We start from the raw sequence: 115,343 nt of genomic DNA on the forward strand, positions 1-115,343 counted from the left end.
GGCGCCTTTGCCGGTGACGCCGTCGTTGATCATGGTGTGGCAGAAGGGGCAGCTGACGGCGATGGTGGTGGCGCCGGTGTGGAGGGCTTCGTCGACGCGTTCGGTGTTGATGCGTTTGCCGATGCGTTCTTCCATCCACATGCGGGCGCCGCCGGCGCCGCAGCAGAAGGAGCGTTCTTGGTTGCGGGGCATTTCGGTGATGCCGGTGGCGGTGGTGGTGGTGAGGAGTTGGCGGGGTGGGGTGAAGACGCGGTTGTGGCGGCCGAGGTAGCAGGGGTCGTGGTAGGTGATGGTGCCGGGTAGGGGTTGGACGGGGGTGAGTTTGCCGGTGGTGACCAGGTCGGCCAGGAGTTGGGTGTGGTGGACGACGTGGACGTTGGTGAGGCCGAGTTGGGGGTATTCGTTGGCGAGGGTGTTGAAGCAGTGTGGGCAGGAGGCGACGATCTTGGTGACGTTGGCTTCGGTGAGGGTTTCGACGTTTTGGGCGGCGAGCATTTGGAAGACGAACTCGTTGCCGAGGCGGCGGGCGGGGTCGCCGGTGCAGGTTTCGCCTTCGCCGAGGATGGCGAAGTCGACGCCGGCTTGGTGGAGCAGGGTGGCCACCGCGCGGGCGGTTTTCTTGGCTCGGTCTTCGAACGCGGCGGCGCAGCCGACCCAGTACAGGTATTCGAACTTCGTCTCCGCGTCGGCGCGTTTGATGTCGAAGTCGAGGGTTTTGGTCCAGTCTTCGCGGGTGTTGGGTGGGGCGCCCCAGGGGTTGCCTTTGTTTTCCAGGTTGCGGAGCATGACGCCGGCTTCGGACGGGAACGCGGATTCGATCAGGACCTGGTAGCGGCGCATGTCCACGATGTGGTCGACGTGTTCGATGTCGACCGGGCATTGTTCGACGCAGGCGCCGCAGGTGGTGCAGGACCACAACACGTCCGGGTCGATCACCCCTTGTTCGTCGGCGCCGCCGATCAGCGGCCGCTGCGCCTCGGCCAACGCCAGGGCGTCCACCGTCGAGTGGTCGCTGTTGGTGTCGGCGAGCAGGTAGGGGGCTTTGGCGTAGGCGTGGTCGCGTAGCGACAGGATCAACAGTTTCGGGGATAGCGGCTTGCCGGTGTTCCAGGCCGGGCATTGGGACTGGCAGCGGCCGCACTCGGTGCAGGTGGTGAAGTCCAGCAGCCCTTTCCAGCTGAACTGCTCGACGGCGGCGACCCCGAACTGGTCCTTGTCCGGGTCGGCTTCCTCGAAGTCCAGGAGTTTGCCGCCCGAGGTCATCGGTTTGACAGCGCCCAGCCCGGAGCCGGCCGGGCGGGCCGGGTCCCGTTTGAAGAAGATGTTGACGAACGCGGCGAACCGGTGCCACGCCACCCCCATGGTCAGGTTCGTGGCGATCGTGATCAGCCAGGTCATCGACACCACGATCTTCACCGCCGCCACGATCGACAGCCCAGCCTCGGAGGCGGGCAGCAGATCGCCGAGGGCGTGTGAGACCGGGGCGGCCCAGGCCGGCCAGGGCATGTGCCCGGTCGCGGTCTTGAACCCGCGGATCACGAACCCGCAGACCAGAACAGCGACGATCACCCACTCCACGAAGTAGCCCTGCCACATCGTCGACCCGGTAAACCGCGACCGCCCAGCCGGCCGGGTCGGCCGGTTCACCAACCGGATCGTGATCAACACCGCGATACCGGCCAGGCCGAACACCCCGATCACCTCGGTCGCCAGCCCGTAAACCGCCCACCCACCCACGATCGGCAGACCCGCGTGCGGGTCGACCACCTCGAAATACGCCTCGAGCACCAGCAGCGACAACACGATGAACGCGACCATCACAAACCAGTGCGCCGCCCCCACCACCGACCACTTCAACATCCGGGTATGCCCGAACGTCTCCGCCAACATCCGCCTCAACCGCACCGACTTACCAACAAACCGGGACGGATCAGGCTGACCCAACCGGATCACCGCCACCATCCGCCACACCGCACGCACAGCCAACACCACCGCAACCACGGTGATCACAGCCGCGACGGCAGAGGTCACGATCTGGACGGTGCCCATGTACGTCGCCCTCCCTGTGGAGCAGTTGTGGCATCATCGCCACGAGAGCAGCGTACTGTCATGGTTACCGGTCGGTAACGTGAATAAAGTCGCAGCCCAGGGCCCAACCTTAAAGGTTTAGCCGGGGCTGCGGATCACCGCCAGCGTGACAGCAGGATCAGCGAGGCGACCATCGAGCCGAAACCGACCGCGAGATTCCAGTAGCCCCAAGACTCGACGGGGTAGGCGGTCTCGGACAAGTAGTAGACGACGAGCCACGCGATGCCGGCGAAGATGAGCCCCACCGCGGTGATCGGCAGCCAGATGGGGCTCGGCTTCTTGGCTGCCTGCGCCGCCGTCGGACGGACGTCGGTGGGCGGGGTGTAGACCTTCTTCTTCCGGACCTGAGACTTGGGCACGACGCTTACTCCTGTCAGCACTTTGGTACATAGATTAGCGCCGCTGCACCCGGCCGTCAGCCGGGCGAGGCTCGCACCTACCGCTAGAGTAGTCAAGCCGGCGCGCGGAAGCACGAGGGGGCTGAGACGGGTGGAGTACACCTCCGGCGGCGCCTCATGGCGCGAGGCGCTTCGCACGGCCGCCTCGGGGCTGTTCTCCCGGCCCAGCGGGCGGCGGCGTTCCCCCTGGTCAATCGGCGTCCCACTGATCGCGGTCGCGGCCGGCCTGCTCTTCACCACCAGCGCCACCACCGCCAACGGCACCTCGCTGCGCGAAGACCGCCGTCCCCAGCTCGCCCAGCTCATCGAGGATCGGCGGGAGCGGGTCGAGGAGAGCGACCAGCGGCGGGCCGCGCTGCTGACCGAGGTCGAGGCGGAGACGGAGGCGCTCGCCGGGACGGACGCGCCGATCGCCGACCAGCGGCGCCGGGGTGAGGGGAGCCGGCAGGCCGCGGGGTTCACCGCGCTGCGCGGGCCGGGCCTGACCGTCGAGCTCGACGACGCGCCGCGGCTGGGCGAGACCCGGCCGGGCAACCCGAGCAACGACGACCTCGTTGTGCACCAGAGCGACGTGCAGGCCGTGGTCAACGCGCTGTGGGCCGGCGGCGCCGAGGCGATGTCAATCATGGATGTACGGGTGATCTCGACCAGCGCGGTACGCTGCGTGGGCAACACCCTGCTGCTGCACGGGCAGGTGTATTCCCCACCCTTCAAGATCACCGCGATCGGTGATCCGGCAGAGCTGCGCCACGCCCTGGAGGTCTCCAACGGCGTGCGCCTGTTCCGCGACGCCGTGGACCATTTCGGCCTCGGTTACCGCGAGACCGTGGAAGGGAGCGTGACCGTGCCGGCATACGACGGTTCCAGCGCCCTCAGCGAGGTCGAGGTGCCGAAGTGAGCACCCGGTGAGCCGGCACCGCGCGCCGGAGGGTGAAGACCAGACAAGCGTCATCCCCCGCGTCACCGATGACGGCCTGCCCCCGGCACCGCGTCCCAGCCCCCGGCCGCCCGCCCCCGCCGGCCCGCCGGTCGTGCCCGGCCCGCCCGCGGGTCCCGTGGCCGGGCGCCCGCCAGCAGACCTGCCGGGGCCACCACCCCGTGTGCCGCTCGACCGGGTGGACACGCCCACCGCGATCATCCCGGCCATCCCGGCGGACGCGACCGGGCTGCTCGGCGCCGTGCCACCGGCGCCGCCCAAGCCCGACCCGCCCGCCGGCGGTGCCGTGCCGCCCGTGCCCCCGCCGCGCCGCGGTGAGCGAGTGGTCAAGTTGCGGCCGGAGCAGACCGACGAGGGCTACAAGAGCGTCTACTCCGAGCTCACCCGCCCGACGGTCGGCTCGCGGATCCGCGCCGGCGTACGTGGCCTGGGCGAGCTCATGATCACGCTCGGCGTGGTCGTGCTGCTCTTCGCCGCGTACGAGGTGTGGGGCACCACGGCCATCATCGGCTCCCACCAAGACACCCTCGGTCAGCAGCTCGACCAGCAGTGGGACCAGCCGGATCCGGTCGTCGGGCCGACGCCGAGCGCCTCCTCCAACCCACTGCCCGGCAAGGCGATCGCCCGCCTGTACATCCCCAAGCTCGAAAAGCAGTGGGTCGTGGTCGAGGGCGTCACACAAAAGGACATCCGGTACGCGCCGGGGCATTACCCCAGCAGCGCCGATCCCGGCAAGATCGGTAACTTCGCCGTCGCCGGGCACCGCAACCGGGCCACGTTCTGGCGGCTGGACGAGCTCGACAACGGCGACGCGATCGTGGTGGAGACCAAGACCGAGTGGTTCGTCTACAAGGTGGTCCGCACCCGCATCGTCAAGCCCACGCAGGTCGAGGTCGTGGCTCCGGTGCCCGGCGAGCCGGGGGTCAAGCCGACCCAGGCCATGGTCACGCTCACCACGTGCAACCCTAAGTTGGACAACTACCAGCGCCTGATCATCCATGGTGAGCTGGCCCGCAAGCAGGCCCGATCCGCCGGTCAGCCCGCGGAGCTGGGTTAAGGGGGCACACCGTGTACGCGTGGATCTGGCGGCACCTGCCGTTTCGCCAGTGGCCGCTCAAGCTGGCCACCTCGGTGGTGGCCATCGCGGCCATCGGGGCACTGCTCTGGTACGTGGTCTTTCCCTGGGCCGAACCGCTGCTCCCCTTCGACGACGTGCAGGTGACCGACGACTCCGGGGTGCCGGGCGCGCCGGTCGAGTCGGGTGCACCGGGGGTCGGGGACGAGCCCACGACCGGAGACGAGCACGATATCCCCTACGACACCGAAGAGCCGGCTACCCCAAGGTGATGGCATGCGCGTCCTTGTGATCGACAACTACGACTCGTTCGTCTTCAACCTGGTCCAGTACCTGGGCCAGCTCGGCGCCGAGTGCGAAGTGCGGCGCAACGACGAGATCGACCTGGCCGCCGTCGGCCGCTCCGGCGCCGCCGGGGTCCTGCTCTCCCCCGGTCCGGGTACGCCCGAGCGCGCCGGCATCTGCATGGACGTCATTCGGGAGTACGGCGGCAAGCTGCCCATCTTCGGCGTCTGCCTCGGTCACCAGGCGTTCGGCGCGGCGTACGGCGCGACCGTCAACCGCGCTCCCGAGCTCCTGCACGGCAAGACCTCGGACGTGCACCACAAGGGCGTGGGCGTACTGGCCGGGCTGCCCGACCCGTTCACGGCGACGCGCTACCACTCCCTGGCCGTGGTCGAGTCGACCCTGCCGGACGAGATCGAGGTGACCGGCCGCACCGACTCCGGCGTCGTCATGGCGATGCGCCACCGTGACCTGCCGATCGAGGGCGTGCAGTTTCACCCCGAGTCGGTACTCACCGAGGGCGGGCACATCATGCTGGCGAACTGGCTGGCCACCTGCGGCCTGTCCAGCGCCGCCGACCGGGCCCCCGCCCTGGCCGCGGAGGTCGAGGAACGCCGCCGCGCCGCGTTCGCCTCGTAGGTAGTTATCCACAGGCGGCCAAGTTATCCACAGGTCAATCCACCTGCCTTTACTTGATCTGTCCAGCCGTGTAGACGTACCCTCTATGAAACGGACAGACCTGATCAGGAAGATCCAGCATGCCGCCGTCGTCGCGGGCACGACATTCATGCTCGTGCGTGAGGGCGGCCGGCACTCGGTCTACCGATGTGGCTGGCAGTGCCTCGTGGTCCCGCGCCATCGAGAGATCAGCGAGATGACCGCTCGCGGCATCATGCGCGACCTGGACAGCGTCCTCGGAAAGGACTGGTGGAAGTGAAGACCTACACCGCCGTGTGCCGCCGGTCGGGCGGCTGGTGGGCGATCAGCGTTCCGGAGCTCAAGGGCGTGCACACCCAGGCCCGCCGCCTCGACCAGGCCGAGGGCATGGCGCGCGACGCGATCGCGCTGATGCTCGACGTCGATCCGGCGACGATCGCGGTCGAGGTGCGGCCAGAGCTTCCGGATGTCGTGTCCCACGCGCTGGAGGCGCGGCGGGCGGCCCGGCAGGCGGAAGAGGCCGCCGAGCGTGCCACCGCGGCGGCTGTCCACTCACTGCTCGACGGTGGTTACACCGTTCGCGACGCGGGCGCGCTGCTCCAGCTCTCGCCGCAGCGTATCTCGCAGATCGCGCCCGGCGTGCGGGCATCGGCGAAGGCGGTCGCCGCAGCGCGGGTGGAGCGGCCGGCGGTGCGCGAGCGGGTGGACTGAGCGACGGCTCAGCCCTCGGTCCCGCCACCTCCGCCTGGCGTCGGCGAGATGCTCGGCGTCGGGCTGGTCGGAGGCTCCGTGGTGGGCTCCTGCTGCGGCTCCGTGAAGACGGTCAGCACGACCGTCGAGCCCTTCTTCGCCTTGCCGGTGACGTTTTGCCGTTGCACCGTGCCGATCTTGTCGTCCGACGGCGCCGGCGAGCCCTCGCGCAGTTCCACGTCGAAGCCGGCCTCTCTCAGCTCGTCCTGGGCACTGCTGGCCTCGTCGCCGACCACATTCGGGACCGGCACGATGTTGCCGCGGGAGACCCTGACTTCCACGATCGCCTCCTTGGCGACCTTCTTGCCCGCGTCCGGCACCTCGACGACCTGCTCTTCCGGCGCCTCGTTGTCGACCTCCACAAACCTCGGCGTCAGACCGGCGTTCTTCAGCGCCGACTCGGCCGCGGCCCTGGTGCTGCCGACCAGGTCCGTCGGCACCAGGATCTCCTGCGGGCCCTGGCAGACGTTGATGACGACCTCGGTGTTGCGGTCGACCCGCTCGCCCTCCGGCTTGCTCTGCTTCGCGACCGTGCCCTTTTCGCAGTCGTCGCCGTAGTAGGGCTCCCCGTCGGTCGCGACGAGGCCGGCATTTCGCAGGTCGGCCTGGGCGGTCGCCGGCGCCAGGCCGAGCACGTTGGGCACCGTGGTCTGCGGCGTCCCCTTGTCTTGGTTGGAGAGGATCAGGCCGGCGATCAGGGCGATCACCGCCAGTACGCCGAGCGTGCTGAGCGCGGCCAGCACCCAGGCGGACGCCTTGCGCCGGCGCGGGTCGCCCACGCGCGCGGTCGGCCGGGTCATGGTGGCGTTGATCGGCCGGGTGACCGCGGTCTGGCCCATCATCGCGACCGTCTCCGCGTCGCGCAGCACCGGCGTGGCCATGACCGGGCGCCCGGCGGCGGCCCGGAGCAGGTCGGCCCGCATCTCCTGGGCGCTCTGGTAGCGGTTGAGCGGGTTTTTCGCGAGCGCCTTGAGGTCGATCGCGTCGATGTCCGGGTTGACCTCGGGGTTGATCTCGCTCGGTGCCCGCGGGTCCTCCCGCACGTGCTGGTACGCCACGCTCACCGGGCTGTCGCCGACGAACGGCGGGTGGCCGCAGAGCAGCTCGAAGAGCACGCAACCCGCCGCGTACACGTCTGAGCGGGCGTCGACCGCCTCACCCCGGGCCTGCTCGGGTGAGAGGTACTGCGCGGTGCCGATCACGGCGCTGGTCTGCGTCATCGTGGTGGCGCCGCTGGCCAGGGCCCGGGCGATGCCGAAGTCCATGACCTTGACCTGACCGTTTTGGGTCAGCATGACGTTTCCGGGCTTGATGTCCCGGTGGATGATGCCGTGCCGGTGGCTGAACTCCAGCGCGGCGCAGATGTCGGCGGTGATCTCCAGGGCGCGCCGGGGCATCAGCCGCCCTTCGGCGGCGAGCACCTCCTTGAGCGTGCGCCCGTTGACGAACTCCATGACGATGAACGGCAGCGTCTCACCGGTCGGCGCGATCTCCTCGCCGGTGTCGTAGACCGCGACGATGGCCGGGTGGTTGAGGGACGCGGCGTTTTGCGCCTCGCGGCGGAAGCGCATCTGGAAGGTCTGGTCACGAGCGAGGTCCGTGCGCAGCATCTTGATCGCCACGTCGCGGCCGAGCCTCAGGTCGCGGCCGCGGTGGACCTCAGCCATGCCGCCATAGCCGAGTAGCTCGCCGACCTGGTACCTGCCACCGAGCAGGCGGGCCTGCGCAGTCATCTCGTCTGTCGTCCTTCGCTCGTCTGTGCGTCACCCGGGCGGGTCATGGAGCCTGCCCCACCCGACGGTACGGGGCGCTTCAACGGAGCGTCTTGGCGCACCCACATCTGCAACCCGGTTGGAACCGAGCTTGAGTTGCTCTGGTTACCCTGCTGTCCCAGCAGGTAGGAAATCAGCCCGGCGCAGAGGAGTACCAGGACGCCCAGCACCACCGCCAGCACGATGAGAATCTGCCGGTTGGTCGAGCTGTCCTCGGGCTGGGCCGGCGGATAGCCGTACGGCTGCCCGGGCCGGGTCGGCGGTCCGTTGGTCGGGACGACCGGCCGGCCTGGTGGCACCGACGCCGCGCCGGGCCGGTAGCCGCTCGGTGCCGGCGGGGGTCCCGGGCGGTACGGCTGCTGGGACACCGGCGCGGGCGGAGCGGCGACCGGGCTGGCCGGCGCCGGCGGATACGAGGGGTTGGTGCGCGGAGGGACGGGAGTGGTGCCGGGCCCCGGAGACGAGGTGGACGCCGGCGAGGCAGGTCGGGACGGTGGGGACGCGGGGCGGCTCGCCGGCGGAGCGCCGAGCGTGGCCGCGGCCTGCCGGGCGACCGCGCCGAGCATCGCGGCGGTCTGGAAGCGGGCGCCCGGGTCCTTGGCCATCGACTGGTCGACGATGCGGCGGATCGCGGGTGGGATGTCGCCGGGCAGCGGGCGGGCCTGCTCCCGCACGTGCTTCATGGCGATCTCGAGCGGATTGTCGCCTTCGAACGGGCGGTGGCCGGAGAGGCACTGGTATGCCACCACACCGAGCGCGTAGATGTCGGAGGCCGCGGTGGCCGTGCCACCAGCCGCCTGCTCAGGCGAGATGTACGACGCGGTGCCCAGCACCGAACCGGCGGCGGTGAGCTGCCCCACCATCGCGGAGCGGGCGATGCCGAAGTCGGTGAGGACCAGCGTGCCGTTGGGGCGTACCAGCAGGTTGCCCGGCTTGACGTCGCGGTGGACGATGCCCTTCTCGTGGGCGGCCTGCAGCGCGTCGGCCGCTTGGGCGACCAACGCCATCGTGCGGGCCGGCGTGAGCCGGCCCACCCGGCTCAGCGTGCGCGACAGGGCATCTCCCTCGACGTACTCCATGACCAGGAAAGCGATCTGCTGGTCGCTGCCGTAGTCATACACGTCCACGACGCCCGGATGGTTGATGGTCGCCATCGTGCGCGCCTCGCCGCGGAAGCGCTCGGCGAAGCCGGGCTCCTCCAGCAGGGCCGGGAGCAGGATCTTCACCGCGACGGTGCGGCCGAGCACCTCGTCGGTGCCGCGCCACACGTCACCCATGCCACCGCTGGCGATGCGCTCGTCAAGGCGGTACCGACCGCCCAGCAGGACGCCGGGGCTGAGCATCAGTCGGCCCCCCGGTCGCGGAGCACGGCCTGCATGATCTGGCCACCGATCTCCGCCGCGGCGGAGCTGCCGCCGGACACGCCCGCCCGCTCCAGCAGCACGCAGACCGCCGAGATCGGCTCGCCATCCTTCAACACGAAGCCAATGAACCAGCCGTGGTCGCGCTCGTCATCCCCATCCTGTGCCGTTCCGGTCTTGCCGCCCACGGTGAAGCCGTCGATCTGGGCCCGGCGCCCGGTGCCCCGCTCGACCACGCTGACCATCATGTCCTGCAGGTCACCGGCGACCTGGCCACTGATCGGGTTGTTGATCTTCTTCGGGGACGCCGTGCCGATCGTTCGCCGATCCGGGCCGAGGAGCTGCTGCACCAGGTACGGCCGCATCCGCTCGCCGCCGTTCGCGACGGTCGCCGCGATCATGGCGCCCTGGAGCGGGGTCATCCGCACGTTGTTTTGCCCGATGCCGGACTGCGCGAGGGCGGCCTTGTCCTCGCTGCCGTCCGGGTTTTGGATGTCGCCGGTGCGGCTGGCCGCGACCGGGATCCCGCCGCCGTCGAGGTTGCCCACCTTGAGATCGGTGTCTTCAAAGCCGAACGCCTTCGCCTTTTCCTTCAGCTTGTCGGCGCCGATCTGCTCGACGGCCAGGCGGGCGAAGCCGGTGTTGCACGACTCGGTGAGTGCCTCGTTGAGCGTCACCTGCGCCTCGGGGCACGTGCCGGCGGAGGAGTTGCGGATCGGGGCGCCCGACGTCGGCGCCGTGTAGGTCGGACCCGCTTTGATCGAGGTCTGCGGGGTCAGGCCGGCCTCCAGGGCCGCGGCGGTGTCGATCACCTTGAACGTCGAGCCGGGCGGCAGCACCTCGCCGAGTGCCCGGTTTTTGAGCGGACCCTCCTTGTCGGCGAGCAGCTTGTCGTATGCCGCCTGCGCCGCCGGCGTGTCATGGCTGGCCAGCGGGTTGGGGTCGAAGCTCGGCATCGAGACGAGCGCCTGTATCGCGCCGGTCTTGGGGTCGATCGCGACCGCGGCGCCGCGGGTCGAGCCCACGTCGTTGTTGGCCAAGCCCTTGATCGCCGCGTCCTGGGCGCGCAGCGAGAGGGTCAGCACGACGTTGCCACCGGCCGTGTCCTCCCCGGTGAACATGTCGCGGAACCGGTCGGCGAAGAGCCGGTCACTGGTACCGGAGAGGAAGTCGTCCTCGGCCTGCTCGATGCCGGTGGCGCCGAGGTTGACCGGCTTGTACCCGATCACGTGCGCGAACTGGCTCTTGAACGGGTAGGTGCGCAGGTACCTGAGCTCGCCGTCCGTGACCTTGTTTTCGGCGAGCGCCTTGCCGGCCACCTCGATCACGCCGCGCGGCCGGTTGTACTCGTCGACCTGGACACGCGCGTTGTACTGGCTCGTGCGGTAGTCGTCGGCCTTGTACGCCTGTACCCAGTTGAGGTTGGCGAAGAGCAGGCCGAAGAGGACCATCACGACCACGCCGGCGCGGCGCAGCGGGGCATTCACGACCTGATCACCTCCGTCGGGGCACCGTGCAGCTGGGCGGGAGGACCGCCGCCACCGGGGCCACCCACGCGCCCGCCCGCGGCGCCGGTGACCGGGCGCCCGGCGGCGTCCGAGATCCGCAACAGCATCGCGATGATCAACCAGTTGGCCATCAGCGAGGAGCCGCCGGCGGAGAGGAACGGCGTGGTCTGGCCGGTGAGGGGGATCAGGCCGGTGACGCCACCGACGATCACGAAGACCTGCAAGCCGAGCGTGAACGCGAGGCCGCCGGCCACCAGCTTGCCGAACGAGTCGCGCACCGCCAGGCCGGCGCGGAGGCCGCGCTCGACGATCAGGAGGTAGACCACCAGCAGGGCGGAGAGGCCGAAGAGGCCGATCTCCTCGCCCAGGCCGGCGAAGACGAAGTCGCTCACCACGAGCGGGATCTTGTTGGGCTGGCCACCGCCGGGGCCGGCGCCGAAGAGTCCGCCGGTGCCGAGGCCGAGCAGCGACTGGACCATCTGGAAGCCGTCGTCGTACGGCTTGGCGAACGGGTCCAGCCAGATCTCGGCCCGCTGGTAGAAGTTGGCGAACGGGCCGCCGACGCTCGCGCCCAGCGTGTACGCCAGGAAGGCGCCGCCGAAGAAGAGCAGCAGACCGATGATCAGCCAGCTGACCCGCTCGGTCGCCACGTACAGGATCACGACGAACATGCCGAAGTAGAGCAGCGCGGTGCCGAGGTCCTTTTCGAAGACGAGGACCAGAAGGCTGAGCAGCCAGACCGCGACGACCGGGCCGAGGTCGCGGCCGCGCGGAAAGTCGATGCCGAGGAAGCGCCGGCTGGCCAGCGAGAGCACCTCGCGCTTGCGGACCAGGTAGTAGGCGAAGAAGGAGACCAAGGCGAGCTTGGCGAACTCACCGGGCTGGATCTGGAAGCCGCCGATCCTGATCCACAGCTTGGCGCCGTTGATCTCGGAGAACTGCGAAGGCAGCACCGCCGGGATCATCACCAGCACGATGCCGACCAGGCCCAGCGTGTACGCGTACCGGGAGACCGCCCGGTGGTCGCGCACGATGATCAGCAGCCCGGCGGCGAGCACGACCGCGATCAGCGTCCAGGCCAGCTGCCGCCCGCCGACACCCGAGAAGATCGGCAGGTCGGCGCGCTCCTCCGCATCGGCGGAGGCGAGGTCGATGCGGCGCAGGAACGCCACGCCCAACCCGTTGAGCAGTGCGACGGCCGGCACGATCGCCGGATCCGCGTACGGCGCGAGGAAGCGGATCACCACGTGCAGGGCGAGGAACACCCCGGCCACCAGCGCGACCGGTATCCAGAAATCGGGTGTAATCGTGTCGAGCGCGGTCGCCTCGACCGTCGCCGCGTACGCCAGGACGAGCAGCATGACGAAGACCAGCAGCGCCAGCTCCGCGTTACGCCGACCGCTCGACTCGCGGACACGCGGCATCTCACCCGTGGTAGCGGGCGTGGGTGCCGGCACGGCTGGGGCGGTCACGACTCAATCCCTGCTGTTCCTGTATCGAGCGACGGTCAGTCCGCCGAACGGCACCCGGTCGGGTCGACCGGCGGATCCGTGTCGGCGGGCGGGGCGTCCGGCGTGGTGGCCGGTCCCGAGCCGGCGGGCGAAGCGGTGGTGGGTGACGGAGTGCCCGGGGCGTCGGTGGGGGCAGCAGTGGCTGTGGCGGTAGGCGCCGCCGGCGCGCCGGTCGCCGCCGGGCTCGCGTTGGCCGACGGTGTCGGGGTCGGTGGGCAGGTCGGCTTGAGGTTGGGGTTGGTCGGGCTGTCCGAGGTCAGCTCGGCGAGCCGGCGCTGCGCGTCGGGCTCGTCGTCGGCCTGGATCCCCTGCTTGACCCGATCTTGGGCGACCGTGGTGAGGTCGTCCAGCCGCATGCCGCTGGTCTCGTGGACGCTGGACAGGTTGAGCCCGGCGATCTGGCCCGGCACGCCGCGGAAGACGGCGAGCTGGCCCTCGTCGGTCGCGCCCACGTAGTACTGCCGCTGGGTGTAGCTCCAGCCCACCCAGAGGCCGCCGCCCAGGATGACGAGCAGGCCGGCGAGGAGCAGCGCGGTGCGGGCCGGGTGCCGGCGCGGGCGGTCAGGCTCCTCGTGGTGGCCACCGCCGGCGCCGTTGCCCGGCTCGGGCGCGGCCGCGCGGGGCGCCGCCGCCTGGAGGGCCGAGGCACGGGCGGCGGGCGTCGAGTCGTCGGCCGACGTGGCCATGCCCCGGTCGCGGGCGGCGGCACCGCCGACGATCGGGGCGGCCTCGAGGATGTCCTGGTCGGTGGCGTCGGCGACGACCACGGTGATGTTGTCCGGGCCGCCGCCGCGCAGCGCGAGCTGGATGAGCCGCTCGACGCACTGCTGCGGGTCGGAGAACTCGGCCATCGTCTCCGCGATGGTCTCCGCGCTCACCACCCCGGAGAGGCCGTCGCTGCAGATCAGGTAGCGGTCGCCGGGCAGCACCTGGCGGACCGAGTACTCCGGGTCGATGTCGCGGCCGTCGAGCGCCCGGGTGAGCAGCGAGCGCTGTGGATGGCTGCTCGCCTCCTCGGCGCTGATCCGCCCCTCGTCCACCAGCATCTGGACGTACGTGTCGTCCTTGGTGATCTGGTTGAACTCGCCGTCGCGGAGCAGGTAGGCCCGCGAGTCACCGATGTGGACCATCCCGATCTTGCTACCGGAGAAGAGCACCGCGGTGAGCGTGGTGCCCATGCCCTCCAGATGGGGATTGGCGTCGACGGTGTCGCGAAGCTGCTGGTTGGCCGTGTCGACCGCGCCGCGGAGGGCATCGACCAGGGCATCGCCCGGGACGTCCTCGTCGAGGGGAGCCATCGCGGCGATGACGATGTTGCTGGCGACGTCACCGGCGGCCATGCCGCCCATGCCATCGGCGACGGCGAGCAGGCGCGGACCAGCGTAGACGGAGTCTTGGTTTCCGTCCCGGATCAGGCCGCGGTCACTGTGTGCCGCATAACGCAAGGTGAGAGTCATGGCCGTAACTCGAGAGAAGTGCGGCCGATGCGGATCGGCACGCCGAGGGGTACGGGGGTTGGTCCAGTGACCTTAGCGCGATCCAGATAGGTGCCGTTGGTCGAGCCGAGATCTTCTATGAACCACTGGCCGGCACGGGGGACGAGCCGGGCGTGTCGTGCGGACGCGTAGTCATCAGTGATCACCAGTGTGGAGTCTTCCGCCCGACCGATGGTGATCTGAGCCTCACCGAGGGTGATCCGGGTGCCGGCCAACTGGCCGGCGGTGACCACCAGCTGGTGTGCCGCGCGGCCCCGTTTCACCTTTGCCGGACGGGAGGGCCCCGCCGACGCGCCAACCCCCCGCGGCGCGGCGACGAGGCGACTGCTCCTGGCCCCGGCGAACAGGTCCCGGCGGATCACACCGACAACCGTGAACACGAAGATCCACAGCAGGATGAGGAAGCCGAACCGGGCAACGGTGAGGACGAACTCAGGCAACGTCCTTAGCCATCCACTCGGAACGTGAGGGTGGTCGTTCCGAGCTGGATCATGTCGCCGGGGTTGAGGGCCACGGCGGAGACGCGCTGGCCGTTGACCATGGTCCCGTTTGTCGATCCCAGATCGGTGAGCACCACCTGGGCACCGTCGAAGTCGAGCCGGGCGTGGCGGCGGGAGATGCCGACGTCGGGCAGGCGCAGGTTGGCCTGGTCACCCCGGCCGATGACGGTCGAACCCATCTGGAGTGGATAGGTGCGCCCGTCGCCGGAGACCAGCCGGACGTTGCGCCCGCCACCGCCGTGCTGCGGCGGAGGACCGTAGCCACCCGGGGCCTGCTCGTACGGGGGGTAGGCGGGGGGTGCCGGCGCGTCGTACGCCGGCTGCTGGACAGGGGCCACCTCGCCGCCGGTGTAGACCTCGGCCGTGACCCGGAACATGCCCGTGTCCAGCCCGTCACCGCGCTCGATCTCGACGATCACGTCGCCGTAGACGGTCCACGCCTGCTCGCCGATGAACTCCGCCTGCGACTGGGCGAGCTCCTGGGCGAGCGCGGCCGCATACGGCGCGAGCCGACTGTGGTCGTACGGCGAAAGATCGATCACGTAGCGGTTGGGCACGAGGGTGCGCCCACCGGCCAGGATCGCTTTGTGCGCCTCGGCCTCCCGCTGCATGGCGTTGAGGATCTCCACCGGGTGGACTACCCCTTTGAACACCTTCGCGAAGGCCCCCTCGACCAGGCCTTCCAACCGCTTCTCGAAGCGTTGCAGCACGCTCACCGGCTCCTCCTCGGGTTCCGAGGACATGATGGTATCCGGCCGCCGCACGCGCAGGTTGCGCACCGACGTACCGCCCTGCTGCCGGCCTGTCTCGGGTGGCCGGTGTTGCCGTGCTACTCTTCCCACGCGCCACGGGCAGTAACCTGCTCGCGCGGTGGCAAACCTGCTTGTTGGGGACAGCCACGCACAGCGTAATATGTGGCCGCATCGTGTCCAGGGGCTACCCCTGGTCCGGGGAAGTGGCGGAATGGCAGACGCGCACGGTTCAGGTCCGTGTGCCCGAAAGGGCGTGGGGGTTCAACTCCCCCCTTCCCCACCACAGGCGTGAGAGCCCGTCCAGCAGGGCGGGCTCTTTCCGTTTCCAAGCTCGCATCACCATCAGGTCACAATCCAGGGACGCGCCGTCTTCCCGGCAGGAATGCGCTTTCCTATGCTGGGCACATGATGAGGATCGACGACGGGCTCCAGCCCGACGGCCTGCTGCCCAAGATCGAGCGCCTCTGGGACGCCTCGGCGGAAAAGCTCGACTCGATCGAAAAGACCTGCCCGCCCGGCTCCCCCTCACCGGTGTTCACCGTGGACGGTCGCTACACGGCGCGCGGTTGGACGGAGTGGACCCAGGGCTTCCAGTACGGCTCGGCGCTGCTCCAGTTCGACGCGACCGGCGACCGGCGGTTCCTGGAGCTCGGGCGGGAGCTCACCGTCCAGGTGATGGCGAGCCACCTCAGCCACATCGGCGTGCACGACCACGGGTTCAACAACGTCAGCACGTACGGCAACCTGTGGCGGCTCACCCGGGAGGGCCGGGTCGACGACGGCGACGTCAACTTCTACGAGCTGGCCCTGAAGATCACGGGGGCGGTGCAGGCGGCCCGGTGGCGGGAGACCGCCGACGGCACCGGCTACATCTACTCGTTCAACGGGCCGCAGTCGCTCTTCGTCGACACGATCCGCTCCTGCCGCGCGCTCGCCGTCTCGCATCAGCTGGGCCACGTGCTGATGGGCGAGCGGGACGAACAGATCTCGCTGCTCGACCGGCTGGCCCAGCACGCCACCAACACCGCCCGGTGGAACGTCTTCTACGGCGAGGGCCGGGACACGTACGACGTCCGCGGCCGCACCGCCCACGAGTCGATCTTCAACGTCAACGACGGCAGCTACCGGTGCCCGAGCACCCAGCAGGGGTACTCCCCGTTCAGCACCTGGACCCGCGGGCTGGCCTGGGCGATGCTCGGCTTCCCGGAGCAGCTGGAGTGGCTCGACACGGTCGAGGACGCGCCGGAGGGCCTCGCCGGCACCATGCTCGAGGCGGCGATGGCCACCTGTGACTTCTACCTCGCGCACACGCCGGCGGACGGCATCCCGTACTGGGACACCGGTGCGCCCGGGCTCGTGCACCTCGGCGACTACCTCGACCGGCCCGCCGACCCGTACAACGCGCACGAGCCGGTGGACTCCTCCGCCGCCGCGATCGGCGCGCAGGGGCTGCTGCGGCTCGGCCGCTACCTGGCCGGGCGCGGGCGGGCCGAGGAGGGGCGGCGCTACTGGCAGGCCGGCCTCACCGTCTGCGACACGCTCTTCGGCGAGCCCTACCTCAGCACGGACGGGCGCCACCAGGGCCTGATCCTCCACTCCGTCTACCACCGCCCGAACGGGTGGGACCACGTACCCGCCGGCCAGCGGGTGCCCAACGGCGAGTCGAGCATGTGGGGCGACTACCACGCCCGCGAGCTGGCGCTCTACGTGCAGCGGGTGGCGCGCGACGAGCCCTACTACACCTTCTTCGGCGGCGCGGCCCCCGGCGGTGCGGCATGAGCCCGGCCGCCGTCGTGACCGGCGGCTCGCGGGGCATCGGGCGCGGCGTCGTGCTCGCTCTCGCATCATCCGGGTACGACGTGGTCGTCAACTACGCGCGCAACGCCGCCGCCGCCAAGGAGGTGGCCGAGCGGGTCGAGGAGGCGGGCCACCGGGCCCACCTGGTGCAGGCCGACATCGGGCTGGCCGCCGACCGGCAGCGGCTGGTCGAGGAGGCAGTCGGCGCGTTCGGCCGGATCGACCTGCTGGTCAACAACGCCGGCGTGGCACCGGACGTGCGCGCCGACATCCTGGAGGCGACCGAGGAGTCGTTCGACCGGCTGGTCGCGATCAACCTCAAGGGGCCGTACTTCCTGACCCAGCTCGTGGCCCGCCACATGGTCGAGCAGATCGAGGCCGGCACGCTCACCCACCCCAAGATCGTCATCATCTCGTCGGTCAGCGCGTACGCGGCGAGCGTCAACCGGGGCGACTACTGCGTCACCAAGGCCGGCCTCGCGATGACTGCCCGGCTGTACGCGGCACGGCTGGCCCCGCACGGCATCAACGTGTACGAGATCCGGCCGGGTGTGATCGAGACGGACATGACCGGGGTCGTCCGGGAGAGGTACGACGACCTGATCTTCAACCAGGGGCTCACGCCGATCCGGCGCTGGGGCCGCCCGGAGGACGTCGGCAAGGCGGTGGTGGCGGTGGCGACCGACCTGCTGCCGTTCAGCACCGGACAGGTCATCGACGTGGACGGCGGCTTCCACCTCCGTACCCTCTGACCCGACAGGGCTCCCGCGCCCGTGGGTGCGGGAGCCCCGCCGACCTCCCCAGGTCGGGTCCGGGAGCCGACTAGACGGTCAGCGTCCAGGTGTTGATGTAGCCGGTGTCGAGGCGTGCCACATCCTGTACGCGCAGCGTCCAGGTTCCGTTCGCCGCCTCGGTCGAGAGGTTGACGGTGTAGGTCGCGTTGACGTTGTCGGCGCTGTCGGTGCCGGAGCTGTTCTTCAGCCGGTACGCGGTGCCGTCCGGCGCCAGCAGGTCGACGACCAGGTCACCGCGGTAGGTGTGGACGATGTTGACGGCCACCGTCGAGCTGGCCGAGCCGTTGCGGCCGCAGGCGATGGTGATCGTGCTGGACGCGGTGCCCAGGTCGGGGATGTTCACGTCCGTGCCGTTGGTGCCGGTGCAGCTGCCGCTGCTGCCGCCGGTCACGGTCAGCGTGTACGTCGCGGTCCGGGTGCCGGCCGCGCCGGTACCGGTGACCGTGATCGGGTACGTGCCGTTGGTGACCGAGGCCGTGGTGGAGATCGTCAAGCTCGACGAGCTACCCGAGCTGACCGACACGGGGCTGAAGCTCGCCGTCGCACCGGTGGGCAGGCCGGTCGCCGACAGGCTCACCGACTGCGGCGACCCGGCCGTGGTGGCCGTGTTGACCGTCGTGCTGGCCGAGCTGCCGGCCGTGACCGAACCGGAGGTCGGCGACACCGACACGGAGAAGTCGTTGGCTGGCGGGGTGCCGTTCTGCACCACGAAGAGCAGCCGGTTCGGGGTACCGGTGCCCACGTTGGTGATGACGTTGGGGGTGGCGTTGTTGACCAGGTAGTCGCGTACCTGGGTGGGGGTCCACGTCGGGTTGGCCGCGAGGACCAGCGCCGACGCGCCCGCGACGTGCGGGGTGGCCATCGAGGTACCGCTGATCGTGTTCGTGGCGGTGTCGCTGGTGTACCACGAGGACGTGATGTTGACGCCGGGCGCGAGGATGTCGACGCAGGTGCCGAAGTTGGAGAAGCTCGCGGCGGCGTCGTTGTTCTGGGTGGCGCCGACCGTGATCGCCTCGGCGACCCGGGCCGGGGAGTAGTTGCAGGCGTCCTGCCGCACGCCGAGCGCGTTGCCGTTGCCCGCCGCGACGGCGTACGTGACACCCGAGTTGATCGAGTTGCGGACCGCGGTGTCGATCGAGGTGTTGGCGCCGCCACCGAGGCTCATGTTCGCCACGGCCGGCTTGATCGCGTTGGCCGTGACCCAGTCGACGCCGCCGACGACGCCGGCGAGCGTGCCGCTGCCCGAGCAGTTGAGCACCCGGACGCCGACGAGCTGCACTGCCTTGGCCACGCCGTACGCCGAGCCGCCGACCGTGCCCGCCACGTGCGTGCCGTGGCCGTTGCAGTCGTCCGCCGCCCCGCCGTCAACCGCGTCGAAGCCGCTGGTCGCGCGCCCGCCGAGGTCGCTGTGGCTAAACCGGATGCCGGTGTCGATGATGTACGCGTGCACCGTCGGCGCGGTCGTCGGGTACGTGTACGAGCTGCTCAGCGGCAGGTTGCGCTGGTCGATGCGGTCCAGGCCCCAGCTCGGGGGGTTGTTCTGGGTGTCCTGGATGCGGACCGTGTGGTTCTGCTCCACATAGGCCACGGCCGGGTCCGCCGCGATCCGTGCCGCACGTGCCGCGGTGGCCTTCACCTCGAAGCCCCGCAGCGCGGCGCGGTACGTACGCGCGACCGCCCCGTCGTGCTTGCTGGCCAGGTCGCGGGCCGCCTTGTCGACGCCCGCCCGGGTGACCGAACTGTCCTTGAACACAACGATGTAGCTGTCGGCGACGGCGGTGTCGCCTCCGGCGTTGCGGATCGCACCTGTCGGCTCCTGCGCGAGCGCGGGCGGTGCCGCCATTGCGACGGCCACCGTCACAGCGACGGTGGCCATGCCGAGCGTCGCCAGGCGGCGACGCGAACGCGGGAGTGTCATCTCCCGTCCTCCCCTCTGACCGGCCGCACAGCCGTCCAGACGCTTGTGGCGCCGGATCGGGCAAAGATGTTTGCCGATCGGAGGAGAGATTATGTGGTTATGTCAGCCAGCGACAGATGTTGAACTTTCTATATCACTGGCGATAGGTAACGGGCGTGGTCCTTCCGCTCGAAGCCGGCCGCCTACCGGGACCGGTTGCCCTGCTGTAGGTAGAGGAGCTCCAGGATGGAGCGGGCCGCCTCGAACCAGCGGTCCAGCCACCCGGGCGGCGGCACGGTGCCCTTCGGCGGTAGCTCCAGGAGCAGGCCGCGCAGCAGCGGGTGGTCGGCGAGTGCGCCGGCCGGGCCGTCCAGCCAGGTGGCCGGCGGGAAGACGGGCTCGGTGAGTCCGGACAGGTCCAGCCCGCCGTTGCCGTTGCGGCTGTGCGGCGACAGGTCCGGGTCGGGCTCGAGCTCGCCGGGGTGGCCCAGCTCGCCCGGGTGCATGAGGCGGTCGCCGGGGTGGGGCTCCCGCCCGCCCAGGGCGTCCCGCCCGTCCGTGCGGTACCCCACCCCTGGCGTCGGGTACCGGTCCGAGGGCTCCGGGGGAAACCGCTCCTGGGTGCTCACCGGGCCGTTCGCTCGCTCGTCAGGTCCAATCGTCATGACCGGTACAACGAGTTTTATTGGCTCGCGACTCTGGCTACTGCGCGCGAGCTACCGTATACTCACTCCCTGTACGGATAACGTCATACTATTAAGACGCGCGCTAATGGCGCGCGTGCGCACAGCCGCGCCGCCACTACGCATGGCGACACGGCTGCGCATCAGACTGCGTCATCCGTTCCGATCGTGGGCTAGAGGGCCACGCCTTCCCGCCAGACCACAAGTGCGAAACGAAATGCCGTCAGTCGAGGTCGAACTCGCCGTCCTTGGCACCCCCGACGAATGCGTCCCACTCGTCGGCCGTGAAGATCAGCACCGGACCGGTCGGGTTCTTCGAGTCCCGCACGGCGATCGCCTGGTCGACGAAAGCCACTTCGACGCAGTTGTCGCAGCTGGGACCGCTCCGCGAGCTCTTCTGCCAGACAGCGCGGCTCAGGTCCAGCCGGAACCCCTTTGTCTCGACTTCCACAACGGCTCCTTAGTCAACTTTCGGATGAGTGCCACGGACTCCTCCGGACGGAGGGCCGCGGCGCGGATGTGATCAAAGATGAACATGTACTTCCGCAGCTCCTCACTCTTCTCCAAGAACAGGCCGCCGGTGGCGTTTTCGGCGAAAACCACCCCCGGGTCGCTGGGCTCCGAGAAGTTGAGGATCGTGAACGTACCGTCCATGCCGGCATGAGCGCCGACCTCGAAGGGCAAAACCTGCAATGTCACATTGGGTAACTCCGCGGCCTCCACGAGTCGCTCCAGCTGAGCACACATGACGGCATCGCCGCCGATGGGGCGGCTGAGGACGGCTTCGTCGAGAACCACCCACAGGTCGATCGCATCGTCCTGTGTCAGTAACGACTGACGGTTCAGCCGGACACGTACCCGGCGGTCGACCTCTTCAGTCGTGATATCCGGCCGCGCGGCACGGATCATTGCCTTGGCGTATTCCTCGGTCTGCAGTAGCCCGGGCATCACCTGCTGTTCGTAGGCTCGAACCGATTCCGCTGCCTGCTCGAGACCGACGTAAGCGCCGGTGAGCACGGTGCTGTACGCATGCCACCAGCCCTTCTGCCGGGCCTCGCGAGCGATCTGCACGAGTTCCTCGCACTCGTCGCCGCGGACCCCATAGATCTCGAGCATGTCGCGGACATCACGGGGAGTGGCCGTGGTGTGGCCGGTTTCGATTCTCGACACCTTGGAGGCCGAGCATTCCAAACGCTCGGCGACTCCTTCGATCGTCACTCCCGCGGCTTCGCGCCGGCGCCGCAGCTCGGCTCCGAGCCGGCGGCGGCGAATAGTCGGACTCCGACGCTCCGTCACGGGTCACCTCCGAAGTCGCGTCCCCAAGGGCTTGCGAGTCTGTCGCGAATCGGCGTCACGGGTACCCGTCACGGCGGACGCATGCTATGACGGAGCTGCGACATCACGGCGAACCGGTCCGCGGTTACGCGGGGTGTATCCGTTCACTCGCGCTGACACGCAAAGGCACCGGCTCGTCGGCCGGTCACCGCGTTCAGTTTGCGCGTTTCCGAGCGGGACATCAAGCCACGGTCATGCTCCCGCGACCCGACCGGATCGACCCGAAGTTGCAACTTGCATTGATCATGTTCATGGTGCACCCTGTCCGTATGGCTCGGGTCACTTACCGTCCCCGACCAGTCGGGCAGGTTGCGGCATCGCCGCAGCTGGAGGCGTAGTCCGGCGCGGCGGAGGCATCACCCAGCGGTGACCCCCGAGGTGAGCCGTGAAGCACACGGTCCGGCAAACTTTGGCTGAAATCGGCAGTTTTGGGACAGGAGTCGATGTGTTACCCCGGTCAGGTGACGTGCTCCACGTAAGCCGCGAGGCGAGCGTCCAGTTCGCCGACCCGATGCTCTTTCGGGTGATCCGGGTCCACGACTGGCCGACCTACGACGGTTGGGTCTGGCTCGACGGCTACGAGCTCAACGGCAGTGGTGAGGCGGTCGAGCGCAGGTCGATCTTCGTAAAGATCAGCGGCCTCCGCACGGTCGGGTCCGCACCTGACATCCGCCAGCGCAACGCGCGCCACCCGGCCGCCCGGCCCAACGGGGTCCGCGCCCGCACGCGCTAGTGCGCTGGCCACTAACCTTTGCCGGCTTCCCTTTGCCGGCTTCGCCGGCCCGGGTGACCAGCGGCCGAAGGCCGCCGGTCACCCGGTGAACGTTAGTGGCCACCGCACTAGGGGCTGTTGGCCGTTCCCCGTCCGGTGGTCCGCGGGCTCGCCTAGACTCAAAGGCACCCGCCGACCCCACTCGCGACCGGACCCCGAGCCTGGGGGACGGCATGATCACAGCGCCCACACGCGTATTTCGGCATCCCTGCTCCGCTCGTGGGCTGAGCCTGCGCGCACTGCTCTTCGGTGTGCTGCTGACGACCGTCGCCCTGACCGGTGGCCAGCCGGTCGCTGCCTCGCCGGTGCACGAGTTCTCCGGCGCCCCGACGCACATAGCCGCGGCCGGTGGCGGGTTCGTCGTCGTAGCGAGCACGCCGAAACCCTCCCCCAGCGGTCCGCCGGACGACTGGTACCGCTACCACCACTGGACCGACCCCTCGTGGCCCGATCCGTCGCGGATGACCGGAGAACCGTCCCGCCCGGCCGGCGGCCACGACTGGGTCCCGCCGACGACGCCGGCGTACGAGCCGCCACCATCGACCGGCTGGACAGCAACTCCTGGCGACCCGACCGACCCGGCGCCGGGTACCCCGACCGGCTCCGCCACGGTGACCGGGCCGCCATATCCGACCGGGTCCGCCGGCGAGACGGACACTCCGAGCCCGCCGCGTACGGCCGGCGCCGCGCCGAAGACCAGTAGCCCGCCATCGGGACAGCACTCCCAGGGCGGCGCGCTGCCCGAACCGTCCACAGAGGATCCGCTGCCCCGCGACCCGGTGGTCGCCGGTCCGGACGACGACCTGGGGCTCGGCGACACGGTCGACGAGCCGACGCCGGAGCCGAGCGCGACCGGGCGGGCGACCGCACCGCCGCGGGCCGAGCCGGTGGAGACCACACCGGCCAGCGAGTACCAGCACACGCTGGTCTACTCCGGCGCGATCGGTCTCACGCTGGCCGCCGTCGGCCTCATGATGGTGGGCCTGCGCCGCCGCCGCTGGTGAGGTGGTGCGTCAGGAGGTCGGCGTCGGCGACACGGTCGGGGCGAACGTGGGCTGCTCGGTCGGCGTCAGCGGGCTGGCGATCACCAGCGTGATCTCGGTGCCCTCGGGTACGACCTCCCCTTCCGCCGGATCCGTTTCGATCACGGTGTTCGGGGGTTCCTCCGCCGGCCGGTACACGAGGCGGTAGCTCAGGCCCAGCCGGTCGAGCTCGTCCCGCGCCTCCTCGTCGGTCAGCCCCACGAGCGGCGGCACCGGTACGCCGGCCGGCGCGGTCGTGGGTGGCGGCGCCGAGCTCGTGGTCGGCGCGGCGGAGGTGGCCGGGGCGGAGGTCGGCGCGAGGGTCGGCGAGGGCGTCGGGGTGGGCTCCACCTTGTTTGCCTCGTAGATCAGCCAGATGCCCGTGATCAGGCCGGCGACCAGCAGCAGCGCCACGATGCCGAGCACGATCGGCATCCACCACCTACCACCGCCGTCCTCGGGCGGTGGTGCCCATTCGGTGGGCGCCGGCCCGCGTACGGAGTCCGGTGGGGGCACGCCGGCCCGGCCGGACCAGGCGGCGGGCTCGGGCGGCACCTGCGCGGTCTCGGCCGGCATCCGCCGGGTCTCGTCGCCGGCCGCGGGCATCTGCCGGGTTTCGCCGCCCGTGGGCGGCATCTGCCGGGTCTCGCCGCCGGTTGGCGGGAGCTGGGCGGTCCGGTCGGGATCGGTGCGGGCTTCGTCGGGCTTTCCAGCCGCGGGGGCGCCGTCCGCCTCGTCCTCGTCCGCGAACGGATCGAACTCCCGGGTCTGATCCGGCTCGTCCCGCGGGTCGCCGGAGCCGGGAGCGGGGTCGGAGCCGGGAGCGGGGTCGGAGCCGGCACCGGGAGCGGGACCGTCCGGATCGCGGTCGTCGGCCATGGCGTCGTCCTCTCCGGCGCGGATCTTCCGGGCTCTGCTGGCTGCGCTCGCCGTCGCCCCAGGTCGCTGGAGCGATCCGCCCTCGTCGTGTGCGGACCCCACCAGCCCTGGGGCCCAACCTATCGGGCGATCCGCCCGGAAGCGTGTTGCCCCGCACGGGGGCGATAGCGCAAGGAAGCTACGCTGCCCCGCATGGCCGTTCGAGGCTGGGGAGGATCGGTCGCGACCGCGATCGGGATAGCTGCCGGCGCAAGCGCCGCGCAGCTCGGGCTGGGCTATGGGCTCGGCATCATCGCGTGGCTGCCGTCGCCGAATGGCGCCAACGAAGCCACCTGGGTGGCCAGCCTCGCGTGGGCGACCTGGATCGCGGCCACGTCCACGATCATCGGGGCGATCTGCGCCGACCGGATGAGCGCCTCCATAGTGGACAGCAGAGACACGCTCACCGGCGTGCTCTCCAGGGGCGCGCTCACGGTGGCCGCCGCGGTCGGCGCCCTGGCGACGGTGGCCCTGGTGGCGATACCGGCCCGCGAGGCGGCCCGGGCCGACACGTTCACGCCGCAGACCATAGCGGCGGGATACGCGGCGATCGGCGTGATCGTCGGCCTGCTCGTGGCCCTGTGGGCGGTCGCCTCCCGGGCCGTCGCGGCCAACGTGATCGCCACCGCGAGCTGGCTGTGGCTGCTCGCCGTGATCGCCGTGATCGACGGGGTCGCCACCGGACGCGGCCTCGCCTCCGCCCAGCTCGGGGTCTGGCAGATCACCTCGGACGCCGACCGCTACTGGTTCCGCAACATCTACCTGCCCGGCGCCGCCCTCACGCTCGGCTCGGCGCTGGTGATCGGCGCGCTCGCCGCGTGGCCGGCGGCCAAGCGCCTGGACGGCCGGGTGGGCACCGCGGTCTCCGGCGGTGTCGGACCGCTGCTCGTCGCGGCGGCGTACTTCCTGGCCGCCCCCACACTCGTCGGCATCCGAGCCGAGCAGCTCTCCGCACACCTGCTCGCGCCGTACGCGGTGATCGCCGGCCTGGCCGGATCGGTGCTGGTGACCGCGATCAGCCAGCGCCGGGACGCGCGCCGAAAAGACGACATGGCGCTGCTGCGGTGGCCCGACGAGCCGGCGCCGGAGCCGGAGACCGAGCCGGAGACCGATCTCGAACGGGTGCCGGTGCCGGCCCAGCCCGCCGGTGCCGACCTGGAGGACGACGCGTACGCCCCGGCCCGCGCCTACGTCTCCGACTCCGCACCGGCCAGCGAGCCAGCGGCCGCGTCGACCGAGCCGGCCCGCGGACAGGCGTCGGTCGCCACCCCGCTCTGGCCGGAGCAGGAAAAGAAGAAGCCGAAGCGCCGCTAGGCCGGCGGCGGGTAGTTGATCCCGGCCTCCAGCAGCGCGAACGCGCGGTCGGCCAGGTCGGAGACCTTTTCGTCGGGCTCGGTCTCCCGCCAGGCCCGCACCGCCACCTGCAGCGCCGCGCTGGCCACCGCGGCCACCAGCTTGGGGCGCGGGTCGGCGATCGGGTCGACACCCATCCGGCCCGCCACCCGCAGGGCCATCTCGTCGAGCTGCTCGGTGCACATCTCCAGGCTCCGGGCCATCACGGCCGGGCTGTCCTGCACGAGCCGCATCACACACGCGAACTGGAACGCATCGTCGCCACCCTCCTCGTACGCCCGGAGGACCTGGCCGACCGCGTGGCGCAGGGCGGTGACCACGGGCTCGCCGGCGGGGCGGGCATCGAGCGCCGAGTAGACGTCGAGGAACTGCTGGAGCTGCACCGAAGTGGCAACGTCCTCTTTGGAGCCGAAGTAGCGGAAGAACGTCCGGGACGACACCTCGACCGCCTCGGCGATCTCGTCGACGGTCGTCGCCTCGAAGCCCTTGGTCGTGAAGAGCTCGAAGGCCGCGTCGATGAGAGCCTCCCGGGTGCGCTGCTTCTTGCGCTCCCGCAGGCTCGTGCCATCCACGGTGGTACTCGGCGACATGCGGAAAGTATACGGGTGGTGTCCAGCTCCGACTTTATTCCCGGCATGACAGTCGTCACTATCAGACGTAAGTCGGTTGACGACATCTGTCAGGCACTGACAGATTCGCTCTCATGTCACAGGCAACCCTGACCCGGCCCGGTGGGCCGAACACCGACCTACGGCGGCCCAGCCGTCGCGGCCACGGTCATCCCTGGCTGACCCTCCTGGCCGTAGCCCTCGGCGTGATGGTCGTGGGCCTCGACGCGACGGTCGTGGCCATCGCCAACCCGGCGATCGCCCGCGATCTCGGCGCCGACTTCGCCCAGCTCCAGTGGGTTACCAACGGCTACCTGCTCGCGCTCGCGGTGTCCCTGATCGTCGCCGGGCGCCTCGCCGACCGGTTCGGCCGCAAGACCGTCTTCCTCGTCGGCGTCGCGGGCTTCGCGATCGCCTCGGTGGCGGTGGGGCTCTCCGGTTCGATCGAGATGGTGATCTTCTGGCGGGTGATGCAGGGCTTCGCCGGCGCGCTGCTCCAGCCGGCCAGCCTCGCGATCCTTCGCAACACGTTCCCGGCCGAAAAACTCAACATGGCCATCGGCATCTGGGCCGGCACCTCCGGCCTGGCCATCGCCAGCGGCCCCATTGTGGCCGGCCTGCTCGTGGAGAACGCGAGCTGGGAGTGGGTCTTCTTCCTCAACGGCCCGGTCGCCGCCGTGGCGATCCTGCTGGGCCTGTGGGTGGTGCGGCAGTCGCGCGACCCCGAGGCCGCCGGCTCGTTCGACCTGCCCGGCGTCGGGCTGCTCTCCGCGGCCCTGTTCAGCCTCGTCTGGGGCCTGATCAAGGCGCAGGAGTACGGCTTTGGCGACATCGTCCCGCTCGGTTTCTTCGCCGGGGCGGCGGTGCTGGGCACGGCGTTCATCCTCCGCGAACGCTGGGCCGCGCACCCGCTGATGCCGCTCGGGCTCTTCCGCGACCGATCGTTCTCGGCCGGCACCGGGCTGGCGATGCTGGGCTTCTTCGCCCTCTTCGGCTCGTTCTTCTTCCTGACCCTGTATCTGCAGCAGGTGCACGGCATGAGCCCGGTCGACGCGGGCGTACGCCTGCTGCCGATGACCGCGACGTTCATCGTGGCCTCGCCGGTGGCCGGTGCGCTCACCGCCCGGTTCGGCCCGCGCCCGCCGCTCGTGATCGGCATGTTGCTGACCTCGGTCGCGCTCTTCGCGCTCTCCCGGATCGGTGTGCAGGCCGACTACCTGTCGCTCTGGCCGTGGTTCATCGTGATCGGCATGGGCTTCGGCATGGTGCTGGTGGGCAGCACCGAGGCCATCGTCGGCAACGCGCCGGTACACCTGGCCGGGCTCGCCGGCGGCATCCAGCAGACCGCGGCCCAGCTCGGGGGCGTGCTCGGCACCACGGTGTTCGGCACGATCCTGGCCACCCGGGTCGGCGACGTACTGGTCGAGAAGCTGACCGGTGCCGGGGTGCCGGCAGAGATGGCACCGGGCTTCACGGCCGCCGAGGACTACGTGGCACAGGGGGTCGCACCGGTACCGCCGGGCGCGCCGCAGCCGCTCGCCGACGCGATCACGACCGGCAGCCACCTGGCGTTCATGACGGGCTTTCAGGGCGCGCTGACGGTGGGTGCGGCGATCGCGCTGCTGGCGGCGGTCGCGGCGCTGCTCGTCCGGCGCGGGGAGAACACCACGGCGGGAGCCCACGCGGGGGTCTGATCAACACTCCATGTCGAGGGCGCTCCGCGGGCGGCGGGGCGCCCTCGATCATTCGACCGGCCAGGTGTGTACCGGCTCGTTGGTGCGCTGGAAACGGCCGTACCGCTGGAGCATGTCATGCAGTGCCTCGCCGCGGTCGAGGTCGCGGCGGCGCTCGGCGGCGGTCACCGCCTCGGTCTGCCACACCGCGCCGTTACGTTGCAGCAGGCAGCGCTGCTCGATGATGCCGAGCAGCCGGTCGCGCAGCGCCGGGTCGACGCCGAAGCGGTCGAGCCCCGCGTACGCCTTGGGCAGCAAGGACTCCAGCACCAGGTCGGTGACCCGGATCTCGCCCACGCGGGGCCAGTGGACCGTCGCCTCGATGCCCCGTCGGGCGGCGGTGTGGAAGTTCTCCTCGGCCGCGCTGAACGTCAGCTGCGACCAGATCGGCCGGTCCGCCTCGGCCAGCTCCCGGGTCAGTCCAAAGTAGAACGCCGCGTTGGCGAGCATGTCGACGACCGTGGGACCGGCCGGCAGTACCCGGTTTTCCACGCGCAGGTGGGGGCGGCCGTTCATCACGTCGTACACCGGACGGTTCCACCGGTAGACCGTGCCGTTGTGCAGCCGCAGCTCACCCAGGTGCGGTACGCCGCCGGCGTGCAGCACCTCGACCGGGTCCTCGTCGTCGCAGATCGGCAGCAGCGGCGAGAAGTAGCGCACGTTCTCCTCGAACAGGTCGAAGATCGACGTGATCCACCGCTCGCCGAACCACACCCGCGGGCGTACCCCCTGGGCCTTGAGCTCGTCCGGCCGGGTGTCGGTGGCCTGCTCGAACAGGGCGATGCGGGTCTCCGCCCAGAGCCGCCTCCCGTACAGGAAAGGGGAATTCGCCCCGATGGCCACCTGGATGGCGGAGATCGCCTGCGACGCGTTCCAGTAGTCGGCGAAGCTCTCCGGCGAGACCTGGAGGTGAAACTGGACGCTCGTGCAGGCCGCCTCCGGCGCGATCGAGTCGGTGTAGGTCTGCAGCCGCTCGACGCCCCGGATGTCCAGCTCGATGTCTTCGCCCCGGGCCGCCACGATCTGCTCGTTGAGCACCCGGTACCGCTCGTTGGCCGAGATGTTGTCGAGCACCAGGTGGTGCGACGTCAACGTGGGCAGGATCCCGATCAGGATGATCGTGGAGTCGGCCTTGACCGCCCGGTGCTCGGCCCGGCCCAGGCTCGCCTGCAGGTCTTCCTCGTAGTCGGCGAAGCCCTCGCCCTCGATGAGGCGGGGTCGCGCGTTCAGCTCCAGGTTGAACTGCCCGAGCTCGGTCTGGAACGTCGGGTCGGCCAGGTTGGCCAGGATCTCCGCGTTGCGCATCGCCGGCTCGGCCTCGCTGTCGACCAGGTTGAGCTCGATCTCCAGGCCCGTCGTGGGACGCTCGGCGTCGAAGCCGAAATCGTCGAGCATCAGCGCGAAGACGTCCAGGCACCGGCGCACCTTCTGCCGGTACCGGGTGCGGTCCTCCCGGGAGAACGCACCCTGCGAGACGTCCTTCCCCATACAGCCCCTCCCGGCGCGCGCACGGCGATACGGGCGCCGTCGCAGAGACACCATTCGTGGCGCTTGGTGCTGAATCGTCATGCCGCGGGCACGCGACACCACGAGAGCACCCGGAATGGCATCCCCCCACTCGGCGCGGTGACCTTCACGTTAGGAGCGTGGTCGCCGCTTGGGCTAGGGACAAAACAGGCACATATCACCGGTCGTGAGCAGGGGAGCGCGCTTAGTCCACCTAAGCAATATGCCCCGGTAACCGCGAAACTGGTCACCGGGGCACATTGTGGACAGACATGAGGAGCGTGGTGCGGCGCCTTACTGGCGGATGGCTTCGCCCTCGATCTCGATCTTGACCTTCTTGCCCACCATCACGCCGCCGGTCTCCAGTGCGACGTTCCAGGTCAGGCCGAAGTCCTCGCGGTCGATCTCGGTGCTGGCGCTGAACCCGAAGATGTCCTTGCCGTACGGGCTACGGCCGACACCCTCGAACTCGACCTTGAGCTCGACCGGGCGGGTGACGTCCTTGATGGTGAGGTCGCCGGCGAGCACGAACTCGTTGCCGCGGTGCGACTTCACACCCGTGCTGGTGAACTGCAGCGTCGGGTACTTCTCGGCCTCGAGGAAGTCGCCGCTGCGCAGGTGGTTGTCCCGGTCGGCCTGGCCGGTGGTGATGCTTGCCGCCTGGATGGTCGCCACGACGGACGACTGCAGCGGGTCCTCGGCAATGGTGATCGTGGCGGTCGCCTCGTCGAACCCACCGCGCACCTTGCTCACCATCATGTGGCGAACGGTGAAGCCCACCACCTTGTGCGCGGCGTCGAGATCGTACGTCCCCGCCGTCGGGATGGTCAGGCCCTCGAACTGCCGGGTGACTGCCGACGTGTCGGTCATGGGATACTCCTCCAGGGAAAGTTCTTGATAGTTCTACCTTTGCCCAAGCAACTATACGCACGGCAATATTCCGCGTGTCAAGGGGTGCTACGCTGTACAGGTGTCCGATGACCTCTTCGACGACCCGCGGCTGACCGCCGCCGGGCTGTTCTTCGAGGTGCACACGGGGCTCAACGCCCGGTTCGCCGCGCAGCTATGTGGGCACGGCCTCTCACCGGTCGAGTTCGAGGTCCTCATGCGCCTCGCCCGCTCTCCGGGCCACCAGCTCCGGATGACCGACCTGGCGTCCCAGACGTCGCTCTCGACCAGTGGCGTCACCCGCGTCGTCGATCGCATGGAGCGCGATCGCTACATCATGCGCCGTGCCTGCCCGTCCGACCGCCGTAGTTCGTACGCGGTGATCACGCAGAGCGGCCTCACCAAGCTGGAGCAGCTCCTCCCCGAGCACCTCGCGCTGATCGAGCAGTGGTTTACCGGCCAGCTGCCGGCCGACCAGCTCGACACCGTTCTCGACGCGCTGCGCACGATCCGCGACGCGGTCCACCCCGGCGCCACCGCCGGCTCTTCGGCCGGTGACGGCGAGCGAGCCGCGCAGGGCCGGTCCCGCCCAGAGGAGCGGGGCGAGCCGTCGAGCGACGCGTCCGAGCGCGTCGTGGTCGAGGTGTGACACAGAGAGATACCAATCAGGCCTGACCGGCAGAAAGACCGGCAGAAGTGATTTGACGACTCCTGCAACTAGGTCTTAAGCGGACAAACATCCTCGTAGACGTGGCTAGCGTGCAGCGCACGGGAGGGGCACCACGGGGGTGCGGCGCGGGCGGGTCGAGGGGGACCCGAGTCGGGGGGCGTCTCCGTTCGCGCCGCCTACGAGGTGATCAGGGCGCGGGGCCCCCCCGGCGGGCGGGGGCGGTGGGGGGGGCCGGGGGGGCGCCCCGCCTCCCGGGCCCCCCGCCCCCCCCCACCGCGGTACTCGCGTCGGCTTGGCGGGCGCCCTGATCACGCGGTCTTCCGGGCCCCGACGGAAACGTGGAGCGAAGCGGAGCGTTTTCGTCGGGTGGTTCATCCGCCGATGAGTGCCCGCTCCCGGGGCAGCAGCGTGATGCCGCCCTCCTTGCAGACCGAGGTCAGCCAGTCGACGACCGAGCGCCGGGCCTCCGGCTCCTCGGTACTGGCCACGAGCCAGACCAGCGCCTCGGCCACGTCACGCAGGTCGTGCCCGCCGGCGTACGCCTGGGCCGCCGCGTTGAACCACTCCGCCGCCGACTCCTTGTCGCCGCGCTGGAACGCCAGGATCGCCTCGATCGAGGCCGCCTCACCGGACTCCACCCGACCCAGCGCCAGCCGTTCCGGCGTCGCCGGCTCGGACGCGGCCATCAGCTGCCTGATCTCCGCAAGCACCACGCGCGCCTCGTCGACCTGGCCGGCCTGGGCGTGGGCCCGCCCGATCGTGCCGAGCACCCGCCGCCGGTGGCCCGGATCGCCGAGCTCGGCCAGCGCGGCGATGGCCCGCCGCCCCACCGCCTCAGCCTCCGCGTACCGGCCGTCGAGGCGGGCCACCTCCGCGAGGTTGGCCCGGGCCAGCGCGCGCAGCCGGTGCTCGCCGCACTCCGCCGCGAGCCGGTCGACCTGGGCCAGGCGGCGGCGGGCGGCCCGCAGGTCACCGGCCCGGATCTCGTGCCAGGTGAGGTTGTTCTGGGCCACCGCCATGTCCCGGATCCGCCCGGCCCGGCTCGCCAGTGCCAGCACCGCCTCGCCGTGGCGGCGTGCCTCGTCGTACCCGCCGGTGGTCATCCACAGCGCGCAGAGCAGGCTGCGCGCGGCGAGCTCGCCGGTCAGGTCGCCGGCACGCTGGAACTCGGTCAGCGCGGCCTCGGCCGCCGGCAACTCCTCGGCGCCACCGCCGTGCTCGGCCGCGAGCTGCCCCACGCCGACGCCGGCCCAGGCGCGGACGATCGGGTCGGCGTCGGCGGTACGCGGGTCGTCGAGCAGCCGCCGCAGCCACTGCCGGCCGGGCACGTCCCGCCCGCGGAAGCGCCACCACCGGGGCAGCCCGGCCGCGAGCCGGATCGCGGTGTGCGGGTCGTCGTTGGCCGAGTACGCCAGCGCGGCCCACAGGTCACTGGCGACGTCGTCGAGGCGGCCGACCGCGGCGGAGAAGTTGCCGCCGGCCAGCTCGGGAGCCGTACGGGCGGCCAGGGCGGCGAAGACGACCGCGTGCCGGCGGCGGATCCGGCCCAGCTCGCCGTTGGCCGCGGCCCGCTCGGTGGCGAAGTCGCGTACGACGTCGAGGAGGCGAAAGCGGAAGGGGCCCGAGCCGCGTACGCTCAGCAGCCCGAGCGCGATCAGGCGGTCCAGCAGCTCGACCGGATCACCGCCGGCGGCCTGCCCGGTCTCGTCGGCGAGCATCGACTCCGCGAGGTCGACCGACCAGCGGTTGCGAAACGCGGAGAGCCGGCGCAGCGCCCGCCGCTCGTCCGCCTCCAGCAGCCGGTAGCTGGCGGCGACCGCGTCCCGGAGCGTGACGGTCACCGCCTCGCGGGTGGCCGGTGCCGTCCGGGCGGCGTCCCCGCGCGGTTCGGCGGGGGCCGGGCCGGCCAGGTCGAGCACGCGGTCGCCGTACCGGTTGAGGATCTCGTTGAGGTCGAGCACCCGGCCGCGGGCGGCCGCCAGCTCCAGGGCGAGCGGTAGCCCACCGAGCCGCCGTACCAGGCCGATCAGCGCCCCGACCTCGTCCGGCTCCAGCGGCTCGCGGCGCACCTGCCGGAGCCGGGCCAGAAACAACGCCGCCGCCGGGTAGCCGGCGGCGGCATCGAGATCCGCCTGGACGTCGGCCGGCGGCACCTCCAACGGTGTCACCGGCCACACCCGCTCGCCGGGGAGGCCGATCGGGTGCCGCCCCGTGGCCAGCACCCGAAGGGTCGGCGCGGCCCCGGCGAGCCACGTCAGCGCCACCGCGACCGCGTCCGGTGCCCGCTCGACCGCGTCGACCATGAGCAGCGCGGGCGCGCCGGAGAGCCGCCCGGCCAGGTCGGCTGCGCGGCCGACGCCGAAGACCGAGGCGATCGCGGCGAGCACGTCGTCCGGCGTCGACACGTCCGACACCACGATCCCGGCGACCCCGGCCGGATGCGCGGCGGCGGCGCGGTGGGCCACGGCGAGCGCCAGGCCGGTCTTGCCGACCCCGGCCAGGCCGACGAGGCTCACCGTACGGCTGTCCAGCCCGTCGAGCAGGGCGGCCAGCTCCGCGATGTCGTGGTCGCGCCCGATCAGGTCACCGGCGGGCGGCAGCTCCACTCCGGCCGGCCCACCCGCCGGGGCGGCCCCGGGCTCCACGCTCGTCCCCCGGGCGGCGTCCAGGAAGTCCGCCCGTTCCCGCCCGGTCAAGCCGAGCGCCTTGGCGAGCAGCTCCATGGTCGTGCGCTGCGGCCGTGATCGACCGCGCTCGAGGTCACGCACCGTACGAATGCCGACGCCGGCCCGCCCGGCGAGCTCGGCCTGGGTGAGGCCGGCCGCCAGCCGTTTGGCGCGCAGCAGCGCGTCAAACGCGGTGGTGCCCTGGTCAGGGCCATGATCCGGGGTCATGGCCAGGAAGAGTACGCATCAGTAGCGACCTTGGGGAGCGATGCGTCGCCTCGCCGACCGGCGGAGCTTCGGATACCCGACAGAACAGGCCTCGACGACCCGAACGTCCCACTCGGTAGTGATCGTGCCCCTACAGGCCGAGATCACGCGCGATGATCATCCGCTGCACCTCGGAGGTGCCTTCCCCGATCTCCAGGATCTTCGAGTCCCGCCAGAAGCGGGCGACCGGGAACTCGTTCATGAAGCCGTACCCGCCGTGGATCTGGGTCGCCTCGCGGGCGTTGGTCACCGCGGTCTCGCTGGCGTGCAGCTTGGCGATCGCGGCCTGGCGCTTGAAGTCTTCGCCGGCGAGCATGCGGGCGGCCGCGTCGTAGTACGCCAGGCGGGCGGTGTGCGCGCGCATCTCCATGTCAGCGATCTTGAACTGGATCGCCTGGAACGCCCCGATCGGCTGCCCGAACGCGTGCCGCTCCTTGGCGTACTTGACCGACTCGTCGACGCAGCCCTGGGCCAGCCCCACGGCGAGCGCCGCGATCGCGATCCGCCCCTCGTCGAGGATCCGCAGGAACTGGGCGAATCCCCGCCCGCGCTGGCCGAGCAGGTTGGCCGCCGGCACCCGGCAGTCGCTGAACGTCAGCTCGTGCGTGTCGGAGGCGCACCACCCCACCTTCGAGTACCCGGGCTGCACAGTGAAGCCGGGCGTACCGGAGGGCACGATGATCGCCGACAGCTCCTTCGAGCCGTCCGGGTTGGTGCCGGTGACCGCGGTCACGGTGACCAGGGCGGTGATGTCGGTGCCCGAGTTCGTGATGAACGCCTTGGAGCCGTTGATCACCCACTCGTCGCCGTCGAGCACCGCGCGGGTCTGCGTGCCGCCGGCGTCCGAGCCGAAGCCCGGCTCGGTGAGGCCGAACGCGGCCAGTGCCTCGCCACTGATCAGCCCGGGCAGCCACCGCGCCTTCTGCTCCTCGGTGCCGAAGCGGTAGATCGGCATCGCGCCGAGCGAGATCGCCGCCTCCAGCGTGATGGCGACCGACGAGTCGATCCGGGCCAGCTCCTCCAGCGCCAGGCAGAGCGCGAAGTAGTCGCCGCCCATGCCGCCGTGCTCCTCGGGAAAGGGCAGGCCGAAGAGCCCCATCCGGCCCATCTGCCGCACGATGTCGTACGGGAAGGCGTGCTGCTCGTAGAACTTGCCGATCACCGGCGCGACCACCTCGCGCGCGAACTCGCGCACGCTCTCCCTCAGCGCCTCGTGCTCCTGCGTGAGCATGGTCGACTCCTTTTGTTAGACGGGCGTCCTTTGTCAGACGGGCGTCACGCCGTGGCGGCGCTTGGAGAAGTGCCGCTCCTTGCCCCGCGCGGCCGCGAACCGGCGAACCAGCTCGCCGCGCAGCTCGTGCGGCTCGACCACCGCGTCGACCACGAGCTCGCTGGCCAGGCGGGCGACATCGATGTCGCGCTCGTACTCGGTGCGCTTTCCGGCCACGAACGCGGCCCGCTCCTCGGGGTCGGCGATGGCCGCGATCCGGTTGGCGTAGACGGCGTTGACCGCAGCCTCCGCGCCCATGACCGCGATCTTCGCGGTGGGCAGCGCGATCGTCGCGTCCGGCTCGAAGCCCGGGCCGGCCATCGCGTACAGCCCGGCGCCGTACGCCTTGCGCACCACCACGCAGATCTTGGGTACGGTCGCCTCGGCCACCGCCGTGATCATCTTCGCGCCGTGGCGGATGATGCCCTCCTTCTCCACGGCCGTGCCGACCATGAAGCCGGGCACGTCGGAGAGGAAGAGCAACGGCACGTTGAACGCGTCGCAGAGCTGGATGAACCGGGTCGCCTTGTCGGCCGAGTCGACGAAGAGCACCCCGCCCTTGAACATCGAGTTGTTGGCCACGACGCCGACCACCTCGCCGGCCAGCCGGCCGAACCCGACCGTCACCTCGCGCGCCCACAGCGCCTGGATCTCGAAGAAGCTGCCCTCGTCGAGCAGGCCACGCACGTACCGGCGCATGTCGAAGGCCTGCCGCTCGCTCTCCGGTACCAGCCCGGCGAGGTCTACATTGGACGGCGCGGCGGTCGCCGGGGCGGCGGGCGGCGGCTGGGTCCAGTTGTCCGGCAGGTACGACAGGTAACGCTTGACGGTGTCGAGCGCCTCGACCTCGGTCTTGCACAGGAAGTGGCCGACGCCGGACTCCCGGGTGTGCACGGCCGCGCCGCCCATCTCCTCCAGCGTGGTCTTTTCCCCGGTGACCATCTCGACCATGCGGTCGGAGCCCAGGTACATGCTGGCGTTGCCCTCGACCATCGCGACGACGTCGCAGAACGCCGGGATGTACGCACCGCCGGCGGCGGACGGGCCAAAAAGGGCGCAGGCCTGCGGGATCGAGCCGGAGGCGCGCACCTGGTTCCAGAAGATCTTGCCGGCGCCGCGCCGCCCAGGGAAGAGGTCGACCTGGTCGGTGATCCGGGCGCCGGCCGAGTCGACCAGGTAGATCATCGGTACGCCGGTCGTGTATGCCCGCTCGATGATCCGGATGATCTTTTCGACCGTACGCGCGCCCCAGGAACCGGCCTTGACCGTGGAGTCGTTGGCCATCAGGCAGACCGGTCGTCCGTCCACAGTGGCCTGTCCGGTGACGACTCCGTCGGCGGGGAGGCCGTCGGCGAGCGCGTTCGCGTACAGCCCGTCCTCGACGAACGAGCCCTCGTCGACCAGCAACGCGACCCGTTCGCGGGCGAAAAGCTTGCCCTTCGCCGCATTGGCCGCGTGGTACTTTTCGGCACCGCCCGCGAGGGCCCGCTTGCGCAGCCGTTCGAGCGCCTCATCGTCGAGCGTCACACCAAGCCCCTTCCCTGAACGATCGTTAGGGTACCATCTCGCGTTTGCGGGGAAGGTCAGCGTACGCACGAAGGCAGGGCCCCCGCTGGTTGCGGAGGCCCTGCCTTTTCGATGGTTCAGTGGATCAGGCGATCTCTGCTCAGGCCGGGACCTGGCTCAGCAGCCCCATCGGGTCCACGCCCGCGACGTTGACCTTGCTGGTCTTGACGCCGCTGCCGAGGTCACCCGCGACCGGCAGGGAGGAGGCGCCACCGGCGGTGGGCAGGCCGCTGGTCAGCGTCCCGGTCAGGCCACCGACCAGAGGCAGGGCCTCCTTCTTGACCGACTTCGACTTGGCCGACTTCTTGTAGTAGCCGTCGTCCCCGCCGTCGCCGGGCTTGCCGTCGACGTCCTGGGCGGCGCCGTTGACGCAGGCACCGCTGACGCCCACACCGACGCCGAGCACGCCCACGCCGTTGCCGCAGGCGTTGATCGGCACCTGCACCGGCACGTAGACCTGGTTGCCGTTCAGGATCCCGTCGTTGTCACCCGACACCTGCGCGGTGTCCTCGGTACGCTTCGACTCCTTGTCGACGTCCTGCGCCGCACCGTTGAAGCAGGCACCGCTCAGGCCCGCGCCGACGCCGAGCACGCCCACGCCGTTGCCGCAGATGTTGATCGGCACCTGCACCGGCACGTAGATCTGGTTGCCGTTGAGGATGCCGTCGTTGTCGCTCGAGACCTGGGCAGTGTCCTCGGTGCGCTTCGACTCCTTGTCGACGTCGTGCGCCGCACCGTTGACGCAGGCGCCGCTGACGCCGACGCCGAGGCCCAGGACACCCACGCCGTTGCCGCAGATGTTGATCGGCACCTGCACCGGCACGTAGACCTGGTTGCCGTTCAGGATCCCGTCGTTGTCACCCGACACCTGCGCGGTGTCCTCGGTACGCTTCGACTCCTTGTCGACGTCCTGCGCCGCACCGTTGGCGGCGATGCCGCTGATGCCGGCCCCGACACCGAGCACGCCCACGCCGTTACCGGCCACGTTCACCGGGATCTGGATCGGGACGTAGGCCTGGTTGCCGTTCGCGATGCCGTCGTTGCCCCAGCTGAACTGGGTGGTGTCCTCGGTGCGCGAGGCCTCCTTGTGCTTGCGGGAGGACTTGCTCCAGTGGTCCACGTCCTGGGCGGCGCCGTTGGAAGCGAGGCCGCTGATGCCGGCCCCGACACCGAGCACGCCCACGCCGTTACCGGCCACGTTCACCGGGATCTGGATCGGCGCGTAGGCCTGGTTGCCGTTGAGGATGCCGTCGTTGTCGAGCGACACCTGCGCGGTGTCGGCGTGGACGGCGGACGGCGCGAAGAGGAGCGCACCCGCGGCCAGCACACCAACGCTGAGCGTCTTACGAACCCAAGTCTTCATGATGAAGAATTGCCCTTCGATAATTGTCAGAAAATAGCGCTGCTATTCGGTTGTGATTTGTTTCGCTGCTTGTTGCGAGCGACCGTACGAACACGCTCGCTTTCCGAATTCGGGCGCGATGGAGCCACGGCTGTTCGGACCTTGATCCCACCTGTCGACTTGCGCCCAATTTCGGTGATCCGTCTACGGGAGATCCGCCGCCAGTCAGAGCGGTTCTGGGATTCTTCCCGTGCGTCGCCGCCTATCCGCGCCGCCGGTGAAGATGTACCGGTGGGCCGGATGGGGCTGGGTGTGCTTCCTTGCCCGGTCGTGGACGACCGGCGCGGGCACTCAGTCAGGTGAGACGGTCGGGGTCTCGGCCTCAAGCCGCAGGACCGCGACGTCGGTCGTGACCGGCAGTCGGTGGAACGCCACCGTGCTCTCCACGACCGAGGAGGTAACGACGGCGAACCCGCCACCCTCCAGGTGGGAGCCCGGCCCTCCGGCCGGGATCCCGGCACCCGCCCCGAGGAACGCCCGAAGGGGCGCGGGGTAGTGCCGGTCGGGCAGGTTTCCGGTGCCCGACCGCTCGTCCGGTGATCCGGCCGAGCGCAGCTCCGTGCCGGCATAGCGCCGGTCGCCGGAGAGGGAAACGGTGCTGACCCCGGTGAGGCCCACCGTCCGTGCGCCGAGCGCGGCAGCCGTGCCGGACCGGACCGGCTTCGCCTCGGCTCCGGAGGCCGGTGTGGTCCCCGGGATCAGGTCATGACCCCGCTGCCCCGCCAGGTCGCCACCGAGGGCCGCGCGCGTGACCGAGCCCAGCGCCGTGGTGACCGGCTGCGCCGCGGTGAGCAGCACGCCGGTGACCGGACGCAGGACCCCGTCCAGCGGGGCGACCACCGGGTCGACCGCTCGGGTCAGCGGAGTGAGCAGGCCCGTCGGCCCAGCCAGCACACCGGAAAGGCCCAGTGGCGTGGTCAGGCCGCGGACGGTACCGAGGAGGACTCCATCGCTGGAACCCGCTCGGTCCCGCACGGCGCGCGACTGCGCGGCGGGCGCCTGGGCACCCACCGGCTCGTCAGCCGCCACGCGGGTGGCGCCGACCCGGTCACCGACCGGCCGGGCGGCCGGCTGCGAGGTAACCGGGATCGAGGACGCGGCCGTGGCGCTGGGCAGCACGACCGTGCTCGCCCGCCCCACGGATAGGAGGTCGGTCGCGGCAAGCGTGGCATCCAGCGTGTCCGCCAGCGGCGAAAGCACTGTGGACTCACCGGAGCCGTCGACCAGCGAAACCACCGACAGGTCGGTGGGCGCGTCCTCGGTGGGCAGGGCGGCCTCCGCGGCGTGTGCCGAGGCGGCGGACAGGAGCCAGGCCGCTCCCGCCAGACCACCGACGGCCAGCACCCGCAGGCCGATGCGGACATGCGCCGGTCGCGTCGCCGCGCGCGGTGAGCGCTCGACTCCCGACCCGGTCATGTCCCGCCTTTCCCCTGCGTTACTCGTTCGTGGCGGCGATCCGATCTATTCGGACCGGTTTGACCACCGCTCGTATTTGGTAACGATACGGCCGCGTCTGGGTCACGCGACGCATTTGGGCAAATCCGTCCAAGATTCGGTCGACCCAACCGATCTCTCCGGCGCGGCGACCGCACGTTTCCGGGCCCCGGGACGCCCGAACAGACCCGGCGGGTCCTAGCGCATGCGGGCGACGATACCGGTGTCGTAGTCGCCGGAAACGAACTCGTCGTTGCCCAGGATCTCGGCGAAGAACGGCAGGTTGCACTTCGGGCCGGTGATCTCGAACCCGGCGACCGCCGCGCGGGCCCGCTCGATGGCGGTCGCCCGGTCGCCGGCGTACACGATCAGCTTTGCCATCAGGGAGTCGTAGAACGGCGTGACCGTGGTGCCCACCGCGTATCCGGCGTCGACCCGCACGCCATCGCCGCTCGGCTCGCTCCACGCGGTGATCGCGCCGGGGCCGGGCAGGAAGCGCTTGGGATCTTCGGCGTTGATCCGGAGCTCGATCGCGTGCCCGCGCGGCGCCAGCGCGTCCGGGTCGAACGTCGGCGGCAGCCCGGCCGCCACCCGCAGCTGCTCCTCGACCAGGTCGAGCCCGTAGACGAGCTCGGTGACCGGGTGCTCGACCTGGAGCCGGGTATTCATCTCCAGGAAGAAGAAGTCGCCGCTGCCCGGGTCGAAGAGGCACTCGACCGTGCCCGCGTTGCGGTAGCCGACCGCCTCGCCGGCGCGCACGGCCGCGGCGAGCAACCGCTCGCGCAGCTCGGGCGAGACCGCCGGGGAGGGCGACTCCTCGAGGAGCTTTTGGTTGCGGCGCTGCACCGAGCACTCCCGCTCGCCGAGCGCCACCACGCGGCCGTCGGCCAGCCCGAGGATCTGCACCTCGATGTGGCGCACGCGGGGGAAATACCGCTCGATCAGCACCGAGCCGTCGCCGAACATCCGCTCGGCGAAGCCGCGCACCTTGTCGTACTCGCCGCGCAGCGCCGCCTCGTCGGCCGCGACGCCCATGCCCATGCCGCCGCCACCCGCGGCGGCCTTGACCATCACCGGGTATCCGATCCCGGTGGCCGCCTCGACGGCGGCCTCCACCGTGGCGGCCGGGTCGGTGGTGCCGGGCGCGACCGGCACGCCGGCGGCGGACATCAGGTTGCGGGCATTTATCTTGTCGCCCATCGCGGTGATCGCGCCGGCGCCGGGCCCGACCCAGATCAGGCCGTTGTCCTCGACGGTACGGGCGAAGTCCGCGTTTTCCGCCAGGAAGCCGTAGCCGGGATGCACCGCCTGGGCACCGGTCGCCTTGGCGGCGGCCAGGATGGCCTCGGTGTTGCGGTAGCTGAGCGCGGGGTTGGCCGGGCCGATCGCGACCGCCTCGTCGGCCTCGGCCGCGAACGGCAGGCCGGCGTCGGCCTCGGAGTGCACCGCGATCGCGCGCACGCCGAGCCGCCGCGCGGTGCGGATGACCCGGCGGGCGATCTCGCCCCGGTTGGCGACGAGCAGCGACTCGATCATCAGGGGCCGACCAGCGCCGCCAAGGTGGCCTGGCGCAGCAGCGCGGCACGGCGGTCACGCTCGACCTCGCCGCCGAGGAAGGGCGTGGAGTTCATCAGGCCGAAGGCGGCGTGCGCGAGCACGCGGGCCTCGCCGGCGGCGAGCTCGGGGCGGAGGTTGGTGAGGACGTTGACCCACTCCTCGACGTACAGCCGCTGGAGCCGGCGGATCTGCCGCCGCGGCTCCTCGGGCAGCCGGTCGAGCTCGTGCAGGTGCAGGGCGATCACGGCCGGGTTGGCGAGCGCGAACTCGACGTGGAAGTCGATCAGCGACCCCAGCGCGGTGCGGGCGTCGTCGGGGTGCTCGGCCACGCGGGCCCGGCCACCCTCCAGGAGGCCCTCGCTGACCGGGATCAAGGCCGCGACGAGCATCGCTTCCTTACCGGCGAAGTGATGGTAGAGCGCGGGCCCGGTCACCCCGGCCGCGGAACCGATGTCGTCCATCGACACGCCGTGGTAACCGCGGGCCGCGAAAAGGCCCACAGCGATCTCGATTATCTCGTCGCGCCGGGTGCGCCTGCGGGCCGGCGCCGACGACGTCTGCTGCTCCACCGTCACTGGGCCAGCGTAACCAACTGTCAACACACGCATATCATGCGATCGGCGCCCTCTCTCCGCCAGCGACGGGACAGCAGACCCGCCCGCACGGCACCGATCGCGTTCACCAGCACGTCGTCCACAGAGGACACCCGGTCGGGGCTGGAACCGCCGGATCCCGCCACGCCTCTTCCCGGCATGACGAACAGGCGCACACTCCTCCAGCTCGCCGGGCTCACCGGCGCCGGCGCGGTCCTCGGCGCCTGCGACTCCGGTACCGCCGCCAAGCCCGAACCGCCCCGCGGTGACCTGCTCATCGTGGAGACGGAGGCCGGGCTCTCGGTCGTGGACTCCGGTACCGGCAGGGCCACCCTCCCCGCGGCTCCGTCGATCGTCACCGGTGACAGCGGCCGGCTGGTCCGTACCGAGTGGACCGGCAAGGGCACCAAGCTCGCCACGTACCGGCTGCCCGGCGGTGAGGTGGTCGCGGGCGGCCTGGTCCGCGACAAGCTGGAGGCGCGCGTGGTCTCCGCCGACGGGCGCCTGGTCGCGCTCGCCTCGCCGGCCGGCCCGCGCAGCCGTACCACCATCGCGGTCGCCGACGGCAGCGGCGAGCGGACCCGCGTCGACCTGCCCGGCAACCTCGACCCGGAGGCGTTCGACGTCACCGGGCAGTACCTCTTCGTCCTCGACTACCTGCCGCCCACCGCGCCGGACCGGTATCGCGTGCGCGCCCTCAACCTGCGCTCCGGTGCGCTGGAGCCGCTGCACACCCGGGCCAAGGCGGTGCTGCCGCCGGGCGCCGAGGAGGAGATGCGCGGCCAGGGGCGGCAGGCGGTGTACGACCCGGGGCGGCAGCAGCTCTTCACCCTGTACACCCACCAGCCCGACCACCTGCACAGCCGCGACCTGCTGGCCGGTGCCCGCGACGGCGCCCCGCACGTGCACGCCTTCGTCCACACGCTCCACCTCGGCCAGCGGTGGGCGTACTGCATCGACCTGCCCGAGCCGTTCGGCATGCGGGCCGCCGAGCGGCACGCGATCGCGCTGAGCGGCGACGGCCGGCGGCTCTGCGTGGTGGACGCGGTCACCGGCACGGTCGCGGTGATCGACCCGGACGCCCTGAACGTGCTGAGCACGATGCCGCTGGCCGCCCCGACCGGCGAGGGCCCGGCGACCGCCGCGTTCACCGCCGACGGCCGGCGCCTCGTCGTGGGCGGCGGCGACAAGGTGGTGGTGATGCCGATGGGCACCTCGGACCAGCCCACCCGGTGGTCGACCGGCTCGCGGGTGCGCGGGCTGGCGCTGCTGAACGGCACCGAGAAGGTGTACGTCGGCCAGGACGGCGCGGTCACCGCCCACGACCTGACCACCGGGCGGCAACTCGCCCGCACCGGCGTGCCCGGCCTGGTCTCGGTGCGCCAGGTCGTCGCCCGCTGACCGCCGGCGACCTAGGCCGGCTCGATCGGCGCCAGCGTCGGGCGTTTGGCACTGACGAGGTCGCCCGAGGAGCGGCCGGTGAGGCGGCGTTTGACCCAGGGCGCCAGGTAGCGGCCGGCCCAGCGCAGGTCCGCGGCGCGGGCGGCCAGCCACGGGCTCGGCTCCGGGCGCGGCGGCACCAGCATCCACTCCTCGTCGCAGCCCACGCCGAGCGCGGTCAGCACGTGCGCGGCGACCCGCCGGTGCCCGAGGGCGGACAGGTGCAGGCGGTCGACGCTCCACAAGAGAGGGTTGCGAAACTCCTCGTCGGCGTTGAGGTCGATCAGCGTGGCACCGCGGCGCTCGGCGGTGTCGGCCACCGCCTGGTTGAGCATCGCCACGCGCGGCGCGACGATCCGCTGCCCGGGGAGCTTGGCCAGCCCCGAGCCGGCGAACCGGAAGAGGATCACGTCCGCGCCGCTCTCCCGCAGGTCGGCGACCACCTGGTCGAAGCGCTCGATCAGCGCCACCGGGTCGAAGTTGCGGCGCAGCACGTCGTTGCCGCCCGCCGCGAAGCTGATCAGCTCGGGGCGCATCGCCAGCGCCTCCGGCACCTGCTCGGCCACCACGCCGGGGAAGAGCCGCCCCCGGATCGCCAGGTTCGCGTACCGGAAGTCCGGCCCGACCTCGGCCGCCAACCGGGTCGCCACGAGATCCGCCCACCCGCGGTAGACACCACCCTGGGGGTACGGATCGTCCATTCCCTCGGTGAAGCTGTCCCCGACCGCCACGAAGCTGCGCCAACTCACGATCGCAAGTCTCGCACCACACCGCGCCGGCGTATTCCGCGTGCCTCGGCACAGTGATCGCGCCTACGCTGCGCACATGTTGTTGCGGATGTCCACGCTCTTTCTTCGTACGCTGCGCGAGGACCCCGCCGACGCCGAGGTGCCGAGCCACCGGCTGCTGCTGCGGGCTGGCATGATCCGGCGGGCCGCCCCGGGCGGGTTCACCTGGCTGCCGCTGGGCAAGCTGGTGCTCGACCGGGTCACGCAGGTGGTTCGCGAGGAGATGGCGGCGATCGGCGGCCAGGAGGTGTCGTTTCCGGCCCTCCTGCCGCGCGAGCCGTACGAGACGAGCGGCCGCTGGACCGAGTACGGCGCGGACATCTTCACGCTCAAGGACCGCCGCGGCGCCGACTACCTGCTCGCGCCCACGCACGAGGAGATCGTCACGCTGCTCGTCGGCGACACGCTCAGCTCCTACAAGGACTACCCGGTGATCCTCTACCAGGTGCAGAGCAAGTTCCGGGACGAGGCGCGGCCCCGGGGCGGGCTGCTGCGCGGGCGCGAGTTCCTGATGAAGGACGCGTACTCCTTCGACCTGGACGACGCCGGCCTGGACGCCGCGTACGACAAGCACCGCGGCGCGTACCAGCGGATCTTCGACCGGCTCGGGCTCGACTACACGATCGTCTCCGCGGTGTCCGGCGCGATGGGTGGGTCGGCGTCCGAGGAGTTCCTGGCCGCCTCGCCGGTGGGCGAGGACACGTTCGTGGGGTGCACGCACTGCGACTACGCCGCGAACACCGAGGCGGTGACCACACCCGCCCCGGCCCCGAGCGACCCCGCCGCCGCTCCCGCCCTGGAGGTGCACGACACCCCGGACACGCCGACGATCGACACGCTCGTCGCGCTCGCCAACACCCGCCGGCTGGGCGGTCGCGCCGACTGGACCGCCGCCGACACGCTCAAGAACGTCGTGCTCACCGTCTCGCCGCCCGGCGCCGACCCGTACCTGCTGGCCATCGGCGTGCCCGGCGACCGCGAGGTGGACCTCAAGCGGGTGGCGGCCGCGCTACACCCGGCGGTCGTGGCGATGTTCGACGGCTGGGCGGGGCGGCCGGACCTGGTCCGCGGCTACATCGGACCGCAGAAGCTCGACCTGCGCTACCTGGTCGACCCGCGGGTGGTCCCCGGCACCGCGTGGCTGACCGGTGCGAACGAGCCCGGCCGGCACGCCGTCAACGTGGTGTGCGGCCGCGACTTCACACCCGACGGCACGATCGAGGCCGCCGAGGTACGCCCCGGCGACCCCTGCCCCGCCTGCGGCACCGGCACGCTGACCATGCGCCGGGGCATCGAGATCGGGCACATCTTCCAGCTCGGCCGCCGCTTCACGGACGCGTTCGGCGTCGACGCGCTCGGGCCGGACGGCAAGCCGGTGCGGCCGACGATGGGCTGCTACGGCATCGGCCTCTCCCGCGCGGTGGCGGCCATCGCCGAGCAGCACCACGACGAGCGCGGGCTCATGTGGCCGCGCGACGTGGCGCCGTTCGACATCCACGTGATCGCCGCCGGAAAGGACCTCGGGCCCGCGGCGGTCGAGCTCGGCGGTCGCCTCGCTGCCCGCGGGCGGCGGGTGCTGGTCGACGACCGGACGCAGGTGTCCGCGGGGGTGAAATTCACCGACGCCGAGCTGATCGGCATCCCCGAGGCCGTCGTGGTCGGCCGCCGCTTCAGCGACGGGTACGTGGAGTGGCGTGACCGCGTCACGGGCGAGCGCTCCGAGGTGCCGCTCGACCGGGTGTAGCGCGCTCCCATCCGGGTACCGAGCTCTCATGGCTACCCGGACTGTGCGCGACGTGATGACCAGGCGGGTCGTCTACCTACCCGCTGAGACCCCGGTGGACGAGGCGGCGCAGGCCATGCGCGCGGCCGACATCGGCGATGTCGTGATCACCGACGGCCCGGTGCTGGCCGGCATCCTCACCGACCGCGACATCGTGGTGCGAGCGGTCGCGGAGCGTCTGGACCCCGGCCGGACAACCGTCGGCGCGATCGCCAGCTCCGAGCTGATCATGATCCAGCAGGACGCCACCCCTCAGGAGGCGGTACGGCTGATGCGCCAGCGGGCCGTGCGCCGGCTGCTCGTGTGCGACGCCGACCGCCAGCTCGTCGGCGTCATCTCGCTCGGCGACCTCGCGATGCACCTGGACCTGTCGTCTGTGCTCAGCGACATCAGCGAGGCCACGCCCAGTAGTAGTTGATCTTCAGGTTTCACGTGCAACGGTATCGACGGTCTTGGCTAGACCCTCGACCACCTGCGCGTTCGGCAGCGCACCGAGCGCCGGGCCGGGCAGCGCGATCTTGCTGTGCCGCACGCCCGAGCCGATGATCACGTGGCCGGCGGCGATCACCCGGGAGTCGACCAGGATCGGCCAGCTCTCGGGGAGGCCGATCGGCGTGATCCCGCCGTACTCCATCCCGGTCAGCTCCACCGCCTCGGCCATCGGCGCGAAGCTCGCCTTACGCACGTCGAGCATCTTGCGCACCACGCCGTTGACGTCGGCCCGGGTGGTGGCCAGGATGACGCAGGCCGCGTACCGGGTCACGCCCTCGCGCTTGCCGGCGACCACCACGCAGTTGGCCGAGATGTCGAGCCCCACCTCGTACGCCTCGCAGAACGCGGCGGTGTCCGCCAGCGTGGGGTCGATCGGCGCCACCAGCACCTCGTCCACGTCGACCGGTGCCTCGGCCGGCCAGGCGTCCAGCGCGGCGGCGGTGGGCGCGGCGAGCAGGTCCGGCCGGGTGCGGGCCGGCTCGGTCTTCAAGGTCCCTATCACGCCTGCGAGTCTCGCACCGGCCCGTACCGCTCGGCGAGGTAGCCCTGCCACGTCCGCGTTCCGGTGGGCTGGTCGGGGGTGGTGAGCAGCCCACCGCGCATCGCCCGCGCGGTCTTGCCGGGCAGGCGGAGCGAGAGCACCGGACGGCGCTTGCCGGTCGCCCGCAGCCAGGAGCGCACGATCTCCTCCGAGGTCTGCACCGCCGGCCCGCCGAGGTTCTCCACCCGGCGGCTCGGCCCGGCCGCCAGCAGCGCGGCGATCCGGTCGGCGACGTCGCGCGGGTCCACCAGCTGCACGGCGATCCCGGGGTCGGCGACCAGCACGCCCAGCCGGCTCGCGAGCGGCAGGAAGCGTTCGTCCACAAGCTGTGGAAACTGGGTGGCACGCAGGATCGACCACGGCACCGGGCCGGCTTGCAGCACCTTCTCGGCGGCGAGCTTGGCTCGGTAGTACGAGATCGGGATCCGGTCGATGCCGACGATCGAGATGTAGACGAAGTGCCCCACCCCGGCCCGCTCGGCGGCGGCCGCGAGGCGGCGGGTGCCGGCGACGTCCACCTCGCCGGCCTTGTTGTATCGCGTCGTGGCGGAGGCCAGGTGGACCACCGCGTCCATACCGGTGACCGCTTCGGCCAGCCCTTCTCCGGTCGCGAGGTCGGCCTTGACCCAGCCCGGCCTGGGGCGGCGGCTGGTGCCGCGCACCTCGTGGCCAGCCTGTTCGAGGCGGGGAACCACGGCCTGGCCGAGCACACCGCTCGCGCCTGTCACGAGAACCTTCATGGTGGATGGACGAGGTACCCCGGTGAAACGTGACGGCTTGACGCCACTGGCTAATGATGTTAGCTTTTTGGCTATGACGACTAGTTACCTTGATCGTGGCGAGGGCCGGATCGCGTACGAGGTGGCGGGCGAAGGGCCGCTCGTCGTCTGCGTGCCCGGCATGGGCGACCTGCGCTCCGCGTTCCGCTTCACCGTCCCCGCGCTGCTCGGGGCGGGCTACCGGGTGGCGGCGATGGACCTGCGCGGGCATGGGGAGAGCGACGACGGCTTCACCGCGTACGACGATCCCGCCCTCGCCTCCGACATCCGCGCGCTCGTCGCCCACCTGGGCGGGCCGGCGCTGCTGATCGGCAACTCGATGGGTGCCGCCAGCTCGATCATCGCGGCGGCCGAGCAGCCGGAGCTCGTGGCCGGCCTGGCGCTGATGGGGCCCTGGGTGCGCGACCCCAAGCCCAACCCGGTGATGCGCCTGGTGCAGCGCGTCATGCTGGTCAAGCCGTGGGGCCCGGCCGCCTGGCGGGCGTTCTACAAGACGCTCTACCCCGGCCGCCGCCCCGACGACCTGGCCAGCCACGTCGACCGCATCGGCGCCGCCATGCGCCGGGGCGACCACTGGCGCTCCTTCGCGCGGACCACGACCACCAGCCACGCGCCGGTCGAGGCCCGCCTCGACGACGTGCGGGCACCGGCGCTGGTGGTGATGGGCGAAAAGGACCCCGACTTCCCGGACCCGGCGGCCGAGGCCCGGTTCGCGGCCGAGCGGCTCCACGGCGAGCTGCTGATGGTGCCCGACTCCGGCCACTATCCACAGGCCGACTCCCCCGACGTGGTCAACCCGGCGGTGCTCACCTTCGCGGCGAAGGTCTTCGGCTGAGCCGTCGCGGCGCTCAGTCCTTGCGGAAGGTCAGGCAGTAGTCCGCGCTGAGGCCGGGCAGCAGCTCGTCCCAGCACAGAAACGTCTCATGCCGCAACGACAGATGGCGGCAGAGCACCCGGCCCATGTCCCAGGCGAGCGGCGTGATGAAGCCGTCGTCTTCGAGGTTGGCCACGTTGACGACCGCGTGCCCGCTGGGCCGGAGCAGCCCCGCCACCTGCCGGAAGACGTCGCCAATCTCGGCCAGGTAGGTCACGTAGTCGCCGTCCAGCGTCTCGTACGCTGTCAGCGGGTTTTCCGGGTGGTCGGTCGCGCTCATGTACGGCGGCGAAGTCATGCACAGGTCGACCGGCCCGTCCACCAGCGCCGAGAGGTTGCGCGCGTCGCCCTGCACGACCCGCACATCGCCGCCGCCGCTCAGCCGCCCCCGGATCAGATCGACGCGCTCGTCGAGCAACTCGACGCCGACCGCCCGCCGCCCCATCCGCTCGGCCACCACGAGCGTGGTGCCAAAGCCGGCGAACGGGTCGAGCACCAGATCCCCCGGCGACGTGTACTCCTCCAGGGCCGCCTCGACCAGCGCCTCCGGGTAGTGCACGTCTTCGTCGGCACCCTCCGGGCGCTCCGCGATCAGGTCAGCCGACTTCAGGTACAGCCACGGTCTCACTGCGCCAGTATCCGGCCGCGGGGTTTCCGGCAGTCACCCCCGGTGCCGCACCAGCGCCGGCCATCACACCCGGGCGTCCACTCCACGGTGGGTCAGCCGACGCGGAATCGGTCGGCGCTCCGGCGGATGGAGATGTGTCGATACGCTGAATAGCCTGACCGCATGACGGCGACCGGACCGTCGACGGGCCTCGTCGTCGGCACGTTGTTTATGGGGTTGGTGGCCTCGCTCTTCTGGCCCGTGACCCGCTACCTCATCACGATCGCCCACGAGGGCACGCACGCCATGACTGGCTCGATGACCGGCGGCAAGGTCCTGTACGTCCAGGTAAATGCCGACGCCACCGGCGAGACGAAGGCCAGCGGCAACCTGTTCCTCTACTGGATCGCCGGGTATGTCGGCCCGTCCCTGTTCGGCATCGCCGGAGCGATCCTGCTCGACAACGGCGCACACCCGGACGCCATCCTCTGGACGACCATCGTCCTGCTCGGCGCGGTCGTCCTGCAGATGCGCAAGTTCTTCGGCATCGCCGCCGTGGCTGTCGCCGGCTTCTTCCTCATCATGATCGTCCGCAACGCCACACCGACCGCGCGCGAGGTCTGCGCGTACACGCTGATCTGGTTTCTGCTCTTCGGCGGCGTCATCCAAAACATGGAGGACAACCGGAAAAGCGTCGGCTGGTCGGGAGACGGCGCCTCTCTCCGCGACTACACCAAGATCCCAAAGGGCTTCTGGGGGATGCTCTGGTGGCTGGCGACGCTGGCGGCGCTCGGCTACGGCGGTGGCATCCTCGTCGGGGCGATCGACGCACCCGGCACCTGAGACGGCCCCGACGAGCAGCGGCGACGCCATCGTGGGCCGGAGGCATCACCATGCGAACCAGACCGCGACCATCGCCGGTGACCCACTGCCGCTACGTTTGACCAGGTCACGGAGCCGAGGCGGTGTCCGGTGAGCCGTCGGTCCAGTCGTCCCCTAGGTTCGGTATACGTCGCGGCGATGGTCGACGTCGACCACGGTGACGGTGCGGGTGGCGTCGTCGATTCGGTAGATGATCCGGTAGGTGCCGCGGCGGGCGCTGAATCGGTCCGCCAGCGGTGGAAGCAGTCGTTTGCCGACACGGTATGGCTGGCGGACCAAGGGCCCGACCATGAGCTCATAGGCCGCCACCGCGACCGCCTCGGGCAGTCGTTCGGCCAACGCACGGCGGACGGTCGGGGTGGTACGCAGTTCGTAAGGCTCGGCCGGATCTACCTCGCTCACGCCGCCGGGGAACGGCGACGGCGTATGGCGTCGGCGAGTTCGCCAGCGGACACCTGTTCGCCTCTGGCCAGCTCGGCGTCTGATTCGGCCAGCCGTCGCAGCGTCGCTGGATCGCCGAGTACCGCGAGTGTCTCCTCCAACTGCTCCAGGTCCTCGACCGACAGCAGCACGGCCGAGGGACGGCCGTGCACCGTTACGGTTACCCGCTCATGGTGGTCGTGGACCCGGCCGACCAGCTCGGACAGGTGTGTCTTTACCTCGCCCAGCGGCAACGTCGTCATAGTCAAAAGTATGACCAAAATACGGCGAGCTGTCGACCGGTCACCGGATCTGGCCGCAACATTTCTTGTACTTGGCGCCCGATGCGCACCAGCACGGCGAATTACGCGGCGGCGGCCAGGCGATGGTGGCCTCTTCGGCGACAGTCTCGCCGAAGGCTGCCTTGGTTTCAGGGTCGGTCGGCGATCCGCCCACCCGATCGGCGAACTCACACAGCTGCGAGACCGTCGCCGGGACAACTCGAATGGCCGGCACACCGCTTTCGGCGAGATCGCGCCATCGACGCTCCGCTGCCGGGTAGTACTCCTCGTCGCTGTCCTGGTACTCCTGCGGCCAACGTCGCCGAGCCTCGGCCCGCTCGCCGCGCTGGAACACCAGCATCCGCACCTGTCGCGGCATCCGGCCAGCCTCGATGTATTCCCGGACGCCGTGGACATCGACCGGCCGGCGCGCGGACGGTGGCTCCGGCGTGATCTCGTCCGTCGAGTCGGCCGGCAACCCCAGCTGGCTGCGGACCTCCCGCCGGCCGCACAGCATCACCGAGGACATCTGCATCCAACCTGTGGGCCCACGCAGCGTCTCGATCTCGTCCGGGCTGAGTCGGGCAACAGCACGGTCGTACCAGGTCAGGGCGCCATCGAGATCACCGCGCTCGGCCAGCAGCTCAGCCACCATCGTGCAATGCCCGCCGTGCAACGCCGAATCGCGGGCAAGGCGAGCCAGTTCGGCATACGCATCCTCAGCCGCGCCCTGCTCAAAGAGCGTCTCGGCCAACTCGAAGCGGGCATAGCAAGCATCCTCGCCGCCGGCACCGACGAGCTCGGTCAACAACTCCCGGGCACGGTCCGTGCGACCTGCCCGTCGCCAGGCAGCGGCGGCTTCCAGCAGGATCTCGCCACGCTCGTCGGGAAACTCCTCGGCCTGAACCTCAAGAGCGGCTGCCTCGTCAAGAGCAGTCATAGCCACGGCCAGGACCGTACTCTCCGCGCATGCGACGGCAAGCCTGACACGGCGTATCAGCCAAGTGGTTCGCACAATGGTCGAACACCATTGACGAAGCCGCTGCTCAGAGGCGAGGTGGAGCCGAGGGGACTCGAACCCCTAACCCCTGCCTTGCAAAGGCAGTGCTCTGCCAGTTGAGCTACGGCCCCGCTGGCGGCGCGGCCGCCGGCGAGTGGACTAGCGGAGGTCGGGCGCGGTGGTGGCCTCGTGCCACAGGGCGCGCTCGTCGTTGGACTCCTTGACCTTCTTCGCGATCAGGGCCGCCGCACCGATCACACCGGCGATGATAATGATCTTCTTCCACATTGGGGTGATCCCCTTCAGGTTGAGTTATCTCGGCCGGATGACTACATGGTGGGGCTAGATGGAATCGAACCATCGACCTCAGAGTTATCAGCTCTGCGCTCTAACCGACTGAGCTATAGCCCCGCGCGTGCGACGACGAGGTTACCGTACCCGGGAAGCTTCTCCCAAGTTGGGGCGCCCGCCACGCCGAGCGCCCCAGGTGTGTCCTCTCGTGCCTGTCAGTCCCGTTCGGCCAGGGTCAGCTCGATGCCGCCGACCAGGTCGGCGCAGACGTTGTAGATGAACGCACCGAGCGTGGCCAGCGCCGTGAAGAGCACCACGTTGACCGCTCCGATCAGCGCGGACGTGCCGATGACGCCCTTGGCGGTGATCCGGAACGTGCTGGCGTTTTCCCCACCGCCGGCGCTCACCAGGTCGGTCAGGCTGCTGTTGACGCTCTCGAAGACGCCCATGGCGTCGAGTGCGAGGTACAGCACAGAGGTGGCGACGATCACCACGATGAACAGCACCAGCGACACCGCGAACGAGAACTTCATCACCGACCACGGGTCGATGCGCTTTACGTTGAGCTTGGCCCGCCGGGGACCGCGCGAGGCCGCGGACGCCACCGTGCTGCGGGCAGCACGCACCGCCTCGCCGACCCGAGCCGCACCCACCGCTGCCGCGCCGGTCGCACCCGCGGCGCCCACCGTGCGCACCGAGGCTCCACCCGCGGCCGCCCGTCCGGTGCCCGGGCGCGCTCCCACGCCCGGCGGCATGGCGGGCCCACCCGGCGCGGCGCCGGGTGTCACCTGGGTCGCGCCCGCCGGGGGCGAACTCACGGGCGCCTTGCCGGCGGCCACCGGCGGGGCGGCGCCGGGAGCACCCGGAGGCTGCTTCGACCCGTCTGCGGGCGGCTGGTCCGGTGGGGGCGGCATGCCAGGAGCCCGGGTGAACTTCGGGGACGGTGCCTCAGCGGGGACTGCCGCCCGGCCCACGACCGCGCGGCCGGTCGCCGGTGTGCCGCTCGGGGCGGCCTCCCCCTCGACCGGGTTGGTCGAGGTCCCCGCAGCCCCCGACTTCGCCTGTGTCTCCGTCATCAACTAGTCCTGTTCGTCAGGCTCGTCGGCATTGCGAGCAATGGCCACGATGGTTACACCGTCTGGCAGGTCCATCAACTTGACCCCCATTGTGTTCCGATCGCGAGTGCGGCGTACAGGCTTCACCGGAGTCCGGATAACTCCACCGTTACTTGTGATAGCGAAGAGTTCGTCGTCCGGGTTGATGACGACCGCACCGACAAGTGCACCACGACGCTCCGTGATCTTGGCGGTCAACACGCCCTTACCACCACGACCCTGCACCGGGTACTCCTCGATCGGTGTTCGCTTGGCATACCCGCCGTTGGTCGCAACCAAAACATCCATGCCCTCGCGTACGACCTCCATCGCGAGAAGCACGTCGTCCTCGCTGAACCGCATGCCTATCACACCCGAGGTAGCCCGCCCCATCGGACGCAGCGCCTCGTCGGTCGCGTTGAAGCGGATCGCCTGTGCGTTCTTGGAGACCAGCAGGAGGTCGTCCTGCGGGCCGGCGAGCGCGGCGCCGACCAGTTCGTCCTCGTCCCGCAGGTTGATCCCGATGATCCCGCCGCTGCGGTTGGAGTCGAACTCCTCCAGCCTTGTCTTCTTCACGAGCCCATTCTTGGTGGCGAGCACAAGGTATGGCGCCACCTGGTAGTTCGGGATCACGATGACCTGCGCGATGTGCTCCTCCGGCTGGAAGGCGAGCAGGTTGGCCACGTGCTGCCCCTTGGCCACCCGGTTCGCCTCGGGCAGCTCGTACGCCTTGGCCCGGTAGACCCGCCCCTTGTTCGTGAAGAACAGCATCCAGGAGTGCGTCGACGTGACGAAGAAGTGGCTGACGATGTCGTCCTGGCGAAGTGAGGCCCCGCTCACGCCCTTGCCGCCCCGGCGCTGCGAGCGGTAGAGGTCGACCTTGGTGCGCTTGGCGTACCCGGTGCGGGTGATCGTGACCACCACGTCCTCGCGCGCGATGAGGTCTTCCATCGAGACCTCGCCGTCGAACGGGACGATCTTGGTCCGCCGGTCGTCGCCCCACTTCGCGACGATCTCGGCCAGCTCCTCCGAGATGATCCTCCGCTGCCGCTCGGGCTTCGCCAGGATGTCCTTGAGATCCGCGATCTCCAGCTCGATCTTCGCCAGCTCGTCGATGATCTTCTGGCGCTCCAGGGCGGCCAGGCGGCGCAGCTGCATGTCGAGGATGGCCGTGGCCTGAACCTCGTCGATGTCGAGCAGCTGGATCAGGCCGGTCCGGGCCTCCTCCACCGTGGGCGAACGCCGGATGAGCGCGATCACCTCGTCGAGCGCGTCGAGCGCCTTGACCAGACCGCGGAGGATGTGCGCCCGCTCCTCCGCCTTACGCAGCCGGAAAGCGGTGCGCCGGCGGATCACGTCGATCTGGTGCTCGACGTAGTAACGGATGAACTGGGCCAGGTTGAGCGTGCGCGGCACGCCGTCGACCAGCGCCAGCATGTTGGCGCCGAACGTCTCCTGTAGCTGGGTGTGCTTGTACAGGTTGTTGAGCACGACCTTGGCGACCGCGTCGCGCTTGAGCACGATCACGATCCGCATACCCGTACGGCCGGAGGACTCGTCGCGGATGTCCGCGATGCCGGCGAGCTTGCCCTCCTTGACCAGCTCGGCGATCCGCTCGGCGAGGTTGTCCGGGTTGACCTGGTACGGCAGCTCGGTGACGACGAGGCAGGCGCGCCCCTTCTTGTCCTCCTCGACCTCGACCACCGCGCGCATCCGGATCGAGCCACGGCCGGTCCGGTACGCGTCCTGGATGCCGGCCATGCCGACGATCAGGCCGTACGTCGGGAAGTCGGGACCCTTGACGATCTGGATCAGCTCGTCGAGCGTGGTGGCCTCGTCGGCGTCCGGATGCTCCAGGCACCACTGCACGGCCGCGGCGATCTCCCGCAGGTTGTGCGGCGGGATCTTGGTGGCCATGCCGACCGCGATGCCCTCGGAGCCGTTGATCAGCAGGTTGGGAATCCGCGACGGCAGGATGGTGGGCTCCTTGGCCCGGCCGTCGTAGTTGTCCTGCATGTCGACGGTGTCTTCGTCGATGTCCCGCAGCATCTCCATCGCCAGCGGGTCGAGCTTGCACTCCGTGTTGTGGCTGACGAAGCCGTTGGAGATGAACGCGTGGTCGTCGGTGTCGACCCGGATGCTGTAGACGGGCTGGACCCCGGCGTCGGTGACGCTCGCCACCTCGGCGTAGTAGAACCGGCCGTCGACGAGCGGCTCGACGACATCCAGTACGTCCGCGTCCAGGTGTGCCGCGATCTCCGCCCGGTCACGCTCCCAGCGCTCGATCCGGTCGACGTTGTGCCGGCGCAGCCAGTCGCGCTCGGTCCAGCGCTGCGCGCCGTGCTCCCGGATGAAGTCGCCGACGTACGGCACGCGGTCGCTGGAGAGCGCCGAGCCCCGCGCCGGGATCAGGGCGAGGTCGGCCGCGAGCTTGACCTGCTTGCGACCCAGGAAGCCGACCCGCTCCGCGAAGATGCGCGCGTCGCGGAGGTTGGTGATGACGACCTTGATCTCGCCGCTCTCGTCGCGGACCTGCCCCGCCACGACGCCGAACTCCAAGAGGAGCTGCTGCACCTGCTGGGCCAGCTGGGCGCTGCGGGTGGGGTACGAGATCTGGATGGTGTTGCGCGGCAGCGGGGACGACGAGCCGTCGCCCTCGAAGAGCGCCTGCAGGAACGCCCGCTTCACCGCCGCCGGCCCGCGCCACACGAACGCGGGGACGGCCTTCTGAGCGCTCCGCCCGCCCACCATCTCGCCGAGCGGGCTGCGCCGGAGCGCGGTGAGGTCCTGGACGTCGATCTCGTAGAGGGTGCTGCCCGAGGCGATGACCCGCTCCGAGACGTCCCGCGGGCCGCCAACCGCCACGTCGTAGGCGGCGAGCACGCGGTCGAAGAACTTCCGGTCGGTGTTGTTGAAGCCGGCGCGGCCGCTGGACACCCACCCCTCGCCGACGAGGGCGCCGGCGAGGAGGGCGGCCTCGACGTGCTCCAGCATCGGGTAGCCGATCTCGTCCGGGACCACCCGCTGCAGCACGACGCGGTCGCCGGGACGGATCTCCTCCAGGAGCTTCCACAGCAGGGTGGGCACGCCGGCCACGTCGACCAGGCAGAGCACCGGATGGTTGCGGGTGCCGGTCAGCGCGTACCCCTCGCGGGTGCGCAGGCTCAGCGTCGGGTGCTCGCCGGAGTGGAAGAACTTCGACGCCCGCACCAGGTCGCCGTTTCGGTCGACGACCTTGAGGTCGATGTCGTGCTCGGAGCCGGACGCCGCACCGGGGACGATCTCGTCGATCCGGACCGTGCCTTCGGCGGTGCGAATTCGGGCATCTCCCGACAGGCAATACCTCATCGCCGCGGCCGGGTCGTTTCCGGGGGAACCGAAGTTGCCGTTGCCGTCGACCAGGGGGTAGCGCAGCGACCACGGCTGGGCCATGCGCACGAGCGCGTCGTAGATGGCCGAGTCGCCGTGGGGGTGGAACTGGCCCATGACGTCGCCGACGACGCGGGAGCACTTCACGTAGCCGCGGTCCGGCCGGTAGCCGGAGTCGTACATGGCGTAGAGGATCTTGCGGTGGACGGGCTTGAGGCCGTCGCGCACGTCGGGCAGCGCCCTACCGACGATCACGCTCATCGCGTAGTCGAGGTAGGAGCGCTGCATCTCCACCTCGAGCCCGACCGGTTCGACCCGGAGGCGCTGGCCGCCCTCGCCGGTTTCGCCGGCGTCGTTCGAGTCTTCCGGTTCGCTATCGAATGGAGTGTCCGTCACAATCAAACCCTTATCAGACTAAAAGCCGCATAAAGCCTGTGGACAACGGCTGTGGAAACTGCAAAAGCTGTGGATAACGTTGTGGGCCGCGCTAGATGTCCAGGAAGCGCACGTCCTTCGCGTTGCGCTGGATGAACGAGCGGCGCGCCTCGACGTCTTCCCCCATCAGGACGCTGAACAGTTCGTCAGCGGTTGCGGCGTCGTCCAGGGTCACCTGACGCAGCGTACGGGTGGCCGGGTTCATCGTGGTGTCCCACAGCTCCGGGTAGTTCATCTCGCCGAGACCCTTGAACCGCTGGATGTCGTCGGGCTTGGCGTTCGGCTTCTTCTCCTGGCGGAGCCGGATCAGCCCGTCCCGCTCGCGGTCCGAGTACGCGTACTGCGCGTCATCGCCCTTTTTGTTCCACTTGATCTTGTAGAGCGGCGGAGCGGCGAGGTACACGTGGCCCAGCTCGACCAGCGGCCGCATGAAGCGGAAGAGCAGCGTCAGCAGCAGCGTCTGGATGTGCTGGCCGTCGACGTCGGCGTCCGCCATCAGGATGATCTTGTGGTACCGCAGCTTTTCGATGTCGAAGTCCTCGTGCACGCCGGTGCCGAGCGCGGTGATCAGCGACTGGACCTCGTTGTTCTTCAGCACCCGGTCGATCCGCGCCTTCTCGACGTTGAGGATCTTGCCGCGGATCGGCAGGATCGCCTGCGTACGCGGGTCGCGCCCCTGCTTGGCCGAGCCGCCGGCGGAGTCACCCTCGACGATGAACATCTCCGACTCGCGCGGGTCGGTCGACTGGCAGTCGGCCAGCTTGCCCGGCATCGAGCCCGACTCCAGCAGCGACTTGCGGCGGGCCAGCTTGCGGGCCTGCGCGGCGGCGATGCGCGCGCGGGCCGCGGCCGACGCCTTCTGGATGATCATCTTGGCCTCGGCCGGGTTGCGCTCGAACCAGTCGGCCAGCCACTCGTTGCAGACCTTCTGCACGAAGCTCTTCACCGGGGTGTTGCCGAGCTTGGTCTTGGTCTGCCCCTCGAACTGGGGGTTGGCCAGCTTGACCGAGATGATCGCGGCGAGCCCCTCGCGGATGTCCTCGCCGGAGAGCTTCTCGTCGCCCTTGAGCAGCTTCTTGTCCGCGCCGTACTTGTTGACCACGCTCGTCAGCGCCGCCCGGAAGCCTTCCTCGTGGGTGCCGCCCTCGTGGGTGTTGATCGTGTTGGCGAAGGTGTAGACCGACTCGCCGTACGACTCGTTCCACTGCATGGCGATCTCCGCCGCCATGCCCTCCTCCTCGGCGCCGAACTCGATCACGGTCTTGTGGATCGCGTTCTTGGTCTGGTTGAGGTGGCGGACGAAGTCGGCGATGCCGCCCTTGTAGAGGAAGGTCACCTCGCGCGGCTTGCCGTCCTCCTCGACCGTGCGCTCGTCGCGGAGGTGGATGGTGAGCCCGCGGTTGAGGAACGCCATCTCCTGGATGCGGCGGTAGATCGTCTCGAAGGAGAACTCGGTGGTCTCGAAGACCTGCGGGTCCGGCCAGAACGCGACCGAGGAGCCGGTGCGGGTGGTCGGCTCGCCCTTCTCCAGCGGGGTGGGCTTGGAGTTGCTGTACTGCTGGCGGTAGGTGAAGCCGTCCTTCCAGATCTCCAGGTCCATCCGGACCGAGAGCGCGTTGACGACCGACACGCCGACGCCGTGCAGGCCGCCGGAGACCGCGTACGCCTTGCCGTCGAACTTGCCGCCGGCGTGCAGCACGGTCAGGGCCACCTCGACGCCGGGCTTCTTCAGCTTCGGGTGCAGGTCGACCGGAAAGCCACGGCCGTTGTCGATCACCCGCACTCCGCCGTCGCCGAGGAGGATCACGTCGATGGTGTCGCAGTAGCCGGCCAGCGCCTCGTCGACCGCGTTGTCGACGACCTCCCAGACCAGGTGGTGCAGACCCCGTTCACCGGTGGAACCGATGTACATACCGGGGCGCTTGCGGACCGCCTCCAGGCCCTCAAGGACGGTGATCGACTCGGCGCCGTATTCCTGCTTCTTCTGCGCTGCCACCCTCGGCCACTTTCTCGCGCCCGCCCAGCGCTGGTCAGCGCGGGGGGCGCGGGGTATGGCGGGCAGTCACGATGGCAGGGGCGCACGCCACCGCGACGTATGCTGAGGCGGGCGCTCCCGTCACCGCGGTCGCCCGCGGATCACGTTCACTCCGAGCGCCGGGTGATCCGGCGTCTTCGTCGCCTCCAATCTTACTGTGCGGAGGCCGGAAACCGGGTACACGGCACCCCATGCGGGCACCTGAGACCTTCATAGCCGGCCGAATGGCGCCGGGCGCGACTCCCCCCACACACCGGGCACCCCGACGCGGAAGACCGCCAAGCGGGACCGAAACTGCGGGAGTGCCCGCTCGGGGGTCGCGCAAAGGGCACAACGTGTCGTAATTTTGCCCGGCGCCGTTTGAACGACCAGGCGCCTTTCACACTTGGCAGGCGCGCGGTCACGCTGCGCTACAGAGAGGGTGACCCCACGATGGGGCTGGACAACGTTGCCGTGAAATGGCCGCGTACCGGCCGCTTTTACGACCCGGTGGCACCGGCCGAGTTCGTCGACTTCGCCGAGCTCGCGGACGATCCGCGGGTCTCGGCGCCGACCGCCGCGCTGGCCGGCCACATCGCCAAGACGGGTACGGTGCGCGCCACCGCCTACACGGAGCTGGTCGATCTGCTGCTCGGCCTCGACGGTGTGCTGTACGCCACAGAGGCCGCGGCCGAAGACGAAGACCCGGTGATCGACCCCGACGGGTGCGCGTGGATCGCCGGTGGCCTGGAGCGTTTCGTGGAGAGCCACCGGGAGCACGGCGAGGCGGTCACGTTCGACACGGTGGGCGCGGTGCTGCGCGCCGCCCTCGCCGGCGGGCGCCTGGCCGACCAGCAGCTGCGCTGGCTCGACAACCGCCTCGACGGGCTCCGTGACGAGTCGGGCGGCGCGCCGCAGTGGAGCTTCTCCCGCTCGGAGCTCGGCGTGCTCTCCCGCTTCTACCGGCGCTGCGCCGACCACGGCTTCGCCGTCTACGCCGACTTCTGACCAGTTCGTCCGGTCAGCCGTAGGTGTCGCGCGGGCCGCGCCCGGGGACCCGCCGGCCGCCGCGCGACCAGGACGGCGCGGCCGGGCCGTGGATGTGGAGCTTTACCACCACATTGTGGCCCACCTCGGCGGCGATCCGCTGCAGCAGCGACGCGGCCAGCAGGCGCAGCTGGGTGGCCCACGCCGTCGACTCGGCCTCCACGGTCAGCTCGCCGCCGTCCAGCTTGATCGGCCGGCTGTGCTTGGCGATGTCGGGACCGACCACCCGCTCCCACGCCCCGAAGACGGTGGCCTCCGCGGCGGGACGCTGCCACCCCCGGGCCTTGACCAGCTTGGCGAGCACGTCGCCGAACGCCTGCGGATCGCGGGGGTCGGGCCCGGGCCCGGAGTAGCCCCGGGCCCGCCGGACGCTGGACCGCTCTTCCGCTCCCGGGGAGGTCCGCTTGCGCGGTGCGGCCTGCCGGCGTGCCTTTGCCGCATCGAGGACGGCTCGGGCCAGCTCAGGTCCGGTCTTCTCGCTTTCCGGCTCACTCGACACGGCGCACCCGTCCTTCCGCCACCTCGTATCGCGCCCCGCGGAGAACCGCCGGCACGTCCTCGGCGACCGCGCACGTTACCAGCAGTTGGCTCGCGCCACCGACCAGTTCGGCGAGGCGGGCGCGGCGGCCGGCGTCGAGCTCGGCGAAGACGTCGTCGAGGATCAGCACGGGCTCGATGCCCTCGGTGCGCAGCAGGTCGTACGCGGCGAGCCGGAGCGCCAGCGCGTACGACCAGGACTCGCCGTGGCTGGCGTACCCCTTTGCGGGCAGGTCACCGAGCATCAGCGTGAGGTCGTCGCGGTGCGGGCCGACCAGCGTCACGCCCCGCTCCACTTCGGACGGCCGGGACTCGGTGAGCGCGGTGGCGAGGGCGGCCTGCAGCGCCTCCCGGTCCGGCGGGTCGACCGGCACCGTGGCCTTGTAGGCGATCGACGCACCGCCCTTTCCGGCCGCCACCGCGTCGTACGCCTTGGTCACGTGCGGGGACAGCGCCGCCACCAGCTCCAGCCGGCCGGCCAGCAGCTCGGCGCCGTGGCGGGCCAGGTGCGCGTCCCACACGTCCAGTGTGGACAGGTCACCACCCCGGCTGCCGCCGGTCTTCCGGGCCAGGTACGCCGTGCGCAGCAACGCGTTGCGCTGCTTGATCACCCGGTCGTAGTCGGAGCGCACGCCCGCGTACCGCGGCTGCCGGGCGACCAGCAGGTCGTCGAGGTAGCGGCGGCGCTCGGCCGGATCGCCGCGGACCAGCTCCAGGTCTTCCGGCGCGAAGAGCACCAGCCGCAGGGCGCCGAGCACGTCCCGGGCCCGGCGCACCGGCGAACGGCCGAGGCGGGCCCGGTTGGCCTTGCCGGGCACGAGCTCCAGCTCGACGAGGAGCTCCCGTCCATCGTGGACGATCATGCATCGGATCACCGCGGCCGCCGCGCCGGCGCGGACCAGTGGCGCGTCGGTGGCGACCCGGTGGCTGCCCAGCGTGGCGATGTACCCCAAGGCCTCGACCAGGTTGGTCTTGCCGACGCCGTTCTGCCCGACGAGGATCGACCCGCCCGGCTCGAGGTCGACCTCCACCCGCTCGTACGAGCGGAAGTCGACCAGTTCGAGCCGTTGGACGTACATGGGTCGGCTACGGCCGCTTGCGGACCGCGTGCCCGCCGAACTGCTGGCGCAGCGCGGCGACCGCCTTCATGGCCGGCGAGTCGTCCTGCCGGGACACGAAGCGGGCGAAGAGCGAAGCGGCGATCACGTTCATCGGGACGGCCAGCCGGATGGCCTCCTCCACGGTCCACCGACCCTCGCCGGTGTCTTCCGTGTAGCCGCTCAGGTTGGCCAGGTCGGGGTCCTCGTCGAGCGCCCGGTCGAGCAGATCGAGCAGCCACGACTCGACGACCGACCCGTCGCGCCAGGACTTGATCACCCCGGGCACGTTGGTGATGATCTCCGACTTGGTGAGCAGCTCGTAGCCCTCCGCGTACGCGTGCATCAGGCCGTACTCGATGCCGTTGTGCACCATCTTGGCGTAGTGACCGGCGCCGACCGGGCCGGCGTGCACGAAGCCGAACTGGCCCTGTGGCTTGAGCGCCTCGAAGACCGGCTCGAGCCGGGCCACGTGCTCCGGGTCGCCGCCGACCATCAACGCGTACCCGTTTTCCAGGCCCCAGACGCCACCGGAGACGCCGACGTCCATGTAGCCGATGCCCTGGTGGCTCAAGCGCTCCGCGCGGGGCGGGTCGTCGCTGAAGCGGGAGTTACCTCCGTCGATGATGAGGTCGCCCTCGCTGAGATACCCCGCCAGCTCCTCGATCGCCGCGTCGGTCACCGCGGACGGCACCATCACCCACACCGCGCGCGGCGGCGTCAAGCGCTCGACCAGCTCGGTCAGGCTGGCGACGTCGCTCACCTCCGGGTTGCGGTCGTATCCGACGACCTCGTGCCCGGCCGTGCGCAACCGGCCGCGCATGTTGCCACCCATCCGGCCAAGGCCAACAAGCCCTAGCTGCATGACTTCGTCCCCCTTGTTGTCCCTGCTCTAACCGCCGGCCAACCTGCTAGCGGGTTACCCGGATCGGCATGATCAGATAGCGGTAGCCGGGGACAATCTCACCATCCTCGCCGGCCGGAGAGATCACCGCCGGCTTGAAGGCGTCGACGAACGACAGCATCGCCGTGGGGGAACCGAGCGCGGCGAGGCCGTCCAGCAGGTACTGCGGGTTGAAGCCAATGGTCAGCGACTCACCGGTGAAGGCGGCCTCCATCGCCTCGCTGGCCCGGGCCTCCTCGGTGCCACCGGCCTCGACCACGAGACCCTCGTCGCTGAAGCTCAGCAGGACCGGGGTCGTGCGGTCGGCGACCAGGGCGACGCGGCGGACGACCTCGTTGAGGGCGGCGACGGACACCCTGGCCTCGGAATTGTGCGAGGCCGGGAAGAGCGAGCGCACCGGCGGGTAGTTGGCGCCGTCGAGCAGGCGGCTGGTGGTGCGCCGGGCACCGCCGACGAAACCGATCATGCCCTCGCCGGCGCCGCCGTGGGCCAGCGCCATCGTCACGTCGCCACCGAGGGGGCCGAGCGTCTTGGCGGTATCGGCGAGCGTGCGGGCCGGCACCAGCGCGTTCATGCTCACGTCCGGGTTTTCCGGCCGCCACTGCATCTCGCGCATGGCCAGCCGGTAGCGGTCGGTGGCGAGCATGGCCAGCGAGCTGCCGTTGAGCTCGAGGCGCACGCCGGTCATCATCGGCAGCGTCTCGTCGCGGCCGGCGGCGATCGCGACCTGTGCCACCGCGGAGGCGAACTCGGCCGCGTCGATCGTGCCCGCGCTGTCGGGCATCTCCGGCAGGGTCGGGTAGTCCTCGACCGGCATGGTGGGGAGCGTGAACCGGGCGCTGCCGCAGACCAGCTCCAGGTGCGCACCGACGGCGGCGATGTCGACCGGCTTGGCGGGCAGCGCCTTGGTGATCTCGGCGAGCAGGCGGCCGGAGACGAGCGCCGCGCCGTCAGCGTCGCCCTGCACGTCGACGCTCACCTGGCTGGAGACCTCGTAGTCGAAGCCGGACACGTTGAGCTGTCCCTCTGTCACCCGCATCATCACGCCGGCGAGCACCGGCACCGAAGGCCGATTGGGCAGGCTCTTCGCCGTCCACGCCACGGCGTCGGCGAGCGCGTCGCGCTCGACTCGGAACTTCATGCCTGTGCCTCCGCGTCGACTCGGTGGTGTGGCGGGCCTGCACCGTGAGCCAGGCACAGAACCGCCCTACCGACCATAGGGCTCCCCGGCCGGCGGCGTACGCCCGCCCCCGGTGGTTTGCCCGATCAGATACCAAGGTTGGCCCGGCGGGAGCCGGTCCACAGAACGCACAACGCTGGTGATTGGTTTTTGTTGTCTTAGAAGGATCAAGTTCATCGTCTTCATAGGGCCTGTGTGAACTGTGGAAGAGTGCCGTCTTCCCTGGCCAGGCGGTTATCCACCGGTGGTTTGACTGTGGAGAAGCGGGGTATGAAGCGGGCCTTCCGTCCACAGCTTCGCGATCGAGCAACAGTTGTCCACGTCTGTCCACCGGTCATCCACCGGCTATCCCCCGGGTTTCTCCCCAGTGTGTGGAGAGCGTGGTGGGGCTCCACCACGACTTTTCCCCAGAACCTTCAACACCTCGTACACACCCGGTCCATCGGTCGTGGACGAGGTTGTTACCCGCCGTACACGTCCACAGCGATTTCCCCAGGAGTTGTCCACAGGTTGTGGGTAACCCTTCGCAAGAACACAAGGGGTTGTCCACCGACAGTGGACACAGCGTGTGGACGCATGTGGATGGGTGTGGAAAGCCGACGTTCGGCCAGGACTTGCGGGCACGGCTGTGCGTCCCCCGCCCTGAGGACGGTGGCTCGGTCGCCCGTGGCGGGGCGTCAGGAGTTCTGCTTGATCCGGTTTGTCAGCTCGGCGATCTGGTTGTACAGCGAGCGGCGCTCGGCCATCTGCTGACGGATCTTCCGGTCGGCGTGCATCACCGTGGTGTGGTCGCGGCCGCCGAAGGCCTGCCCGATGCGGGGCAGCGACAGGTCGGTGAGCTCGCGGCACAGGTACATGGCGACCTGGCGGGCGTTGACGAGCACCCGCGAGCGCGAGTGGCCGCGCAGGTCCTCCAGGCTCACGCCGAAGTAGTCGGCCGTCGACACCATGATCTGGTCGGCTGTGATCTCGGGGCCCGAGCCGTCCGGGATGAAGTCGCGCAGCACCTCTTCGGCCAGCGACAGCTCGACCGCGGAGCGGGTCAGCGAGGCGAACGCGGTCACCCGGATGAGCGCGCCCTCAAGCTCGCGGATCGAGTTGGCGATCCGCGACGCGATGAACTCCAGCACATCCGGCGGCGCGAACAGCCGCTCCTGCGCCGCCTTCTTCTGGAGGATCGCGATGCGGGTCTCCAGGTCCGGCGGCTGGATGTCGGCGAGCAGCCCCCACTCGAAGCGCGTGCGCAGCCGGTCTTCCAGCGTCGCGAGCTGCTTGGGCGAGCGGTCGGACGTGATGACGATCTGCTTGTTGGCGTTGTGGAGCGTGTTGAACGTATGGAAGAACTCCTCCTGCGTCCGCTCCCGGTTTTCCAGGAACTGGATGTCGTCGATCAGGAGGATGTCGACGTCCCGGTAGCGGCGCTGGAAGGCGCTGGTCTTGTCATCGCGCAGCGAGTTGATGAAGTCGTTGGTGAACTCTTCGGTCGAGACGTACCGCACCGAGCGGGCGTTGCCGAGCGTGGTGGCGTAGTGGCCGATCGCGTGCAGCAGGTGCGTCTTGCCCAGCCCCGAGCTGCCGTAGATGAACAGCGGGTTGTACGCCTTCGCCGGCGACTCGGCGACCGCGACCGCCGCGGCGTGGGCGAAGCGGTTGGACGAGCCGATGACGAACGTCTCGAACATGTACTTCGGGTTGAGCCGGTTGCCGCCGGACTCGGTACCCCCGCCGGGCCGGCGGTCGTCGCGGGCCGGACCGCCCGGGCGGTGGTCGAGCCCCGCGGCGCCCCGGTCGGGCATCGTGGCGGCGCGGCCGGGGCCGCTGTCCGGGCCGGTGTCGTGGCGCAGGTCACGGGTGGTCGGCTCGTCGCGGCGGGTGAGGTCGGGATGGTGCATGTCGTCCCGGTAGTCGGGAACGACCTCCGCGTGCACCGAAAGCCGGTCGGTCTCGCCGTGCGGGTCGGTCGCCTGCCGTGGCGCGCTGAAGAGCGCGGTCGGCTCGTCTTCCGGATCGCGCGCCATGGGCACCGAGGCGGAACCGGTCGCCGTCGCGGCGGCCGGTGAGATCGGATGCTGCGCCGAGCCGGTGGGCTCCTCCTCCACGAAGTCGCCGTCGAACCCGTCGGCGGTCGCGTCGAGGTCGGCCGGGCTGCCGTAGATCGTGCCGGACGGTCGGCCCTGTCCGTCTTCCGACGGGCGGATCGTCACGGCCACCTGGATCGGCCGGCCCAGCCGGCGGGAGAGCGCGTCGGTGATCGCCGGGCGCAGGCGGGACTCGATGACGTCACGGGTGAAGGCGTCCGGTACGGAGAGCAGCGCGATGTCCTCGACGATGGCGCCCAGCCGGGTCAGCCGGAGGTACGCGCGCTGCTGTGCCGAGACGATCTCGTCCGCCAGCTCCTCGGTCGCCGCCATCCAGACGACGGCCAGATCGTTCTCGGCCACCCCTCGCGCCACCCCCTTCGCCGTCCGCGCCCCGGGCTACCCCGCTGCCCGCCGGTCGTTGTCCACAAGTTATCCACAGCCTGTGTACCGACTGCCCGTGTCCTGACCGATTGTGGCTCCCCGCTCGACACCCCAGCGGAACTCGCTCGGCCTGCGACGACGCTGGAGCGGGTACACCGTGCCGAACGACTGACTGCCTCGTCCGGTTTTGCACCGATATGTAGCGACAGTGACCCTCTGACGCGGACCGGCAATCGGGCACGCTAACAGCGTTGTCCACAACCCTTCAACCGCTGTCCACACCGGTTCGTTCTCGGTGGCCGCGAAACCGCGCATTGAGGCCACTGCCGACCGTGATGCCGGGAGCACACCGTGTTTCGGAAACCGTTTTCGATGCGCTGGCCGCCCGCCCGTTTGACGCTCATTGCCGGCCTGCGTAAGCTTGAGCGGCTGCTCCGTGGCCTGACGGAGTGCCCTCTGCTGAGCAAAAGCACCCGGTAGTGAAGACGGAGATTAGACGTGAGCAAGCGCACCTATCAGCCGAACAACCGCCGGCGTGCCAAGACCCACGGTTTCCGGCTGCGCATGCGCACCCGTGCCGGCCGTGCCATCATCTCCTCCCGCCGTTCAAAGGGCCGCACCCGCCTGTCGGCCTGAGCCTGGCGGGCAGGTCGAAGGTGAGGCAGTCGTGCTGGCCGCGGCGCAGCGACTGCGGCGCAGCAGCGACTTCGCCGCAGCGGTCCGGGGTGGCCGCCGCGCCGGCCGCGGATCCGTGGTCGTCCACCTGACCGTCCCACCGCAGCCCGAGCTTTCCGAGCCGGCGCGTTCCGAGGAGTCCTCGGTGCGCGCCGGCTTCGTCGTCTCCAAGGCCGTCGGCGGCGCAGTGACGCGCAACACGGTTCGCCGCCGGCTGCGCCACCTCGTCCGCGACCGCCTCGCCGGATTGCCGGCGGGGAGCGTCCTCGTCGTGCGGGCCCAGCCCGGTGCCGCCACCGCGCCGTACGAGCGGCTCGGCGCCGACCTGGACGCCGCGCTCGCCGCCGCCCGATCACCCTTCCGCGGCCGCGGTGGTGGTAACGGGCAGAAAGGGCGCGCCCGTGGGTGACGAGCAGCACGGCCACCAGACTGCCGGTGCACGGCCCGGGATCGCGGCCCGGGTGCTGACGGCGCTGGTCATCGCGTACCGTCGTTGGATAAGCGCGGCATTGCCGGCGCGCTGCCGGTTCTATCCGTCATGTAGTGCGTACGCCTTGGAGGCCATCGCCACACACGGCGCCCTACGGGGGACCGGCCTCGCGACCTGGCGGTTGCTGCGCTGCCACCCGTTCCACCCCGGCGGGTACGATCCCGTGCCCCCACCCAAGAGCCACCGTCGTGCCGATGTGACTGGAGCCCCGAATTGAGTCTCGACTGGATCTACTGGGCGATCTCGTGGATCCTGCTGCGCTGGCATTCGCTGTGGGAAACGATCGGCGTCCCGGATGGCACCTTCCTGGGCACCAACTGGGCGTGGATTCTCTCGATCATCTTCCTCGTGGTCACCGTCCGGGTGATCCTCTTCCCGATCTTCGTCCGGCAGATCAAGTCGCAGCGTGCCATGCAGGCGCTGCAGCCCCAGGTCAAGGCCCTCCAGGAAAAGCACAAGGGTGACCGGGAGACGCTCCAGAAAGAGATGATGGAGCTCTACCGGAAGGAGAAGGCCAATCCGCTCATGGGCTGCCTGCCCATGTTCCTGCAGATCCCGGTCTTCCTCGGCCTCTTCCATGTGCTCCGCCGGCTCGATCCGGTGCAGTCGCTCAACACCACCCTCTACGGCTGGAAGCACGAGCAGTGGCAGAGCGCGGTGCACGCGAAGCTCTTCACCGCGCCGATCGCCGCGCAGTTCGGCTCGTCGACCGCCGAGCTCGAGGGCATGGGTGCCAACGGCACCACCGTAAAGATCATCGCGGCCATCCTGGTCGCCATCATGATCACGACGACCTACCTCACCAGCCGCCAGATGATCCTCAAGACCGGCTGGGCCGAAGACCCGCAGCAGCGCATGATCCAGCGGCTGATGCTCTACGGCATCCCGGCCTCGCTGCTCGTTTCCGGCGCCATCTTCCCGATCGGCGTGATCATCTACTGGGTGACCAACAACCTCTTCACCCTCGGCCAGCAGCAGTGGGTGCTCCGCAAGTACCCGCCGCCGGTGATCAACAACAAGAGCGGCAAGGCGGTCCCCGGACCGTCCGCGCGCAAGGCGACCGCGCCCAAGGCGCAGGAGAAGCCGAGCCGGCTCAGCCGTTCCAAGGCGAACGGTGCGGTCCAGGACACCAAGCCGGCGGTCGACGGCCGGGCCCTCGCGCCCAAGCCCGGCGCCAAGCCGGTCAATCCCAAGAAGCGCAAGCCCGCCAAGCGCCAGGGTTGACGCGACCGGTGCCCGCCGGCTTGGCCGGCGGGCACCGTGGCGCTCCCCCGGCGGCCGCGAACGCGGCCCCCCACAACAGACGTGCCCGTGGACGCAGGCAACCTTTCGCCCGCCGCGGGAAACCAGCGGACCGGAGACGGTCCAGCCGAACGAGTACGGAGATGAGACCGGTGACCGACACCAGCGTTCCCCAGACCGACCAGTCCCTCGACGACGAGCTGGACGCCAAGACGGAAGCGGTCGAGGACGAGGAGGACGACGAGAAGGAGGCGGAAGCCGCCCCCAGCGACACGGATCTCTTCCGGCAGAGCGAGATCGCCGCGGACTACGTGGAAGGCCTCCTGGACATCCTCGACTACGACGGCGACATCGATGAGCTGGTCTCCGCCGGCCGGCCGGTGGTCGAGGTGGTCGGCGGCCGGCTGCAGCCGCTGGTCGGCCAGCGCGGCGCCACGCTCGAAGCGCTCCAGGAGCTGACCCGGCTGGCCGTGTTCCGGCAGACCGGTACCCCCAGCCGCCTGCTGCTCGACGTCGGCGGCTACCGGGCCAACCGGCGCAAGGAGCTCGCCGCCGTCGCGAAGAACGCGGTGGAGAAGGTGAAGGAGTACGGCGAGCCCGTGCGCCTGGAGGCGATGTCCGCGTTCGAGCGCAAGTGCGTGCACGACGTGGTCAACGCGCTCGCCGGCGTCGAGAGCGAGTCGGAGGGCGTGGAGCCCAACCGGCGGATCGTCGTGCGACCGGTCGCCGACTAGCCGCGTGTCCAGCGATACCCCTTCCGGCCCGGGTGGTTTCCCACCCGGGCCGTTGCCTGTGGCCGCTCGCGCCGTCTTCGGCGATCGGCTCGACCTCGCCGTCGCCTACGGCGAGCTGCTCGCGACCGAAGGCGTGGTCCGTGGACTCATCGGCCCGCGGGAGGCGCCGCGGATCTGGGACCGCCATCTGCTCAACTGTGCGGTGGTGGCGGAGTTGATCCCGCCGGGCGCTTCTGTCGTAGACGTGGGGTCTGGTGCCGGTTTGCCCGGTATCGTGCTTGCTGTGGCCCGGCCCGACCTCACGGTTACCCTGGTCGAGCCACTGGCACGACGGACCGCCTTCCTGGCGGAGGTGGTGACGGAGCTCGACCTCGACCGGACCGTGGAGGTGGTCCGGGCGCGGGCCGAGGAGGTCGCCGGGAGGAGTCCCGCCGACATCGTCACCGCTCGGGCGGTTGCGCCACTCGACCGGCTCGCTGGCTGGTGTCTACCCCTCGCCGCCATCGGTGGGCGGCTGCTCGCGCTCAAGGGCGCGTCAGCCGCCGACGAGGTGACGGCACACCGCGACGCGATCGGTCGACTGGGCGGTGCCACGCCGGTCGTACGGCGATGCGGGGTCGGTCTCGTCGACCCGCCGACGACCGTCGTGGAGATCGTCCGGGAGCGGGTGGTCGGGCCGGCACGGATGAAGGCATCGCGGGGGGCGAGCCGCCGGTCTACATCGGACGGTGGCACCGCGCGCGGGGGTAGAGCGCGGAGGGGTTAGATGGTCGGGCGGCCACGGACTGTCGGTGTCGGATGGCCGCCGGACGCGGTGCCAATCTTTGGCGGCGTGCTGAGGCGTGTATGCGGCTTTCTCCTGTATGTCGTACCGCCGCGGGGTGCAAGACGGGCTCACGTGTCGGACACCAATGGCCTCTCGCGCCCATCGGCCGTAGGCTGGCCGCGCGTCGATAGTGTGGAACCGGCGGCGGCTCCTGTGTGGCAGCATCCCCCGCTGCCCGTCGGGCCGCACACATCGCCGGGGCATCTGGGCGCGAGTGCTGTTATGGCCGACCCATCCGAAGTGGACAGGGATGACACGGTGCAGGACAACGGTAGGTACGACGATTCGGGGTTGAGCCACCCCGGTGGCTACCGCGCGGGCGGTGCCGCTGTTTCACGTGGAACCGACTACGAGGGCTGGTCCGTCGGCCGGGGCGTTTCCGGGTATGGAAATACGCCGATGGTGGGACAGGACGAGGCCGATCCGCACGCCGTGCCGCAGCCGCGGGCCGGTAGCGGGTACGACCGCTCTGCCCGCCACGACGGCGAGCCGGGTCCGGCCACCGGGAGGTCAGCAGTGCCAGAGCGTTCGCCCCAGCCACCGACGGGCTACCCGACCGGCGCGCCCGAGGATCCGCATCGCCGCCCGGCACCGTCGCCGCGTCCACAGCCGTCGCCGGCCCCCTCCCCCTCCCCCTCGGGTGCCCCCGCTCGCGCTACGGCGTCGGTCAAGCCCGTCTCCGGCGCCGCGCCGTCGCCCACTTCGGCGCCACCTGCCGACACGCCCGCGCCGGCGACCAGTACTTATGGTGAGGAAGGTGGGGTTGACGCGTACGTTTCACGTGAAACCCCGTCGCGTGAAGAGGATGATCCACCGTTGGCTATGGAGGCAATGCGCGCAGTCCAGATCCTGAACCCGAGCGGCGAGGTCACCATGCCCCGCCCGGCCCGGCCGAGGATCATGTGCGTGGCAAACCAGAAGGGCGGCGTCGGTAAGACCACGACCACCGTAAACCTGGCCGTGGCGCTCGCCCTCCACGGCAACCGGGTGCTGGTGGTCGACCTCGACCCGCAGGGCAACGCCTCCACCGGGCTCAACGTGCCGCACCACGCCGGCATCCCGGACGTGTACGACTGCCTGATCGACAACGTGCCGCTGTCGGACGTCGCCCAAGCGGTCGAGGGCATCCCGAACCTCTGGTGCGTACCCGCGACGATCGACCTCGCCGGCGCCGAGATCGAGCTCGTCTCGGTCGTGGCCCGCGAGTCGCGGCTGGCCCGCGCGATCGCCGCTCACCCGGAGACGTTCGACTACGTCTTCATCGACTGCCCGCCCTCACTAGGTCTGCTGACGGTCAATGCCTTGGTCGCAGCCCAGGAGGTGCTGATCCCGATCCAGTGCGAGTACTACGCGCTGGAGGGCCTCAACCAGCTGATCAACAACATCAACCTCGTCAAGCAGCACCTGAACCCGACGCTCGACGTCTCCACCATCCTGTTGACCATGTACGACCGCCGCACCCGCCTGGCCGACGCCGTCGAGCAGGACGTGCGCAACCACTTCGGCGACAAGGTGCTGCAGGCGGTCATCCCGCGAAACGTCCGCGTCTCCGAGGCGCCCAGCTACGGCCAGTCGGTCATGACCTACGATCCCGGTTCGCGAGGTGCCACGAGCTACTTCGAGGCGGCTCAGGAGATCGCGGAGCGTGGGGTCAAACTGGGAGGAGCGGCGTGAGGCAGCCGTTCGTCGATGATCGGGAGAGTGCGGCATGAAGAACCGTCCGCGCGGCGGGCTCGGACGCGGGCTGGGGGCCCTGATCCCCACCGCGCCTCCGCAGCCGTCGGGTGGCGCTCCGGCGGCAGACACGGCTGCGTCGCCGCCTGACACCGCTGAGGCGGCTGCCGGTGGCGCTCCGGCCCACGTTCCCCCCGCCGAGCTCGCCTTCACCCCCGGCGCGACAACGAGCCACCTCGCCCCCGTGCCCGGCGCCCGCTTCGCCGAGATCCCGGTCGGGTCGATCGTGCCCAACCCGAAGCAGCCGCGGCAGGTCTTCGACGAAGAGGCGATGGAGGAGCTCAAGACCTCCATCCAGGAGGTGGGCCTCCTCCAGCCGATCGTGGTGCGGGAGCTCGACGGCGAGAAGTACGAACTCGTCATGGGCGAGCGCCGCTGGCGCGCCGCCCAGGCCACCGGCCGCGACACAATCCCGGCCATCGTCCGCGACACCCGCGACGACGCGATGCTCCGCGACGCGCTCCTGGAAAACATCCACCGCGCCAACCTGAACCCGCTCGAAGAGGCGGCCGCGTACCAGCAGCTGCTTGAGGAGTTCGGGGCGACGCACGAGGAGCTGGCGAAGCGCATCGGCCGGAGCCGCCCGCAGATCTCCAACACGATCCGGCTCCTGAACCTCCCGGCACAGGTACAGCGCCGGGTCGCCGCCGGCGTGCTCTCGGCGGGTCACGCCCGGGCCATCCTCGGCCTGGAAGACACGGAGGCCCAGGAGGAGCTGGCGCTGCGGATCGTGGCCGAGGGCCTGTCGGTACGCGCGACCGAGGAGCTCGTCGCCCTGGCGGTCGCCGAAGGCCCGGCCCCCGCGGCCAAGCCGGCCAAGCGCCGCGTGAAGGCGCACGCGCCCGCTCTGAGCGATCTGGCCGAACGCCTCTCCGACCGCTTCGACACCCGCGTCAAGGTCGACATCGGTCGCAGCAAGGGAAAGATCACGATCGAGTTCGCGACCGTGGACGACCTTGAGCGCATCGTGGGAATCATCGGCGTCGAGCGCACGGAGCAGCCGCCGGAGTAGCGCTCCCCCGTCGCGTCTCTGTTGGTGGCCGCGAACCCCGGGTGGGTTCGCGGCCAGCGTCGTTTCACGTGAAACGACGGGCCTCGGCGCGAGCGAGCCTGCGGACTCCTGGCCGACCCCCCGCAGTTGCAGCCGGATGCTCGGTGATCCCTTCGAGTCGGGTGGTAGGGGTCGGTACCCTGCGCACGGTGCACGCTGCCGGGAGGGCTTGGTCGCGGCGTGGCTCCAGGGCGCTGCTCGACTTCGGCTTCCGGGCTAGTGCCGGGCTCTGGGGTCAGCGCCGAGTGCGGGTCGCGGCGGTTGCGAGTACCGGCCGGGATTCTTCGGTCCGCTCGGTCGGCTCCGGCCCAGGCGGGTGTCTCGCATCGGGCGGGCGTCTTTGCTCGGCGCCGTGGCCACTGACCGCTCAGCGGCCGACTGGTGGGCCTCCGGCCGCGGTCTCAGCGCCCCCGCCGGCGAAGCGGGCCTCGACCGGGTGGTGGCCCTTGGTCGAGCGTCATCAGGCTCCCGGGGCAATGTCTCGGGGCCTGGTGTGAGGTCTGCCGGCCCACCATATGGGGTGTCGTCAGGCTCGCCGATGGGCGGGAGCTCTCGCCGATGGGCGGGCCGGGAGCTTGAGCCCGAGGTGTAGGGCCGGCGGGGCGTGGGCCTTTCGGTGCTGGGCGCCGACTGGTGCTTGATCTGGATCGCCGACGACGAGGCGAGTAGCTCTGCCGCGACGTCGCCTCCGTACGGGCGGGACGGCACGGCTTGCTGCTTCGCGGCCATCCTGTTTGCCCGCCGTGCGGTTTCGCTCGGGGCGGCTGTGCCCGGGAAAGGAGCGACCCGCTCACGGAGTCGGGTGCGGTTGGATCCTGTGGGTGGCAGCGTTCAGTCCTCCAGCGCACCAGAGCCGGCCGTGGGTCGGAGGAGCGAAGGCGGTGTTGGCGCGTCTCGTAGTCCACTGGGTCCCTCAGCACGAAGGCCGTTCGTCTGCGGCCGCTCCGGCGGGTCGACCGTCTACGTTCATGGGCGGCGGATGGCCGCGATGCTGGTCCCCTGGTGCGGTGGCCCCGCCAACGTTCACCGGCCTTCGGCCGCTGGTCACCCGGCGCTGGCGAAGCCGGCAAAGGTTAGTGGCCGCCGCACTAGCTTGGGGTCGCCGGGCCCTGCCTGAGGTGTGCCGTCACGGCTCCCGTCATCGAAGTCCTCGACGTCGCGGTGTTCATGCGCTCGGGTCGGGCCTGCGCTGGCTGACGCGGCCATCCGTTCGTGCCTGGCTCCGATCTCGGCTCCTGTAGCCCGTCCCTCTCGGTCGTGTGGGTCTCGCCTCCCGCGATTGGCGATGATCCGAGCGGTGGCACTCCCCCGGCGTTCGGAGGTCGCCGCCGGCTCATGCGCCGAACTCGGCGAGCCCGCCCTGGGTCGCTTAGCCCACGGCCATCCATTGGCGCCGCCGCTGTTGGGCGTGCGACGGCCAGGTCGCGCGGTCCTCGTCGCAGGATCGCCGCCTTACCCCCAGAGCGTGCCCCTCAGAGTCGAAAGGAGGCTCGACTGGCTCGGCGTCCGCGATGCTCCGTCAGGGAGGCCCCATCGATTGCGGCTGGCCGCCCGCTTCTCCCGGCCGAATGTCACCTCTCCGGGAAAGCCGAGCCACGGCACCACGAGCCGGAGCATCACCGCGAAGGCTGCCACCGCCGGGCTCCATCTCCGCGCCATCTCTGGTACGCGCGCCGGCTGCGGCCGCAGCTGCCTTATCGCTAGCGCTGGCATCGCCTTTGAGGGATCCGTGGTCGGCCTATCGGATCTCTCAGCCGCGAGCTGGTGCCTGGCCGGAGAGGGCCTGCTTCCGGTCGTCGATGATCGGAGACTCCACGCGAGGGGTCTTCACCAGCCTGGTCGCCGACACCATCGCGGTGTGTCCAAGTGCCTCGCCCGGAGCGAGACGGAGACGGCGATGCTTCCACGCGACGAGCCTGTCCGCAGGAGGCGCGTTGCGTCGGCGAGGGAGCTCCCCCGCCGCAGCCGTAGCGCGTCGACCCGGATGCAAAGGAGAGTTCCGGCGCATGCTCCCGACCCAGCCCGTGGATGTGCCGTCGAGAGCCCACGAGACTCAGCGGGTAGCACTCGACCTGACCGACTCGCGACAGCGAGCTTCGGTTAAAGGACGGACAACGCAGGTTGCGGTCGACGGCGAACAGCGAGCCGTGAGACCGACGCCGGCGCGGGTCCAACTCGGACCGGACCGTTCTGTGCGGCGATGGCGCCGCGAGGCTCCTGGTTGTCGGAGCCAGCTGTTGATCTCCGATGTTTCCCGTGAAACATCGCGCAGTGAGCCCGCGTCGTCGCCGGGCTTCCCCTGCCGCCTCGTTCCACGGGCGAGTCTCGGTCGTCTTCGCGACGGTGACGCGCCGACGATTGGCCGAGTGGCTCGCCGCGCGGGCGGGCTGGGGCCCCTGCCGCTCCGGACGCGCGTGACCACCGTCGCGTTGGCCACAGCACGATGACCACCGACCTCCGCCCGCCTCGCCGGGCCTAGCCGACCAAGCGGCCGAAGGACTCCAGTCGTCGGTAACGTACTAGGCCCTGTTTCAAAGGGATTGTTGAGGCGAGCCGAGGTCCAGGGAGGCTACGAGCCAGCCGACTCGCCGGCACGTCCGTATGGGCCTGATGCTCGCGCCGCCGGTCGTCGTCTGGGCTCGGCGCAGCCTGGCAAGGATTGTCGAAACAGGGCCTAGCGACTGGAGCGGGCTTGGTCGCGACTCCGGGGTGAGCGCGACCCGCTCGGACCCGACGTGGATCGAGGTAGCGGCCTCGCCTCCGATTCATTCGTGCGATCTTGGCCCGTGCGGCTCAGCAATGGAGCGTCGTCACAGCAGCGGGGCGTGTCGGCGGTCCCTGGCCCCAGAACTCAGTCCGCGCATCTTTGGAAGGAGGGCCGTTTGTCCGGCCACGTGCGACATCAGCAAGAGCATGCGCCTGCACCCGGATCTCGCCGCCGCGCGAGGTTCAAGGAGGAGACACCAATGGCCCGAGCCGAGCCAGCGTGACCCCGCGGCGTCAGCGCCCGAAGCAGTGGGGATCGCCGGGCTCGGAAGGGCCGCGAAGACCTCTGGCGCGCGGCCGGAAGCGCGGATGGCGTCGGGGCCTCGGCGAGAGCGAAATTGAGGCCAGACACCGACCGCTGCCGGACCAGAGACCCCGAGCGAGGCTCCTAGCCCAATCTCTCGCTGACTTCCCAGAGCGCAGACAAGCGCCGAGCCATCCGGCGCGCACCCCCTATCGCGAGTCCGCTGCTTCCAGGTATGCCGGGCAACCACAGACCACCAACTGGATCGCCGCCGTGGTACGCCGCGCCGGGATGTGGAGCGGCCCAACCCGGAGGAGCGCCGTCGAGGTGACCGGCGGCATAGGTGACGCGGTCTTCACCGATCCGCAGCCGCGACACCGAGAGTCCGTGAGGGTGGACGACCACGAACGAACGCCAAACGCCGAAGCAGTTCAAGACCCTCGCGGCGCCAACAGGGCCGGCGGACAGTTCCGGCTTCCGCCGTCGAAGTCGATGCGTCGCAAGGACTCCCCTAACGGATGGCTACCGCCGGGAGCTGTGGACCGGCGCCAGCCCGCGTGGCGTTGCGAGCCAAAGACAGCGTGCGCGAGCGCCTCGCCTCCGCTCCGACGAGGAGCGAGTGCGACCAACGTCGACAGACGGAGCCGGCCCAGGTACTGGCGGTCAGCCACCAAACCTGCGAGCGAGCCCACCAACGAGCGGGCACAAGCCGGGCGTCGACGCCCACACGGCCGCGATGTTTCACGGGAAACATTCGGCGAGAGGGCGAGAGGACGGGCCGCAGCCGGAGGTGCGACGCGCCCGTCGTTTCACGTGAAACGACGGGCGCGCACAATCCACAGAGGTTATCCACAGATGCAGCGGATTCGAGAGAAAGTGCCGGTCGGGGGCGGTGGTTGCCTGTGGACAGAGAAGGTGGCGTCCGCCCGAAACGGGGAAGGACAGCGGTCCTCAACTCCGTTAGGGTCAGCCTCGTGCCCGACACAGCATCCCCCGTTCCTGACTTCACGAAGTGGCCCTCCTTCCCGTTCGAGGGCGACCTGCGGGTCAAGCAGCTCGACGCCCCGGTGGAGAACGAGCCCGCGCGCAAGGGCGAGGACGCCGCCGACTGCAGCGCGTGCAACGCGCCCGATGAGGCGTACATCTGGGTCAGCGAGCGATGGCGCGTCCGTGCCATGGATCGACCCACCGGATTGCCGATGGTGCTCATCCTGGAGTCCCGCTCGCATCTCGACCTGGGCGACCTGCCCAACCTGTTGGCGGCCGAGCTCGGCGTGATGACCGTACGGCTGGAGCGGGCCGTGCGCTCGCTCGATGGAGTCGCACGGGTTCACGTGAACCGGTGGGGAGACGGGTCGGCACACCTGCACATGTGGTTCCTGGCCCGGCCGTACGGTCGGCTGCAGCTGCGCGGCACCTTCCTGTCGCTGTGGGACGACATCCTCCCGCCGATCCCGGAGTCGACGTGGCGGGAAAACCTGGCGCTCGTGGCGGCGTGGCTGGCTGAGTTCGGCGGAAAGCCGCTCGCCGAGCCACCGCGGATCGAGTGGCAGGCGCCGTCGAGTCTGGTTCAGCAGGCGGAGGCGGAAGCGGCCAGCCTCGCGCTGCAAGCCGACACCGACGACACCTCCGTCGCGCTCCTCGAAGCTCCCGAAGACGCGAAAGCTCCCGAAGACGCGGATGCTCCCGAAGACGCGCAAACAACGAACGCAGCGGCACCCCACACAGCAGCGTCGAAACCAGCGACGCCCAACGCGGCGACACCAACCACGGCGATGTCCGAGACGACGGCACCAGGCACGGAGACATCCAACGCAGCGGCACAGACGGCGGCGGCGCCGAGCACGGCCATCCCCAACGGCACGACACCCAACGCGGCAACGCCCGGCGAGACGACACGCGATCCGGTCACAGGTGAAGAGACGGCCGCGACGGGAGACCGGGCGACGGCAGACGGACCGACCATCCAAAGCCCAGCCGCAGGCGTGAAGCCGGCGTCCACACCGGTCGGCGCCAAGCTCGATACCAAGAGCGACAGCAAAGACGCGGCGCCGGGAGGCCAACCGCCGCGCACCGTGCCGGCCGCTCGGGCGGCCGGGCAGCCCGAGGCTCCAGGGAGCAAGCCCGAGCACCAGAGCGCCACGACCTGACCCATGCCGCTGGCGGCGCACCAGCCGCCGCGGCACGACGTGGGCAAGCAGCGGGCAAACGGAACGCCACGAGGTCGGCGAGCTGCCGAAGCGAGAGAGAGGTCGGGCCAGCCAAGACAACCGACAACCGCAGGCCAGGCCGGCCGAGCAGGGCCAAAGGCCCACGCCAGCAGGACAGAGGAAAGAGAAGCGAAGCAAAAGCGCCCCCGGCAACCGGAAGACCGGTACGGGGGCGCTTCCCGTCTCAGGAGCCGGGCCTCAACCCGTACGCCGAGCGGCCCGCCCCACGAGCGCCGCCAGCAGCTTGCCGAAGTCGAGGCCGGCGGCCTGTACCGCGAGCGGCAGCAGCGACGTCTCCGTCATGCCGGGCGACACGTTCACCTCGAGCACGTGTGGCTGCCCGTCGGGGTCGACGATCAGGTCGACCCGGGAGAGATCACGCAGTCCCAGCGCCGTGTGCGCAGCGATCGCGGTCTCCGCCACCACCGCCGCCACCGCGGGGTCCAGGCGGGCGGGCGCGTGCCAGGTGGTGAGGCCGGCCGTGTACCGGGCGGCGTAGTCGTACACGCCGTTGCGCGGCACGATCTCGACGGCCGGCAGCGCCTGCGGGCCCTCCCCCTGGTCGATCACCGACACGGCCACGTCCATGCCCGCCACGTACCGCTCGACCAGCGCCGTGGAGTCGTACGCGAAACAACCCACCATCGCGGCCGGCAGTGCCGTCGCGTCCCGGACCACGGCGGCGCCCAGGCCGGAGCCGCCCTGCGCGGGCTTGACCATCAGCGGCAGACCGAGCCGGTCGGCGATGCGGTCGAGCACCGCCACCGCGCCCAGCTCCGAGAACCGGTCATGGGGCAACGCCACCCAGTCGGGCGTGGGGATGCCGGCCTCGCGCAGCACCGCCTTCGCCGAGGGCTTGTCCCATGCGAGGCGGGCGGAGCGGGCGTCGCAGCCCACATACGGCACGTCGCAGAGGTCGAGCACCCCGCGCAGCGAGCCGTCCTCACCGGTGGCACCGTGCAGCGCGATCACGACGGCGTCCGGTGGGTCGGCCCGCAGCGCCGGCAGCAGCGAGACGTCCGCGTCGCGCAGCTCTGCTTCGATGCTGGCGCCGCGCAGCGCGTCGAGCACCCGGCGCCCCGACTTCAGGGAGACGTCCCGCTCGTACGAGAGTCCGCCGGCGAGGACGAGGACACGAAGGTCCGTATGCATGCCTCAGATCATGCCAAGCCGGGGTCAGGGGCGTCGGCCGCGGCCTGCCCCCGCCGGCGCGCGGCGAGTCCGCCCACCGCGCCGAAGACCTGCCGCATCGCCAGCTCCTGCTCCATCACACCGGCGAGCCGGCGCACGCCCTCGCGGATCCGCTCCGGCGACGGGAACGAGAAGTTGAGCCGCATGTGCCCCGCGCCCGTGCCGTCGGCGTAAAAGCCCGTACCCGGCACGTACGCCACGCGGGCGGCGATCGCCCGGGGCATCATCGCCTTGGCGTCGAGGCCCTGGGGGAGGGTGGCCCACACGAAGAGGCCGCCCTTGGGCTCGGTCCAGGTGGTGCCGGCCGGCATCAGGTCGGCGAGGGCGTCCAGCAGCGCGTCGCGGCGCTCGCGGTAGATCTCCCGGTACGCCTTCAGCTGCTCGCGCCACGGCATGGTGGCCAGGTAGGTGGTGATGGCCGCCTGCGCGTACGCGCTCGGGCAGAGGATCTGCGCCTCGCTGGCGATCACGAGCTTTTCCCGCACCGCGTGGGGCGCGAGGATCCAGCCCACCCGCATGCCCGGCGCGAAGGTCTTGGAGAACGTGCTCAGGTAGAAGACCCCGTCGCGGCGGCGGGCGCGCAGCGGCGCGGGTGCGTCGCCGTCGAAGCTCAGCTGGCCGTACGGGTCGTCTTCGACCACCAGCAGCCCGGCGCGCTCGCAGATGTCGAGCACCCGCTCGCGCCGCTCCTCGGTCAGCGTCACGCCGGCCGGGTTTTGGAACGTGGGGATCGTGTACAGGAACTTGGCCCGCCGGCCCGACCGCGCGACCTCCGCGATCGCCTGCTCCAGCGCCTCGGGCACGATGCCGTCGCCGTCCATCGGCACGTGCACCACCTGCGCCTGCGCGGCCTGGAAGACGCCGAGCGCCCCGACGTAGGTGGGTCCCTCGGCGAGCACCACGTCGCCGGGGTCGAGGAAGATCCGGGCCACCAGGTCGAGCGCCTGCTGCCCGCCGACCGTCACCACCACGTCTTCGGGGGAGGCGCCGCAGCCGACGTCGATGCCGGAGAGCGCCATCACCTCGCAGATCCGCTCGCGCAGCTCTAGCGTGCCCTGGCCGATCCCGTACTGCAGGGTGGTGGGGCCGTGGTCGGTGGCGAGGCGGCTGAGCATCTCCCCTACCGCGTCGAGCGGGAGGGCGGCGACGTAGGGGGCACCACCGGCGAGCGAGACGACCTCGGGCCGGCTGGCCACGGCGAAGAGGGCACGGATCTCCGATGCCGTCATGCCGCGCACCCGCCGGGCGTAGCGATCGGTATAGTCGTCAAGCGTCGTGCCGGTCATGACTCACCTGCCTCGTCGGAGCAAGCACCAAGGTTGAGCCCAGCCACACTGCTGGCCGATCGATCGTAGTCCCGAGGCGCCACACACGCCTCCGGTTACCCCGCTCGGGTTCCACATACCGGGCCCGGGGGTGACCAGTTGCCCGACCTCTCCCCTGACGCGAAGTTCCGGCGTACGATCTCCTGTCGGGGGCAAGGAGGCGGCGCGTGGCTGCAATCGATGCTATGAGGATTGGGCAATGTCGCGACGCTTGGTCAGTCTGACGCTCGACACTCTCGAGGATCTCCCCCGCCCCTGCCGAGCCTGCGTGTTCTGGGAGCTGGATCCCGTCGCCGCCGAGCGCGCGTGCGCCGCCGGCGACCCGGGGCTCGAAAAGGAAGCGTGGGTGTCCCAGACGCTGCTGGAGTGGGGCTCCTGCGGCAAGCTGGCGTACGTCGACGGCATGCCCGCCGGCTTCGTCATGTATGCGCCACCCGCTTACGTGCCACGCTCGATGGCGTTTCCCACCTCGCCGGTCTCGGCCGACGCAGCGCTGTTGATGACCGCGCACATCGTCACCGCGTTCGCCGGTGGCGGGCTGGGGCGGATGCTCGTGCAGGGCGTGGCCCGCGATCTCACCAAGCGCGGCATCAAGGCGATCGAGGCGTTCGGCGACGCCAAGTACGGCGAGTCCGGCGACGGCGAAGAGGGCTGCCTGGCGCCGGCCGACTTCTTCCTCTCGGTGGGCTTCAAGACGGTGCGGCCGCACCCGCGCTTCCCGCGACTGCGGCTGGAGCTGCGCACGGCGCTGTCGTGGAAGTCCGATGTGGAGTACGCGCTGGAGAAGCTCCTCGGCTCGATGAGCCCGGAAAGCCTCCTACGCCCGGTTCGTCCAGCTACGCGATCAACGTCCAGCTAAGTCACAAAACGGCTGCGCGATCAACACCAAGCGCGAAGCGCCCACGAACGCGAAGCACTCAGGAAACGGCCGCGGCCCGCAGGCTCCGTACGTCGATCGAGCCCGTCGGCACGTCGGCCTCCACCGGGTAGTACATCCGCTGCACCGCCGCCACGATGGCCTCGACCACCCGGTCACGGAAAGCCGGGTCGATCAGCCGCTCCCGGTCGGCGGGGGACGTCAGGTAGCCGACGTCGACCCGCACCGCCGGCATCCGGGTCAGCCGCAGCAGCTCCCACGTCTTCGCGTGGGTCTGGCAGTTGCGCAGGCCGGTGCGCTTGACGATCTCGCGCAGCGCCATCCCGGCCAGCCGCTCCCCTACCGTCGAGGTCACGCCGTTGCCCGTGCCGTAGTGGAACGCCGCCACCCCCTCGGCATCCGGGTTGGCGTGCCCGTCGATGTGCAGCGAGATGAAGAGGTCACCGCCGAGCTCGTTGGCCAGATCGGCCCGGGCGATGTCGGTCAGCGCCGGCCCACCGCCCGGTCCCCGGGTCAGGTGCACCCGCATCCCGGCCGCCGCGAGGCGCCCCTCCAGCCGCGCCGCCATGTCGAACGCGAGGTCGGCCTCGGTCCAGCGCAGCGGCCCGTCCGGCACGACGATGCCCGGGTCGGAGCCGCCGTGGCCGGGGTCGATGACGATGACCTTGCCGATCAGGTTGGGCCCGGAGCGGCGAAACGCCTCGGCCTCACGCAGCCACTGCGGCCGCCCGCCGACCACCTTGCGACCCAGCCGCTTGAGCGCGTGCATGGTCTGCGGCCCGCAGGCCCCGTCCGGCTGGAGGCCCACCTCACGCTGGAACTGCGCCACCGACCGGGCCGTGTTGGGACCGAAGATGCCGTCGGCACGACCCACGTCGTACCCCATCTCCAGCAACCGCTCCTGGAGGGTGCGGACGTCCTCGCCGACGAGCGGCTCGGGGATCGCGTGGTAAAGCGCCCGCGCGCCCAGCCGCCAGCGGGCGGCGTCCAGCGCGCGCCACGTCTCGTCGCCGACCAGGCCGTCCACCGACAGCCCGCGGGTCTGCTGGAAGCCGCGGACGGCGCGCTCGGTGGTCTCGTCGTACTCGTCGCCGCTACCGGCCAGGAGGTCGAGCTCGGCGAGGATCTGGTTGATCTCGATGACCGCGGGGCCGCGGTCGCCACGCCGGATCGGACGCACGGAGGACCTCCTCAGTGAGAACGCTTCAGGAGCCTATCCCGCCCGGCGACACGCCGCCGCCGGGACCGCCGGAACACCGGCTGCGTACCGCCAGCCGGGCACTCGCAAACACGCCCTTTGGCCGGGCGCCGGCCACCGACTGCACCGGCTGGCCGCCCTTGAAGACGGTCAGCGTGGGCACCGACATGATCACTAGCACACACGTCCAAACGAAAAGGGCGCCCCCCTAATGGGAGCGCCCCGACGCAAGTGCCTGTTACAGCGCACCCTCGATCAGCTTGACCAGGTCACCCTTTGGCCGGGCGCCGGCCACCGACTGCACCGGCTGGCCGCCCTTGAAGACGGTCAGCGTGGGCACCGACATGATCCGGTACGCGCGGGCGGTCTCGGGATTTTCGTCGATGTTCACCTTGACGATCCGCACCCGGTCGCCCATCTCGTTGGCGATCTCCTCGAGCAGCGGCGAGACCTTCTTGCACGGCGCGCACCACTCGGCCCAGAAGTCCACCAGGACGGGCGTCTCGGACTGCAGCACGTCACTGGTGAAACTGGCGTCGGTGACCGCCTTGGTTGTTCCCACGAAGACCCTCCTGAAACGAAACTCAGACTTCCAGTGATGCGATGAACCGCTCGGCGTCGAGCGCGGCGGCACAGCCCGTGCCGGCGGCGGTGATGGCCTGGCGGTAGGTGTGGTCGACCAGGTCGCCGGCGGCGAAGACGCCGGGCACGCTGGTGTGCGTGGTGGGGGCGTCCACCACGACGTATCCGTTTTCGTCGAGCTCCACCTGGCCGCGGAAGAGCTCGCTGCGGGGCTCGTGGCCGATCGCGACGAACACGCCGGTCACGTCGAGCACCTTGCCCTCGCCCGAGTGCACGTTACGCAGCTGCACGCCGGCGACCTTGCCGTCGTCTCCGAGAACCTCTTCGACGACAGAGTTCCACTCGACGGCGATCTTCGGGTTGGCGAGCGCCCGGTCGGCCATGATCTTGCTGGCTCGGAACTCGTCGCGGCGGTGGACGATCGTCACCGTGTCCGCGAACTTGGTCAAGAACGTGGCCTCCTCCATCGCGGAGTCGCCACCGCCCACGACCGCGATCGGCTGGCCGCGGAAGAAGAAGCCGTCACAGGTGGCACAGGAGGAGACGCCGTGGCCGAGCAGCTCCTGCTCGCCCGGGACGCCCAGCGGCCGCCAGGCCGAACCGGTGGCGAGGATGACCGCCTTGGCCTGGTACTCCGTCTCGCCGACGTACACCTTCTGGGTGGCGCCGGAGCCGACCACGCCGGTGTCGGTGAGCTGCACCCGGGTCACGTCGTCGGTGAGGAACTCGGCGCCGAACCGCTCGGCCTGCTTGCGCATCGAGTCCATCAGCTCGGGACCCATGATGCCGTCGGGGAAGCCGGGGAAGTTTTCGACGTCTGTGGTCGTCATCAGCGCGCCACCGGACTGCGCACCTTCGATGACGAGTGGCTTGAGGTTGGCGCGGGCGGCGTAGACCGCAGCGGTGTAACCGGCCGGGCCTGAGCCGATGATGATCAGATTACGGACCTCGTCCACTGCCGACTCCCGTAGTGTTTTGTATGCGCAGAGGAGAACCCATCGCGAGCCGCGATGATTCCCCACCCCTCGTCCGGGTGGGTCAGCTCACCCTATCTTTGCGCTGTCGCGGGTGTCCGCGCCCCGCTGGGCCAGGCCACAATCCGGTCCGGCCGCCCATACCCACCGTGCCCCGGTGCCGTCCGTGAAAAACACGATCGCGGCCGGTGACCCCTCGTAGGACGCGAGATCGACCACCTCGACCTCGGTGACGCCCGGCTGGTGCTCCCGCCCGATCGCCTCGACGCACATGGCCAGCGCGGCCGGGTCGCGCAGCCGGGCAAGCACCGGTGCCGGGGCGGCGGCCGCTCCCGCCCGGTCCCCCTCCTGCTCGGCCATGGCCGTGGCGCTGCTCATCGCGGCCTTCGGCGGGCTGCCCCCGGTCCCGAACGTGCCGGCCCGGTAGTCCTGCCCGCTCGACGTCAGCGGAATCTCGCGCCCCGCGAAGGGAGCCACGCCCGCGTCGTCGGCGTTCTGCCGGGCGACCGCGGGGGCCTCCTCAGCGCTGCCGGCCGAGCTGTCGTCGCCGCCACCGCCGATGTTGCCCGCCTGGCTCCAGCCGAGGCCGGCCAGTGCCGCGACACCGGCGGCGATCGCCGCCGGGGCGGCCCACGCGGGCATCCGGCGCCGCGGCCGAGGCGCGGTGCGTCGAGGTCCAGCTTGCTCATCTGGTACGGCGGTGAGGTCTGGACGCCGCGGCTCCTGCTCCAGGGCCGTGGCGATCCGGTCGGCGACCTCGACCGGCATCGGCTCCGCCGAGTCACCCCAGGACGCGAGGCTGGCGCGGACGCTCCCGGTCGCCTCGACCAGCGCGGCGTGCGCCTCGGCCCAGGCCGGCTCCTCGGCGACGCGCCGGGCCACGACCGCCTCCTCGGGCGTACCGTCCAGCGCACCGCCGACGTAGTCGGCGAGCAGGTCGAAATCGACCTCGCTGAACTCCTGCCCGGTCACTTCTCTTCCTCCACCTTCGCCGTACGCGCCTGCGCCGTACTGGTTCCGACGCGATCGCCGGACCGCGGGTTCCCACCGCCGGCCCGAAGGTGGCCCAGCACCACCGCCAGCTTGGCCCGGCCCCGCGCGCACCGGCTCTTTACCGTGCCCTCGGCCACACCGAGGATCACCGCCACCTCGGCGACCGGGTAGCCCTGCACGTCGACCAGGATCAGCGCGGCCCGCTGCTCCTCCGGCAGCTGGCTGAGCGCCTGCCGTACGTCGAGGGCGGTGTCGTGGTCGACCGCGGGGGCGGCCGGCTCGGCGGCGATCGGCCGGTCGGACTCGGCTCGGCTGCCGTCGGGGAGCGGGACCGTCGGGTGGGCCTGCCGCCGGCGGGCCCGGTCGAGGCAGGCGTTTACCACGATGCGGTGCAGCCAGGTCGTGACCGCCGAGTCGCCCCGGAAGCGGGCCGCCGCGCGGTGCGCGGACAGCAGCGCGTCCTGGAGGGCGTCGGCCGCCTCCTCCCGGTCGGCGAGCGTACGCAGCGCCACGGCCCACAGCCGGTCGCGGTGCCGGTGAAACAGCTCGGCGAACGCGTACTGATCGCCGTCGACGTGGGCGCGCAGCAGCTCGGCGTCGCTACGCGAGCTGTCGGTCACGGCTGCACACTAGCTCAGCCCGGCGACCACGATCTCCTGCACGCCGACCTTGAACGGCCACTGGCTGTCGCCGGTGCGCGGCATCTCGGTGATGAAGAAGAGCAGGTACTGGTACTTCTGGTCGGGGTCGAACGCGGTGAAGCTCATCTTCGTCGCGTCGAACGCCTCCAGCGGCTCTCCCACCCGCTTGAACGACTGGGCCACCTGCTTGTCACCGGCCGCGCTGCTGCCCGGGTCGCTGTCGCCGGCGCGCAGCTCGGCCGAGGCGCCGCCGTCGGAGAGCGTCACCTGCACGGAGCTGACCGTGCGCGGCTGGCCCAGGTCGATCAGGATGCCCATGCCCGTCTTGAGGTTGCCGAACTTGGAGCTCTTGTAGCCGTTGGGCTCCCAGCCGGTGTTTTCGTTTCCGTCGACGACCGCGTCGGCGCCCTCCAACTCGTTGCGCTGGCCGTCGGACGGGTCGACGATGCGCACCTGGTTGGCGCTGATCGTGAAGTTTTGCGGCTGGCCGTTGGCGGACCCGGTGGCCGGGTCGCTGCCGGCGGTGGCCGGCGCGTTGGACGGCGGGGCGGCGGTGTCGTCGGTGTCGCCGCCGTTGCCCAGCGCGCTGATGCCGAAGAGCAGGCCCGCGACGGCGATGGCGAGGAGTCCGGCGACGCCTGCGGCGATCTTGCGGACCGTCGCCCGCTGGGGCTCGGTGCGCACGCCGCCCGGGTCGACCGCCGCGCCCACGTCGCGAGGGCCGGACAGGAACCGAAGCGGTCCGGTCTCCTCGTAGTAGGGCTCGTCGGTGGCGCTGTCGAGCCGGCCCAGCTCGGCCGCGAGCACGTCGGCGGCGGGCAGCGCGAGGCGGCTGTCGAGCAGGTCCATGGTGAGGTCGTCGAGGTATGCCGGGACGCCCGCGCGGATCTGGCGCGGGGCGGCCACGGTGCCGCTCGCGTCGCGCACGGCGTCGGGCAGCGCGGACCGGCCGGCCTCGGTGTGCGGCCAGTGGCCGGTGAGCGCGAAGTAGAGGACGCCGCCGATCGCCCGCACGTCGGTCTCTTGCGTGTCGGCGCTGTCGGCCCGCGCGTCGGCGAGCACCACGCGGCCGTCGTCGCCGATCAGGACCGTGCCGGGGTGGATATTGCCGTGGACCATGCCGGTCGCGTGCATCGCGGTGACCGCCTCGGCCACCGCGTGCGCGACCGTCGTGGTGCGGGTCGGGTCGAGGGGCTCCTCGGCCACGATCTCGCGGAGCGACTCACCGTCGACCCACTCGCGCACCACGTAGGCCCGCTCACCCTCGTCGATCGCGTCGTAGACGCCGACCAGGCTGGGGTGGATCACGCGGCTCGCGGCGACGGCGGCCTGCAGCATCTCCATCGCGGAGTCGCCACCGGGATAGCGCAGCACCACCGCGACCGGCCGCCGGAGCACCACGTCGACACCGCGCCAGACCTGCCGGCCGGCACTGTCGTTGTTGATGTGCTCCGCGAGCTCGTACCTCTCGGCCAGGATCTCACCGACGGTGGGCGCACCGAAGGTCATGACCTGAGGCGCGCTCTCGCTCGCCTCCTGACCTTCGCCGACCTGGGTCACCCCGTCCTCCCTCGGTGATCGTCTCGATCAGTGGACCCGTATGTGCTGCCCGTGATGTGACCGCTGGCCGCAGCCGGCAAACCGGCGGCGGGCACAACTCATAGCGTAGGCGCTACCCGCACCCGACGGGTGCGACCTTACCTGGGTCGTGCGACCTCTCGACACGTCATCTTGGCGTGGCAGCCGGCCGGACGCGAGTCGTGGGGCGAGGCTTGACCGCTAAGTAGCAATCGTCCTGCTTTGAAGCGTCATGCAAATAGTGCCTTATAGGTACGCTTTTTCCATGTCTGATCTTGCCGGGCAGGTCCGTGACGGGTATGCGTTCGACGGGCCGGCACTGGAACTCGGCGCCTTGGTGGTCGACGGCCGCGGCGACCCCGGCGCGCAGGTGCGCATCCCGCTCGGCATGCTCAACCGGCACGGCCTGGTCGCGGGCGCCACGGGCACCGGCAAGACCAAGACGCTCCAGGTGCTTGCCGAGCAGCTCAGCGCGGCCGGCGTGCCGGTCTTCCTCGCCGACGTCAAGGGCGACGTCTCGGGCATGTCCGCGCCCGGTACCGCCAACGAGAAGATCACCGCACGCGCCGCCGAGATCGGTCAGGACTGGCAGCCGGCCGCCTGCCCGGTCGAGTTCTACGCGCTCGGCGGGCACGGCACCGGCATCCCGGTCCGGGCGACGATCACCTCGTTCGGCCCGGTACTGCTGTCCAAGGTGCTCGGGCTCTCCGACGTACAGGCGTCGTCCTTGAACCTGATCTTCCACTTCGCGGACGCGAACGGGCTGCCTCTGCTGGACGTCAAGGACCTGCGGTCGGTCATCCAGTACCTGGTCTCCGACGAGGGAGCCGAACAACTGCGTTCGCTCGGCGGGCTCTCCAAGCAGACGGCGGGTGTGCTGCTCCGGGAGCTGGTGGCGTTTTCCGACGCGGGCGCGGACGATTTCTTCGGCGAGCCGGAGCTCGACACGGCCGACCTGATGCGTACCGCGCCGGACGGCCGGGGCATCGCCTCGATCCTGGAGCTGCCCGGTGTCCTCGGGCGGCTGGGGGCTGGGGGCGGCACAGCGCGGCCGGACCTCTTTCCTTGTTTTCTTATGTGGCTGCTGGCCGACCTCTTCCAGGATCTGCCCGAGGTCGGCGACCTCGACAAGCCGAAGCTGGTCTTCTTCTTCGACGAGGCGCACCTGCTCTTCAAGGACGCGTCGAAGGACTTCCTGGAGTCGATCACGCAGACCGTGCGGCTGATCCGCTCCAAGGGCGTGGGCGTCTTCTTCGTGACCCAGACGCCCAAGGACGTGCACCCCGACGTGCTCGCGCAGCTCGGCAACCGGATCCAGCACGCGCTGCGGGCGTACACACCGGACGACGCGAAGGCGCTCAAGGCGACCGCGTCGACGTTCCCGCACTCGGCGTACGACCTGGAGGAGGTGCTCACCCAGCTCGGCACCGGCGAGGCGATCGTGACCGTACTGTCCGAGAACGGCGCGCCGACCCCGGTCGCCTGGACCCGGCTGCGCGCTCCCCGGTCGCTGATGGGCGCCGCCGACCCCGCGGCGATGACGGCGGCGGTGCGGGCCTCGCCGCTGTACCCGAAGTACGCCGAGCCGGTTGACCGCGAGTCCGCGTACGAGAAGCTGGCCGCCCGTATGGCGCCGCCGTCCACAGGTGGTTATCCACAGGCATCTCCAGCGCCGGACGCTCCTCCCGCACAGAGTTATCCACAGGAGGGCCGGCCACCGCGGTCGGAGCCGAACATGGTGGAGAAGGTGCTCGGCTCCAACGCGACGAAGTCGTTCGTCCGGGCCGCCGCCACGGCCGCCGGCGCCGCGTTCGCCCGCCAGATCTTCGGCACGGCCAAGCGCCGGAGGCGCTGACGCCCCGCGGCTAGCGGCGGATCTTGCGGCGCACCAGCGCGAAGACGCTGCTGATCTCGGAGACCTTGAGTCCGAGCGCGATCGCCACGTACGTGCCGCCGATCGCCAGGCCGCCGACCGCGAGCTGGAGCAGCGACTCGGGCTTGCTCGGCGTCCAGCCGCCGGGCAGCACGTACATCACGGCGAGGCCGACCACCGTCGCGCCGACCGCGGCCACGCCCACCTTGACGAACGTGACCAGGATGCCGCCGAGCCCGATCGCCCCGATCCGCCGGTGCATGAGCACGGCGGTGATCAGGCCGGAGACGGCGAACGACAGCGCGTTGGCGAACATCAGCCCGGGCGCCGCGAACGCCGCCGAGAAGAGCGCGAACACGATCACCTGCACGAGGACGCGCAGCCCGACGACGGGGACGTTGACCAGTGCGGCGGCCTTGGTCTCCTGCCGCGCGTAGAGCCCGACCGTAAACAGCTGGCTGATCGAGAAGGGCACGAGCGCCACCGCCGTCGCGACCAGCACGACCGCCGTCTCGGCCGCATCGTCCTGGGTGAATGCACCGCTGCGAAACAGCGCCACGGAGATCGGGGCGGCCAGCACCGCGTAGCAGATCGCCACCGGGGTCAGGACGGCCGTGATCATGCGGGTGCCGCGGGCGAGGTCGGCGGCCATGTCGGCGTGCCGGTTGTCGGCCGCCGCCGCGCTCATCCGCGGGGTGAGCGCGGTGATGATCGAGACGCTGATGATGCCGTGCGCCATATACATCAGCAGGAAGACGTTGTTGTAGATCGCCGGTCCGGCCGCGTCCTCCTCGCCGGCCCGGTTGAGGAGGTTGAACGCGACCGCCTGGCCGATCTGCGTGACCACCACGTAGCAGAGCGCCCAGCCGCCGATCCGGCCCAGCTCGCGCAGGCCGAGCGCGCGGAAGTCGAACCGCCACCGCCACCGGAAGCCCACCTTGCGCAGCGCCGGCAGCAGGCCCACGCTCTGGATCACCACGCCGAGGAGCGTGCCGCCGCCGAGAAGGACGATCTGCCCGGCGGACATCTGCTGCGGCTGGAGAGCCTTGGCACCGTAGATGATCATGTAGATCACGCCGGTCGCGATCACGACGAGGTTGTTGAGGATCGGCGTAAACATCGGCGTCGCGAAGTGGCCGCGCGTGTTGAGCACCGCGGTGAGGATGCCGGAGACCCCGATGAAGAAGATCATCGGAAGCATCAGGTAGGAGAGCTTGGTGACCAGGCTCTGGAATGCCTCGCTGGACTTGTCGCTCGTGTAGAGGACGGTCAGCACCGAGGCGGTCGCCGTGACGAGCACCGCGGCCGCGCCGAGCACCAGCACGGTCAGCGTCACGAGCCGCTGCGTGTACGCCTCGCCACGATCCGCGTCGGCCTTACGCCGGCGTACCAGCACCGGGATGATCGTGCTGCTCAGCAGCGCGCCGAGCAGGAGCTCGTAGACGATGCCGGGCAGGATCTGAGCGGTCGTGTACGCGTTGTTGATCGCGCCGCCGCCGAGCGCGGCGGCCAGGATGACCGTGCGCAGGAAGCCGGTGCCGCGGCTGACCAGGCTGCCGATCGCCATGATCGCGCTGTTGCTGGCCGCGCTCCCCTGCTCGACGTCGACGGCCGGCTCGAGGTCGGGCGCCGACTCCGCGCCCGGAGCCGGATGCAGCCCGGGTGGCATCGCCTGGGTCGAGATCAGCACGGCACCATCCGGGTACTGCTGGTGTGCGCTGTGCCCCGCGTTGGCGCTCTTGTAGAGGCCGCCGCTCATCTCAACCCCGCTTCTGGTCGATTCCGTCCGAACGCAAGGGTACGGGGATATCGCCCCCCAGCATGTCCAGGACCCAGCCGGCTTCGGCGGGGGTGACGGGGTCGGAGAGCGCGTCGAGGAGCGTCGGGTGGTCACAGCCGCCAGCCTCCAGCGCGGCCAGGAGCCCGGCGATGTCACGCTGACGGGCGAGGGCGCGGACCCGCTCGGTGCGCCACGGCTCGGCGGCCACGCGCCCCACCCGCCGCTGGGCCAGCCGCACCAGCTCGGCGAGATCGTCGAAGGGGAAGACGTCGCTGCCGGCGTACCGCAGCGTGCCGGCCACCCCCTCGCCCGGCACCTCCAGGTAGTCGGCCACCTGCTCCTCGCTGAGCACCCGCGGCGTGTACCGGAACAGCGGCTCCTGCTCGGCCGGTGGCACCGGCACCCGCAGCGACCGTAGCGCCGCGCCGAGCAGGGCCTGGACGGCCGCCGCGTCGTCCTCGGGCGTGATCGGTGTGAACCGGCACAGCAGCGCGACCGGCAGCCCGGGGTGCGGCAGCGACGGGTCGTCGAGCGCCACCACCCGCCCGATCAGGTCCAGCTCCGGCCAGAGCAGACCGTGCGGGTGCCACCGGGACCGGTCGTCCCAGGCCATCGGGATCGGCTCCGAGCTGCCGGGCGTGCGCAGGCCGAGCGCGTAGGTTCCGTACTCGCGGTCCAGGTCGAGCACCAGCGCGTAGCCTCCGGCGACCGGGAAGGTGGCGCGCAGCTCGGCCGGGTCGGGATCGGCGTCCGGAGTGGAACGGTGGGTACGGAAGAAGTAGTCGGCCCAGAACGCCGGGTCGTGGCTGAGCGTCCGCAGGGCGTCGGGTACCGGCACGAGCCGCATTTTGCCCCAGCCGCCGCCGGCCGCCGGTACCGGCACGACGTGACACCCCGCCCCACCGATAGGCTGGCTCTCCCATGTCCAAGACTTCGAACGCCACGGGGCTGACCGATGCGCAGCGCAATGCCGTGGCCGAGCTGATGCGGGTCTCGCCGATCGCCGACGAGCTCGGCAGCCGGTTCACGACGGCCGGGTACGAGCTGCACCTGGTCGGCGGTTCCGTCCGCGATGCGCTGCTCGGTCGCCTCGGCGACGACCTGGACTTCACCACCGACGCCCGGCCGGACGACATCCTGCGCGTGCTCAAGGGCTGGGCCGAGACGACCTGGGAGACCGGCCGCGAGTTCGGCACGATCGGTGCCCAGCGGCACGGCATGCGGCTGGAGATCACCACGTTCCGCTCCGAGGCGTACGACGGGGTGACCCGCAACCCGGTGGTCCAGTACGGCGACAGCCTCCTGGACGACCTGCGCCGCCGCGACTTCACGGTGAACGCGATGGCGGTGAGCCTGCCCGAGCACCGGTTCACCGACCCGTACGGCGGCCTGGAGGACCTCGCCGCCCGGCGCCTGCGCACGCCCGGTACGCCGCAGGAGTCGTTCGGCGACGATCCGCTGCGGATGTTGCGGGCCGCCCGCTTCGCCGCACAGCTGCGCTTCGCCGTCGACCCGGACATCGTCGCCGCGATGACCTCGATGGCCGCCGACCTCGACCGGATCACGGTCGAGCGGATCCGCGACGAGTTCACCAAGCTGCTCAGCGGCGCCGACCCGGTCACCGGACTGCGGCTGCTGGTCGACACCGGCCTGGCCGCCCGCTTCCTGCCCGAGCTGCCCGGGCTCAAGCTCGCGATCGACGAGCACGCCCAGCACAAGGACGTGTACGAGCACACGCTCACCGTGGTCAGCAACGCCGTGCGGCTGGAGGCTGGCGAGGGCCCCGACTTCATCTTGCGGATGGCCGCGCTGATGCACGACGTCGGCAAGCCGGCCACCAAGGCGGTCGGCCCGGACAACCGGGTCAGCTTCCACCACCACGAGGTGGTCGGCGCGCGGATGACCAAGCAGCGCATGAAGGAGCTGCGCTACCCCAAGGACGTGACGTCCGACGTGGTCAAGCTGGTCGCGCTGCACCTGCGCTTCTACGGGTACGGGCGGGGCGAGTGGACCGACTCGGCGGTGCGGCGGTACGTGACCGACGCCGGTGACCTGCTCCCCCGGCTGCACAAGCTCACCCGCTCCGACTGCACCACGCGCAACCGGCGCAAGGCGGCCCAGCTCTCCGCCGACTACGACGCGCTGGAGGCCCGGATCGTCCAGATCCAGGAGGCCGAGGATCTGGCCCGGGTCCGCCCCGACCTCGACGGTAATGCGATCATGGAGCTGCTCGGCGTGCCGCCCGGCCCGATCGTCGGCCGCGCCTGGCGCCACCTGAAGGACGTCCGGCTGGAACGCGGCCCGCTCGACCGGGACGAGGCCGAGGCCGAGCTCCTGCGGTGGGCCCGCGACGAGGGTGTGATCTAGCCAGTCCGGCCCGCATCGGCAGCCGGTTCGTTGGTTACCGGGCGTGGCGCGCCTCGGCTACCGTCGCTCGCGAAGTGAGCCGCCGCTGGGGCGGACCCGTTAGAGGTGTTGTGGGGGAGGCAGCTGATGCAGCCGTGTGCGGTCTGCGGGGGCGTACAGGTGGACGCCGCCGGCTACTGCACGCGGTGCGGCACCTTCCGGGGCGTACCGCACCAGCCGCCACCGCCGAGTTATCCGCAGGCACCCCCGCCCGCGTACCCCGGTTATCCACAGCCCGGCAGCCCGCCGGCCTACCCGACCAGCGTGCCCCCCGCGGGGTATCCGACCAGCGTGCCCCCGGCGTTCGCGCAGCAGACCAGCGGCGGTGGCTACCCCGGCTACCCGCCGCAGCAGCAGCCGCAGCGCGGCCGGTCCTACCTGGTCCCGCTCGTCGCGCTCGGCTGCACGCTCCTGGTCCTGGTCGTGGCGATCGTGATCGTGGTGGCGGCCCGCGGCGGCGGTGAGGACCCGATCGCCGGACCGACCTCCGGCGCCCCGACGAGCGCCGGCCCGCAGGAGAGTTCGAGCGCCACCCCGGCCAGCGACATCGACCAGTGCGTGATCGGCACCTGGCGGGTCACGTCCCACCGGGAGACGGTCTCGGTCCAGGGCCAGGGCAGCATCACCTTCACCGGCGGCGAGGGCGCCACGCTCCGGCTCAGGCAGGACGGCACCGGCGAGACCGACTACGGCAGCGGCACCGAGTACCGCGGCGACTTCAACGGCGAGACGGCGGTGCTCGAGATCTCCGGCCGGCTCACCTTCGACTACAAGACCGGCAACGGCCGGGTGAGCGTCAGCGAGGTGGAGTCGACCGCCAAGGCGAAGTTCCGGCTGGGCAGCGAGGAGTACGACATCCCCCAGCCGCTCGACACCAACGACAACTCGGCCAGCTACACCTGCTCGACCGGCGCGCTGACGCAGAACACGGCGCTGCTCACCACCGAGTACGAGCGGATCAGCTGAGCGGGGCTGTCACACCCGGCGGCGACAATGGGCGCATGCGCTGGGTGGTGATCGACTCGCCGATCGACGAGCTTTCCGTGGCCGTCGACGGCACCGGCGTCTGCGGCGTGCACTTCGGGGCCGTCGAAGATGCGGGCGAGGCGAGCGACTCCCGCCTCGACACGGCGGTCGACGAGCTCCGGGCGTACTTCGCGGGCGAGCTCACCGATTTCACCGTGCCGCTGTCGGTGCGCCGGGGCAGCGAGTTCGAGCGCGCGGTGTGGCACCAGATGACCCTGATTCCGTACGGCGAGATGCGCACCTACGGTGAGATCGCGGCTGCCGTGGGCGATCCCGGGGGCGCCCGCGCGGTCGGCGTCGCCTGCAATCGCAACCCGATCCCGATCATCGTGCCCTGCCACCGCATCGTGGGCGCCGGCGGCAAGCTGGTCGGCTTCGGCGGCGGCCTCCCCCGCAAGCGCTTCCTGCTGGAGCTGGAGGCCCGCGTCGCCCTCCAGCGCAGTTGGGGTTCTTGAGCCAGTCGACGCCGAAGACCTGTACCTGCGGGTCGTCGAATGAACGAGGGCCGGGACCCACGGTCCCGGCCCTCGTCGCGCGGTGGTCAGCGGTCGATGTCGCCCTTGATGAAGGCCTCGACCGCGGCGTGCGCCTCGTGGTCCGCGTACTGGACCGGCGGCGACTTCATGAAGTACGACGACGCCGACAGGATCGGGCCGCCGATGCCGCGGTCCTTGGCGATCTTCGCGGCGCGGAGCGCGTCGATGATGACGCCGGCCGAGTTGGGCGAGTCCCAGACCTCGAGCTTGAGTTCGGCGTTGAGTGGGGTGTCGCCGAACGACTTGCCCTCCAGCCGGATGTACGCCCACTTGCGGTCGTCGAGCCACGGCACGTGGTCGGACGGTCCGATGTGGACGTCGGACTTGGCCATCTCGTGCGGCACCTGGGAGGTCACCGACTGCGTCTTGGAGATCTTCTTCGACACGAGCCGGCTGCGCTCCAGCATGTTCATGAAGTCCATGTTGCCGCCGAAGTTCAGCTGGTACGTGCGGAGCAGCTCGACGCCCCGGTCCTCGAAGAGCTTGGCCAGCGCCCGGTGCACGATCGTGGCGCCCACCTGGCTCTTGATGTCGTCGCCGACGATCGGCAGGCCGGCGTCCTCGAACTTCTTGGCCCACACCGGGTCGGAGGCGATGAAGACCGGGAGCGCGTTGACGAAGGCGCAGCCGGCGTCGATGGCGGCCTGGGCGTAGAACTTGTCGGCCTGCTCGGAGCCGACCGGCAGGTACGCCACGACGACGTCGACCCGCGCGTCCCGCAGCGCCTTGACGACGTCGACCGGCGACTCGTCGGACTCTTCGATGATCTCGCGGTAGTACTGGCCCAGGCCGTCGAAGGTCGGGCCGCGCTGCACCTGCACGCCGGTGGGCGGCACGTCGCAGAGCTTGATGGTGTTGTTTTCGCTGGCGACGATCGCCTCAGCGAGGTCTCGACCCACCTTCTTGGCGTCCACGTCGAACGCCGCGACGAACTCCACGTCGGAGACGTGGTAGTCGCCGAAGGTGACGTGCATGAGACCCGGGACGCGGTCGGTGGGGTTTGCGTCGCGGTAGAACTCGACGCCCTGCACCAGAGACGAGGCGCAGTTTCCGACACCGACGATGGCCACGCGTACGGAGCCCATCGCGTTTGCCTCCTTCTTGTTCATCACGGCCGCTCCGGCAGGTTGGTGGTGGACCCAGTGGTGGATCCAGGCGGAGGCGGGCTGTCTTCTACGGGTGGGCTGGCCGAGGGGCCAGCCTCGGGTGCCCGGCCGGAGCGCTCGTTGGCGATGAGCTCCTCCAGCCAGCGGACCTCGCGCTCGCAGGCGTCGAGTCCGTGACGCTGCAACTCGAGCGTGTAGGCGTCGAGCCGCTCGGTGGCGCGGGCCAGCACGTCGCGCAGGCCCTCCCGGCGCTCCTCCACCTTGCGGCGGCGGCCCTCCAGGATGCGCAGGCGGGTGGCGCGGTCGGTGCGGGCGAAGAAGGCGAAGTGGACGCCGAAGCCGGCATCGTCATACGTCTCCGGGCCGGCCTGCGCAAGCAGTTCGGCGAAGCGCTCTTTGCCTTCTGCTGTGATCTTGTAAACAACGCGACCGCGGCGGGTGGTCAGCGGCGGGACCTCTTCGGCGCCGGCGGCCGCCTCACCCGCCTCGGTGATCCAGCCGGCCGCCTGCAGCCGCCGCAGGGTCGGGTACAGCGTGCCGTAGCTGATCGCCGCGCGGATCGCACCGAGCTTTGTGGCCAGCTCTTTGCGCAGCTCATAGCCGTGCATCGGAGACTCCTGCAGCAGGCCGAGGATGGCGAGGTCGAGCACGTCGCATCCTCCTTACCCGCTGGTGGGCTTCCGTTAACCGGTGCGATGTATCGCCCCGATACATCGCACGGTAGCTCGGAGGTGGCCGGACGGCAAACATCAGAATCGAGTCGTGTGGTAGCGGAAAGTGACGGTTGTCGCCTCCTCGGCCGGAACCGCGTACCCTCGTGCGCATGCGCACGCAGCGGCAGGTTGTCGACTACTCGCTACAGAAGCGAGCGCTGCTGCGTGAGGTCTTTTCCGGCCGCCTCGGGACGTACGAAGTCTGCGATGCGTCTCCGTACTTGAAGAACGCCGCCCGCTTCCACGGCGAGCCCACCGACCGGCGCTGCCCGATCTGCCGCCGGGAAAACCTGACGCTCGTCCACTACATTTACGGCGATGAGCTGAAGCAGTCGGCCGGACAGGCCCGCACCCGCACTGAGTTGCCGGTGCTGGCGATGACGTTCCGTGAGTTCCAGGTGTACGTGGTGGAGGTGTGCCGCGCCTGCGACTGGAACCATCTCGTCGAGCAGTTCCTGCTCGGCCGCGACGGGCTGACCGATGAGCCCGGCGCTGAGACGGCGGCTGCCGTTGGCTCATCCACTTCCGGTTCATCCGCTACCGGCGTTGGGGCGCCGGCGACCAAACGAAGGCGAGAGGCCCGACGGTGACCGACGCTTGCCCGGACATCGGGGTGGAGGACCCGAGGTGGCGGGGCAGGCAATCACTCGTTAATCGGATAAGTCCGAATTTGTCGGGCGAAGCCTTGCCTGGCCGTGTGGCTGGGCTGGCGTCAGAAGGTGTCCTAACTCACCGCAACACGATGGCGTCGCGAGAGCGCGTCATCGCGACCGGCAGGGTGTGACGAATGAACTCGTACGACGACCCTAGTTCCGCGCGCGGTCGGGCCGGTATCCCGGGCCCGTCCGACGACTACGGGGCCCCCAGCGCCCGTGGGTCGGCACGCGGCGGCTCCGAGGGTGGCTGGTCCCGCAACGGCGACGGGTACGGCTCCGGTCCGGCTCCCCGCGCCTCGTCCGGGCGTGCCCCCGCGGGTTCCTCGGGACGGGCCTCGGTCGGCTCCTCGCCCGGCCGAGCCTCCGTCGGTTCCTCCGGGCGGGCCTCGGTCGGTTCGGCTTCTGTCGGCTCGGCCTCCCCCGCCTCCCCCGGGCGGGCCTCGGTCGCCGGCTCCGCGGGCCGGGCGACCGTCGGCCGCGCCGTGGTCCGTCCGGTCTCGCCGGCCGGGCCGGGCCTCGGCCGACCCGACGTGCTGGAAGGCCCCGGCGGGCCGAGCGGGCCGACCGGCCCCGGACGCCGCGCGGCCAAGGCCGGCAAGGGCGATCCGGCCGCGATCAAGCGAGCCAAGCGGCGCAAGCGGATCAACTGGATCGTCGCCGCGTTCGCGGTCGTGGTCATGATGGCCGGTGCCGGCGTGGTAGGCCTGACCTGGTTCTACGACGACGTGCCGACCTACGACACGAGCGAGCTGCAGGCGACCTCGATCGTCTACTCGGACGGCAAGACCGAGCTGGCCAAGCTGGGCGAGGTCAACCGCACGCTCGTGCCGGCCGAAAAGATCTCCCCGGTGGTCAAGCAGGCCGTGATGGCCGCGGAGGACAAGAACTTCCTCGACCACGAGGGCATCGACCTCAAGGGCATCGCCCGCGCCGCGTGGAACAACTTCACCGGCGGCGACACCCAGGGCGCCTCGACGATCACCCAGCAGTACGCGCGGCACGCCGCCGACCTCAGCGGCATCAACTACAACCGCAAGATCCGCGAAGCGGTCCTGGCGCGCAAGCTGGAGCAGGACTTCTCCAAGGACGAGATCCTCGGCTACTACCTCAACGCGATCTACTTCGGCCGGGGCGCGCACGGCGTCGAGGCCGCCGCCCAGATGTACTTCCGCAAGTCGGTGCTGACGCAGCCCGGCCAGAAGAACGCGCTCACCAAGGAAGAGGCCGCCGTCCTCGCCGCGGTGATCAAGCAGCCGGAGCCGGACACCGCGACCGGCCACAAGGGCTACGACCCGCAGACCAACATCGAAGCGGCGAAGGAGCGGTGGAACTACACCCTCGGCAACATGGTGGAAAAGGGGTGGATGACCCCGGAGGAGCGGGCCAAGTCCGTCTACCCGGAGAAGACGCTGCAGAAGTACGACCCGAAGAAGTGCAACATCGGGTGCGGTATCGACAAGCCGACCGGCAACGTCGTGAACTACGTCCGCGACGAGCTTGAGGCGATGGGTATCCCGGCCGCCGAGTGGAAGAAGGGCGGCTACCGGATCACCACCACCATCGACTCGCGTGCGCAGAAGGCGGCGGAGGAAGCGGCCCGCTGGGCGTCCACCTCCTCGCCGATGCACAAGCTGCCGAAGTACTACAAGGCGGCGTTGGTGGCGATCAACCCGAGCAACGGCCAGGTGATGGCCTACTACGGTGGTGAAAACGGCACCGGGTACGACTACGCCGGCCTCAACGACGGCGGCAACTCGGGCGGCCACGCCGCAGGCTCGACATTCAAGATCTACACTCTCGCCGCGGCGCTGCGGGAGGAGATCCCGATGGACTCGCGCTGGGACGCCCTCAAGGACGACGACAACGGGCGAAAGATCTCGAACGCGGGCCGCGACGCCGGCGACATCAAGTGCGGCCACTCCTGCACGCTGGAGCAGTCGACGATCTCCTCGTACAACGTCCCGTTCTACTGGATCGCCGACGGGATCGGGCCGGACAAGGTGGTCGCCGCGGCCCGCGACGCGGGCATCCGCACGATGTTCGACACCAGCAAGGGCAAGCCGCACGACCTCACCAAGACCGACCCGAAGAAGCTGGCGCCGGCCGAGTTCGACAACGAGGTGGCGTTCGGCCAGTACCCGATCACCGTGCTCGACCACGCCAACGGTGTAGCCACCCTGGCCAACCGCGGGGTCTACAACAAGGCCCACTTCATCCGGTCGGTGGAAAAGCGCGACGCGAACGGCAAGTTCGTCAAGCTGGCCGGCAAGGGCGAAAAGCTCGACCCGCAGACGCGGTTCGTGGCCAACCAGATCGACGACATCAACGCCGTACTCCAGAAGATCCCGGACAACATCGGCAAGGATCTGAAGGAGGGCCGCCCGGCCACCGGTAAGACCGGCACCTGGGAACTCAACCAGGAGCGCAGCGACAACGGTGACGCCTGGATGGTCGGCGCGACGCCGCAGGTGGCGGCCGCGGTCTGGGTGGGCACCGAGGGCAAACGCCGGGCGATCGAGGAGGCCGGCGGCAAGAAGATGTCGGGCTCCGGTACGCCGGCGTCGATCTGGGAAATGTTCATGGACCTCGTGCACTCCCGCCTCGGGCTGCCGGTCGAGCGGTTCGAGGAGCGGAAGAACACCGGCAACCCGGACAGCACGTACCCGAACGGCCAGTCACCACCGCCCCCGACCCAGGGGCCCAACAACGGCAACCCCTGTGGCAACCTGCCCGATTTCCTCTGCCCCGACCGCGACAACGGTGGCGACAACAACAACAACGACGGCAACGGCAACGGCAACAACAACCAGGGGCCGAACGCGGGTACCCCGACCACGGCTCCACCGCCGGAAAACCCGTTCCCGAACGGGGGCGGAGGCGGCTAGCCGCGACCGGTGCCTACTCGACGATTGCTGGGATCCGCGCGGGCAGACCGCGCGGATCCCGCCGTTGATAGGGCATGATGCCTCTTTATGAGCGTGCGTACGACTGACATCGATGGATCTGAACGTGTGGATCATCCGGCCCAGTCGGACGGCTTCGTGCGCGGGCTCTCCGAGGTGATCGGCGGGCCGATCGGCGAGCATGCCGCCGGCCACGACAAGCCGCAGGCGCAGTGGAGCGGGCGCTTCTGGACCGCCACCCGCATCGTCATCGCGCTGACCTGCCTCACGCTCGCCCTGCACTGGGTGCAAAAGTCCCCGTGCCGCGACGGCGCCTGGGCCGACCACATCCAGTACACGCGGTTCTGCTACACCGACGTGCTCGCGCTCTACTACGCCGAAGGGCTCAACGAGGGCAAGGTCCCGTACCGCGACCACCCGGTCGAGTACCCGGTGCTCACCGGCTACTTCATGGGCGTGCTCGGGCTGCCGGTGCACGCGCTCGGCGAGAGCCGGCCCGAGCTCAACCAGGCGCTGTGGTTTTACGATGCCAACGCCCTGGTGCTCGGGGCGCTCGCGGTCGCGACGGTCGGCGCGATCCTGGCCGTACGGCGACGACGACCTTGGGACGCGGCGATGTTCGCGCTCTCCCCCGCGCTCTTCGTCACCGCGACGGTCAACTGGGACTTCCTCGCCATCGGGCTGGCCGCCTTCGGCATGTACGCCTGGGCGAGACGACATCCCGCCGTCGCCGGCATCCTCCTGGGGCTCGCCGGCGCGGCGAAGATGTGGCCACTGTTCATCCTCGGGCCGCTCCTGGTCCTCGGGCTCCGCACCGAGCGGCTCCGGCAGGCGTTGCTGGCCACCGGCACCGCGCTCGTCACGCTGGTCGCGGTCAACCTGCCGGTCGCCATCCCGTACCGGGAGAGCTGGGACAGGTTCTTCGAGCTCAACACCGAGCGCCCGATCGACTGGGGCACGTTGTGGTACATCGGCCGGTATCTCGACGGCAAGTGGAACCCGGCCGACGGGCCGTTCCAGTGGTTGAGCAACCACGTCGACCCGCAGCTCAACTACCTGACGTACGGGCTGTTCGGCCTCAGCTGCCTGGCCATCGCCGCGCTGGCCCTCTTCGCGCCCCGCAAGCCCCGCCTCGCCGCCCTGGCGTTCCTGGTGGTCGCCTCGTTCCTGATCTTCAGCAAGGTCTGGTCCCAGCAGTACGTGCTCTGGCTGCTCCCGCTCGCCGTGCTGGCCCGGCCGCGGTGGGGCGCGTTCCTTGCCTGGCAGATCGCCGAGGTCCTGTACTTCGTCTCGTTCTACGGCGAGCTGCTCGGCGCCTCCGGCAAGCAGGTCTTCCCGGAGGGCGTCTTCGTGCTCGCCGCCACGCTGCGCCTCGTCACCGTCGCCGTCCTATGTGGACTGATCGTGCGCGACATCCTGCGGCCGGAGCGCGACCCGGTGCGGCAGACCTACGAGGACGACCCGGACGGCGGCGTCTTCGACGGTGCCGAGGACGCGCCGTGGCTGGCCCGCTGGCGCGCGCGCCGGGCGCTTGCCGACAACCCGCCGGACAACCCGCCGCCGGACCGCGAGCCGGTGACCGCCTGAGGGCCTGGCGCCGAGGGAACTCCGGGCGGCCGGCTCAGAGGTGGTACACGATCGTGTTGCCGATCTCCTCGCGCCGGATGCCCAGCGTGTCGACCGGCATGTCCACCGCGGCCTGCCACGGCGTGCCGTCGAGCGAGTCGCGCAGCAGCACGACCGTCTTGACGCCCAGCTCGCGCAGGTAGTCGACGCTGGCCTGGTCGGGGAAGGTGCGCGCGGCCTCCCGGGTGCGCTCCTGCCGCACCGGCGTAAACCCGCTACCGCCGTTGACCACCGGCTGGAAGCGCGTGGTCGACCAGAGCATCACAGGCTGCTCGTACGTCCGGTTGAAGGGCAGCACGACGATCGGTCCGGGGTCGGTGCGCATCACCTCCGGCTGCTGGGGCACGACCGGGTGCGGCGTGGTGTTGAGGCCCTCGACCAGCACCAGCAGCAGCGGCACGAGCGTGACGAGGCGGAGCAGGACGCCGGGCCGCCCGGTGACCCGGATCGCGGCGATGTCGTTGACCCGGCGGACGAGCGCGCTCACCGTTCCGGCCGCGAGGATGCCCAGCAGCAGCGTGGTCCAGAGCATGAGCCGGCCCGGCGTACGCAGGCCGTCCCAGCCCGGCAGGTGGTTGAAGAGCGGCAGGTAGGTGTATGTGCCGCCGAAGAAGTTGGGGCCCATCGCGAGGATCGCGGTGACCAGGACGCCGGCGAGCAGCAGGAGCCGGTGGCGCAGCTTCCAGACCGAGAAGAAGATGCCGGCGAGGGCGAGCGCGTACAGTACGTATCCCGGCAGCACGGTCATCTCGGCCGGCCAGCGCATGCCGTTACGCACACTCTCGTGCAGGTCACCCCAGATCAGTGACTCGGGCGGCGCGGTGAAGAAACCGCTCGGCGGCGGCGAGTACGCCTCCAGGTCCTGGACCCGGCGGGTCGCCTCGGGGTGCTGGTAGGCCACCTCGAAGTACACCAGGGAGAGCAGCGCGCCGGTCGCGGCGAAGACCAGGCCGCCGATGAGGTCGGCGATGACGAGGCGGGTGCCCCACGGCCGCCGGACCCGCCAGTGCCGCACCCGGCGCCCCAACCGGATCGCGACGGTGACGAGCGTGACGAGCCCGAGCACGTACGCGAAGACGAGGCCGATGCCGAAGCCCAGCGTGATCTGCCACGCCGCCACGAGCCAGCCGGCGAACGCCCAGCCCGCGTGGCGCCGCTCCGGGCGGAACCCGTGCGTCAACGACCAGCCGTGCCCGCGGGCCAGCATCGCCAGCGCCAGCGGGATCCCGCCGTTGGAGACGATGTGCAGGTGGCCGGCCTGGGCGAGCATCCAGGGGGCGTAGGTGTAGGCGGCGCCGGCCACGATCGCGCCGGTGCGGCCCGCGCCGAGCTGGCGGACCAGCGCGTACGCCCCGAAGGTCGCCAGTGCGTGGGCCAGCACAAAAATGATGTTGTATCGGAGGATCGCGGCCGCCGGGCCCTCGCCGATCATCCCGGCCGGCGCGTATCCGAGCAGCGTGTCGGAGAACGCGAAGCTGAGCCGCTCCGGGAAGAACGTGTTGGAGTCCCACAGCTGGCTCGGGTCGCTGAGCAGGATGTGCCCGGACCAGGCCATCTGCCAGGCCTGCAGCGCCGGGTCCTGGAAGTCTTGCGGCAGGGTGTGCAGCGGGTAGCGCAGGGTGGGCCAGGTCATCAGCACCGCGAGCGCGAGCGAGCCGAGGCTGGCGAGCGTCCACTCGTGGATCAGGAAGCGGCCGATCGCCCGCCCGACCCGTTGGCGCCGGGTGGGTGGCCGCTCCGGCTCGGGCGCGAACGACGCGAACGGGTCGCGGGGCGGCTCCTCCTTGACCTTGATCTCCTCGACCTTGGTGTCGCCATCTCTGGGCGCCGCCTGCGCCTCCTTGACCTGGGCCGTCTCGCCCGCGCCGCCCTCCCCGGCCTTGTCGCCGGCGGTCTTGTCCCCGGCCGCCCCGGCCCTGTCGGGCTCAGACTTGGCGGGCTCAGGCTTAGGGGACTCAGCCTCGGCGGCTCCGGCCTCGGTGGGCTCGGCTTTGGCAGGCTCAGTCTCAGCCGCTCCGGCCTTGGCGGCCGCTCCGGCCTCAGCGGGCTCGGCTTTGGAGGGCTCGGCCGCGGTGGGCTCGGCCGTCGTGGGCTTGGCTTCAGTGGGCTCGGCTTTGGAGGGTGCGGCCTTCGTGGGCTGAGCTTTGGGGGGCTCGGCCCTGCTGGTTTCAGCGGCGGTCGCGCCGTCCGTGGGGGGTGCGCCCTGCTCCGGAACCGTCGGGTCGCCGTCGACGACCTGCGGCTGCTCCGTACTCATCGAATGGGTCCTTATCGGCCGACGCGGTCACGCAGGAAGGTGATGTCGGCGGCCTGCCCCTCCACGCCGCCCGGCGTCTCGACCACGACCGGCGCGCCCGCCGCCCGCACGACGGCCACCACCAGCTCGGGGTCGATCTTGCCGCTCTCCAGGTTGTCGTGGCGATCCCGCCCGGAGTCGAAGTCGTCCCTCGAGCCGTTCGCGTGGATCAGGTCGATGCGGCCGGTGATCGCCTTGATCCGATCGACCGCGGTGAGCAGGTCTTCGCCGCCGGCGTGGGCGTGGCAGGTGTCGAGGCAGAAGCCGGGCTCGAACTCGCCGATCGCGTCCCACAGCCGGGCCAGCGCGTCGAAGCGGCGGGCGCAGGCGTTGTCACCACCGGCCGTGTTTTCGATCAGGACCGGGGTGGCGAAACCGCCCGCCTTCGCCGCGTACTCGAAGGCTTTGCGCCAGTTGTCGAAGCCGGTGGCGATGTCTTCGCCCTTCTCGACGTGTCCACCGTGGACGATGATCCCCCTGGCCCCGACGTCGGCCGCGCCCGCGGCGTGGCTCATCAGCAGCTTGCGGCTGGGGATGCGGATGCGGTTGTTGAGCGTCGCCACGTTGATCCGGTACGGCGCGTGGATGTAGACGTCGACGCCGGAGGCGCGCAGTGCCTCGGCGTCGTCGCGTGGCGCCGGATCCTTCCACGCCTGTGGATCAGTGAGGAAGAACTGCACCGTCTCGGCGTCGCGGGCGGTCGCGGCGCCCAGCGGGTCGGTCGAGTCGACGTGGGCTCCGATACGCATGGGCCCGAGCCTACTGAAGGGGACTGACGGTCCGTCATCGAGCGGCTGTTCCTGACAAATCACCCGTCACCGGCGACTCGCCCAATTCGTTGCTCGGTGTAGATACCAGCCCGGGATGTCCTTTCAGCAGTTCCCGGGCGGGCCGCCGACCTGGGGAGATGGTGAATGCCGCCGCTGGTCCGAAACCGCGCCGCCGCCACCGCGGTCGCCGCGCTCTTCGCTGCCATGCCGCTGCTGGTCACTTCCGCCGCGCAGGCCGCACCGGCGCGGGAGCCGCTGCCGGCCGAGAGTGGCGAGGAGGTCGTGTTCAACGGCGACCGGGGGCTCCTCGGCGTCTCCTGCACGGCCAACCCCAGCACCAACTCCGTCACGGTGCCGGCGGAGACCACGCTCCGGGTGGTCAACAACACCGGGTACCGGGCGAAGCTGTTGCTGGATGGCGCCTCGCAGGGTGAGATCGCGGATGGCGGGGCAGCCCCGGTGATCTTCTACCGTGGTCCGGTCCAGCTCGGGCTCAAGCCGAGCTGCATGATCTCCGACGAGTCCGCCGTGCGGGTGGAGGTCGTCCCGGCCCCGGACCCCACCACGCCCTCCGCCAAGCCCCGGACCTCGTCGCCCCGCCCATCGGCCGGCGGCAGCAGCCGCGAGCCGCGGCAAGAGGAGCCGGACGCGGTGCCTTCGACCGCGCCCGCGCCGTCCCTCGACGAGACGGAGACACCCGAACCGGCGACTGCCGGCGAAGACGGTGGCAACCTGGGCGACGCCCTGGCTACCGTTGACGAGACATCGGGTACCGCTGACGAGGGCGTGGCCGCCGAGGCACTCTCCTCGGTCCAGCCGGTGCGCAAGAGCGGACCAATTGGCCTTTTGGCACTCATTGCCACGGTTTGCGTGGTGGGCGTCACGGCAGGTGCAATTCGGGCAATTATCGCCCAACGTGCAACCCGGACGGGCGTGGCGTAATATACAAATCAACACAGGCTCCGCGGGGCGCCTTCTATCCAACCTCGTCGGTGTGGTCGTTCCTCCCCAGGTCCCACCCAAAGAAGCGGATAGGGCGCCCCGCGGCTCTTCATGCCGGGACAGCCCGGTATCCTGGTTCGGTTCGTCTTGTCGCCGTGGGCCTATCCCACGGCGTCACTTGTGCGAACAGACGCACGACCTCCTGCCGCGGATGGACCGCGGCCGCTAGCCCAGAGGAGGTGAGCACGTCTTGCGTCATTACGAGATCATGGTGATCCTCGATCCAAGCCTCGAGGAGCGCACCGTCGCCCCGTCGTTGGACACGTACCTCAACGTGATCCGCACCGCGGGTGGCTCGGTGGAGAAGCTCGACGTCTGGGGTCGCCGGCGTCTGCAGTTCGAGATCAAGAAGAAGGCCGAAGGCATCTACGCGGTCATCGATCTGCAGGCATCCCCTGAGGCGGTCGCGGAGTTGGATCGTCAGCTGCGGCTGAACGAGTCCATTCTGCGTACCAAGGTCATCCGGCCGGACGTCCGCTGACGCGGCGCCGGCTCGCCCGGATCAGCCTCGTCGTGTTGTCGTACGGCTCTGGGAGCCTTTCGACAAACGATGAGTGCGCGAGGAGTTGGTCATGGCAGGAGACACCACCATCACGGTCATCGGCAATCTGACCGATGACCCCGAGTTGCGCTTCACCCCGTCGGGTGCGGCGGTCGCCAAGTTCCGGGTCGCTTCGACGCCCCGGATCATGGACCGCCAGTCCGGCGAGTGGAAGGACGGCGAGCCGCTCTTCCTGTCGTGCACGGTGTGGCGGCAGGCGGCGGAAAACGTCGCGGAGTCGCTCCAGCGCGGCGCCCGCGTGATCGTCTCGGGCCGGCTCAAGCAGCGGTCGTACGAGACCCGCGAGGGTGAAAAGCGCACCGTCATCGAGCTGGAGGTCGACGAGATCGGCCCCTCGCTGCGGTACGCCACGGCGAAGGTGCAGAAGATGTCGCGCTCCGGTGGTGGCGGTGGTGGCTTCGGTTCCGGCGGTGGCGGTGGCCAGGGCGGCGGCGGAGGCAACTTCGACGACCCGTGGGCCACGGCGGCGCCGGCCTCTTCCTCCGGCTCCGGTTCGGGCGGCGGCAGCAACTTCGACGACGAGCCCCCGTTCTAAGGCGGCAGCCCCGGCGCGGGCTGCGCAGGATCATCAGGAGCACGAGCAATGGCTAAGGCTGCGGCACTTCGCAAGCCGAAGAAGAAGGTGAACCCTCTCGACAAGGAGGGCATCACCTACATCGACTACAAGGACACCGCGCTGCTGCGCAAGTTCATCTCCGACCGCGGCAAGATCCGTGCTCGGCGGGTGACCGGGGTGACGTCCCAGCAGCAGCGGCAGATCGCCCGTGCGGTCAAGAACGCCCGCGAGATGGCGCTCCTGCCGTACACGACGACGGCGCGCTGAGGGGAGGCACCACCATGAAGATCATTCTGACTCAGGAGGTGTCCGGCCTCGGCGCTCCCGGCGAGGTGGTGGAGGTCAAGGACGGCTACGGCCGTAACTACCTGCTCCCTCAGGGCTTCGCCATCCGTTGGTCGAAGGGCGCGGAAAAGCAGGTCAGCGTGATCCGTCGGGCCCGCGAGGCCCGGGAGATCCGCGACCTCGGCCACGCCAACGAGATCAAGGCCCAGATCGAAGGGCTCTCCAAGGTCACCCTGTCGGCTCGCGCCGGCGACGGTGGCCGCCTCTTCGGGTCGGTCACCCCGGCCGAGGTCGTCGAGGCCGTCCGCGCCGCGGGTGGCCCGGCCCTCGACCGGCGCCGGCTGGAGCTCCCCGGGCACATCAAGTCGCTCGGCGCCCACGCGGTCCGGGTCAAGCTGCACCCGGAGGTCACGGCCCGCTTCGACCTGACGGTGGTCAAGGCCAAGTAAGAGCACATAGAAACGGGGGCGCTTCGGCGCCCCCGTTTCTGCGTCTGCGGTGAGCTTGGGGTCGAGGTCGGTGCGTCCCTTGATCGGTGTCGGGCGGGGCGGCTCGTGCGGATCGTGGTACTTCGCTGTAGCTGGAGGTACATCCAGGTACCACGACCTGCGGCTTGTGCTGATCTCGATGTGCCGATCATGGGACCGGTCGTCCGCTTCTGCGGCCTCATCCTCCGCGTCTGGTCGCGGTCGCCGCTCCGTTGCCTCGGGCAGGAGCAGGTCCGAAGCCGATCTAGAACGTTTAGGGCTCTATATCCGCCCTAAACGTTCTAGATTCACAACCACCGAGAGCAGGCGCCGCCTGCGGTGCGGATATGCCAACTACGGAGGGGGAGGCCGCGGGAGCGGGTGGGCTGGGGCTCTCTACCGTCCGCGCAGGCCGGTGACCGGAGCTGCCCGGACTCAGGGGTGAGCACCCCTGGCGGGGCGGTTTCGCCACGGACGCACCGCAATCCCCGCCTTCCCGCGTCGATCAAGGAAAGGGCGAACGGCCCGACAGCGAAAGACACCGTCACCGGCGGGGCGACCCACCACCGTGACCAAGATCGGACCGCGCACCCCACCGCCGGAGCCACGGGCGCGGGACCACGAACGTGAGTTTTCGCGAGCGCGGTCTGGCCCCAACGCCATCCACCACTTACTTGGTCAAGGCTGCGACGTACGCGTTCGCCGAGACGGAGCCGGCCGCGTCCTCAGGCAGGCGGATTTCCTTGCTCGCATGGGTAGCCCAGGGCCGCCTTGCCTTCGTGATCAAATTACGGTGAGTGGCACTGGGTCTGGACCACGACGGACAGAGATCGCGGCAGCTCGGATCTGTCCTGCCTGTTTAGGACCCTAGCCGCCCAGCGGCTGGCCGCTGATCGCGGAGAGCAGCACAGTGGAGAGTCCGCCGCCCACGACGGCGGCGGCGAGGCCCACGCTGATCGCGCGCCATGTGTTGCTGACCCAGCGCAGCAGAACCGCCACGACGAGGCTGACCGCGAGCGCCGCGCCGAAGCGGGTCACGCCGCCGGAGAGCGAGCCCAGCACCTGGCTCTCTTCCCCCTGGAAGAGCGTGTAGACGGCGAAGAGGAGCAGCGGCACCGCGTACCACGCGAGGGTCGCGACCACCGCCGCGAAGACGCCGCCGCGGGTGCGGCCGTACTCGTCTTCCAGCTCGTCTGGCGTCGTCACCCGCCGGACGGCGGCACCGAGGCCACGCGCACGGCCGTTGTCGGCTGCCGAGGAGCGCCAGTCGCGAGCGGGGCTGGGCGCCTGCGCCACCGCGCGTTCGCTGCCGGTCATCGCCGTCGGGGCCCGCCAGCCGGCTCCGGCTGCCCTGGCCGTGCGGTCGGGCGCCTCGGCCCGGCCGCGCTCGCTGCCGGGCGCCGCGGTCGGCGCACGCCAGCCGGCCGCCGGCGCCTCGGTGCGGGCGCGCTCGGTGGCGGGTGGTGCGGTGGGCGTGCGCCAGTCGCTCGCGGGTGCTTCGGCGCGGCCGCGCTCGCTGACCGGCGCTGCCGTGGGGGCGCGCCAGTCGGTCGGGGCTGCTGCTGCCTCGGCCCGGCCCCGCTCGCTGTCGGGTGCTGCCGTCGGGGCGCGCCAGTCGGTCGCGGGTGCGTCGGTGCGGGCGCGCTCGGTGGTGGGGGCCGCTGTGGGTGTGCGCCAGTCGGCCGCGGGTGCTTCGGTGCGCCCCCGCTCGCTGTCGGGTGCTTCGGTGGGTGCGCGCCAGTCGCTCGGGGGTGCCTCGGCCCGAGCGCGCGGCGCGGCCGTGGCCCGGTAGGTGGTGGGCGTGTCGTCGCGGCGGGTCGCTGGTGCTCGCAGGTCGCCGTCGCGGTAGGTCGCGGGGGCGCCGCGGGCGCCAGGGCGGTCGTCGTAGTCGAAGTCGCCCTCGTCCGGGAAAGCGACCGCCGGCGAACGCGGCGCCGACGACGGGACACCCACCCAGCGCGGATCGTCGTCGGACAGGCGCGGGTCGGGCCGCTGGCCGCCGGCGCTCGAACGGCGTGACACCGGCTCGTCGCCCCGACCGGACCAGCCGGCCGCGCCGGCGACTCCAGACACCGGTGCGCTGGTCGACCAGCTGCCGGACGGCTCCTCGACGCGGTCACTGTCGGACCGGGTGCTCGGCCAGCGTGCCTCGGCCTGGTCTTGCCAGGAACGGCGCCTGCGGCCGCCACCCGACGACGGGTCGAGCCCGACCGCCCAGTCGGGCCGCCGGGGGCGGGACGCCGTCTCCTCGCCGACGGGCGGGACCCACTCGCTCGTGTCGGTGAAGCTGTCGCGCTGCGGCGGGACGGCGGGAGTGCGGTCGTAGCCGGCGGGCTCCTCGGGCAGCTCGCGCCAGTCCGGTGCGGCCCGCCGGCGGCCACCCGGCTCGCCGCGGCCGGCACTCTCGGAACGGGGCGGCATGATCGGCTCGCCCGTGTCGCGGTGCCACTCGCCGGTGAAGTCGCCGCGGGTCCACTCGCCCGTGTAAGCCTCGCGGGTCCACTCGCTCGTGCTCGCCGCACCGACCCACCCGCTCGTCGGGGCCGCCGACGGGGTCCAGCCGCTCGTCGGCGCGACCTCGGACGCCCAACCGCTCGACTGGCGGCCGCCCCGGTCGTCGGGCTCCTCGTATCGGCTGAAGGTGCCGGTGCTGTCCTCTTCGCCCTGCTGCCAGCGGGTGCGGGCACTGCGCCGACCATACGGCCGGTCTTCGGCCACCGCGTCGTCCTGCTGGCGGCGACGGCCACGGTAGATGCTGCCCGAGGAGTAGGAGGAGGAGCCGCGCGACGGGTAGCCACCAGTGCCGTCGAGATCGGACCGGCGCGCGCCATCCCGGCGCTCCAGGCCGGAGATCTCGCCGGTGTAGTCCCAGCTCTGAGGGCGCACGTCATCAGCGGACCGGCGCTCGCGCGGGCCGCGAGAGTCGTACCCCCAGTCCCGGTAGTCCACGTGACCTTTCCCGCTGTCTTCAGACCGCAACTGATCCCTGAGGCACATCCGTCGATGGTCATGATATGCCGTGAGTAGGGTCCCGGCAGACCCGGAATTCTTCCTCCACACCTTGGGGACCGAGTCCGCCCACGTCACACCCTACCCGGCGGGTAATCCCCAGTGGTTATACACAGCCTGTGCACAGGCTGCACACACCCCCTCGGGTGACTGTCCACAGGTTGTCCCAAGGCTCGTCCACCGGCTCATTTGAGGTCGTGACCAGCGTTTTCGTATGGTGTGCGCTCGGCCTCCGCGCGGTCTTGTCGTACCCCTGCGGTTTGCTTGTGCGGAGTCGATCACGTGGGGGAGGGGGACGGGTGTCGGTCACCGACGACGTGCGGCCGGCTGGCCGCCCACCCACCGATCCCCCGCCGCCCGGCGGGCCTGGCGGTTTCAACGGGCAGTTCGACAAGACGCCGCCGCAGGATGTGGCGGCGGAGCAGTGCGTGCTCGGCGGCATGCTGCTGTCCAAGGACGCGATCGCCGACGTGGTCGAGATCCTCAAGCCCGGCGACTTCTACCGCCCGGTGCACGCGACCATCTTCGACGCGATCCTCGACCTGTACGGGCGGGGCGAGCCGGCCGACCCCATCACGGTCGCCGCCACGCTCGCCGACACCGGCGACCTCGGTCGGGTCGGCGGCGCGCCCTACCTGCACACCTTGATCGCGAGCGTGCCGACCGCCGCCAACGCGTCGTACTACGCGCGCATCGTGGGCGAGCGGGCCGTGCTGCGCCGCCTGGTCGAGGCCGGCACCCGCATCGTGCAGCTCGGCTACGGCGCCGCCTCCGGTGCCGGTCGCGACGTGGACGACGTGGTCGACCTGGCCCAGCAGGCCGTGTACGACGTGACCGAGCGCCGGGTCAGCGAAGACTTCGCGATCCTCGCCGACATGCTCCAGCCCACGCTCGACGAGATCGAGGCGGTGGGCGCCCAGGGCGGCGTGATGACCGGTGTGCCCACCGGCTTCACCGACCTCGACCGCCTGCTCAACGGCTTGCACGCCGGTCAGCTCGTGATCGTCGCCGGCCGCCCCGGTCTGGGCAAATCAACGGTATCTATGGATTTCGCCCGAAATGCTGCCATCCGTCACAACTGCGCGAGTGCGATCTTCTCGCTGGAAATGAGCAAGGTCGAGATCGTCATGCGCCTGCTCTCGGCCGAAGCGCGGGTGCCGCTGCACGTGCTGCGCTCCGGCCAACTCTCCGATGACGACTGGACCAAGCTGGCCCGCCGGATGGGCGAGATCAGCGAGGCTCCACTGTTCGTAGACGACACGCCGAGCATGAACCTCATGGAGATCCGGGCCAAGGCGCGCCGCCTCAAGCAGCGCCACGACCTCAAGCTGATCGTCGTCGACTACCTGCAGCTGATGACCTCGCCCAAGCGCACCGAGAGCCGCCAGCAGGAGGTCGCCGAGCTGTCGCGTGGCCTGAAGCTGCTGGCCAAGGAGGTCGAGTGCCCGGTGATCGCGGTGAGCCAGCTCAACCGCGGTCCCGAGCAGCGCACCGACAAGCGCCCCCAGCTCTCCGACCTGCGCGAGTCTGGATGCCTGACCGCCGGCACCAGGGTCGTACGCGCGGACACCAACGCGGAGGTGACCCTCGGTGAGCTGCTCTCCTCCGGAGCTAGAGATGTCCCGGTCTGGGCCTTGGACGAGAGCCTGAAATACACACCCCGAACGATGACCCACGCCTTCACGAGCGGGCGTAAGGAGGTCTTCCGGCTCCGTCTGTCGTCCGGCAAGGAGATCGAGGCGACGGCCAACCATCCGTTCCTGACGTTCGACGGGTGGCGGCCGCTCGGCGACATCACCATTGGTGCACGCCTCGCGACGCCACGCCACATCCCGCCGCCGCTGGCGATCAGTCCCTGGGCGGCCGACGAGGTGGTGCTCCTCGCTCATCTCCTTGGCGACGGTTCGTTCGTCCGCCGGCAGCCAATCCGGTACGCGAGTGTGGACGAGCGCAACCTCGAAGCGGTCACATCGGCAGCCGAGCACTTCGGCGTTACCGCGATACGCGACGAATACCCGGCGGCGAGGGTGACCACGCTTCGGCTGCCCGCGCCGTACCGGCTGGCCCGGGGGGGCCGAAACCCGATCGCGGAGTGGCTGGACGGGCTTGGCCTCTTTGGACTCAGGTCGCATGAGAAGTTCATCCCGGCCGGGGTGTTTTCGCTGCCGAAGGAGCAGGTGTCGATGTTTCTCCGGCACCTGTGGGCGACGGACGGATCCGTCACGACCGCCGGTCGTGGTGGGCGGATCTACTTCGGCTCGACCAGCCGCCGGATGGTTGAGGACGTTACGAGGCTGCTGCTGAGGTTTGGCATCACCGCCCGACTCAGGGAGATCGAGCCGGCGGCCCATCGATCGCAGTACACATTGGACATCTCCGGGCGCGACGACCAGCTGCGATTCTTGCGGGAGATTGGTGTCCACGGTGGTCGGTCCGTCGCCTGCGAGAGGCTGTTGTCCGCGCTCGAAGCGGTTGCCGGCAATACGAACGTGGATACCGTGCCCAAAGAGGTCTGGCATCGAGTTCGGGAGATTCTCGGCGAGCAGGGTATGACGCATCGGCAGTTCGCGGCCGCGATCGGCACCCAGTTCTCCGGCAGCGCGCTGTGGAAACACTCACCCAGCCGGCAGCGGTTGGCACGCATCGCGGCGGTGCTGGATTCGGCCGACCTGGAGCTGCACGCCACAAACGACATCTTCTGGGACGAGGTCGTCTCCATCGAGCCGCTCGGCGAGCGAGACGTCTACGACGCGACGGTGATGGGCACCCACAACTTCATCGCCAACGGGATCGCCACGCACAACAGCATCGAGCAGGATGCCGACGTTGTCCTCCTGCTTCACCGCGACGACTACTACGACAAGGAGTCGCCGCGGGCCGGAGAGGCGGACTTCATCGTCGCGAAGCATCGAAATGGGCCGACCGACACCGTCACGGTGGCGGCACAGTTGCACCTGTCCCGTTTCGTCGACATGGCGATCGTCTGAGGAGACGACGAGGCGATCGCGTCTGGGGAGACCTGGCGCGCGGCCCCGGGCGACCGAGCACAGCGACCAGCGGGCGGTGCAGCCGCCTAGGCAAATTCCTTGCCGGGCTGCGCCGGGCCCGGACGACGACCGGCAAGTCGGGCGCAAGGTCGCATACCGGTGTTGTATGCGGCCTTACGCCCGACTTGCCGGATCGCCGTCTGGACTCCGGCTCGCCTCGACAATCCTTCTGAAACAGGCCCTAGGTCGGTCCGGCGACGAAGAGAACGACGCCCGCCGGACCGGACTGCGGTCGTAGCTCAGTCGAAGAGCTCGCCGAGGAAGCCCTTACGGCGCTTGTGGTGGTAGTGCCCGTGGTAGCCGTAGTGGTGGCCACCGCCGTACGCCGGGGCCGGCGCGGGGTAGCCGTGGGCCGGCGGTGGGGGCGGCGGCGGAGCATACCCACCGGGCGGCGGCGGGGGCGGCGGCGCGTAGCCACCGGGCGCCGGAGCCGGCGGGCGCTGGGCGGCCGCGGGGGCGCTGTGCTGCTGGTTCCAGTTGGCCTCGGCCTCGAAGAGCTTCTCCAGCTCACCCCGGTCGAGGAAGATCCCGCGGCACTCGGTGCACTGGTCAACGGTGACGCCGCTGCGCTCGTACGTGCGCATCTCGCCACGGCATTTCGGACAGGTCATCTGCATCCTTCGACGGTACCGGGTGTCGTCACTGAGAGCCCCGAGGCGCGATCCCGGGAGGCATCCGCGAGGCGCGATCCGCCCAGCCGGCGGCGGCGAGCACCGCGCCCACCTCGCCGTCGGTCACCTGGTGGAAGTCGTGGTAGTAGCGGCTGACCGAGCCGAAGTCGGCCAGGCAGAGCGGGCACACGAGGTCGTCGACCACGGCGGCGATTTCCTCGCAGGCTTGCGTGGAGCCGACCGGAACGGCGAGCACGACGCGTTCGGCGCCCAGCCGGCGTGCCACCACCACGGCCGCTCGCGCGGTGGCGCCGGTCGCTAGGCCGTCATCGACGATGATCACGGTGTGGCCGGCGAGGTCGAGGGGTGGGCGGTCGCGGCGAAAGCGGGCTTCGCGCCGGGCCCGCTCGGCTTCCTCCGCGCGGGTGACCTCGGCGATCTGCCCGGGCTCCAGGCGGCTGGCGATGTCGTCGTTGAGCACGCGGACGCCGTGCGGGCCGAGTGCGCCGAACGCCACCTCGGGCGCCCACGGCACTCCCAGCTTGCGGACCACCAGCACGTCGAGTGGGGCGCCGAGCCGCGCCGCGACCTCGGCGGCCACCGGCACGCCGCCGCGGGCCAGGCCGAGGACGACCGTCCCGGAC

General features: G+C 70.5%; 99 protein-coding genes, 3 tRNA genes and 1 pseudogene (1 of these 103 running past the window's edge). 43 read left to right on the forward strand and 60 right to left on the reverse strand.

Going from position 1 to position 115,343, the window contains the following annotated elements:
• Positions 1–2,049 (reverse strand): (Fe-S)-binding protein (locus RB614_RS20855; protein ID WP_308714248.1); only part of this gene is annotated, 2,049 nt, incomplete at its 3' end.
• Between the two features lie 134 nt (positions 2,050–2,183).
• Positions 2,184–2,447 carry a cell division protein CrgA gene (locus RB614_RS20860; protein WP_308714249.1) on the reverse strand — a complete coding sequence of 88 codons (264 nt, stop codon included), beginning with the start codon at positions 2,445–2,447 and terminating at the stop codon, positions 2,184–2,186.
• 130 nt (positions 2,448–2,577) lie between these two features.
• Here RB614_RS20860 and RB614_RS20865 point away from each other — a divergent pair, with 130 nt between their 5' ends.
• The 6 genes from RB614_RS20865 (at position 2,578) to RB614_RS20890 (ending at position 6,151) form a co-directional block, all read left to right on the forward strand.
• Entirely contained in the window at positions 2,578–3,384 is an 807-nt protein-coding gene (locus RB614_RS20865; RefSeq protein WP_308714250.1) for a DUF881 domain-containing protein, read from the forward strand.
• A gap of 7 nt (positions 3,385–3,391) precedes the next feature.
• Positions 3,392–4,480: a class E sortase gene (locus RB614_RS20870; protein WP_428983073.1), complete on the forward strand. Its 1,089-nt coding sequence runs from the start codon at positions 3,392–3,394 to the stop codon at positions 4,478–4,480.
• Positions 4,481–4,491: 11 nt separating this feature from the next.
• Positions 4,492–4,770: a hypothetical protein gene (locus RB614_RS20875; protein ID WP_308714251.1), complete on the forward strand. Its 279-nt coding sequence runs from the start codon at positions 4,492–4,494 to the stop codon at positions 4,768–4,770.
• Between the two features lie 4 nt (positions 4,771–4,774).
• Positions 4,775–5,422, forward strand: coding sequence for an aminodeoxychorismate/anthranilate synthase component II (locus RB614_RS20880; protein WP_308714252.1), 648 nt, complete (start codon positions 4,775–4,777; stop codon positions 5,420–5,422).
• A gap of 85 nt (positions 5,423–5,507) precedes the next feature.
• A complete protein-coding gene (locus RB614_RS20885) occupies positions 5,508–5,720 on the forward strand; it encodes a type II toxin-antitoxin system HicA family toxin (protein WP_308714253.1) in 213 nt (70 codons plus the stop codon).
• Positions 5,717–6,151: a type II toxin-antitoxin system HicB family antitoxin gene (locus RB614_RS20890; protein ID WP_308714254.1), complete on the forward strand. Its 435-nt coding sequence runs from the start codon at positions 5,717–5,719 to the stop codon at positions 6,149–6,151. Before RB614_RS20885 ends, RB614_RS20890 begins: the two co-directional genes overlap by 4 nt.
• 8 nt (positions 6,152–6,159) lie before the next feature.
• Here RB614_RS20890 and pknB read toward each other — a convergent pair whose 3' ends face one another.
• Genes pknB through RB614_RS20925 form a run of 7 tightly spaced genes read right to left on the reverse strand, consistent with a single transcriptional unit; the run spans position 6,160 to position 15,081 of the window.
• Positions 6,160–7,923, reverse strand: coding sequence for a Stk1 family PASTA domain-containing Ser/Thr kinase (gene pknB, locus RB614_RS20895; protein WP_308714255.1), 1,764 nt, complete (start codon positions 7,921–7,923; stop codon positions 6,160–6,162).
• Complete coding sequence (locus RB614_RS20900; RefSeq protein ID WP_308714256.1) at positions 7,920–9,305, reverse strand: serine/threonine-protein kinase; 1,386 nt, start codon at positions 9,303–9,305, stop codon at positions 7,920–7,922. Before RB614_RS20900 ends, pknB begins: the two co-directional genes overlap by 4 nt.
• Positions 9,305–10,810 carry a peptidoglycan D,D-transpeptidase FtsI family protein gene (locus RB614_RS20905; protein ID WP_308714257.1) on the reverse strand — a complete coding sequence of 502 codons (1,506 nt, stop codon included), beginning with the start codon at positions 10,808–10,810 and terminating at the stop codon, positions 9,305–9,307. The genes RB614_RS20900 and RB614_RS20905 overlap by 1 nt, the downstream gene beginning before the upstream one ends.
• On the reverse strand, positions 10,807–12,303 hold the full coding sequence (locus RB614_RS20910) for an FtsW/RodA/SpoVE family cell cycle protein (RefSeq protein ID WP_428983074.1): 1,497 nt from the start codon (positions 12,301–12,303) through the stop codon (positions 10,807–10,809). The genes RB614_RS20905 and RB614_RS20910 overlap by 4 nt, the downstream gene beginning before the upstream one ends.
• 35 nt (positions 12,304–12,338) lie before the next feature.
• On the reverse strand, positions 12,339–13,799 hold the full coding sequence (locus tag RB614_RS20915; protein ID WP_308714258.1) for a PP2C family protein-serine/threonine phosphatase: 1,461 nt from the start codon (positions 13,797–13,799) through the stop codon (positions 12,339–12,341).
• Positions 13,796–14,278, reverse strand: a complete 483-nt coding sequence (locus RB614_RS20920; protein ID WP_308714259.1) for an FHA domain-containing protein FhaB/FipA — start codon at positions 14,276–14,278, stop codon at positions 13,796–13,798. The genes RB614_RS20915 and RB614_RS20920 overlap by 4 nt, the downstream gene beginning before the upstream one ends.
• 5 nt (positions 14,279–14,283) lie before the next feature.
• Positions 14,284–15,081, reverse strand: coding sequence for an FHA domain-containing protein (locus tag RB614_RS20925; RefSeq protein ID WP_173057321.1), 798 nt, complete (start codon positions 15,079–15,081; stop codon positions 14,284–14,286).
• A 206-nt stretch (positions 15,082–15,287) separates the two neighbouring features.
• Here RB614_RS20925 and RB614_RS20930 point away from each other — a divergent pair.
• The 3 genes from RB614_RS20930 (at position 15,288) to RB614_RS20940 (ending at position 17,639) form a co-directional block, all read left to right on the forward strand.
• Positions 15,288–15,373, forward strand: a tRNA-Leu gene (locus RB614_RS20930).
• A gap of 122 nt (positions 15,374–15,495) precedes the next feature.
• A complete protein-coding gene (locus RB614_RS20935; protein WP_308714260.1) occupies positions 15,496–16,869 on the forward strand; it encodes a hypothetical protein in 1,374 nt (457 codons plus the stop codon).
• Positions 16,866–17,639: a 3-ketoacyl-ACP reductase gene (locus RB614_RS20940; RefSeq protein ID WP_308714261.1), complete on the forward strand. Its 774-nt coding sequence runs from the start codon at positions 16,866–16,868 to the stop codon at positions 17,637–17,639. Before RB614_RS20935 ends, RB614_RS20940 begins: the two co-directional genes overlap by 4 nt.
• A 70-nt stretch (positions 17,640–17,709) precedes the next feature.
• On the opposite strand, the gene RB614_RS20945 is transcribed toward RB614_RS20940, so the two are convergent.
• The 4 genes from RB614_RS20945 to RB614_RS20960 all read right to left on the reverse strand — a co-directional run bounded on the left by RB614_RS20945 (position 17,710) and on the right by RB614_RS20960 (position 21,557).
• On the reverse strand, positions 17,710–19,599 hold the full coding sequence (locus RB614_RS20945; RefSeq protein WP_308714262.1) for a S8 family peptidase: 1,890 nt from the start codon (positions 19,597–19,599) through the stop codon (positions 17,710–17,712).
• 182 nt (positions 19,600–19,781) lie between these two features.
• On the reverse strand, positions 19,782–20,243 hold the full coding sequence (locus RB614_RS20950; protein ID WP_308714263.1) for a hypothetical protein: 462 nt from the start codon (positions 20,241–20,243) through the stop codon (positions 19,782–19,784).
• 241 nt (positions 20,244–20,484) lie between these two features.
• A complete protein-coding gene (locus RB614_RS20955; RefSeq protein WP_173157699.1) occupies positions 20,485–20,712 on the reverse strand; it encodes a DUF397 domain-containing protein in 228 nt (75 codons plus the stop codon).
• Positions 20,676–21,557 carry a helix-turn-helix domain-containing protein gene (locus RB614_RS20960; protein ID WP_308714264.1) on the reverse strand — a complete coding sequence of 294 codons (882 nt, stop codon included), beginning with the start codon at positions 21,555–21,557 and terminating at the stop codon, positions 20,676–20,678. The genes RB614_RS20955 and RB614_RS20960 overlap by 37 nt, the downstream gene beginning before the upstream one ends.
• A gap of 484 nt (positions 21,558–22,041) precedes the next feature.
• Between RB614_RS20960 and RB614_RS20965 the strand changes: the two genes are divergently transcribed.
• Positions 22,042–22,329 (forward strand): hypothetical protein, encoded by a 288-nt coding sequence (locus RB614_RS20965; protein ID WP_308714265.1) that lies wholly within the window; start codon positions 22,042–22,044, stop codon positions 22,327–22,329.
• Between the two features lie 290 nt (positions 22,330–22,619).
• Positions 22,620–23,372 carry a hypothetical protein gene (locus tag RB614_RS20970; RefSeq protein WP_308714266.1) on the forward strand — a complete coding sequence of 251 codons (753 nt, stop codon included), beginning with the start codon at positions 22,620–22,622 and terminating at the stop codon, positions 23,370–23,372.
• A 9-nt stretch (positions 23,373–23,381) separates the two neighbouring features.
• Here the strand turns inward: RB614_RS20970 and RB614_RS20975 are convergent, their stop codons facing one another.
• On the reverse strand, positions 23,382–24,269 hold the full coding sequence (locus RB614_RS20975) for a PASTA domain-containing protein (protein WP_308714267.1): 888 nt from the start codon (positions 24,267–24,269) through the stop codon (positions 23,382–23,384).
• Positions 24,270–24,461: 192 nt separating this feature from the next.
• Between RB614_RS20975 and RB614_RS20980 the strand changes: the two genes are divergently transcribed.
• Complete coding sequence (locus RB614_RS20980; RefSeq protein ID WP_308714268.1) at positions 24,462–25,622, forward strand: hypothetical protein; 1,161 nt, start codon at positions 24,462–24,464, stop codon at positions 25,620–25,622.
• Here the strand turns inward: RB614_RS20980 and RB614_RS20985 are convergent.
• Positions 25,619–26,251 carry a TetR family transcriptional regulator gene (locus RB614_RS20985; protein ID WP_308714269.1) on the reverse strand — a complete coding sequence of 211 codons (633 nt, stop codon included), beginning with the start codon at positions 26,249–26,251 and terminating at the stop codon, positions 25,619–25,621. The two genes, RB614_RS20980 and RB614_RS20985, sit on opposite strands and share 4 nt — an antisense overlap.
• A gap of 113 nt (positions 26,252–26,364) precedes the next feature.
• Here RB614_RS20985 and RB614_RS20990 point away from each other — a divergent pair, with 113 nt between their 5' ends.
• On the forward strand, positions 26,365–27,963 hold the full coding sequence (locus RB614_RS20990) for an MFS transporter (RefSeq protein ID WP_308714270.1): 1,599 nt from the start codon (positions 26,365–26,367) through the stop codon (positions 27,961–27,963).
• 48 nt (positions 27,964–28,011) lie between these two features.
• On the opposite strand, the gene RB614_RS20995 is transcribed toward RB614_RS20990, so the two are convergent.
• Together RB614_RS20995 and RB614_RS21000 are read right to left on the reverse strand one after the other, a co-directional pair.
• On the reverse strand, positions 28,012–29,490 hold the full coding sequence (locus RB614_RS20995) for a glutamate-cysteine ligase family protein (RefSeq protein ID WP_308714271.1): 1,479 nt from the start codon (positions 29,488–29,490) through the stop codon (positions 28,012–28,014).
• 312 nt (positions 29,491–29,802) lie between these two features.
• Complete coding sequence (locus RB614_RS21000) at positions 29,803–30,378, reverse strand: YceI family protein (protein ID WP_308714272.1); 576 nt, start codon at positions 30,376–30,378, stop codon at positions 29,803–29,805.
• 100 nt (positions 30,379–30,478) lie between these two features.
• Between RB614_RS21000 and RB614_RS21005 the strand changes: the two genes are divergently transcribed.
• Positions 30,479–31,045 (forward strand): MarR family winged helix-turn-helix transcriptional regulator, encoded by a 567-nt coding sequence (locus RB614_RS21005; RefSeq protein WP_308714273.1) that lies wholly within the window; start codon positions 30,479–30,481, stop codon positions 31,043–31,045.
• A gap of 392 nt (positions 31,046–31,437) precedes the next feature.
• On the opposite strand, the gene RB614_RS21010 is transcribed toward RB614_RS21005, so the two are convergent.
• The 7 genes from RB614_RS21010 to RB614_RS21040 form a co-directional block, all read right to left on the reverse strand.
• Positions 31,438–33,960, reverse strand: coding sequence for an ATP-binding protein (locus tag RB614_RS21010; RefSeq protein ID WP_308714274.1), 2,523 nt, complete (start codon positions 33,958–33,960; stop codon positions 31,438–31,440).
• Positions 33,961–34,090: 130 nt separating this feature from the next.
• Complete coding sequence (locus tag RB614_RS21015; RefSeq protein WP_308714275.1) at positions 34,091–35,230, reverse strand: acyl-CoA dehydrogenase family protein; 1,140 nt, start codon at positions 35,228–35,230, stop codon at positions 34,091–34,093.
• Between the two features lie 33 nt (positions 35,231–35,263).
• Positions 35,264–36,796 carry an acyl-CoA carboxylase subunit beta gene (locus tag RB614_RS21020; protein WP_308714276.1) on the reverse strand — a complete coding sequence of 511 codons (1,533 nt, stop codon included), beginning with the start codon at positions 36,794–36,796 and terminating at the stop codon, positions 35,264–35,266.
• A gap of 139 nt (positions 36,797–36,935) precedes the next feature.
• Positions 36,936–38,198 (reverse strand): chaplin family protein, encoded by a 1,263-nt coding sequence (locus RB614_RS21025; protein WP_308714277.1) that lies wholly within the window; start codon positions 38,196–38,198, stop codon positions 36,936–36,938.
• A gap of 330 nt (positions 38,199–38,528) precedes the next feature.
• Positions 38,529–39,653, reverse strand: a complete 1,125-nt coding sequence (locus RB614_RS21030; RefSeq protein ID WP_308714278.1) for a hypothetical protein — start codon at positions 39,651–39,653, stop codon at positions 38,529–38,531.
• A gap of 216 nt (positions 39,654–39,869) precedes the next feature.
• Positions 39,870–41,207 (reverse strand): acetyl-CoA carboxylase biotin carboxylase subunit, encoded by a 1,338-nt coding sequence (locus RB614_RS21035; protein WP_308714279.1) that lies wholly within the window; start codon positions 41,205–41,207, stop codon positions 39,870–39,872.
• On the reverse strand, positions 41,207–41,803 hold the full coding sequence (locus RB614_RS21040) for a TetR/AcrR family transcriptional regulator (RefSeq protein ID WP_308714280.1): 597 nt from the start codon (positions 41,801–41,803) through the stop codon (positions 41,207–41,209). Before RB614_RS21040 ends, RB614_RS21035 begins: the two co-directional genes overlap by 1 nt.
• 177 nt (positions 41,804–41,980) lie before the next feature.
• Between RB614_RS21040 and RB614_RS21045 the strand changes: the two genes are divergently transcribed.
• Positions 41,981–43,222: a YncE family protein gene (locus RB614_RS21045; protein ID WP_308714281.1), complete on the forward strand. Its 1,242-nt coding sequence runs from the start codon at positions 41,981–41,983 to the stop codon at positions 43,220–43,222.
• An 11-nt stretch (positions 43,223–43,233) separates the two neighbouring features.
• On the opposite strand, the gene RB614_RS21050 is transcribed toward RB614_RS21045, so the two are convergent.
• Positions 43,234–44,010 (reverse strand): SGNH/GDSL hydrolase family protein, encoded by a 777-nt coding sequence (locus tag RB614_RS21050; RefSeq protein ID WP_308714282.1) that lies wholly within the window; start codon positions 44,008–44,010, stop codon positions 43,234–43,236.
• A 76-nt stretch (positions 44,011–44,086) separates the two neighbouring features.
• Here RB614_RS21050 and RB614_RS21055 point away from each other — a divergent pair, with 76 nt between their 5' ends.
• A complete protein-coding gene (locus RB614_RS21055; protein ID WP_308714283.1) occupies positions 44,087–45,793 on the forward strand; it encodes a proline--tRNA ligase in 1,707 nt (568 codons plus the stop codon).
• A gap of 28 nt (positions 45,794–45,821) precedes the next feature.
• Positions 45,822–46,250, forward strand: coding sequence for a CBS domain-containing protein (locus RB614_RS21060; protein ID WP_308714284.1), 429 nt, complete (start codon positions 45,822–45,824; stop codon positions 46,248–46,250).
• A 3-nt stretch (positions 46,251–46,253) separates the two neighbouring features.
• On the opposite strand, the gene RB614_RS21065 is transcribed toward RB614_RS21060, so the two are convergent.
• Complete coding sequence (locus tag RB614_RS21065; protein WP_308714380.1) at positions 46,254–46,823, reverse strand: YbaK/EbsC family protein; 570 nt, start codon at positions 46,821–46,823, stop codon at positions 46,254–46,256.
• On the reverse strand, positions 46,823–47,605 hold the full coding sequence (locus RB614_RS21070; protein ID WP_487379832.1) for an SDR family oxidoreductase: 783 nt from the start codon (positions 47,603–47,605) through the stop codon (positions 46,823–46,825). Before RB614_RS21070 ends, RB614_RS21065 begins: the two co-directional genes overlap by 1 nt.
• A gap of 73 nt (positions 47,606–47,678) precedes the next feature.
• Between RB614_RS21070 and RB614_RS21075 the strand changes: the two genes are divergently transcribed.
• Complete coding sequence (locus RB614_RS21075) at positions 47,679–48,479, forward strand: alpha/beta fold hydrolase (protein ID WP_308714286.1); 801 nt, start codon at positions 47,679–47,681, stop codon at positions 48,477–48,479.
• Between the two features lie 13 nt (positions 48,480–48,492).
• On the opposite strand, the gene RB614_RS21080 is transcribed toward RB614_RS21075, so the two are convergent.
• The gene (locus RB614_RS21080; protein ID WP_308714287.1) at positions 48,493–49,146 is read right to left on the reverse strand and encodes a TRM11 family SAM-dependent methyltransferase; all 654 of its coding nucleotides are present in this window, start codon (positions 49,144–49,146) and stop codon (positions 48,493–48,495) included.
• Positions 49,147–49,308: 162 nt separating this feature from the next.
• On the opposite strand from RB614_RS21080, the gene RB614_RS21085 reads away from it, so the two are divergent.
• Complete coding sequence (locus tag RB614_RS21085; RefSeq protein WP_308714288.1) at positions 49,309–49,968, forward strand: M50 family metallopeptidase; 660 nt, start codon at positions 49,309–49,311, stop codon at positions 49,966–49,968.
• A 153-nt stretch (positions 49,969–50,121) separates the two neighbouring features.
• Here the strand turns inward: RB614_RS21085 and RB614_RS21090 are convergent, their stop codons facing one another.
• The 9 genes from RB614_RS21090 to gyrB all read right to left on the reverse strand — a co-directional run bounded on the left by RB614_RS21090 (position 50,122) and on the right by gyrB (position 58,893).
• A complete protein-coding gene (locus RB614_RS21090) occupies positions 50,122–50,346 on the reverse strand; it encodes a type II toxin-antitoxin system RelE family toxin (RefSeq protein WP_308714289.1) in 225 nt (74 codons plus the stop codon).
• A gap of 59 nt (positions 50,347–50,405) precedes the next feature.
• On the reverse strand, positions 50,406–50,690 hold the full coding sequence (locus RB614_RS21095; RefSeq protein ID WP_308714290.1) for a type II toxin-antitoxin system Phd/YefM family antitoxin: 285 nt from the start codon (positions 50,688–50,690) through the stop codon (positions 50,406–50,408).
• Between the two features lie 40 nt (positions 50,691–50,730).
• Complete coding sequence (locus RB614_RS21100) at positions 50,731–51,648, reverse strand: SEC-C metal-binding domain-containing protein (protein WP_308714291.1); 918 nt, start codon at positions 51,646–51,648, stop codon at positions 50,731–50,733.
• Between the two features lie 118 nt (positions 51,649–51,766).
• Positions 51,767–51,839, reverse strand: a tRNA-Ala gene (locus tag RB614_RS21105).
• A 28-nt stretch (positions 51,840–51,867) separates the two neighbouring features.
• Entirely contained in the window at positions 51,868–51,996 is a 129-nt protein-coding gene (locus tag RB614_RS21110) for a DLW-39 family protein (protein ID WP_308714292.1), read from the reverse strand.
• Between the two features lie 46 nt (positions 51,997–52,042).
• A tRNA-Ile gene (locus RB614_RS21115) sits at positions 52,043–52,119 on the reverse strand.
• Positions 52,120–52,214: 95 nt separating this feature from the next.
• Positions 52,215–53,075, reverse strand: coding sequence for a DUF3566 domain-containing protein (locus RB614_RS21120; protein ID WP_308714293.1), 861 nt, complete (start codon positions 53,073–53,075; stop codon positions 52,215–52,217).
• Between the two features lie 3 nt (positions 53,076–53,078).
• A complete protein-coding gene (gyrA, locus tag RB614_RS21125) occupies positions 53,079–56,858 on the reverse strand; it encodes an intein-containing DNA gyrase subunit A (RefSeq protein WP_308714294.1) in 3,780 nt (1,259 codons plus the stop codon).
• Between the two features lie 91 nt (positions 56,859–56,949).
• On the reverse strand, positions 56,950–58,893 hold the full coding sequence (gene gyrB, locus RB614_RS21130; protein ID WP_308714295.1) for a DNA topoisomerase (ATP-hydrolyzing) subunit B: 1,944 nt from the start codon (positions 58,891–58,893) through the stop codon (positions 56,950–56,952).
• Between the two features lie 471 nt (positions 58,894–59,364).
• On the opposite strand from gyrB, the gene RB614_RS21135 reads away from it, so the two are divergent.
• Positions 59,365–59,919, forward strand: coding sequence for a hypothetical protein (locus RB614_RS21135; RefSeq protein WP_308714296.1), 555 nt, complete (start codon positions 59,365–59,367; stop codon positions 59,917–59,919).
• Positions 59,920–59,932: 13 nt separating this feature from the next.
• On the opposite strand, the gene RB614_RS21140 is transcribed toward RB614_RS21135, so the two are convergent.
• The 5 genes from RB614_RS21140 to dnaA form a co-directional block, all read right to left on the reverse strand.
• Entirely contained in the window at positions 59,933–60,457 is a 525-nt protein-coding gene (locus RB614_RS21140) for a DciA family protein (RefSeq protein WP_308714297.1), read from the reverse strand.
• Positions 60,447–61,574: a DNA replication/repair protein RecF gene (recF, locus tag RB614_RS21145; protein ID WP_308714298.1), complete on the reverse strand. Its 1,128-nt coding sequence runs from the start codon at positions 61,572–61,574 to the stop codon at positions 60,447–60,449. The genes RB614_RS21140 and recF overlap by 11 nt, the downstream gene beginning before the upstream one ends.
• Before the next feature lie 7 nt (positions 61,575–61,581).
• Positions 61,582–62,457 (reverse strand): phosphogluconate dehydrogenase (NAD(+)-dependent, decarboxylating), encoded by an 876-nt coding sequence (gene gnd, locus RB614_RS21150; RefSeq protein WP_308714299.1) that lies wholly within the window; start codon positions 62,455–62,457, stop codon positions 61,582–61,584.
• A 46-nt stretch (positions 62,458–62,503) separates the two neighbouring features.
• The gene (dnaN, locus tag RB614_RS21155; RefSeq protein ID WP_308714300.1) at positions 62,504–63,637 is read right to left on the reverse strand and encodes a DNA polymerase III subunit beta; all 1,134 of its coding nucleotides are present in this window, start codon (positions 63,635–63,637) and stop codon (positions 62,504–62,506) included.
• 716 nt (positions 63,638–64,353) lie between these two features.
• On the reverse strand, positions 64,354–66,087 hold the full coding sequence (gene dnaA / locus RB614_RS21160) for a chromosomal replication initiator protein DnaA (RefSeq protein ID WP_308714381.1): 1,734 nt from the start codon (positions 66,085–66,087) through the stop codon (positions 64,354–64,356).
• 549 nt (positions 66,088–66,636) lie between these two features.
• Here dnaA and rpmH point away from each other — a divergent pair.
• From rpmH to RB614_RS44320, 9 genes and pseudogenes are all read left to right on the forward strand, one after another.
• Positions 66,637–66,774: a 50S ribosomal protein L34 gene (rpmH, locus tag RB614_RS21165; RefSeq protein WP_308714301.1), complete on the forward strand. Its 138-nt coding sequence runs from the start codon at positions 66,637–66,639 to the stop codon at positions 66,772–66,774.
• Positions 66,775–66,805: 31 nt separating this feature from the next.
• Positions 66,806–67,222, forward strand: a complete 417-nt coding sequence (gene rnpA / locus RB614_RS21170) for a ribonuclease P protein component (protein WP_308714302.1) — start codon at positions 66,806–66,808, stop codon at positions 67,220–67,222.
• Positions 67,223–67,262: 40 nt separating this feature from the next.
• Positions 67,263–67,520, forward strand: a complete 258-nt coding sequence (yidD, locus tag RB614_RS21175; protein ID WP_428983079.1) for a membrane protein insertion efficiency factor YidD — start codon at positions 67,263–67,265, stop codon at positions 67,518–67,520.
• A complete protein-coding gene (gene yidC / locus RB614_RS21180) occupies positions 67,517–68,527 on the forward strand; it encodes a membrane protein insertase YidC (protein ID WP_308714303.1) in 1,011 nt (336 codons plus the stop codon). The genes yidD and yidC overlap by 4 nt, the downstream gene beginning before the upstream one ends.
• 161 nt (positions 68,528–68,688) lie before the next feature.
• Entirely contained in the window at positions 68,689–69,279 is a 591-nt protein-coding gene (locus RB614_RS21185; protein ID WP_308714304.1) for a Jag family protein, read from the forward strand.
• A gap of 58 nt (positions 69,280–69,337) precedes the next feature.
• Entirely contained in the window at positions 69,338–70,045 is a 708-nt protein-coding gene (rsmG, locus tag RB614_RS21190; protein WP_428983075.1) for a 16S rRNA (guanine(527)-N(7))-methyltransferase RsmG, read from the forward strand.
• A 282-nt stretch (positions 70,046–70,327) separates the two neighbouring features.
• A complete protein-coding gene (locus tag RB614_RS21195) occupies positions 70,328–71,779 on the forward strand; it encodes a ParA family protein (RefSeq protein WP_428983076.1) in 1,452 nt (483 codons plus the stop codon).
• A gap of 34 nt (positions 71,780–71,813) precedes the next feature.
• Positions 71,814–72,851, forward strand: a complete 1,038-nt coding sequence (locus RB614_RS21200) for a ParB/RepB/Spo0J family partition protein (RefSeq protein ID WP_308714306.1) — start codon at positions 71,814–71,816, stop codon at positions 72,849–72,851.
• A 4,023-nt stretch (positions 72,852–76,874) separates the two neighbouring features.
• Positions 76,875–77,466: pseudogene (locus RB614_RS44320) on the forward strand (hypothetical protein); the annotation flags it as partial.
• Between the two features lie 842 nt (positions 77,467–78,308).
• Here RB614_RS44320 and RB614_RS21210 read toward each other — a convergent pair.
• Together RB614_RS21210 and RB614_RS21215 are read right to left on the reverse strand one after the other, a co-directional pair.
• On the reverse strand, positions 78,309–79,262 hold the full coding sequence (locus RB614_RS21210; RefSeq protein ID WP_308714308.1) for a D-alanine--D-alanine ligase family protein: 954 nt from the start codon (positions 79,260–79,262) through the stop codon (positions 78,309–78,311).
• 8 nt (positions 79,263–79,270) lie between these two features.
• Positions 79,271–80,587, reverse strand: a complete 1,317-nt coding sequence (locus tag RB614_RS21215) for an aminotransferase-like domain-containing protein (protein ID WP_308714309.1) — start codon at positions 80,585–80,587, stop codon at positions 79,271–79,273.
• A gap of 238 nt (positions 80,588–80,825) precedes the next feature.
• Between RB614_RS21215 and RB614_RS21220 the strand changes: the two genes are divergently transcribed.
• Positions 80,826–81,485, forward strand: a complete 660-nt coding sequence (locus tag RB614_RS21220) for a GNAT family N-acetyltransferase (RefSeq protein ID WP_308714310.1) — start codon at positions 80,826–80,828, stop codon at positions 81,483–81,485.
• 58 nt (positions 81,486–81,543) lie between these two features.
• Here the strand turns inward: RB614_RS21220 and RB614_RS21225 are convergent, their stop codons facing one another.
• From RB614_RS21225 to RB614_RS21255, 7 genes are all read right to left on the reverse strand, one after another.
• Positions 81,544–82,683: an N-acetylmuramoyl-L-alanine amidase gene (locus RB614_RS21225; RefSeq protein WP_308714311.1), complete on the reverse strand. Its 1,140-nt coding sequence runs from the start codon at positions 82,681–82,683 to the stop codon at positions 81,544–81,546.
• A 25-nt stretch (positions 82,684–82,708) separates the two neighbouring features.
• Entirely contained in the window at positions 82,709–82,870 is a 162-nt protein-coding gene (locus RB614_RS21230; RefSeq protein ID WP_308714388.1) for a YbbN family protein, read from the reverse strand.
• 69 nt (positions 82,871–82,939) lie between these two features.
• Complete coding sequence (gene trxA / locus RB614_RS21235; protein WP_308714312.1) at positions 82,940–83,263, reverse strand: thioredoxin; 324 nt, start codon at positions 83,261–83,263, stop codon at positions 82,940–82,942.
• A gap of 22 nt (positions 83,264–83,285) precedes the next feature.
• On the reverse strand, positions 83,286–84,239 hold the full coding sequence (gene trxB / locus RB614_RS21240) for a thioredoxin-disulfide reductase (protein ID WP_308714313.1): 954 nt from the start codon (positions 84,237–84,239) through the stop codon (positions 83,286–83,288).
• 87 nt (positions 84,240–84,326) lie between these two features.
• Entirely contained in the window at positions 84,327–85,229 is a 903-nt protein-coding gene (locus RB614_RS21245) for a hypothetical protein (protein WP_308714314.1), read from the reverse strand.
• On the reverse strand, positions 85,226–85,870 hold the full coding sequence (gene sigM, locus RB614_RS21250) for an RNA polymerase sigma factor SigM (RefSeq protein ID WP_308714315.1): 645 nt from the start codon (positions 85,868–85,870) through the stop codon (positions 85,226–85,228). Before sigM ends, RB614_RS21245 begins: the two co-directional genes overlap by 4 nt.
• 9 nt (positions 85,871–85,879) lie before the next feature.
• Positions 85,880–87,451 carry a protein kinase family protein gene (locus RB614_RS21255; protein WP_308714316.1) on the reverse strand — a complete coding sequence of 524 codons (1,572 nt, stop codon included), beginning with the start codon at positions 87,449–87,451 and terminating at the stop codon, positions 85,880–85,882.
• Between the two features lie 283 nt (positions 87,452–87,734).
• Here RB614_RS21255 and RB614_RS21260 point away from each other — a divergent pair, with 283 nt between their 5' ends.
• On the forward strand, positions 87,735–89,324 hold the full coding sequence (locus RB614_RS21260) for a helicase HerA-like domain-containing protein (RefSeq protein WP_308714317.1): 1,590 nt from the start codon (positions 87,735–87,737) through the stop codon (positions 89,322–89,324).
• A 10-nt stretch (positions 89,325–89,334) separates the two neighbouring features.
• On the opposite strand, the gene murJ is transcribed toward RB614_RS21260, so the two are convergent.
• Positions 89,335–91,101 (reverse strand): murein biosynthesis integral membrane protein MurJ, encoded by a 1,767-nt coding sequence (murJ, locus tag RB614_RS21265; protein ID WP_308714318.1) that lies wholly within the window; start codon positions 91,099–91,101, stop codon positions 89,335–89,337.
• Position 91,102: 1 nt separating this feature from the next.
• The gene (locus RB614_RS21270; protein ID WP_308714319.1) at positions 91,103–92,005 is read right to left on the reverse strand and encodes a hypothetical protein; all 903 of its coding nucleotides are present in this window, start codon (positions 92,003–92,005) and stop codon (positions 91,103–91,105) included.
• A gap of 38 nt (positions 92,006–92,043) precedes the next feature.
• Here RB614_RS21270 and RB614_RS21275 point away from each other — a divergent pair, with 38 nt between their 5' ends.
• From RB614_RS21275 to RB614_RS21285, 3 genes are all read left to right on the forward strand, one after another.
• Positions 92,044–93,489 carry a CCA tRNA nucleotidyltransferase gene (locus RB614_RS21275; RefSeq protein WP_308714320.1) on the forward strand — a complete coding sequence of 482 codons (1,446 nt, stop codon included), beginning with the start codon at positions 92,044–92,046 and terminating at the stop codon, positions 93,487–93,489.
• Between the two features lie 126 nt (positions 93,490–93,615).
• Entirely contained in the window at positions 93,616–94,494 is an 879-nt protein-coding gene (locus tag RB614_RS21280) for a hypothetical protein (RefSeq protein ID WP_308714321.1), read from the forward strand.
• Between the two features lie 35 nt (positions 94,495–94,529).
• Positions 94,530–95,009: a methylated-DNA--[protein]-cysteine S-methyltransferase gene (locus tag RB614_RS21285; RefSeq protein WP_308714322.1), complete on the forward strand. Its 480-nt coding sequence runs from the start codon at positions 94,530–94,532 to the stop codon at positions 95,007–95,009.
• A gap of 86 nt (positions 95,010–95,095) precedes the next feature.
• On the opposite strand, the gene RB614_RS21290 is transcribed toward RB614_RS21285, so the two are convergent.
• Together RB614_RS21290 and RB614_RS21295 are read right to left on the reverse strand one after the other, a co-directional pair.
• On the reverse strand, positions 95,096–96,175 hold the full coding sequence (locus tag RB614_RS21290; protein WP_308714323.1) for an inositol-3-phosphate synthase: 1,080 nt from the start codon (positions 96,173–96,175) through the stop codon (positions 95,096–95,098).
• Positions 96,176–96,198: 23 nt separating this feature from the next.
• A complete protein-coding gene (locus RB614_RS21295; protein ID WP_308714324.1) occupies positions 96,199–96,846 on the reverse strand; it encodes a PadR family transcriptional regulator in 648 nt (215 codons plus the stop codon).
• Between the two features lie 173 nt (positions 96,847–97,019).
• Here RB614_RS21295 and RB614_RS21300 point away from each other — a divergent pair, with 173 nt between their 5' ends.
• The 3 genes from RB614_RS21300 (at position 97,020) to RB614_RS21310 (ending at position 102,055) form a co-directional block, all read left to right on the forward strand.
• Complete coding sequence (locus tag RB614_RS21300) at positions 97,020–97,499, forward strand: DUF5318 domain-containing protein (RefSeq protein WP_308714325.1); 480 nt, start codon at positions 97,020–97,022, stop codon at positions 97,497–97,499.
• Between the two features lie 548 nt (positions 97,500–98,047).
• Positions 98,048–100,450 (forward strand): transglycosylase domain-containing protein, encoded by a 2,403-nt coding sequence (locus tag RB614_RS21305; RefSeq protein ID WP_308714326.1) that lies wholly within the window; start codon positions 98,048–98,050, stop codon positions 100,448–100,450.
• A gap of 87 nt (positions 100,451–100,537) precedes the next feature.
• Positions 100,538–102,055 carry a glycosyltransferase family 87 protein gene (locus tag RB614_RS21310; protein WP_308714327.1) on the forward strand — a complete coding sequence of 506 codons (1,518 nt, stop codon included), beginning with the start codon at positions 100,538–100,540 and terminating at the stop codon, positions 102,053–102,055.
• A 34-nt stretch (positions 102,056–102,089) separates the two neighbouring features.
• Here the strand turns inward: RB614_RS21310 and RB614_RS21315 are convergent, their stop codons facing one another.
• A complete protein-coding gene (locus RB614_RS21315) occupies positions 102,090–104,351 on the reverse strand; it encodes a hypothetical protein (RefSeq protein ID WP_308714328.1) in 2,262 nt (753 codons plus the stop codon).
• Between the two features lie 11 nt (positions 104,352–104,362).
• Positions 104,363–105,139, reverse strand: coding sequence for a deoxyribonuclease IV (locus RB614_RS21320; RefSeq protein ID WP_308714329.1), 777 nt, complete (start codon positions 105,137–105,139; stop codon positions 104,363–104,365).
• A gap of 165 nt (positions 105,140–105,304) precedes the next feature.
• Between RB614_RS21320 and RB614_RS21325 the strand changes: the two genes are divergently transcribed.
• The 5 genes from RB614_RS21325 to rplI all read left to right on the forward strand — a co-directional run bounded on the left by RB614_RS21325 (position 105,305) and on the right by rplI (position 108,014).
• Positions 105,305–106,102, forward strand: coding sequence for a hypothetical protein (locus RB614_RS21325; protein ID WP_308714330.1), 798 nt, complete (start codon positions 105,305–105,307; stop codon positions 106,100–106,102).
• Positions 106,103–106,352: 250 nt separating this feature from the next.
• Entirely contained in the window at positions 106,353–106,643 is a 291-nt protein-coding gene (rpsF, locus tag RB614_RS21330; protein WP_173157797.1) for a 30S ribosomal protein S6, read from the forward strand.
• A 73-nt stretch (positions 106,644–106,716) separates the two neighbouring features.
• A complete protein-coding gene (locus RB614_RS21335) occupies positions 106,717–107,259 on the forward strand; it encodes a single-stranded DNA-binding protein (RefSeq protein ID WP_308714331.1) in 543 nt (180 codons plus the stop codon).
• A 48-nt stretch (positions 107,260–107,307) separates the two neighbouring features.
• Positions 107,308–107,547 carry a 30S ribosomal protein S18 gene (gene rpsR / locus RB614_RS21340; RefSeq protein ID WP_173040721.1) on the forward strand — a complete coding sequence of 80 codons (240 nt, stop codon included), beginning with the start codon at positions 107,308–107,310 and terminating at the stop codon, positions 107,545–107,547.
• Positions 107,548–107,561: 14 nt separating this feature from the next.
• On the forward strand, positions 107,562–108,014 hold the full coding sequence (gene rplI / locus RB614_RS21345; protein WP_308714332.1) for a 50S ribosomal protein L9: 453 nt from the start codon (positions 107,562–107,564) through the stop codon (positions 108,012–108,014).
• An 885-nt stretch (positions 108,015–108,899) separates the two neighbouring features.
• Here rplI and RB614_RS21350 read toward each other — a convergent pair.
• A complete protein-coding gene (locus RB614_RS21350; protein WP_308714333.1) occupies positions 108,900–110,981 on the reverse strand; it encodes a hypothetical protein in 2,082 nt (693 codons plus the stop codon).
• 359 nt (positions 110,982–111,340) lie between these two features.
• Here RB614_RS21350 and RB614_RS21355 point away from each other — a divergent pair, with 359 nt between their 5' ends.
• Positions 111,341–114,028, forward strand: coding sequence for a replicative DNA helicase (locus tag RB614_RS21355; RefSeq protein WP_428983077.1), 2,688 nt, complete (start codon positions 111,341–111,343; stop codon positions 114,026–114,028).
• Between the two features lie 299 nt (positions 114,029–114,327).
• Here RB614_RS21355 and RB614_RS21360 read toward each other — a convergent pair whose 3' ends face one another.
• Together RB614_RS21360 and RB614_RS21365 are read right to left on the reverse strand one after the other, a co-directional pair.
• Entirely contained in the window at positions 114,328–114,705 is a 378-nt protein-coding gene (locus RB614_RS21360) for a TFIIB-type zinc ribbon-containing protein (RefSeq protein ID WP_308714334.1), read from the reverse strand.
• A gap of 22 nt (positions 114,706–114,727) precedes the next feature.
• Positions 114,728–115,343: the 3' portion of a phosphoribosyltransferase gene (locus tag RB614_RS21365; RefSeq protein ID WP_308714335.1), read on the reverse strand. 74 nt of this gene lie beyond the right edge of the window; only the last 616 of its 690 coding nucleotides appear in the window; its start codon lies off the right edge, out of view; the stop codon is at positions 114,728–114,730.

Source organism: Phytohabitans maris, assembly GCF_031085175.1.
In the GTDB taxonomy this organism is placed as follows: domain Bacteria; phylum Actinomycetota; class Actinomycetes; order Mycobacteriales; family Micromonosporaceae; genus Phytohabitans; species Phytohabitans maris.

Bases quoted from the DNA above. Each gene is read 5' to 3' on its own strand.
- RB614_RS20880 (WP_308714252.1), top strand. From the start codon at position 4,775: ATGCGCGTCCTTGTGATCGACAACTACGACTCGTTCGTCTTCAACCTG.
- RB614_RS20885 (WP_308714253.1), top strand. From the start codon at position 5,508: ATGAAACGGACAGACCTGATCAGGAAGATCCAGCATGCCGCCGTCGTC.
- pknB (WP_308714255.1), bottom strand. From the start codon at position 7,923: ATGACTGCGCAGGCCCGCCTGCTCGGTGGCAGGTACCAGGTCGGCGAG.
- RB614_RS20900 (WP_308714256.1), bottom strand. From the start codon at position 9,305: ATGCTCAGCCCCGGCGTCCTGCTGGGCGGTCGGTACCGCCTTGACGAG.
- RB614_RS20915 (WP_308714258.1), bottom strand. From the start codon at position 13,799: ATGACTCTCACCTTGCGTTATGCGGCACACAGTGACCGCGGCCTGATC.
- RB614_RS20925 (WP_173057321.1), bottom strand. From the start codon at position 15,081: ATGTCCTCGGAACCCGAGGAGGAGCCGGTGAGCGTGCTGCAACGCTTC.
- RB614_RS20935 (WP_308714260.1), top strand. From the start codon at position 15,496: ATGATGAGGATCGACGACGGGCTCCAGCCCGACGGCCTGCTGCCCAAG.
- RB614_RS20940 (WP_308714261.1), top strand. From the start codon at position 16,866: ATGAGCCCGGCCGCCGTCGTGACCGGCGGCTCGCGGGGCATCGGGCGC.
- RB614_RS20945 (WP_308714262.1), bottom strand. From the start codon at position 19,599: ATGACACTCCCGCGTTCGCGTCGCCGCCTGGCGACGCTCGGCATGGCC.
- RB614_RS20950 (WP_308714263.1), bottom strand. From the start codon at position 20,243: ATGACGATTGGACCTGACGAGCGAGCGAACGGCCCGGTGAGCACCCAG.
- RB614_RS20975 (WP_308714267.1), bottom strand. From the start codon at position 24,269: ATGGCCGACGACCGCGATCCGGACGGTCCCGCTCCCGGTGCCGGCTCC.
- RB614_RS20980 (WP_308714268.1), top strand. From the start codon at position 24,462: ATGGCCGTTCGAGGCTGGGGAGGATCGGTCGCGACCGCGATCGGGATA.
- RB614_RS20985 (WP_308714269.1), bottom strand. From the start codon at position 26,251: ATGTCGCCGAGTACCACCGTGGATGGCACGAGCCTGCGGGAGCGCAAG.
- RB614_RS20990 (WP_308714270.1), top strand. From the start codon at position 26,365: ATGTCACAGGCAACCCTGACCCGGCCCGGTGGGCCGAACACCGACCTA.
- RB614_RS20995 (WP_308714271.1), bottom strand. From the start codon at position 29,490: ATGGGGAAGGACGTCTCGCAGGGTGCGTTCTCCCGGGAGGACCGCACC.
- RB614_RS21000 (WP_308714272.1), bottom strand. From the start codon at position 30,378: ATGACCGACACGTCGGCAGTCACCCGGCAGTTCGAGGGCCTGACCATC.
- RB614_RS21010 (WP_308714274.1), bottom strand. From the start codon at position 33,960: ATGACCCCGGATCATGGCCCTGACCAGGGCACCACCGCGTTTGACGCG.
- RB614_RS21015 (WP_308714275.1), bottom strand. From the start codon at position 35,230: ATGCTCACGCAGGAGCACGAGGCGCTGAGGGAGAGCGTGCGCGAGTTC.
- RB614_RS21025 (WP_308714277.1), bottom strand. From the start codon at position 38,198: ATGAAGACTTGGGTTCGTAAGACGCTCAGCGTTGGTGTGCTGGCCGCG.
- RB614_RS21030 (WP_308714278.1), bottom strand. From the start codon at position 39,653: ATGACCGGGTCGGGAGTCGAGCGCTCACCGCGCGCGGCGACGCGACCG.
- RB614_RS21035 (WP_308714279.1), bottom strand. From the start codon at position 41,207: ATGATCGAGTCGCTGCTCGTCGCCAACCGGGGCGAGATCGCCCGCCGG.
- RB614_RS21045 (WP_308714281.1), top strand. From the start codon at position 41,981: ATGACGAACAGGCGCACACTCCTCCAGCTCGCCGGGCTCACCGGCGCC.
- RB614_RS21055 (WP_308714283.1), top strand. From the start codon at position 44,087: ATGTTGTTGCGGATGTCCACGCTCTTTCTTCGTACGCTGCGCGAGGAC.
- RB614_RS21060 (WP_308714284.1), top strand. From the start codon at position 45,822: ATGGCTACCCGGACTGTGCGCGACGTGATGACCAGGCGGGTCGTCTAC.
- RB614_RS21070 (WP_487379832.1), bottom strand. From the start codon at position 47,605: ATGAAGGTTCTCGTGACAGGCGCGAGCGGTGTGCTCGGCCAGGCCGTG.
- RB614_RS21075 (WP_308714286.1), top strand. From the start codon at position 47,679: ATGACGACTAGTTACCTTGATCGTGGCGAGGGCCGGATCGCGTACGAG.
- RB614_RS21085 (WP_308714288.1), top strand. From the start codon at position 49,309: ATGACGGCGACCGGACCGTCGACGGGCCTCGTCGTCGGCACGTTGTTT.
- RB614_RS21095 (WP_308714290.1), bottom strand. From the start codon at position 50,690: ATGACGACGTTGCCGCTGGGCGAGGTAAAGACACACCTGTCCGAGCTG.
- RB614_RS21100 (WP_308714291.1), bottom strand. From the start codon at position 51,648: ATGACTGCTCTTGACGAGGCAGCCGCTCTTGAGGTTCAGGCCGAGGAG.
- RB614_RS21110 (WP_308714292.1), bottom strand. From the start codon at position 51,996: ATGTGGAAGAAGATCATTATCATCGCCGGTGTGATCGGTGCGGCGGCC.
- RB614_RS21120 (WP_308714293.1), bottom strand. From the start codon at position 53,075: ATGACGGAGACACAGGCGAAGTCGGGGGCTGCGGGGACCTCGACCAAC.
- RB614_RS21135 (WP_308714296.1), top strand. From the start codon at position 59,365: ATGGGGCTGGACAACGTTGCCGTGAAATGGCCGCGTACCGGCCGCTTT.
- recF (WP_308714298.1), bottom strand. From the start codon at position 61,574: ATGTACGTCCAACGGCTCGAACTGGTCGACTTCCGCTCGTACGAGCGG.
- gnd (WP_308714299.1), bottom strand. From the start codon at position 62,457: ATGCAGCTAGGGCTTGTTGGCCTTGGCCGGATGGGTGGCAACATGCGC.
- dnaN (WP_308714300.1), bottom strand. From the start codon at position 63,637: ATGAAGTTCCGAGTCGAGCGCGACGCGCTCGCCGACGCCGTGGCGTGG.
- dnaA (WP_308714381.1), bottom strand. From the start codon at position 66,087: ATGGCGGCGACCGAGGAGCTGGCGGACGAGATCGTCTCGGCACAGCAG.
- RB614_RS21185 (WP_308714304.1), top strand. From the start codon at position 68,689: ATGAGACCGGTGACCGACACCAGCGTTCCCCAGACCGACCAGTCCCTC.
- RB614_RS21195 (WP_428983076.1), top strand. From the start codon at position 70,328: ATGGCCGACCCATCCGAAGTGGACAGGGATGACACGGTGCAGGACAAC.
- RB614_RS21200 (WP_308714306.1), top strand. From the start codon at position 71,814: ATGAAGAACCGTCCGCGCGGCGGGCTCGGACGCGGGCTGGGGGCCCTG.
- RB614_RS21210 (WP_308714308.1), bottom strand. From the start codon at position 79,262: ATGCATACGGACCTTCGTGTCCTCGTCCTCGCCGGCGGACTCTCGTAC.
- RB614_RS21215 (WP_308714309.1), bottom strand. From the start codon at position 80,587: ATGACCGGCACGACGCTTGACGACTATACCGATCGCTACGCCCGGCGG.
- RB614_RS21220 (WP_308714310.1), top strand. From the start codon at position 80,826: ATGTCGCGACGCTTGGTCAGTCTGACGCTCGACACTCTCGAGGATCTC.
- RB614_RS21230 (WP_308714388.1), bottom strand. From the start codon at position 82,870: ATGTCGGTGCCCACGCTGACCGTCTTCAAGGGCGGCCAGCCGGTGCAG.
- RB614_RS21260 (WP_308714317.1), top strand. From the start codon at position 87,735: ATGTCTGATCTTGCCGGGCAGGTCCGTGACGGGTATGCGTTCGACGGG.
- murJ (WP_308714318.1), bottom strand. From the start codon at position 91,101: ATGAGCGGCGGCCTCTACAAGAGCGCCAACGCGGGGCACAGCGCACAC.
- RB614_RS21275 (WP_308714320.1), top strand. From the start codon at position 92,044: ATGTCCAAGACTTCGAACGCCACGGGGCTGACCGATGCGCAGCGCAAT.
- RB614_RS21280 (WP_308714321.1), top strand. From the start codon at position 93,616: ATGCAGCCGTGTGCGGTCTGCGGGGGCGTACAGGTGGACGCCGCCGGC.
- RB614_RS21285 (WP_308714322.1), top strand. From the start codon at position 94,530: ATGCGCTGGGTGGTGATCGACTCGCCGATCGACGAGCTTTCCGTGGCC.
- RB614_RS21290 (WP_308714323.1), bottom strand. From the start codon at position 96,175: ATGGGCTCCGTACGCGTGGCCATCGTCGGTGTCGGAAACTGCGCCTCG.
- RB614_RS21300 (WP_308714325.1), top strand. From the start codon at position 97,020: ATGCGCACGCAGCGGCAGGTTGTCGACTACTCGCTACAGAAGCGAGCG.
- RB614_RS21310 (WP_308714327.1), top strand. From the start codon at position 100,538: ATGAGCGTGCGTACGACTGACATCGATGGATCTGAACGTGTGGATCAT.
- RB614_RS21315 (WP_308714328.1), bottom strand. From the start codon at position 104,351: ATGAGTACGGAGCAGCCGCAGGTCGTCGACGGCGACCCGACGGTTCCG.
- RB614_RS21320 (WP_308714329.1), bottom strand. From the start codon at position 105,139: ATGCGTATCGGAGCCCACGTCGACTCGACCGACCCGCTGGGCGCCGCG.
- RB614_RS21325 (WP_308714330.1), top strand. From the start codon at position 105,305: ATGCCGCCGCTGGTCCGAAACCGCGCCGCCGCCACCGCGGTCGCCGCG.
- rpsR (WP_173040721.1), top strand. From the start codon at position 107,308: ATGGCTAAGGCTGCGGCACTTCGCAAGCCGAAGAAGAAGGTGAACCCT.
- rplI (WP_308714332.1), top strand. From the start codon at position 107,562: ATGAAGATCATTCTGACTCAGGAGGTGTCCGGCCTCGGCGCTCCCGGC.
- RB614_RS21360 (WP_308714334.1), bottom strand. From the start codon at position 114,705: ATGCAGATGACCTGTCCGAAATGCCGTGGCGAGATGCGCACGTACGAG.